At 58.0% G+C, this 115,343-nt stretch carries 108 protein-coding genes, 3 tRNA genes and 1 pseudogene (2 of these 112 cut by a window edge); 66 read left to right on the forward strand and 46 right to left on the reverse strand.

Annotated elements, in window-relative coordinates:
• Positions 1 to 551 carry the 5' portion of a uracil-DNA glycosylase gene (locus RBB82_RS00225; RefSeq protein WP_433973113.1) on the reverse strand. The gene continues 166 nt to the left of window position 1, outside the view, so only the first 551 of its 717 coding nucleotides appear in the window; its start codon is at positions 549 to 551; its stop codon lies off the left edge, out of view.
• A 115-nt stretch (positions 552 to 666) separates the two neighbouring features.
• Between RBB82_RS00225 and RBB82_RS00230 the strand changes: the two genes are divergently transcribed.
• The 5 genes from RBB82_RS00230 (at position 667) to RBB82_RS00250 (ending at position 7,169) form a co-directional block, all read left to right on the forward strand.
• Positions 667 to 1,998: an aldose 1-epimerase gene (locus tag RBB82_RS00230; protein ID WP_433973114.1), complete on the forward strand. Its 1,332-nt coding sequence runs from the start codon at positions 667 to 669 to the stop codon at positions 1,996 to 1,998.
• Between the two features lie 180 nt (positions 1,999 to 2,178).
• Positions 2,179 to 3,624: a trigger factor gene (gene tig, locus RBB82_RS00235; RefSeq protein WP_433973115.1), complete on the forward strand. Its 1,446-nt coding sequence runs from the start codon at positions 2,179 to 2,181 to the stop codon at positions 3,622 to 3,624.
• A 14-nt stretch (positions 3,625 to 3,638) separates the two neighbouring features.
• Complete coding sequence (gene clpP, locus RBB82_RS00240) at positions 3,639 to 4,259, forward strand: ATP-dependent Clp endopeptidase proteolytic subunit ClpP (protein WP_433975452.1); 621 nt, start codon at positions 3,639 to 3,641, stop codon at positions 4,257 to 4,259.
• 251 nt (positions 4,260 to 4,510) lie between these two features.
• Positions 4,511 to 5,797 (forward strand): ATP-dependent Clp protease ATP-binding subunit ClpX, encoded by a 1,287-nt coding sequence (gene clpX, locus RBB82_RS00245; RefSeq protein WP_433973116.1) that lies wholly within the window; start codon positions 4,511 to 4,513, stop codon positions 5,795 to 5,797.
• Positions 5,798 to 5,951: 154 nt separating this feature from the next.
• Entirely contained in the window at positions 5,952 to 7,169 is a 1,218-nt protein-coding gene (locus tag RBB82_RS00250; RefSeq protein WP_433973117.1) for an FAD-dependent oxidoreductase, read from the forward strand.
• Between the two features lie 3 nt (positions 7,170 to 7,172).
• Here RBB82_RS00250 and RBB82_RS00255 read toward each other — a convergent pair whose 3' ends face one another.
• Positions 7,173 to 7,760, reverse strand: coding sequence for a histidine phosphatase family protein (locus tag RBB82_RS00255; protein ID WP_433973118.1), 588 nt, complete (start codon positions 7,758 to 7,760; stop codon positions 7,173 to 7,175).
• Positions 7,761 to 7,934: 174 nt separating this feature from the next.
• Between RBB82_RS00255 and uvrB the strand changes: the two genes are divergently transcribed.
• The 5 genes from uvrB (at position 7,935) to RBB82_RS00280 (ending at position 14,745) form a co-directional block, all read left to right on the forward strand.
• Complete coding sequence (uvrB, locus tag RBB82_RS00260; RefSeq protein WP_433973119.1) at positions 7,935 to 9,923, forward strand: excinuclease ABC subunit UvrB; 1,989 nt, start codon at positions 7,935 to 7,937, stop codon at positions 9,921 to 9,923.
• A 36-nt stretch (positions 9,924 to 9,959) separates the two neighbouring features.
• Entirely contained in the window at positions 9,960 to 11,360 is a 1,401-nt protein-coding gene (locus tag RBB82_RS00265) for a hypothetical protein (RefSeq protein ID WP_433973120.1), read from the forward strand.
• Between the two features lie 436 nt (positions 11,361 to 11,796).
• Positions 11,797 to 12,432, forward strand: a complete 636-nt coding sequence (locus RBB82_RS00270; RefSeq protein WP_433973121.1) for a DNA-3-methyladenine glycosylase — start codon at positions 11,797 to 11,799, stop codon at positions 12,430 to 12,432.
• Positions 12,433 to 12,706: 274 nt separating this feature from the next.
• Positions 12,707 to 13,729, forward strand: a complete 1,023-nt coding sequence (locus RBB82_RS00275) for a DUF3300 domain-containing protein (RefSeq protein ID WP_433973122.1) — start codon at positions 12,707 to 12,709, stop codon at positions 13,727 to 13,729.
• Between the two features lie 230 nt (positions 13,730 to 13,959).
• Positions 13,960 to 14,745 (forward strand): dienelactone hydrolase family protein, encoded by a 786-nt coding sequence (locus RBB82_RS00280; protein WP_433973123.1) that lies wholly within the window; start codon positions 13,960 to 13,962, stop codon positions 14,743 to 14,745.
• A 15-nt stretch (positions 14,746 to 14,760) separates the two neighbouring features.
• On the opposite strand, the gene RBB82_RS00285 is transcribed toward RBB82_RS00280, so the two are convergent.
• Complete coding sequence (locus tag RBB82_RS00285) at positions 14,761 to 15,744, reverse strand: GlxA family transcriptional regulator (RefSeq protein WP_433973124.1); 984 nt, start codon at positions 15,742 to 15,744, stop codon at positions 14,761 to 14,763.
• 132 nt (positions 15,745 to 15,876) lie between these two features.
• On the opposite strand from RBB82_RS00285, the gene RBB82_RS00290 reads away from it, so the two are divergent.
• From RBB82_RS00290 to RBB82_RS00300, 3 genes are all read left to right on the forward strand, one after another.
• On the forward strand, positions 15,877 to 16,167 hold the full coding sequence (locus RBB82_RS00290; protein WP_433973125.1) for a DUF4242 domain-containing protein: 291 nt from the start codon (positions 15,877 to 15,879) through the stop codon (positions 16,165 to 16,167).
• A gap of 151 nt (positions 16,168 to 16,318) precedes the next feature.
• Positions 16,319 to 17,068, forward strand: coding sequence for a PhoU domain-containing protein (locus RBB82_RS00295; protein ID WP_433973126.1), 750 nt, complete (start codon positions 16,319 to 16,321; stop codon positions 17,066 to 17,068).
• A gap of 10 nt (positions 17,069 to 17,078) precedes the next feature.
• Positions 17,079 to 17,396, forward strand: a complete 318-nt coding sequence (locus RBB82_RS00300) for a hypothetical protein (RefSeq protein ID WP_433973127.1) — start codon at positions 17,079 to 17,081, stop codon at positions 17,394 to 17,396.
• 189 nt (positions 17,397 to 17,585) lie between these two features.
• Here the strand turns inward: RBB82_RS00300 and RBB82_RS00305 are convergent, their stop codons facing one another.
• From RBB82_RS00305 to RBB82_RS00375, 15 genes are all read right to left on the reverse strand, one after another.
• Entirely contained in the window at positions 17,586 to 17,984 is a 399-nt protein-coding gene (locus RBB82_RS00305; RefSeq protein ID WP_433973128.1) for a hypothetical protein, read from the reverse strand.
• A 51-nt stretch (positions 17,985 to 18,035) separates the two neighbouring features.
• On the reverse strand, positions 18,036 to 18,905 hold the full coding sequence (locus RBB82_RS00310) for an EamA family transporter (RefSeq protein ID WP_433973129.1): 870 nt from the start codon (positions 18,903 to 18,905) through the stop codon (positions 18,036 to 18,038).
• 72 nt (positions 18,906 to 18,977) lie between these two features.
• Entirely contained in the window at positions 18,978 to 21,401 is a 2,424-nt protein-coding gene (gene pnp, locus RBB82_RS00315) for a polyribonucleotide nucleotidyltransferase (protein WP_433973130.1), read from the reverse strand.
• Positions 21,402 to 21,701: 300 nt separating this feature from the next.
• On the reverse strand, positions 21,702 to 21,968 hold the full coding sequence (gene rpsO, locus RBB82_RS00320) for a 30S ribosomal protein S15 (RefSeq protein ID WP_158791899.1): 267 nt from the start codon (positions 21,966 to 21,968) through the stop codon (positions 21,702 to 21,704).
• Between the two features lie 115 nt (positions 21,969 to 22,083).
• Positions 22,084 to 22,773: a dienelactone hydrolase family protein gene (locus tag RBB82_RS00325; protein WP_433973131.1), complete on the reverse strand. Its 690-nt coding sequence runs from the start codon at positions 22,771 to 22,773 to the stop codon at positions 22,084 to 22,086.
• 578 nt (positions 22,774 to 23,351) lie between these two features.
• On the reverse strand, positions 23,352 to 24,254 hold the full coding sequence (locus tag RBB82_RS00330) for a flagellar hook-associated protein 3 (RefSeq protein WP_433973132.1): 903 nt from the start codon (positions 24,252 to 24,254) through the stop codon (positions 23,352 to 23,354).
• A 49-nt stretch (positions 24,255 to 24,303) separates the two neighbouring features.
• Positions 24,304 to 25,722: a flagellar hook-associated protein FlgK gene (flgK, locus tag RBB82_RS00335; RefSeq protein ID WP_433973133.1), complete on the reverse strand. Its 1,419-nt coding sequence runs from the start codon at positions 25,720 to 25,722 to the stop codon at positions 24,304 to 24,306.
• Positions 25,710 to 25,976, reverse strand: a complete 267-nt coding sequence (locus RBB82_RS00340) for a hypothetical protein (RefSeq protein WP_433973134.1) — start codon at positions 25,974 to 25,976, stop codon at positions 25,710 to 25,712. The genes flgK and RBB82_RS00340 overlap by 13 nt, the downstream gene beginning before the upstream one ends.
• On the reverse strand, positions 25,973 to 26,284 hold the full coding sequence (gene flgM / locus RBB82_RS00345) for a flagellar biosynthesis anti-sigma factor FlgM (RefSeq protein WP_433973135.1): 312 nt from the start codon (positions 26,282 to 26,284) through the stop codon (positions 25,973 to 25,975). The genes RBB82_RS00340 and flgM overlap by 4 nt, the downstream gene beginning before the upstream one ends.
• Before the next feature lie 47 nt (positions 26,285 to 26,331).
• Positions 26,332 to 26,652, reverse strand: a complete 321-nt coding sequence (locus RBB82_RS00350) for a hypothetical protein (RefSeq protein ID WP_433973136.1) — start codon at positions 26,650 to 26,652, stop codon at positions 26,332 to 26,334.
• Complete coding sequence (locus tag RBB82_RS00355; protein WP_433975453.1) at positions 26,649 to 27,743, reverse strand: flagellar basal body P-ring protein FlgI; 1,095 nt, start codon at positions 27,741 to 27,743, stop codon at positions 26,649 to 26,651. The genes RBB82_RS00350 and RBB82_RS00355 overlap by 4 nt, the downstream gene beginning before the upstream one ends.
• Before the next feature lie 102 nt (positions 27,744 to 27,845).
• Positions 27,846 to 28,706: a flagellar basal body L-ring protein FlgH gene (locus tag RBB82_RS00360; protein WP_433973137.1), complete on the reverse strand. Its 861-nt coding sequence runs from the start codon at positions 28,704 to 28,706 to the stop codon at positions 27,846 to 27,848.
• Positions 28,706 to 29,251 (reverse strand): flagella basal body P-ring formation protein FlgA, encoded by a 546-nt coding sequence (locus tag RBB82_RS00365; RefSeq protein WP_433973138.1) that lies wholly within the window; start codon positions 29,249 to 29,251, stop codon positions 28,706 to 28,708. The genes RBB82_RS00360 and RBB82_RS00365 overlap by 1 nt, the downstream gene beginning before the upstream one ends.
• A gap of 7 nt (positions 29,252 to 29,258) precedes the next feature.
• Positions 29,259 to 30,047: a flagellar basal-body rod protein FlgG gene (gene flgG, locus RBB82_RS00370; protein ID WP_433973139.1), complete on the reverse strand. Its 789-nt coding sequence runs from the start codon at positions 30,045 to 30,047 to the stop codon at positions 29,259 to 29,261.
• Between the two features lie 51 nt (positions 30,048 to 30,098).
• On the reverse strand, positions 30,099 to 30,854 hold the full coding sequence (locus tag RBB82_RS00375) for a flagellar hook-basal body protein (RefSeq protein WP_433973140.1): 756 nt from the start codon (positions 30,852 to 30,854) through the stop codon (positions 30,099 to 30,101).
• Positions 30,855 to 30,986: 132 nt separating this feature from the next.
• Here RBB82_RS00375 and RBB82_RS00380 point away from each other — a divergent pair, with 132 nt between their 5' ends.
• From RBB82_RS00380 to bla, 10 genes are all read left to right on the forward strand, one after another.
• Positions 30,987 to 31,376: a response regulator gene (locus RBB82_RS00380; RefSeq protein ID WP_433973141.1), complete on the forward strand. Its 390-nt coding sequence runs from the start codon at positions 30,987 to 30,989 to the stop codon at positions 31,374 to 31,376.
• Positions 31,377 to 31,465: 89 nt separating this feature from the next.
• Positions 31,466 to 31,918, forward strand: coding sequence for a chemotaxis protein CheX (locus tag RBB82_RS00385; protein WP_433973142.1), 453 nt, complete (start codon positions 31,466 to 31,468; stop codon positions 31,916 to 31,918).
• Between the two features lie 390 nt (positions 31,919 to 32,308).
• Positions 32,309 to 32,821 (forward strand): GyrI-like domain-containing protein, encoded by a 513-nt coding sequence (locus RBB82_RS00390; protein ID WP_433973143.1) that lies wholly within the window; start codon positions 32,309 to 32,311, stop codon positions 32,819 to 32,821.
• A gap of 385 nt (positions 32,822 to 33,206) precedes the next feature.
• A complete protein-coding gene (gene pdxT / locus RBB82_RS00395; RefSeq protein ID WP_433973144.1) occupies positions 33,207 to 33,899 on the forward strand; it encodes a pyridoxal 5'-phosphate synthase glutaminase subunit PdxT in 693 nt (230 codons plus the stop codon).
• Positions 33,900 to 33,912: 13 nt separating this feature from the next.
• Positions 33,913 to 34,119: a hypothetical protein gene (locus RBB82_RS00400; RefSeq protein ID WP_433973145.1), complete on the forward strand. Its 207-nt coding sequence runs from the start codon at positions 33,913 to 33,915 to the stop codon at positions 34,117 to 34,119.
• Positions 34,120 to 34,219: 100 nt separating this feature from the next.
• Entirely contained in the window at positions 34,220 to 34,942 is a 723-nt protein-coding gene (locus RBB82_RS00405) for a cytochrome C oxidase subunit II (protein WP_433973146.1), read from the forward strand.
• On the forward strand, positions 34,939 to 36,774 hold the full coding sequence (locus RBB82_RS00410; RefSeq protein WP_433973147.1) for a cytochrome c oxidase subunit I: 1,836 nt from the start codon (positions 34,939 to 34,941) through the stop codon (positions 36,772 to 36,774). Before RBB82_RS00405 ends, RBB82_RS00410 begins: the two co-directional genes overlap by 4 nt.
• A 35-nt stretch (positions 36,775 to 36,809) precedes the next feature.
• Positions 36,810 to 37,583, forward strand: coding sequence for a cytochrome c oxidase subunit 3 (locus RBB82_RS00415; protein ID WP_433973148.1), 774 nt, complete (start codon positions 36,810 to 36,812; stop codon positions 37,581 to 37,583).
• A complete protein-coding gene (locus RBB82_RS00420; RefSeq protein ID WP_433973149.1) occupies positions 37,580 to 37,795 on the forward strand; it encodes a copper resistance protein CopC in 216 nt (71 codons plus the stop codon). The genes RBB82_RS00415 and RBB82_RS00420 overlap by 4 nt, the downstream gene beginning before the upstream one ends.
• Before the next feature lie 42 nt (positions 37,796 to 37,837).
• Positions 37,838 to 38,770, forward strand: coding sequence for a class A beta-lactamase (gene bla / locus RBB82_RS00425; protein WP_433973150.1), 933 nt, complete (start codon positions 37,838 to 37,840; stop codon positions 38,768 to 38,770).
• A gap of 40 nt (positions 38,771 to 38,810) precedes the next feature.
• Here bla and RBB82_RS00430 read toward each other — a convergent pair whose 3' ends face one another.
• Both RBB82_RS00430 and RBB82_RS00435 read right to left on the reverse strand, forming a co-directional pair.
• Positions 38,811 to 39,401: an NADPH-dependent FMN reductase gene (locus RBB82_RS00430; protein WP_433973151.1), complete on the reverse strand. Its 591-nt coding sequence runs from the start codon at positions 39,399 to 39,401 to the stop codon at positions 38,811 to 38,813.
• Positions 39,402 to 39,692: 291 nt separating this feature from the next.
• Positions 39,693 to 41,528 (reverse strand): CCA tRNA nucleotidyltransferase, encoded by a 1,836-nt coding sequence (locus tag RBB82_RS00435; protein ID WP_433973152.1) that lies wholly within the window; start codon positions 41,526 to 41,528, stop codon positions 39,693 to 39,695.
• Between the two features lie 205 nt (positions 41,529 to 41,733).
• On the opposite strand from RBB82_RS00435, the gene RBB82_RS00440 reads away from it, so the two are divergent.
• The 6 genes from RBB82_RS00440 to RBB82_RS00465 all read left to right on the forward strand — a co-directional run bounded on the left by RBB82_RS00440 (position 41,734) and on the right by RBB82_RS00465 (position 47,563).
• Positions 41,734 to 42,273 carry a DUF6982 domain-containing protein gene (locus RBB82_RS00440; protein ID WP_433973153.1) on the forward strand — a complete coding sequence of 180 codons (540 nt, stop codon included), beginning with the start codon at positions 41,734 to 41,736 and terminating at the stop codon, positions 42,271 to 42,273.
• A 30-nt stretch (positions 42,274 to 42,303) separates the two neighbouring features.
• A complete protein-coding gene (lpxD, locus tag RBB82_RS00445; protein WP_433973154.1) occupies positions 42,304 to 43,320 on the forward strand; it encodes a UDP-3-O-(3-hydroxymyristoyl)glucosamine N-acyltransferase in 1,017 nt (338 codons plus the stop codon).
• A gap of 75 nt (positions 43,321 to 43,395) precedes the next feature.
• Entirely contained in the window at positions 43,396 to 44,232 is an 837-nt protein-coding gene (locus RBB82_RS00450) for a response regulator (RefSeq protein ID WP_433973155.1), read from the forward strand.
• 329 nt (positions 44,233 to 44,561) lie between these two features.
• Entirely contained in the window at positions 44,562 to 44,921 is a 360-nt protein-coding gene (locus tag RBB82_RS00455; RefSeq protein ID WP_433973156.1) for a hypothetical protein, read from the forward strand.
• Positions 44,922 to 45,286: 365 nt separating this feature from the next.
• Positions 45,287 to 45,964, forward strand: a complete 678-nt coding sequence (gene tmk, locus RBB82_RS00460) for a dTMP kinase (protein ID WP_433973157.1) — start codon at positions 45,287 to 45,289, stop codon at positions 45,962 to 45,964.
• A gap of 135 nt (positions 45,965 to 46,099) precedes the next feature.
• Positions 46,100 to 47,563, forward strand: a complete 1,464-nt coding sequence (locus RBB82_RS00465) for a cytochrome P450 (RefSeq protein WP_433973158.1) — start codon at positions 46,100 to 46,102, stop codon at positions 47,561 to 47,563.
• An 81-nt stretch (positions 47,564 to 47,644) separates the two neighbouring features.
• Here the strand turns inward: RBB82_RS00465 and RBB82_RS00470 are convergent, their stop codons facing one another.
• Positions 47,645 to 48,250 (reverse strand): hypothetical protein, encoded by a 606-nt coding sequence (locus RBB82_RS00470; protein WP_433973159.1) that lies wholly within the window; start codon positions 48,248 to 48,250, stop codon positions 47,645 to 47,647.
• Positions 48,251 to 48,417: 167 nt separating this feature from the next.
• Here RBB82_RS00470 and RBB82_RS00475 point away from each other — a divergent pair, with 167 nt between their 5' ends.
• Complete coding sequence (locus tag RBB82_RS00475) at positions 48,418 to 49,179, forward strand: CAP domain-containing protein (protein WP_433973160.1); 762 nt, start codon at positions 48,418 to 48,420, stop codon at positions 49,177 to 49,179.
• 9 nt (positions 49,180 to 49,188) lie between these two features.
• Here the strand turns inward: RBB82_RS00475 and RBB82_RS00480 are convergent, their stop codons facing one another.
• On the reverse strand, positions 49,189 to 50,502 hold the full coding sequence (locus RBB82_RS00480; RefSeq protein WP_433973161.1) for a carbohydrate porin: 1,314 nt from the start codon (positions 50,500 to 50,502) through the stop codon (positions 49,189 to 49,191).
• 479 nt (positions 50,503 to 50,981) lie between these two features.
• On the opposite strand from RBB82_RS00480, the gene RBB82_RS00485 reads away from it, so the two are divergent.
• From RBB82_RS00485 to RBB82_RS00505, 5 genes are all read left to right on the forward strand, one after another.
• The gene (locus RBB82_RS00485) at positions 50,982 to 52,154 is read left to right on the forward strand and encodes an ATP-binding protein (protein ID WP_433973162.1); all 1,173 of its coding nucleotides are present in this window, start codon (positions 50,982 to 50,984) and stop codon (positions 52,152 to 52,154) included.
• Positions 52,151 to 53,185 carry an L-threonylcarbamoyladenylate synthase gene (locus tag RBB82_RS00490; protein ID WP_433973163.1) on the forward strand — a complete coding sequence of 345 codons (1,035 nt, stop codon included), beginning with the start codon at positions 52,151 to 52,153 and terminating at the stop codon, positions 53,183 to 53,185. Before RBB82_RS00485 ends, RBB82_RS00490 begins: the two co-directional genes overlap by 4 nt.
• A gap of 41 nt (positions 53,186 to 53,226) precedes the next feature.
• On the forward strand, positions 53,227 to 53,844 hold the full coding sequence (locus RBB82_RS00495) for a class IV adenylate cyclase (RefSeq protein ID WP_433973164.1): 618 nt from the start codon (positions 53,227 to 53,229) through the stop codon (positions 53,842 to 53,844).
• Positions 53,845 to 53,891: 47 nt separating this feature from the next.
• On the forward strand, positions 53,892 to 54,227 hold the full coding sequence (locus tag RBB82_RS00500) for an energy transducer TonB (RefSeq protein ID WP_433973165.1): 336 nt from the start codon (positions 53,892 to 53,894) through the stop codon (positions 54,225 to 54,227).
• A gap of 115 nt (positions 54,228 to 54,342) precedes the next feature.
• On the forward strand, positions 54,343 to 56,049 hold the full coding sequence (locus RBB82_RS00505; protein ID WP_433973166.1) for a methyl-accepting chemotaxis protein: 1,707 nt from the start codon (positions 54,343 to 54,345) through the stop codon (positions 56,047 to 56,049).
• A 67-nt stretch (positions 56,050 to 56,116) separates the two neighbouring features.
• On the opposite strand, the gene RBB82_RS00510 is transcribed toward RBB82_RS00505, so the two are convergent.
• Positions 56,117 to 57,196, reverse strand: a complete 1,080-nt coding sequence (locus RBB82_RS00510; protein WP_433973167.1) for an energy transducer TonB — start codon at positions 57,194 to 57,196, stop codon at positions 56,117 to 56,119.
• A 301-nt stretch (positions 57,197 to 57,497) separates the two neighbouring features.
• Between RBB82_RS00510 and ileS the strand changes: the two genes are divergently transcribed.
• The 11 genes and pseudogenes from ileS to RBB82_RS00565 all read left to right on the forward strand — a co-directional run bounded on the left by ileS (position 57,498) and on the right by RBB82_RS00565 (position 70,314).
• Positions 57,498 to 60,464, forward strand: a complete 2,967-nt coding sequence (gene ileS, locus RBB82_RS00515) for an isoleucine--tRNA ligase (protein ID WP_433973168.1) — start codon at positions 57,498 to 57,500, stop codon at positions 60,462 to 60,464.
• The gene (gene lspA / locus RBB82_RS00520; RefSeq protein ID WP_433973169.1) at positions 60,464 to 61,006 is read left to right on the forward strand and encodes a signal peptidase II; all 543 of its coding nucleotides are present in this window, start codon (positions 60,464 to 60,466) and stop codon (positions 61,004 to 61,006) included. The genes ileS and lspA overlap by 1 nt, the downstream gene beginning before the upstream one ends.
• 24 nt (positions 61,007 to 61,030) lie before the next feature.
• Complete coding sequence (uvrA, locus tag RBB82_RS00525) at positions 61,031 to 64,024, forward strand: excinuclease ABC subunit UvrA (protein ID WP_433973170.1); 2,994 nt, start codon at positions 61,031 to 61,033, stop codon at positions 64,022 to 64,024.
• Positions 64,025 to 64,372: 348 nt separating this feature from the next.
• Complete coding sequence (locus tag RBB82_RS00530; protein WP_433973171.1) at positions 64,373 to 64,852, forward strand: hypothetical protein; 480 nt, start codon at positions 64,373 to 64,375, stop codon at positions 64,850 to 64,852.
• A 457-nt stretch (positions 64,853 to 65,309) separates the two neighbouring features.
• Positions 65,310 to 66,086, forward strand: a pseudogene (locus RBB82_RS00535) (tetratricopeptide repeat protein); the annotation flags it as partial.
• A 180-nt stretch (positions 66,087 to 66,266) separates the two neighbouring features.
• Positions 66,267 to 66,443 carry a hypothetical protein gene (locus tag RBB82_RS00540; protein WP_433973172.1) on the forward strand — a complete coding sequence of 59 codons (177 nt, stop codon included), beginning with the start codon at positions 66,267 to 66,269 and terminating at the stop codon, positions 66,441 to 66,443.
• Positions 66,444 to 66,467: 24 nt separating this feature from the next.
• Positions 66,468 to 66,935 (forward strand): hypothetical protein, encoded by a 468-nt coding sequence (locus RBB82_RS00545; protein ID WP_433973173.1) that lies wholly within the window; start codon positions 66,468 to 66,470, stop codon positions 66,933 to 66,935.
• A gap of 6 nt (positions 66,936 to 66,941) precedes the next feature.
• The gene (locus tag RBB82_RS00550; protein WP_433973174.1) at positions 66,942 to 67,496 is read left to right on the forward strand and encodes a hypothetical protein; all 555 of its coding nucleotides are present in this window, start codon (positions 66,942 to 66,944) and stop codon (positions 67,494 to 67,496) included.
• A gap of 192 nt (positions 67,497 to 67,688) precedes the next feature.
• Positions 67,689 to 68,285 carry a hypothetical protein gene (locus tag RBB82_RS00555; protein WP_433973175.1) on the forward strand — a complete coding sequence of 199 codons (597 nt, stop codon included), beginning with the start codon at positions 67,689 to 67,691 and terminating at the stop codon, positions 68,283 to 68,285.
• 15 nt (positions 68,286 to 68,300) lie between these two features.
• Positions 68,301 to 68,933: a hypothetical protein gene (locus RBB82_RS00560; RefSeq protein ID WP_433973176.1), complete on the forward strand. Its 633-nt coding sequence runs from the start codon at positions 68,301 to 68,303 to the stop codon at positions 68,931 to 68,933.
• Positions 68,926 to 70,314: a Dyp-type peroxidase gene (locus RBB82_RS00565; RefSeq protein WP_433973177.1), complete on the forward strand. Its 1,389-nt coding sequence runs from the start codon at positions 68,926 to 68,928 to the stop codon at positions 70,312 to 70,314. Before RBB82_RS00560 ends, RBB82_RS00565 begins: the two co-directional genes overlap by 8 nt.
• A gap of 634 nt (positions 70,315 to 70,948) precedes the next feature.
• On the opposite strand, the gene RBB82_RS00570 is transcribed toward RBB82_RS00565, so the two are convergent.
• Positions 70,949 to 71,317 carry a hypothetical protein gene (locus tag RBB82_RS00570; RefSeq protein WP_433973178.1) on the reverse strand — a complete coding sequence of 123 codons (369 nt, stop codon included), beginning with the start codon at positions 71,315 to 71,317 and terminating at the stop codon, positions 70,949 to 70,951.
• Between the two features lie 206 nt (positions 71,318 to 71,523).
• Between RBB82_RS00570 and aqpZ the strand changes: the two genes are divergently transcribed.
• Positions 71,524 to 72,276 (forward strand): aquaporin Z, encoded by a 753-nt coding sequence (gene aqpZ / locus RBB82_RS00575; protein ID WP_433973179.1) that lies wholly within the window; start codon positions 71,524 to 71,526, stop codon positions 72,274 to 72,276.
• A gap of 170 nt (positions 72,277 to 72,446) precedes the next feature.
• On the opposite strand, the gene RBB82_RS00580 is transcribed toward aqpZ, so the two are convergent.
• Positions 72,447 to 73,316 (reverse strand): prolipoprotein diacylglyceryl transferase, encoded by an 870-nt coding sequence (locus tag RBB82_RS00580; RefSeq protein ID WP_433973180.1) that lies wholly within the window; start codon positions 73,314 to 73,316, stop codon positions 72,447 to 72,449.
• Between the two features lie 65 nt (positions 73,317 to 73,381).
• Here RBB82_RS00580 and hpt point away from each other — a divergent pair, with 65 nt between their 5' ends.
• From hpt to RBB82_RS00595, 3 genes are all read left to right on the forward strand, one after another.
• Positions 73,382 to 73,960: a hypoxanthine phosphoribosyltransferase gene (gene hpt, locus RBB82_RS00585; RefSeq protein WP_433973181.1), complete on the forward strand. Its 579-nt coding sequence runs from the start codon at positions 73,382 to 73,384 to the stop codon at positions 73,958 to 73,960.
• Positions 73,961 to 74,077: 117 nt separating this feature from the next.
• Positions 74,078 to 75,271, forward strand: coding sequence for a chloride channel protein (locus RBB82_RS00590; RefSeq protein ID WP_433973182.1), 1,194 nt, complete (start codon positions 74,078 to 74,080; stop codon positions 75,269 to 75,271).
• Between the two features lie 97 nt (positions 75,272 to 75,368).
• On the forward strand, positions 75,369 to 75,818 hold the full coding sequence (locus RBB82_RS00595) for a nuclear transport factor 2 family protein (protein WP_433973183.1): 450 nt from the start codon (positions 75,369 to 75,371) through the stop codon (positions 75,816 to 75,818).
• Between the two features lie 36 nt (positions 75,819 to 75,854).
• Here RBB82_RS00595 and RBB82_RS00600 read toward each other — a convergent pair whose 3' ends face one another.
• Positions 75,855 to 76,562, reverse strand: coding sequence for a hypothetical protein (locus tag RBB82_RS00600; RefSeq protein WP_433973184.1), 708 nt, complete (start codon positions 76,560 to 76,562; stop codon positions 75,855 to 75,857).
• Positions 76,563 to 76,616: 54 nt separating this feature from the next.
• On the reverse strand, positions 76,617 to 77,603 hold the full coding sequence (locus RBB82_RS00605) for an LLM class flavin-dependent oxidoreductase (RefSeq protein ID WP_433973185.1): 987 nt from the start codon (positions 77,601 to 77,603) through the stop codon (positions 76,617 to 76,619).
• 152 nt (positions 77,604 to 77,755) lie between these two features.
• On the opposite strand from RBB82_RS00605, the gene RBB82_RS00610 reads away from it, so the two are divergent.
• The 4 genes from RBB82_RS00610 (at position 77,756) to RBB82_RS00625 (ending at position 83,712) form a co-directional block, all read left to right on the forward strand.
• Positions 77,756 to 78,988, forward strand: coding sequence for a putative DNA modification/repair radical SAM protein (locus RBB82_RS00610; RefSeq protein WP_433973186.1), 1,233 nt, complete (start codon positions 77,756 to 77,758; stop codon positions 78,986 to 78,988).
• Entirely contained in the window at positions 78,988 to 80,577 is a 1,590-nt protein-coding gene (locus tag RBB82_RS00615; protein ID WP_433973187.1) for a UdgX family uracil-DNA binding protein, read from the forward strand. Before RBB82_RS00610 ends, RBB82_RS00615 begins: the two co-directional genes overlap by 1 nt.
• Before the next feature lie 49 nt (positions 80,578 to 80,626).
• Positions 80,627 to 81,418, forward strand: a complete 792-nt coding sequence (gene deoC / locus RBB82_RS00620) for a deoxyribose-phosphate aldolase (protein WP_433973188.1) — start codon at positions 80,627 to 80,629, stop codon at positions 81,416 to 81,418.
• Between the two features lie 419 nt (positions 81,419 to 81,837).
• A complete protein-coding gene (locus RBB82_RS00625) occupies positions 81,838 to 83,712 on the forward strand; it encodes a SpoIIE family protein phosphatase (RefSeq protein WP_433973189.1) in 1,875 nt (624 codons plus the stop codon).
• A 13-nt stretch (positions 83,713 to 83,725) separates the two neighbouring features.
• Here RBB82_RS00625 and RBB82_RS00630 read toward each other — a convergent pair whose 3' ends face one another.
• Both RBB82_RS00630 and RBB82_RS00635 read right to left on the reverse strand, forming a co-directional pair.
• Positions 83,726 to 84,823 carry a hypothetical protein gene (locus RBB82_RS00630; RefSeq protein WP_433973191.1) on the reverse strand — a complete coding sequence of 366 codons (1,098 nt, stop codon included), beginning with the start codon at positions 84,821 to 84,823 and terminating at the stop codon, positions 83,726 to 83,728.
• Between the two features lie 123 nt (positions 84,824 to 84,946).
• Positions 84,947 to 85,834 (reverse strand): DUF2076 domain-containing protein, encoded by an 888-nt coding sequence (locus RBB82_RS00635; RefSeq protein ID WP_433973192.1) that lies wholly within the window; start codon positions 85,832 to 85,834, stop codon positions 84,947 to 84,949.
• Positions 85,835 to 86,172: 338 nt separating this feature from the next.
• On the opposite strand from RBB82_RS00635, the gene RBB82_RS00640 reads away from it, so the two are divergent.
• Both RBB82_RS00640 and aroA read left to right on the forward strand, forming a co-directional pair.
• Positions 86,173 to 87,843: a hypothetical protein gene (locus tag RBB82_RS00640; protein ID WP_433973193.1), complete on the forward strand. Its 1,671-nt coding sequence runs from the start codon at positions 86,173 to 86,175 to the stop codon at positions 87,841 to 87,843.
• A gap of 152 nt (positions 87,844 to 87,995) precedes the next feature.
• Positions 87,996 to 89,315: a 3-phosphoshikimate 1-carboxyvinyltransferase gene (aroA, locus tag RBB82_RS00645; protein WP_433973194.1), complete on the forward strand. Its 1,320-nt coding sequence runs from the start codon at positions 87,996 to 87,998 to the stop codon at positions 89,313 to 89,315.
• A 13-nt stretch (positions 89,316 to 89,328) separates the two neighbouring features.
• Here the strand turns inward: aroA and RBB82_RS00650 are convergent, their stop codons facing one another.
• Positions 89,329 to 90,474 carry a glycosyltransferase family 9 protein gene (locus RBB82_RS00650; RefSeq protein ID WP_433973195.1) on the reverse strand — a complete coding sequence of 382 codons (1,146 nt, stop codon included), beginning with the start codon at positions 90,472 to 90,474 and terminating at the stop codon, positions 89,329 to 89,331.
• A gap of 135 nt (positions 90,475 to 90,609) precedes the next feature.
• Between RBB82_RS00650 and RBB82_RS00655 the strand changes: the two genes are divergently transcribed.
• On the forward strand, positions 90,610 to 91,773 hold the full coding sequence (locus RBB82_RS00655) for a glycosyltransferase family 4 protein (RefSeq protein WP_433973196.1): 1,164 nt from the start codon (positions 90,610 to 90,612) through the stop codon (positions 91,771 to 91,773).
• A 21-nt stretch (positions 91,774 to 91,794) separates the two neighbouring features.
• Here the strand turns inward: RBB82_RS00655 and RBB82_RS00660 are convergent, their stop codons facing one another.
• Both RBB82_RS00660 and miaB read right to left on the reverse strand, forming a co-directional pair.
• Positions 91,795 to 92,319, reverse strand: coding sequence for a bifunctional nuclease family protein (locus tag RBB82_RS00660; RefSeq protein ID WP_433973197.1), 525 nt, complete (start codon positions 92,317 to 92,319; stop codon positions 91,795 to 91,797).
• A complete protein-coding gene (gene miaB / locus RBB82_RS00665) occupies positions 92,319 to 93,701 on the reverse strand; it encodes a tRNA (N6-isopentenyl adenosine(37)-C2)-methylthiotransferase MiaB (RefSeq protein ID WP_433973198.1) in 1,383 nt (460 codons plus the stop codon). The genes RBB82_RS00660 and miaB overlap by 1 nt, the downstream gene beginning before the upstream one ends.
• Before the next feature lie 57 nt (positions 93,702 to 93,758).
• Here miaB and RBB82_RS00670 point away from each other — a divergent pair, with 57 nt between their 5' ends.
• Positions 93,759 to 94,466 carry a TylF/MycF/NovP-related O-methyltransferase gene (locus RBB82_RS00670; RefSeq protein WP_433973199.1) on the forward strand — a complete coding sequence of 236 codons (708 nt, stop codon included), beginning with the start codon at positions 93,759 to 93,761 and terminating at the stop codon, positions 94,464 to 94,466.
• Between the two features lie 189 nt (positions 94,467 to 94,655).
• Positions 94,656 to 95,222, forward strand: coding sequence for a GDSL-type esterase/lipase family protein (locus tag RBB82_RS00675; protein ID WP_433973200.1), 567 nt, complete (start codon positions 94,656 to 94,658; stop codon positions 95,220 to 95,222).
• A gap of 2 nt (positions 95,223 to 95,224) precedes the next feature.
• Here RBB82_RS00675 and RBB82_RS00680 read toward each other — a convergent pair.
• The 8 genes from RBB82_RS00680 to RBB82_RS00715 all read right to left on the reverse strand — a co-directional run bounded on the left by RBB82_RS00680 (position 95,225) and on the right by RBB82_RS00715 (position 99,403).
• Positions 95,225 to 95,301, reverse strand: a tRNA-Glu gene (locus tag RBB82_RS00680).
• A gap of 7 nt (positions 95,302 to 95,308) precedes the next feature.
• Positions 95,309 to 96,313 (reverse strand): hypothetical protein, encoded by a 1,005-nt coding sequence (locus RBB82_RS00685; protein ID WP_433973201.1) that lies wholly within the window; start codon positions 96,311 to 96,313, stop codon positions 95,309 to 95,311.
• Positions 96,310 to 97,890 carry a hypothetical protein gene (locus RBB82_RS00690; RefSeq protein WP_433973202.1) on the reverse strand — a complete coding sequence of 527 codons (1,581 nt, stop codon included), beginning with the start codon at positions 97,888 to 97,890 and terminating at the stop codon, positions 96,310 to 96,312. Before RBB82_RS00690 ends, RBB82_RS00685 begins: the two co-directional genes overlap by 4 nt.
• A 266-nt stretch (positions 97,891 to 98,156) precedes the next feature.
• A tRNA-Glu gene (locus RBB82_RS00695) sits at positions 98,157 to 98,233 on the reverse strand.
• 27 nt (positions 98,234 to 98,260) lie between these two features.
• Positions 98,261 to 98,337, reverse strand: a tRNA-Glu gene (locus RBB82_RS00700).
• A 97-nt stretch (positions 98,338 to 98,434) separates the two neighbouring features.
• Positions 98,435 to 98,710: a DUF507 family protein gene (locus tag RBB82_RS00705; protein ID WP_179582933.1), complete on the reverse strand. Its 276-nt coding sequence runs from the start codon at positions 98,708 to 98,710 to the stop codon at positions 98,435 to 98,437.
• Positions 98,707 to 98,985, reverse strand: coding sequence for a DUF507 family protein (locus RBB82_RS00710; RefSeq protein ID WP_260739869.1), 279 nt, complete (start codon positions 98,983 to 98,985; stop codon positions 98,707 to 98,709). Before RBB82_RS00710 ends, RBB82_RS00705 begins: the two co-directional genes overlap by 4 nt.
• Positions 98,986 to 99,037: 52 nt before the next feature.
• Positions 99,038 to 99,403: a (2Fe-2S) ferredoxin domain-containing protein gene (locus RBB82_RS00715; RefSeq protein WP_433973203.1), complete on the reverse strand. Its 366-nt coding sequence runs from the start codon at positions 99,401 to 99,403 to the stop codon at positions 99,038 to 99,040.
• 87 nt (positions 99,404 to 99,490) lie between these two features.
• On the opposite strand from RBB82_RS00715, the gene RBB82_RS00720 reads away from it, so the two are divergent.
• Together RBB82_RS00720 and RBB82_RS00725 are read left to right on the forward strand one after the other, a co-directional pair.
• Positions 99,491 to 99,955, forward strand: a complete 465-nt coding sequence (locus RBB82_RS00720) for a hypothetical protein (RefSeq protein WP_433973204.1) — start codon at positions 99,491 to 99,493, stop codon at positions 99,953 to 99,955.
• Between the two features lie 15 nt (positions 99,956 to 99,970).
• Positions 99,971 to 101,755, forward strand: a complete 1,785-nt coding sequence (locus RBB82_RS00725; RefSeq protein ID WP_433973205.1) for a single-stranded-DNA-specific exonuclease RecJ — start codon at positions 99,971 to 99,973, stop codon at positions 101,753 to 101,755.
• A gap of 12 nt (positions 101,756 to 101,767) precedes the next feature.
• Here RBB82_RS00725 and RBB82_RS00730 read toward each other — a convergent pair whose 3' ends face one another.
• Positions 101,768 to 104,278, reverse strand: a complete 2,511-nt coding sequence (locus RBB82_RS00730; protein ID WP_433973206.1) for a glycogen/starch/alpha-glucan phosphorylase — start codon at positions 104,276 to 104,278, stop codon at positions 101,768 to 101,770.
• A 204-nt stretch (positions 104,279 to 104,482) separates the two neighbouring features.
• A complete protein-coding gene (locus RBB82_RS00735) occupies positions 104,483 to 105,034 on the reverse strand; it encodes a hypothetical protein (RefSeq protein WP_433973207.1) in 552 nt (183 codons plus the stop codon).
• 142 nt (positions 105,035 to 105,176) lie between these two features.
• Here RBB82_RS00735 and RBB82_RS00740 point away from each other — a divergent pair, with 142 nt between their 5' ends.
• Positions 105,177 to 106,502 (forward strand): alkaline phosphatase family protein, encoded by a 1,326-nt coding sequence (locus tag RBB82_RS00740; protein ID WP_433973208.1) that lies wholly within the window; start codon positions 105,177 to 105,179, stop codon positions 106,500 to 106,502.
• A 278-nt stretch (positions 106,503 to 106,780) separates the two neighbouring features.
• On the opposite strand, the gene RBB82_RS00745 is transcribed toward RBB82_RS00740, so the two are convergent.
• The 4 genes from RBB82_RS00745 to RBB82_RS00760 all read right to left on the reverse strand — a co-directional run bounded on the left by RBB82_RS00745 (position 106,781) and on the right by RBB82_RS00760 (position 110,757).
• The gene (locus RBB82_RS00745) at positions 106,781 to 107,302 is read right to left on the reverse strand and encodes an SgcJ/EcaC family oxidoreductase (RefSeq protein WP_433973209.1); all 522 of its coding nucleotides are present in this window, start codon (positions 107,300 to 107,302) and stop codon (positions 106,781 to 106,783) included.
• 56 nt (positions 107,303 to 107,358) lie between these two features.
• Positions 107,359 to 108,330, reverse strand: coding sequence for a tyrosine-type recombinase/integrase (locus RBB82_RS00750; RefSeq protein ID WP_433973210.1), 972 nt, complete (start codon positions 108,328 to 108,330; stop codon positions 107,359 to 107,361).
• A gap of 145 nt (positions 108,331 to 108,475) precedes the next feature.
• Positions 108,476 to 109,438: a site-specific tyrosine recombinase gene (locus RBB82_RS00755; protein ID WP_433973211.1), complete on the reverse strand. Its 963-nt coding sequence runs from the start codon at positions 109,436 to 109,438 to the stop codon at positions 108,476 to 108,478.
• A 281-nt stretch (positions 109,439 to 109,719) separates the two neighbouring features.
• Positions 109,720 to 110,757 (reverse strand): aldo/keto reductase, encoded by a 1,038-nt coding sequence (locus RBB82_RS00760; protein WP_433973212.1) that lies wholly within the window; start codon positions 110,755 to 110,757, stop codon positions 109,720 to 109,722.
• A 121-nt stretch (positions 110,758 to 110,878) separates the two neighbouring features.
• On the opposite strand from RBB82_RS00760, the gene RBB82_RS00765 reads away from it, so the two are divergent.
• The 4 genes from RBB82_RS00765 to RBB82_RS00780 form a co-directional block, all read left to right on the forward strand.
• Positions 110,879 to 112,282, forward strand: a complete 1,404-nt coding sequence (locus tag RBB82_RS00765; protein WP_433973213.1) for a POTRA domain-containing protein — start codon at positions 110,879 to 110,881, stop codon at positions 112,280 to 112,282.
• 173 nt (positions 112,283 to 112,455) lie between these two features.
• Positions 112,456 to 113,841, forward strand: a complete 1,386-nt coding sequence (gene ffh, locus RBB82_RS00770; protein ID WP_433975454.1) for a signal recognition particle protein — start codon at positions 112,456 to 112,458, stop codon at positions 113,839 to 113,841.
• Between the two features lie 55 nt (positions 113,842 to 113,896).
• Positions 113,897 to 114,994 carry a DUF4062 domain-containing protein gene (locus tag RBB82_RS00775; protein ID WP_433973214.1) on the forward strand — a complete coding sequence of 366 codons (1,098 nt, stop codon included), beginning with the start codon at positions 113,897 to 113,899 and terminating at the stop codon, positions 114,992 to 114,994.
• Between the two features lie 46 nt (positions 114,995 to 115,040).
• On the forward strand, positions 115,041 to 115,343 hold the 5' portion of the coding sequence (locus RBB82_RS00780) for a GNAT family N-acetyltransferase (protein WP_433973215.1). Its footprint extends 186 nt past the window's final position; only the first 303 of its 489 coding nucleotides appear in the window; it begins with the start codon at positions 115,041 to 115,043; its stop codon lies beyond the right edge, outside the window.

A 115,343-nucleotide genomic window follows, 5' to 3' on the forward strand; every position in this document is an offset into this window, starting at 1 on the left:
GATTTGCGAGCAATGACGCCGGTGTAAAGCAGGTGGGCGAGGTATCCATCGAAGGCGATCTTTCCCAGACAGACGACGACGCGAACACGTGGCAGCGCCTCGATCTCTCCAGCAAGATGGGAGGAGCAGTTGCGAATCTCCTGGGGCTGAGGCTTGTCGCCGGGTGGAGCACAGCGGACGACGGAGGCGATCCAGGCATGGCGAAGCTTGAGGCCGTCATCGCGATGGACGGCTCGTGGCTTGCTGGCCAGGCCAAGCTCATGCAGAACGGGATACATGAAGTCACCCGAGCCATCGCCAGTGAAGGGGCGGCCAGTGCGGTTGGCACCGTGTGCGCCGGGGGCAAGGCCGAGGATCAGGATGCGGGCGCGTGGGTCTCCGAAGCCGGGAACGGGGCGGGACCAGTAGGTTTGATCCAGATAGGCGCGGCGTTTCGTTTCGCCGATGCCGCGGCAGTAATCGCGAAGGCGGGGACAGCGCTCACAGGTGATGATGGAGTCACGAATCTGATGAAACAGTGGGGACGTATTCTGTGCGTTGAGAGATGTCACTGCATCTGATGATAGTTGGTTCGACTAGTTACCGTGAAATACGGATCTGATCGAATGGCTTAGTAGAATGGTGTTCGTACAGTTCCTCTAAAAAAAGACAAGGATAGGCGGCGAGTTGGAAGATCCAAGGCTGAGCAGGATGTACTGGGCGCTTTTGAAGCAATGGGCCGCCAAACGACGCAGCAGCATCTGGCACGCTGCCGTCATGCGTTCCGGACTGCTGACCATCATCGTTCTGGCGATTTTGCTGGCGGGATTGGCGTTCGGATGGCACGAGCACCGACTGGGGCACTTTGGAAGACTCAAGAAGGAACTCGCCGAAAAACCTAAAGTCTATGTCGTGGTTCGCCCCGGTGGACAGGACGTCATCAAGCTGGAGCGTTCGTCGCTGGTAGGCGGTAGTGGGCCGGAGTTTCTTTCCGCAACGCTGCTGCCCGGACGCGGGATGAATATGCTGCAGATTACGGCGTATCTTCCACAGAAGGGCGAGGTTAACCTGCTCGCCTCGCCTACGCTGGAGGAAGCTGCCCAGCGCATGACGGGAACTGGTGATGATGCGAGCGGGGCCCAGAGCCTGGCGATGGGCGCAGCGATTGAGGCGCCCTGGGCAGGTCGGATATCGGGTGCCGCGACGGCGGATGGGCAGAACTTGACCACGGTGTGGCGCGGAATGCACTTTACGTTGCCGACCGGCGTCAAGGACAGCTACGGTCTTGATAACACGATGGCGTCCGGCGGCTTGCTGCTGAAACAACCCTCCTACTCTGTGAACACAAACGTGATGCCGGATGGCGGGGAGGCCCAGGCGACGTTTCGTCCCGGCAACTTCGAGGATCGTTGGCCGTCGCAGACGGAGTTTACAACGGCGATCGTACTCAGCGGCCGGGCGATCGAGATGAAGGTCACCGCACACAATACCGGTAACACCCCGGAACCGGTAGGAATAGGCTGGCATCCACGTTTTGCGATCCTGAGCAGCCATCGCGGGCAGATGGTCTTGCGACTGCCGCAGGGCATGCGGGCCGAAGTGAAGGACCGGCGCACCGGGGAGCTGAGCGGGAAGCTGCTGCCAGTTACAGGCACCGAATATGACTTTACCGACCAGAGCGGGGCCAAGCTAGGCGGCCTGCACCTTGATGACACCTTTGTTCACTTGAAGCAGGGACTGATGGAGGACGGTGCTGTTGCAGAGCTGCGAGACCCTGAGAGCGACTACGGTCTGCGAATCACTGCGCTTTCCCCCACAATCAAGGCGATGAGGGTCTATGCGCCGCCGGATGGGTCGTTCATCTCGATTGATCCTCAATTCAACTACGATGATCCGTTCGGGCGGGAGTGGGACCGGGTCGAGGATACCGGCATCGTGCTGCTGCAACCGGGCGAGTCGACGCAGTGGAAGATCCGGCTGGAGATATTTTCGCTGACCTCCCCGGCTGGGCGTCTCTAAGTCGTCCCTGTCTGCCACTCAAATGCCCGTGTCAGGGGCTGGGGGACGTTCGTTCCGGCAGGGGAGACGGCCGATGGTTTGACCCTCCCTATCCAAGCTCGTACAGTAGATAAGAGGCGTGGATCGCGCTCGTCAGCGTACCGGCGACGACGCGGCATACACAGGCGCTATTTGGAAGGCATGGACTTGACCCCGACTGAGATGACAGAGACAAATGAGACTGCGGAGCTGCAGACAGAAGTAGCGAATATCCAAGAGCATGAGCATCATGACCATGACCACACGCATGAGCACGATCATGAGCACACGCATCAGCACGCCCCGGCGCTGAACCCCGAACTGACCCGAGAGATTGAAGTCGAGGCTGGTGCCGATGAGGTGTCGAAGAGCTTCAAGACCGTAATAAAGCGTTACCAGAAGCTGGCACGAATCCCAGGCTTCCGCGCCGGTAAAGTGCCGGAGTCGCTGGTCCGGTCGAAGTTCGCAAAGGAAGTTCGGCAGGAGGTTCTGGAGAGCCTGGTGTCGGCGCGCTTTCGCCAGGCGATCGATGAACAGAAGCTGCGCCCGGTTTCGGAGCCACAGCTGCTCGATCTTCAACTCTTCGATGGCCAGCCGTTGAAGTTCAAAGCAGCCTTTGAGATTGCACCTGAGATCAACGTTGCGGGATACGACAGCGTCTCCGTGACGAAGCCCGATGCGGCACTGACCGGCGAGGAGTACGACGCAGAGCTTGCCCGCGTCCTCGACAGCCATGCCACAGTTGAGCCGGTCGAAGAAGACCGTGCGCTAGTCGACGGCGATTGGGCAGAGATTCAGTTCCGTGGTGAAGTAAAGGATCTTGCGCAGACAGTGACCGAGGATGGAGTGCAGAGCGCTTCGCCCAGCGAACCGATCACAGGCGAAGATGTGTTGATCGAGATCGGCGGAAAGAACACGCTGGCTGCCTTCAACGAGGCGCTGCGTGGCGCAAAGGCAGGGCAGGAGCTGAAGTTTGAGGTGGACTATCCTGCCGACTTCGGCGAGCGTCGCCTGGCAGGCCAGACCGTGAGCTACGACGTCACCGTGAAGGGCATCAAGCACAAGAGCTTCCCCGAGCGCGATGCGGAGTTCGCCAAGCAGCTCGGCAACTACGAGAGCTGGGAAGAGTTCGAGACCAAGCTGCGCGAGCATGCATCGGATCGCAAGAAGACCGCGCTTGAGAATGCCGCGAAGGACAAGATGCTCGGCGAGTTCATCGAGAAGTTCCAGTTCCCTGTTCCTGAGGCGTTCGTGCAACAGCAGATCGAAGCGCGTCTGGATCGCGGCCTTCGCGCGCTGGCGCAACAGGGTATGAAGGTTGAGGACATGCGTAAGCTGGACTTCCAGCAGTTGCGTGCCTCACAGCGCGACCTGGCAGTGAACGAGGTGAAGGTTTCGATGATCCTCGATCGCATCGCCGAGGTGGAGGGTGTCACGTTGAGCGAAGAGGATCTGGAGCGCGAGCTTCTGATGCTCTCGATCCAATCGCGTGAGCCCCTGGAAACTCTTCGTGACAGGCTGTCGAACGATGGCGGGCTGGACCGGATTCGCGAGCAGATGCGGCGCGAGAAGACTGGAAGCGTGCTCTACGAGAAGCTGGCTTCGTAGAGTGAAGTTGTCGGATTGCTAACGGACAAAAGAAAGAGAGTGTTATGGGACTAGTACCGATGGTGATCGAGCAGACGAGCCGGGGCGAACGCGCCTACGACATTTACAGCCGTCTGCTGCGGGACAACATCATTTTTCTGGGCACACCGATCGACGACAACATTGCCAATGTCATCATTGCGCAGATGCTGTTTTTGAGCGGTGAGGATCCGGAGAAGGACATTCAGCTCTACATCAACTCGCCGGGTGGCTCGATCACAGCCGGTCTCGCGATCTATGACACGATGCAGTACATCAAGAACGACGTGGTGACGTTCTGCATCGGACAGGCTGCCAGCATGGGAGCGTTTCTGTTGATGGCGGGTAAGAAAGGCAAGCGTTTTGCCCTGCCGAACTCGCGCATCCTGATCCACCAGCCGTCCATGGGCGGGTTGAGCGGACAGGCGACCGACATCGACATTCACGCACGCGAGATTCTCCGCATTCGCGAGATCACGAACAAGCTGATGAGCGCCAGCACGGGCCAGACACTGGAGCGGATCGAACGGGACGTGGAGCGCGACTTCATCATGACAGCCGCGCAATCGAAGGAGTACGGCATCATCGACGACATCATCGATCGGCCTCGCACATAATTGATCCGGGATTGACACCAAGGAGCCCGGACCTTCTGGTTCGGGCTTTTTACGTGCCGTTGCGTTCCTGAAGGCTGTCGGGGTTCGAGTCCTCACACTGCCCACCGCGAGTGGCCATGGTTCGTTCTATGCACGTGTATGACCAATTCGAGGTACCTCGTTGTGGCCTCCCGTCATGCTTTACGGTGTGAACGGGTGTAAACTGATAAGAAGACCTTGCAAGCGCGGAACGGTCAGGAGAAGTCGCATCTATGAAAACGTCACGGGGCTCAGACGAATCTCTTCGTTGTTCCTTCTGCCACAAATCGCAGGATGCTGTCGCCAAACTGATCTCATCGCCGTCGGACTACCCACGGGCCTATATTTGCGATGAGTGCGTGGCAGTGTGCAACTCGATCCTGGAAGACGACCGCACCGAGACCCAGCCCGGTGCAGCACCGGCCCACCTGCCTAAGCCGCAGGAAGTAAAAGCTTTTCTGGATGAATACGTCATCGGCCAGGATCAGACCAAAAAGAAGCTCGCTGTTGCGGTCTACAACCACTACAAGCGCATCCAGATGAACAAGACGCGCGGCAACGATGTGGAGCTTGCGAAGTCGAACATCCTGTTGGTAGGGCCGACTGGTTCGGGTAAAACGCTGCTTGCGCAGACGATGGCGAAGATGCTCGATGTGCCGTTTGCCATTGTCGATGCGACCACCCTGACCGAAGCCGGATACGTCGGCGAGGATGTCGAGAACATCATCCTGAAGCTCCTGCAGGCCGCAGACGGCGACGTACAGCGTGCTCAGAGCGGAATCATCTACATCGACGAGATCGACAAGATTGGCCGCAAGGACGAGAACCCCTCTATCACCCGCGATGTGTCGGGCGAGGGTGTGCAGCAGGCGCTGTTGAAGCTGCTGGAAGGAACCGTAGCCAACGTTCCACCACAGGGCGGCAGGAAGCACCCACACCAGGAGTTCACCGCCGTTGATACAACAAACATCCTTTTCATCTGCGGCGGCGCGTTCGTCGGCCTCGAAAAGGTGATTGGACGACGAATCGGCAAGAAGGCGCTTGGATTCAAAGCGATCGCCGATCCCGATGCGAAGGACGGCGATGTAACGCCGATCCGAGCACAACGCGACGCAGAGTTGCTGCGTCAGGCCGAACCTCAGGACCTGCTGAAGTACGGACTAATTCCGGAGTTCGTGGGCCGTCTGCCTGTGCTCGGCATCCTCGATGAGCTGGATGAGGCCGCCCTGATTGAGATCCTGACCAAGCCGCGCAACGCGATCCTCAAACAGTACACCAAGCTCTTCGACTATGAAGGCGTGAAGGTGACCTTCGCCGACGAGGCCGCTCGTGAGATCGCTCGCGAGGCGCTCCAACGCAAGGTCGGCGCGCGAGGCCTTCGCATGATTCTCGAAGAGCTGATGCTGGATCTGATGTACTACGTTCCCGGCAACAAGAAGGTCAAAGACCTTTGCATCACCGCAGAGATGGTCAAGAAACACAGCTTGACGCTGCCGATGTTGCTCGAAAAAGCAGGCTAAAGCTAAGCAATTCAGACAACGGAGCACCCAATCGGTGCTCCGTTGTTTTTTGCGCCTCACATGCGTCCCCCCCCGAAAAACCTTGCAACTCCACGCAAATTCCAAACTTTAGTTTTGACGCTGTCGCCGCACGTTGCTACCCTCATCACCACGGATGGCTACGACTCCTACCTCGCTTGCAACCACCTGCTGCATCATCGGTGGCGGTCCCGCTGGCATCATGCTCGGGTTCTTGTTGGCTCGCGCCGGCGTAAAGGTCACGGTCCTCGAAAAACACAATGACTTCTTCCGCGACTTCCGCGGCGACACGATCCACCCCTCCACACTCGAGCTTCTCCACGAACTCGGCCTCCTCGAAAAGTTCCTCAAAGTCCCGCACTCCCAGGTCGCAGCCCTCTCTGCAACCATCGGCGGCGAACGCTTCCCCATAGCCGACTTCTCCCACGTCCCCACTCACTGCAAGTTCATCGCCCTCATGCCGCAATGGGACTTCCTCAACTTCCTCGCCAGCGAAGCCACCAGGCTTCCTAACTTCACCCTGCGCATGGGCTGGGAGGCCACCGGCCTCATCCAGCAAAACGGCGCTACCACCGGCGTTCGCGCAAACACTCCCGACGGCCCCGTCGAAATCCCCGCCACACTGACCGTCGGCTGCGATGGCCGCCACGCCATCTCCCGCGACGCCGGCCATCTTCCGCTTGAGAACGAAGGCGTCCCAGTCGACGTCCTCTGGCTGAAGCTAGCCCGCCAGCCTTCCGACCCCGAAAACGCCCTCGGCTACATCAACTACGGCCGCCTCATCATCCTCATCAACCGCAACGACTACTTCCAGATCGGCTACATCATCGCCAAAGACACCTTCCCGCAGATCCAACAAGCCGGCATCCCTGCCTTCCAACAAAGCATCGAACGCATCGTTCCCTTCCTCGCCGGGCGTACCACCGAGATCGACTCCTGGGACAAGGTGAAGCTCCTCACCATTCAAGTAAATCGCCTTCAGGAGTGGTCGTCGCCTGGCCTGCTGTGCATCGGCGACGCAGCCCACGCCATGTCTCCCGTCGGCGGGATCGGCATCAACATAGCAATCCAGGACGCAGTCGCCACCGCCAACATCCTCACCGAAGCGCTGCTCTCAAACACCCTAAGCCAGCACAGTCTGGCGCAGGTGCAGCACTATCGCGAGAATGCAGTCCGCAACACCCAGCGCGTGCAGGTATTCGCCCACCGCATCCTAAACCGTGTCCTACGCGAGACTGGCCCCATCAAGCCACCACTGGCTCTTCGTATCCTGACCAGCATCCCGGGCTTCCAGAACATCCCAGCGCGCTTCGTCGGAATCGGGCTACAGCCGCAGCACATCAAAAACTTCTAGCCTCTACTCAAACCCGCGATTCCAGCTGGAAATCACACGCGTCTCCCGCTCCCACCCCATCACACTGACGCTCCCTGTTCCCAGCGCCAGCATGCTTCCACCGGTGGCAGGCAATCCAATCCACCGCGCCGCCAGAATCCGCAGAATGTGCGCATGGGCAAACAGCGCAACTTTACCTCCAGCGGGCGCGGCAGCCAACGCACGAGCGATCACACCATCCGCGCGTTCGCCCACATGCTCCACAGTCTCACCGCCTACAATCTCGTTCTTCCACACCGACCACCCCGGAATCTCCGCCTGAATCTCCTTGGTCGTCTTCCCCTCATACACCCCGTAGTCCCACTCCTTCAGCCCGTTCTCCACCACGGCCCGATCGCCAAACCCGGCAATCGCACATGTCTCCCGCGCGCGCTGCATCGGGCTTTCAAACACAGCATCGAACTTCGTCCCCTTCAGATAGTCGCGCAACTCCTCCGCACGCTTGCGGCCATGATCGGTCAAGGGAATATCTGTCCTGCTGGTATGCGCTCCGCTTAAACTCCACTCCGTCTCTCCATGCCGCACGAGCCACAACTCAGTTCCTACACTCATCGCAACCTCCATTCGCTCTCAAAAAACTCTGCCATTCTCAATCAAACGTCATCTCGACCGAAGCTGGTCACAGTCTCACCGTGAACAGCGCAGTGGAGAGATCCCCGCATTTCGTCTTTGTTGTAGCTCTCTCACTCTTCGCATCCAACCCTCTCCATAAACTATCCTATAAAGATGGACTTTCAGCTCTCGACCACCTACAAGCCCCAGGGCGACCAGCCCCGCGCCATCTCCGAGCTCATCTCCGGCATTCAAGCCGGCGAAAAAGATCAGGTCCTGCTCGGCGTCACCGGCTCCGGCAAAACCTTCACCATGGCGAAGGTCATCGAAGAGCTGCAACGCCCCGCACTCATCCTCGCACACAACAAAACCCTCGCCGCCCAGCTCTACCACGAGTTCAAACAGTTCTTCCCCAACAACGCCGTCGAGTACTTCGTCTCCTACTACGACTACTACCAACCCGAAGCCTACATCCCCGCCGGCGATCTCTTCATTGAAAAAGAGTCAACCATCAATGAAGAGTTGGATAAACTTCGCCTCGCCGCCACCCGCAGCCTCTTCGAACGCCGCGACGCCATCATCGTCTCCTCCGTCTCCTGCATCTACGGCCTCGGCTCGCCCGAAGCCTACTACGGCATGTTGATGATGCTCGAAAAAGGCCAGCACATCAAACGCGAGGACATCACGCGCCGCCTCGTCGAGATCCTCTACGACCGCAACGACGTCGACTTCCGTCGCGGCACCTTCCGTGTCCGTGGCGACATCATCGAGGTCTACCCCACCTACGACGAAAACGCCTACCGTATAGAGCTCTTCGGCGACGAAATCGATTCACTCTCGCAGATCGATCCACTCTTCGGCACCGTCAAGCAAAAATACTCTCGCCTGCCCATCTATCCGAAGTCGCACTACGTCGTACAGCCCGAACGCAAGACGTCTGCCGTCAACTCCATCCTCGAAGAGATGGAGTGGTGGGAAAAAGAATTAGAAAATCAAGGCCGTCTCGTCGAATCGCAACGCATCCACCAGCGCACCCGCTTCGACCTCGAGATGATCAAATCCGTCGGCTTCTGCCACGGCATCGAAAACTACTCCCGCCACTTCTCCGCGCGGCTCCCGGGCGAACCACCACCCACACTCCTCGACTACTTCCCACAGGACTATCTCCTCTTCATCGACGAGTCCCACGTCACCGTCCCTCAACTCCACGGCATGTGGCACGGCGACCGCAGCCGCAAACAAAACCTCGTCGACTACGGCTTTCGCCTGCCCTCCGCCATGGACAACCGCCCCCTCCGCTTCGAGGAGTTCGAGTCCCGCACCGGCCAGATCATCTACGTCTCCGCCACTCCAGGCCCCTACGAACTAACAAAGTCTGCAGGAGTAGTCGTCGAACAGATCATCCGCCCCACCGGCCTCATCGACCCAGTCGTAGAGATTCGCCCCATCAAGGGCCAGATCGACGACCTCCTCGCAGAGATTCGCGACCGCACACAAAAAAACCAACGCGTCCTCGTCACCACTCTCACCAAGCGCATGTCCGAAGACCTCGCCAGCTACTACACCGAAGTCGGCGTCCGCTGCCGTTACATGCACTCCGAGATCGAAACCCTCGAACGCATCAAGCTCCTCCGCGACCTCCGCAAAGGCGAGTACGACGTCCTCATCGGCATCAACCTCCTCCGCGAAGGCCTCGACCTGCCCGAAGTCTCTCTCGTCGCAATCCTCGACGCCGACAAGGAAGGCTTCCTCCGCTCGCAGGGCTCTCTCATCCAAACCATCGGCCGCGCCGCCCGCCACGTCGAAGGCCGCGCCATCCTCTACGCCGACAAGATGACCGACTCCATGCAGCGCGCCATCAACGAGACCGACCGCCGCCGCGAAAAACAGGTCGCCTACAACGAAGAAAACGGAATCACTCCCGCCAGCATCATTCGCCCAATAGAAATGGGCCTGGCCGGCATCCTCAAAGCCGACTACGCCGACCTCACCGACGAAGCCGAAGGCATGCCCGACTTCGCCACCCAGCAAGAACTAGACACCTACATCGGCAAACTCGAATCCGACATGCGCGAAGCCGCCAAAAAATTCGAATTCGAAAAAGCCGCCAAACTCCGCGACACCGTAAAAGAACTCCGCACCAAAGAGTTTCTGTTTAGCTAGATCGTTCAAACCTTCGTTACATATGGAGCTAATCGCTTGATCTCAGATCTCGATGAAATTGTCCTAGCTTGCCGCAGCGAGGTGGCAAAGACTCAGATGCACGAGGCGGTGAATTGCTATCGCGCTGGTGCATACCGTTCCACCATTATCGCTACTTGGATAGCAGTGCTATTCGACTACATTAGCAAGTTGAAGGAACTCGAAATGAGTGGCGATAATAGAGCAGCTTCTAGACTTGCGGAGTTCGACAGGGCACGGGCAACGGGAGACATCGCGGCATCGCTCGATTTCGAGCGAACGCTTGTTTCAGAGGCGAGGGATGATTTCGAACTTCTATCCGCAATCGAAGGGAAAGACCTGGAGAGGCTATTTGAAGATCGCAACAGATGCGCACACTCCTCGATGATTTCGATGGATGAACCCTACTCACCTTCCCCCGAACTCGCACGAGCCCATATGAAGATCGCTGTGACGGTGTTCCTGCAGCATCCTCCCATTCAAGGAAAGGCTGCCTTAGATCGTGTGTTTCAAGACATCAAATCAGACTATTTTCCCATAGAAGAAGAACAGGCCTTCGACTTTCTCAGAAACGGTCCGCTCGCGAGGGCCCGGAAACCACTAATACGGTCAATAGTAATCGGGATTACGAAGGATCTTTTATCTGAGTTCAGGAATCAGCAAGAGCGAGGCAGGCAATTTGCGGCATTGAAGGCTGTCGGTCGATTGTACCCGACGGATTTTGACGCGGCGCTCGTGGAGGTGCTCCCTAAGCTTGTTCCGGCCACTCCCGACGATAAATTTCATCTCGCGATCAGATATCTTCGGCAGGTCGGCCCGGCTTGGAAAGCGATGGGTTTAAGTGCTCAGATCCGCGCGTCAACGTCAGTTCGGTCCGCTCCGCCAGATACCCTCATGAAATTCATAGGACCCGCATTAGCTGTTCCTACCTTGAGGCAGGATGCCAGCCTGCGCCTGAAAGACCTGTCAACCGAGCAGATCGGCAGGCTCGTCAAAGCATTTCCGGAAAACATTTTCATCCCACGAGGTTTGGAAATCTTTTCTGAAGTGAAGGGTTTCAGAAACGCCGAAGCAATACTGGAAGAGATCTTGGTCCCGTTGGCTCCCAAGCTGGGCCCTGATGATCTTTCACGACTCATTGAGGCATGTGAGAAGAATGACCAAATTCATCATGCCTTCGGAGTTCCAGCACTTTTACAGGAATTGCTGAAGGAATGTGCTCTAGACGATCCTCGATCATTGGCCAATTGGGAGAAGTTGCACAAGCTTGCGACCTCGAATCACTTTTTGGGGGAGCCAGCGCCAGAATTAGCAAACGCGCTGCGCACTCGTTTCGGTTTCACTCAACCCGAGAGCACCAACGGCTTAGTTGCAGCGATGACCGAGGAGCAATCGGAAGATGATGACATACCCTTTTGACAGCACCCGCGATGGGTGGGGTATGCTCTCACCAACCCCAAAGGAGAAACGATGACGTTCATGTGACATACCGGAGCGGAGGCCGGACATCCATGCGTCATCCATCGAATCGTGCAGAGCGCCGCAACGCACGCGAACTCGCGCGCAACCATCGTCGCACTCATATCTACATCTGGCATCTACGAACCGGAGATCATGAGGAAAATCTCGGTTGGAAGCGCGGTGGCAAGCAGTATTTCGCCTGCGGGAATCGCTGCCTCCACAGCATGGTGGATCGTCATGAAGCACATCGCACAGTGAAACGCTTACGGCGCGCTGACTGGCTTCGAGCGAGTGATTTACCCATTTTCTGAGTCCGGCGAATAATTCACCGGTGCGTGGCCTCCCCGGCTGGAGAGATAGGATATAAGCGTCAAAAATCAGCACCCTAAAGAATATGAGCCCATCCCCACAAACCCGCCACACCCCCAACCTCCTCCCACGGCGCTTCTACTCCCGCTCCCCTGAGATCGTAGCGCGAGCACTCCTCGGTAAACTCCTCATCCGCGACCTCCAAGGCGAGCGCCTCACCGCCCGCATCACCGAAGTCGAAGCCTACCTAGGCCTCATCGACCCGGCATCCCACGCAGCCCGCGGACTCACTCCCAGCAACGCAATCCTCTTCGGCCCATCAGGACACGTATATGTCTACTTCATCTACGGCATGTACTACTGTCTCAACGTCGCCTCGCATCTTCCCGGCGAAGCCGGAGGAGTCCTCATCCGAGCCCTCGATCCAATCGACGGCCTCGAAACCATGGCCGATCTCCGCGGCCTTCCCCACAACACAAAACCCAAACTCCTCACCGGAGGCCCCGGCCGCCTCTGTCAGGCTCTCGACATCACCCGCGACAACTCCAACGGCCTCGACGTAACCTCACCCGCCTCCGCCATCCAAATCGCCGACGACGGCCACCATCCCACCGAAATCCAAACCACCCCACGCATCGGCATCAGCAAAGCCGCCAACCTCCCCCTCCGCTTCCTCATCGGCGAAACCACCAAAGCCAAACGCTCCGCATCGCGGTCCTGAGGCGTGGTTTCGCTGCCCAGCACCATCTCCAAAGCTCCGTGACACCGTCAAGAACTCCGCACAAAAAAATCTCTTGCGAACGAAATAATTGGTGGACTCGCGTGTCGTGCTTTTATGAGTCCAGGAATATGGCGTCAAACACCACATAACACCACAACTTTACCCCGAAACTGACGTCAATAATAATGAAGAGAGAATGACTCCTCTGGGAGGACAGACGTACCAACGTTCAGTAAGACGAGATCCCTTCTTCTCGTATCCATAGAAAGAGAACATGAATAAACTCGGCTCCGCTATCCTTCACACTGTACTTTTCAGCACCCTTTCGGCATCTGCCTTCGCACAGGCTCCCATCGTCCGTCAGCCGCCACCACCTCCACCGACCGATCAGCAGCAACAGGCGCCGCCAGCATATCCCCAGGCAGGCCAGCCAACAGATCCGCAAGCCATGCCGCCGGACAACTTCCAGGCAGGCCAGCCTCAATATCAACAGCAAGGACAGCCGCAGTACCAGCAGGCTCCCCCACCCGACCAGCAGCAAGGCCCCCCTCCACCGCCACCGATGGCGCCCCAGCAGCTCGATCAGCTCGTCCAGCGCATCGCGCTCTATCCCGACCCGCTGCTTGCACAAGTTCTCACCGCTTCAACTTTCTGGGACCAGATCCCCGACGCAGCCACGTGGGCCCAGCAGCACGCAACCATCACCGGCGACGCCCTCGCCCAGGCCATCCAGGTCGACAATCTCCCATGGGACCCTAGCGTCCTCGCGCTGCTTCCCTTCCCATCGGTCCTCGACATGATGGCCCGCGACCCGCAGTTCACGGGTACGCTCGGCAACGCCGTGCTCAGCCAGCGCAACGACGTCATGGACGCCGTCCAGCGCCAGCGTCGCATCGCTAACGGCTACGGCTACCTCGCCCCCAACTCCTACGACACCGTAGCCGACGACGGCGGCTATATCGCAATCCAGCCCGTCAATCCCGCCTACTACTATGTCCCCGTGTACAGCCCGGCAGTAGTCTTCTACGCTCCACGCCCCGGCTTTTACGTAGGCGGAGCACTCCGCTTTGGTCCCGTCGTCAGCATCGGCCCAGCCTTCGGCGCCTACGGTTGGTACGGCGCAGGCTTCGGCTGGGGAAACCACGCAATCCTCATCGACCATCGCCCCTGGGGACGCACCTACTACAACCGTGGAGTCTACGTTCACCCGTACGCCCACGCCTACGTGCGCCCAGCATCCCCTCGCGTAGAGAGCCACGCCCACTACGAAGAACACGGCGGCGAGCACCACCACTAAAGTCCATCAGATAAAAAATGTCCGGCAGACATCCTCTGCCGGACATCGCTTTATCTCTACACCCCACCCAAAAATATCATCTCGACCGAAGCTGTTCACAGCCTCACCGTGAACAGCGTAGTGGAGAGACCCCGCATTTTGTCTTTATCGTCGTCCTCCCATCCCGATCAACAATTCCTTGCTACCCTTATCCATACAAGCCCACGAGGGCGATCACAACGAGGAAGAAAATGATCATCGTCAACGACGAGTACGTCACGCTCGACACCCCCAACGGCCCCATGCGGACCCACATCGTCCGCCCCGCCGCGCCCGGCCGCTACCCCGGCATCGTCTTCTACTCCGAGATCTTCCAGATCACCGCGCCCATCCGCCGCACCGCCGCCATGCTCGCCGGCCACGGCTACATCGTCGCCATGCCCGAGATCTACCACGAGTTCGAACCCGCCGGCACCGTCTTCGCCTACGACCAGACAGGCTCCGACCGCGGCAACGTCCTCAAGACCACCAAGGAGCTCTCAAGCTACGACGCCGACGCCCGCGCCGCGCTCGACCACCTCAAATCCCGCCCCGACTGCACCGGACACCTCGGAGCCATGGGCATCTGCATCGGCGGCCACCTTGCCTTCCGCGCCGCGATGAATCCCGACGTCCTCGCCACCGCCTGCTTCTACGCCACCGATATCCACAAAGGCTCCCTCAGCAAAGGCGGAGACGACTCCCTCGAGCGCGCCAAAGACATCAAGGGCGAACTCCTCATGATCTGGGGCCGCCAGGACCCGCACATCCCCACCGAAGGCCGCATGGCCGTTCTCACTCGCCTCAACGAACTCGGCGCACGCCTCACCTGGCACGAGGTCAACGGAGCCCACGCCTTCATGCGCGACGAAGGCATCCGCTACGACCCCGAGCTCGCCCTCAGCCTCTACGGCCTCGTGTTCGACTTCTTCCACCGCAAGCTAGGCGAAGGCGATCAGACGACTCAAGCGGCTGCCTCAACCGAAACCCGCCACTGACAAGCCCGAGGAAACCTACAGCCCAAACCTCTGCCGATACGTACTGGGAGACACTCCCGTGTGTCGCTGAAAGACCTCGCGGAAAAAAGCGAGATCCTGATATCCCACAGCATCACCGATCTCTCGCATCGAACGATGCCCACCCTCAAGCAGCCGCTTTGCTGCAGCGATGCGCAACTTCTGCAGGTAGATCAAAGGCGTATCCCCCGTAGCCTGCTTAAACCGCCGAACAAAGTTGCGCAAGCTCATCCCAACGATCTTCGCTGGATCCTCAAGCGGAAAGTCCTTATGAAAATTCCGGTGCAGCCACTCCTGCGCATCGGAGATCGTTCCATCCGTGTGCTCTGTCTTCAGATGAACGATCGCATAGCCCGACTGCCACGCACGCGGAGTCTCGATCAACATGGCTTTTGCACTCTGCATGGCGATCTCGTGCCCGCAGAAACGCTCCACCAGATAAAGGCTAAGATCCAGCGCAGCATTCAGGCCGCCACCGCAATAAAAGTTGCCGTCCTCCGTCACCATCAACTCGGGCATCCATCGCACCTTGGGATACTTCTCACGAAACCGTTCCGCAAGGCTCCAGTGTGTCGTGGCGCGCTTATCGTCGAGCAGTCCCGACGCGGCAACCAGGCCCACACCCGAGCAAACACTCGCAATCGCAGCTCCACGCTTGTGCCAGCGCTCCAGCCACGGCACCACCTCTGCATTGCGCTCAACGACATCCTCTACGCTGAGTCCCGTCGACGGAATGAAGATCAGATCGGTCTTGCGAATCTGTTTGAGCGACGCAGCGGGTTTGATATGAATCGGTCCATCGCAACGCACCGCGAGCCCATCCACCGACGCCGTCGTCACTCGAAAACGAGAGACGGGTTTCTGTCCCGCAAAGGCATTCCACAACGTGCCTGCGTGGCGGAAGACCTCCATCGGACCTGTAGCTGTTGAGGAGAAAGTTTCGTCGAGAAACAAAACTGTGACATCTTTGAGACCTGTCATTTGCAATCACCTCGTAGATGGCCGAATTGCCTACGTAGAATGGCATATATGCCGTCTTGAAGCAAGGCGTCTTCCCCCGTACCTTGAGAACATCCAAAGCGACTCCATGCTGAGGACCGTACGGAGGAGAGTATGAAACGCTACATCATCGAACGCGAGATCCCGAAGATTGGAACACTCGAACGGCAACAGTTGAAGGAAGTTGCCGCCAGGTCAAACGACGCACTCAGTAAGCTGGCACCGGATATCCAGTGGGTCGAATCTTTTATCGCCGCAGACAAGACGTTCTGTATCTACCTCGCCAAAGATGAGGCAGTCGTTCATCGGCACGCACAGCTAAGTGGCTTCCCCGCTTCGAAGATTACCGAGATCGGCAAAATGATCGATCCCACAGCCGCTTCGCAAAGCTCACACGATTTTTGAACGATAGAAGTCGAGCATCATCAGCATCGAGTCCACTCGCCATGTATTGGGGCTTCGCATCACTGCCACATTGACACCGATCACTTCACAATCTGCACGACTGCCCAGGGCCAAGGAGTCAAATAATTAAACTAAAGGATTAAAAAAACCAATGAAACTGTACCAACCCATCAACGCCTTACGGGTCCAGCTTGTTGAGATGTCACGCTTGTCACAACGCGCTCTCGATTACTCCATCAAGGGCTACCAGCTTGGTTCTCCAGAGTTCAGCCGCTCCGTATGCAGCACCGAGCGCGAACTCGAACAGCATCACCAGCAAATCAAAGATATCTGCCGCAAACTCGCTGCCCGCAAAGTAACCGACTCAGCAGACTGCCGTTTCGTGCTGATCGCGCTGCGCCTCAGCGACGCTCTGCGCACAACCTCCCGCGCAGCAGTTCAGATCGCACAAGACACGCCTTCGTTCTTTGAAAGCAGTCGCATGCCCAGGCACGCGGCACTCTGCAACCTCGGAGACCTGGTGAACTCCCTCATACGGTTGTGCATCGTCGCCCTGTTCAAGCAGGAAGTCAGACACGCCGAGACAGTTCTTCAAAGTCAGGCGGTATGGCGGCGGTGCGAACTGATCTTCGAGAGTATGCGCGAGACAAACCATCAAACGAACGACGATGAAACGACCGACGAACAAGATATCTTCGAGTCAGCCATCGCACGCAGCCTTGGCACAGTCGCAAGACAAGCCCACGACATGGCCGATGCAATCCTCTTCTGGCTCAAAGAAAGCGACCGCGAACTCTGCTTCGAAGCCAATGGACAGGACACCCTGAACTTCCTGTTTGTCGGTAGCTGTATCATCACGAAAAATCTACCCGGACTTCTACCACCCTCGTTGGTCCACTGAAGGCTAGCAGTTGCGGTTGCAGTTGCGGTTGCAGTTGTTGTTGCAGCTGTTGTTGCAGTTGTTGTTGCTTTGTCCTTTTGTTGTCATCCCGCAGGGATCTGCTTCTGCCTTTGCCTTTGTTTCTGTCTTTGCCGTTGCTTGTTCTTTTGTTGCCATCCCGAAGGGATCCGCTTCTGTCTTTGTCTTTGCCTTTGTCGTTGCTTGTTCTTTTGTTGTCATCCCGAAGGGATCTGCTTCTGTCTTTGTTCTTTTGGACACTGTCGAAATCCTGTCAAGCCCTCCCCACGCGTATCTCCTTTCTCATCAACCAGATACGCGTGGCGTATGAGTTCCCCCAATCCGCTAAACTAGATCTAGAAATAAAGAGGAGCTGGTCCATTACCAAAGTATCGTAACCCCTTTGGTTGCACGAATTTGGCCGTAACCCCTTTGTTAAGACGAATTTGCAGCGGTCTGCAAGACCTAAGTTATTCATTCAGAGGAATTTACGCGCGGGATATAGGGGGGAGGGGGGTGCCTACCGCCAGCTCACAGCCAGATGCCACCGCAACTTCCGGTCCATCGTCTTCTCGAGCACATGGGCGTACTCCAGCAGCTCTGAGAGCACCTGCTCGCCCTCGGTTCCCAGCTGCTGCGGATCGTTCTCCAGAGCCCTCAGCAGCGCCCGCACGGTCGTCAGGCCCTCGCTGGGCGAGTACCACTGCGGCGGCGGCAAGCGGCGCAACAGATCCTGGTTCCCGGCACCCTCTTCAATCAAGAGCGACATCGAATTCTCATCCGCCGAAAAGAACTCGATCAGCGGGCGAACCCCTAATCGAAGCGCCAACCGCTCCAGCGCATCCTCATGCCGCGCCAGCGAGCGCCCGTTCACAAAAATATCGAATCCAGGGTCCTCGCCCTCGACCACAATGTACATGGAAGCAGCCATTAACCGCAGTGTACCTCGACGGTCAAGCGCAGGAAAGTATCACCGAAGCGACAGCATGGTCTCCTCGTCGCCGGAGTTCAAAAATAGAAGCATCCCAGCACCTGCGGCCAGCAGAATCGTGCCACAGGCAAGCCGCACCGTCACCTCAGGCCGGACGAGAACATAGCTCTCCAAAATAGTCAGCAGCGGAATCAACAGACACCGCGCAGCAAATCGCACCGGAGGCATCTCTCGGAGCAACCAAACGATGAGGACAACCTCGACCACATCCACCAACGACCCGATTGAGATAACCGAAGCCAATTCGCTGACTCTCCAGACGGCGTCCCGACTAACAACACTACACACCAGTAAAAACGCGGCATTCACAAGACACACCGCAGCCACCGCCTGCATCAGATCAACTCCGCGCAGCAGCCGATACAGCCACACGCTCGACAGCCCAACCAGCACCACCGCTGCACAAACCGCGCCAAGCATCAATCGACCGAGAAGCGTCCCGGAGAAGCCCATCGGCAACAGTAACAAGAGCCCACCTAGCCCTGCCAGCGCCGGAATAAGAAACCGCCTGACGCCGCGCTCTTCATCTCCAGCCGCGATCACCATCACCACAACCACAGGAACCATAGCAAACAACGCAGATCGGCTGATCTCCGACACGCTCCCTTGTGTCCACTCCACAACCGCTACGGGAACCCCAAAGAATCCCACACTCATCAAGCCCAGATGCAGCCCTTCGCGCCACGACCACCCTTTGCTCCCTCCAAGCAACAGAGCAAACACTCCAATCACCGCATAACGAACGCCCTGTTGTTCAATGACCGGCAACTCCTCCCCATGAGGAATCACCCAGGACGTCGCAGACAGGATACAAAGCACCGCAAACGCAATCCACACAGAACGGTTCATGAACTCCACTCGCGACAGAGACAGAAAGACCGCGCCAATGCGCGGTCTTTCTGGTTATGCGTAAGGTAAAACCTACCGATTGCCGCCACCACCCGAAGGTGCCCCGGAACCCGAACCGCCCGGTCTGCGACCACCGCGGCGACGTCTTCCGCCGCCCGGCCGCCTCTGGCCGCCAGGAGCATTCCCTGCCTGACCTCCGCCCGCAGGAACAGGAACCGCACCATCAGCGCGATTGAAGTTTGGCTCGTCCGTAGGATCGTCACCGTCATCATCAAAGTCGTCGCCCTCTTCATCCGTGGCAACATTGTCTCCACCCTGCGCTTGCTCCGTCCGAGGATGCGATGCACCTGCTTCGACGTTCGCCCCATCGGTCCCTATCTGACCCGGCTCCGGAAGACCGAGCTTCGCGCGCTGTTCACGCAAAACAGCCTTCCTTGAAAGCTTGATGCGATTCCCTTCGATAGCCAGCACCTTAACCAGGATCTGGTCGCCTTCACGAAGCTCATCCTTGACCTCCTTCACGCGGTGCTCCGCGATCTCGGAGACATGCAACAAGCCATCGGTTCCGGGGAAGATCTCAACAAACGCACCGAACTCGGCGAGACGAACCACCTTGCCCAGATACGTCTTTCCGATCTCAGGCACCGCAGTCAGATCGCTGATCATCTGGATCGCTCGGGCAAGACCGTCAGCATCGCTCGAAGCGACATTGACCCGTCCCGTATCGTCCACATCGATCTTTACGCCGGTCGCATCAATGATGCCGCGAATAACCTTTCCACCCGGCCCAATCAGATCGCGGATCTTGTCCGTAGGAATCTGAATGGTGTGAATACGTGGCGCAAACTGCGACTTCTCCTGATTCGCACCAGCGATCACCCCGTCCATCGTATCCAACAGGAAGAGCCGGCCTTGCCGCGCCTGCTCCAGCGCCTCACGCATAATCTGCGGCGTGATGCCCATGATCTTGATGTCCATCTGCAGCGCGGTAATTCCCTTGCGGGTACCCGCAACCTTGAAGTCCATATCACCGTAGTGATCTTCCGCACCGGCAATATCGGTAAGAACGGCATAGTTTTCGCCTTCCTTCACGAGGCCCATGGCAACGCCCGCGACTGATCCCTTGATCGCGATACCAGCCTGCATCAGCGCAAGTGAAGCGCCGCACACAGTGGCCATCGAAGACGAACCATTCGACTCCAGAATGTCCGAGACCACACGCAGCGTGTAGGGCGACTCATCCTCAGCCGGAAGCACAGCCTCGATCGCACGCGATGCGAGCGCACCATGGCCAATCTCTCGCCGTCCTACGCCTGACATACGTCCAACTTCACCAACGGAGAACGGAGGAAAGTTATAGTGCAGCATGAAGCGACGCTTCTGCTCGCCCTCGTAGCTCTCGAGACGCTGTGCATCGTCCGTGGTTCCGAGCGTTGCACTAACGAGCGCCTGCGTCTCGCCGCGGGTAAAGAGCGCTGAACCGTGAACACGGGGCAGAACGCCAACTTCAATCGTCAGGTCGCGAATCTTATCGAATGCGCGATGATCCGGCCGAATCCGGTCCACCAGAACCTGATCGCGGAAGATCTTCTCGCGCAGAAGCTCGTAGTACTTGCTCAACTTCTTAGCAGCCGCAGCATCTCCCTCTGGTAAGTCCTTCTTGAGCTCGTCCTTGATGTCCTTCACCAACGCATAGCTCTCGAACTTGGGATGCTTCTGCGTGTCGAGCGCGTCCTTCAACCTCGCGCCAATCTTATTGGTCAGCTCATTCAGATAGTCATGATCGATCTCGACCGCGCTAACCTCTCGCTTCGTCTTACCCGCACGGCTCGCCAGATCCTCAATAGCCGTGCAGATCTTCTTGATCTGCTCATGCGCAAATTCGATCGCATCGACCACACGGCCTTCAGCAACTTCCTTCGCGCCGGACTCGATCATCACGATGCCGTCCTTCGTGCCGACGACCATGATGTTCAACTGACTCTTCGCACGCTCGGCGTAGGTCGGATTCACGACGAACTGATCGTCAATCAAACCAATGCGCACCGCCCCAACCGGCCCATGGAAAGGAATGTCACTCAGTGCCAAAGCGCAGCTGGCGCCATTGATACCGAGCACGTCGGGATCATTCTCTTTGTCCGCGGAGTAGACAAACGCAACCACCTGGGTCTCATTGCGAAACGCCTCAGGAAAGAGAGGGCGGATCGGACGGTCGATCTGACGGCTGGTCAGAATCTCCTTCTCGCTCGGACGCCCCTCGCGCTTGATGAACCCTCCGGGGATACGGCCACCGGCATAAGTAAACTCGCGGTACTCCACGGTCAGCGGGAAGAAGTCGATGCCTTCCTTCGGATCGGGCGATGCAACGGCCGTTGCCAAAACTACGTTGTCGCCACTTGAAGTCAGCGCTGCGCCGGAGGCTTGTTTCGCCATGCGTCCGGTCTCGAACTTGATTTGCTTGCCGCCGGCAAGCTCAACTGTCACATCTTGTTTCATGTTGCCTCTCTTCTCTCGTCTTCGTTTGATTAAGCCTGAGATCGCGTCATCCGTTAATCGGGCGCGAAAAAGCGCAGCTTTGCGAAGCGGTTATCGAACCGCCGGCAAGCTGCGCTGTAATAAGTCGTTTGAAAGCTCGCATCCGCACGCGGTCTGAGCCACAGGAACGAAGCCGCGCTCTCCCATCGTCAGCAACCCCATCGCCAAGGTCTCGCTCGACCTTGCACGAGGTTAGCAGCCGAATGAGAACGGGCCGTATATGCTCCCATAGTTTGTACGGTGTCTCCGGAGATGATGCGGTTACTTGCGGATTCCGAGTTTGCCGATGACCTCGCGATAACGGTCTGCGTCACACTTCTTCAGATAGTCCAGCAAACGGCGACGCTTGCTGACAAGCATCAGAAGACCACGGCGTGATCCATGATCCTTCTTGTGTGCTTTGAAGTGTTCCGTCAATTCGCCGATGCGCTCGCTCAAAATGGCGATCTGTACCTCTGGACTCCCGGTGTCTGAGTCGTGCGTGCGGAACTTTGCAATAATGTCTGTCTTTTTAGCGGATGCCAACACAGCTGTTTCTACTCCTAATTCTTCTAGTTCACTCTTAGTGTCTGCATAAGGATAGCACCGCTGGCGCAACCCGGCAATCGTGGGAGGCCAGCGGTGCTAAATGATTTTGGACAATTTAAGCGATATGGGTCTTCAAAAACTCGAGCGAACGCTCCCGCGCCAGCTTGGCCGAGGCTGCATGGTAGCTGTTCGGATCCACATCCCGGTTAAACGCATGCCCTGCACCCTCATAGACAAAGATCTCTACCTCAGGATGAGCCGCACGAACTGCCTCTATCTGATCCTGCCCGATATGGGTATCGTTTGCGCCGAAGTGCAGCATCACCGGGCAGCTCGGCTGTTCGGTTGCAACTGAACCAACACCGCCGGCATAGTAGCCAACGCAGCACGCAGGCTGCATCTTATAGTCTTCGCCGCGCGTCGCAACCAGCCAGCTCGTCAAACCACCGTAGCAGTAGCCAATCACGCCGATTCCTTTGCCTGCCGCCTTCGCCCACTCATAGGCCGCGGCAACATCCATCAGCGTCGTCTCTGGCTTCAGCATGCCGTAGAACTTATAGGCCTTCTGCATATCGTCAGGCTGATAGGTCAACTGCACGCCAGGCTCGAAACGGTCGAATATCGCCGGTGCAATTACCAGAAATCCATCTTTCGCATATCCATCGACAACGCTGCGGATGTGCGCATTGACGCCGAATATCTCTTGAACAAGAATCAGTGTTCCTATTGCTTGTCCTGCTGGCCGCGCGACGTAAGCGCCCAGCTCATGCCCATCCTGTGCCTTCAACTTGATCCATTCACTCATGAATTCAATCATATCCAACGGTGCATCAAGATTGGATCTAGGCTTGTCAAATAAAAGTAAAAACGCACAATCAAACCTGGGCGTCTCCCGCACAACGGTGATCGACCAGGCTTCTGATGTTCTTCACTCTTATCGCGGCCTGGAGTCCGAATAGCTTTTGATCTCACGTGTCCACCGAAGAAACCGAAGAAATTGCCTCTTCTCCTTCCAGAACACGGTCCAAAAGTCTCGCGCACGAATCGTCTCCGCCCGCTGACCGGAGTATGTTTCGAGTCTCCATCGCAGATAGGCGCTTCGCCACGGTCTCAGTCTGTTGCCGCGCGTCGCGTTCCACAAAAATCTGAATTCTTCGCCAATACCAGTCGCCACTCCTCTAGTATATTCAGTCACGCCAATCGAAGAGTCTCCTTCGTTCAACACACTCTTAGCGCGAATCTCTGTCCGACGTTTGCGGTGCCACCCGTCCCCGGCACGCCAGCCGGCGCACGGCCGGACTTTCTGTCTCAGTAAACGGCTAAAACGCGAAGACTTAGAAAGACCGACTCAGTACGCCGAATGGTTACATGCGGATCTACGATCTATCTCATCGCCTGAAAGAGATCCTCTTGATTATCCAAAGTGCTGATGACGCTCAGCAGGGCCTGATGCTGAGTTTCAGCAGAAGATAGTTGCGTAGCCACTGTCTCCGGGTTCGCAGAAACCAGACCGCTCTGTGCTATCTCAAGCTGGGCTCCAGTCGTCTGGGCGAACGTATTTGCGGAGTTCATCTGAGCCAGTGAACTATCAAGGGCGCTCCGCTGAGTCGACAGCTGATCGAGAGCGGTCTTGAGCGTCGACGTATCTGCCGTGATGGTCGCAGTCGAGGCGCTACCCGAGATATCGGCGGCCAACTGGCTAAGAGCACCGATTACGCCAGTGGTTCCGGTACCAAACACAGTAGATCCAGGTAGATTCACCTGGAGCTTCTGCCCGCTCGGGGTCTCAAGAAACTGCACATTCGTGTCTCCTGCATACGTAACCGTTGCCGGAGTCGTGGCTGTATTCAGCGTGAAGGGCTGAACCGATCCCTGGCTACCGCTAAACAGGAACTGCCCTTGAAAACTAGTGTTCGCAAGTGACACCACCTGATTCAGGATGCCGTTCAGAGACTGCGCGACACTGGCATTGTCCGACGGGTTCTCTGTGCCGTTGCTGCCCTGGACCGCGAGACCAAGCGCCTGCGTAATCTGCGTCACGACATCTCCAAGAGTCGAGTCAGCAACCTGCATCATCGATGCCTCGCCCGAAGATGTCTGAACAAACGTATCGTATTGCTCAATCTGGCCATCGAGAAGGGTACTCTGTGCCGCCGCGACCGGGTTGTCTTGAAGCTGAGAGATGCTCATTCCGCTCGCCAGCTCGGATGAAAGCGTGTTGATCAAATTGCTGGACTGGTTCAGCGAGCCCGATAGGTTCGTGATGAAATTTGGATCGACTCTCAATGCCCTCTCCTTATTCGGTGTCTGTGAAGCTTGCCTGTTCCGGTGTCTACTAGCTCACCGTCGTCTCTTCACCAAGATTGATTGCACTCGCCATCAGCGTGTTCACGATGTTGAAGACCTCCGACGACGCCTGATAGGAGCGTTGAAACTCCGTGAGATTGGCTGCTTCTTGATCGGTAGATACGACGGACAGCGAATCACGCTGCGTTGTAAGTTGTGTGAGTGTCGCCTGCTGTCCGGTGTTCTCTGTTGTTACTGTGGAAGCATCACTGCCAACCTGCCCCAGGAACGAAGCCAGAAAACCGGTCGCCGTCTGACTGCCCACGGTATTTGCGGTCGCAAGATTGGCGAGCGCCGTCGCATTGTCGTTGCCGGAAGATCCTTCGCCGGTTGTAGCGGCCGCAACTGCCGCCGGACCGGTTGCGGAGACCGTGATCAGCGCAGCGGCGCCAGTCTGGGTCGGAGGAAGGCTAAAGATAGCCTGGCCTGGATTCCCGTTGCTGTCGATGCCTGCCTCGTTCTGCTGATTCACGGCAGTACCGAGCGAGAACGCCAGGTTATCCAACTGGCTCGAATAAGTGGCCAGATTCTGGTCTCTCGCCTGCAGGGTTCCACCCAGGTCGCCGCCCGTCAGATTCGCGGTCACGTCCTGAGGTGGGTCCCCGGCCATAACGTGGGTGTTTCCTCCAACCTGAGTTGTGCTCATTGCGAACGACTGGTTGCCGCTTACCAAGAGTGCGCCGCCACTGGTCGTCAACGAGATGCCATTCTGCGATGTTGATATCTGATCCAGACCGACCAACTGAGACAGCTGGGCAATATCCTGTTGCCTCTGGTCTTCGAGTGTGCCGGCATCTCCAGTGGGACTTATACTGGCGATCTGTCCGTTGAGTGACGCGATCGAAGACGTGAGTGCGTTTACCTGCGTGGCGTCGCTCGAGACCTGCTGATTGAGACTCGACGACAGCTGCGTCAGCTGATTTGACGCAGTATTGAATGCGCCAGCGAGTCCGGCCGCAGCAGCGAGCACGCTTTGCCGCGTTGCCGTACCGGAAGGATCGCCTTCCAACGCAGACAAGGAAGTAAAAAGACCGTTGATGGCACTGCCAAGCGCCGAGGAAGTCACCGCGGACGAGTTTGCCGTCGACGAAGTGGAACTCAAACCGAAGATATTTTCCACTTGCTGGAGAGCCGACCCGAGTGCCCCACTCTGGGCAACGGCCTGGGTCTGTTGCTGGACGCGCTGTTCGAGAACGCGGTCTCTCTGCGACGATTCGGTCGCTGTGACACCTGTGCTCTGGACGCCTCCGCTCAGTGAAACAGAGTCCTCCGTCGCGAAGTTCACAACTTCACGCGTGTATCCCGGAGTATTCTGATTCGCCACATTGTTCGCAGTAACATTCAGCGCGAATTGGTCGGTCATCAAGGCCTGTTGCGCTATGTCTAATACCGATGTCAGTGTGCCCATTGGTCTCTCGTATCTCTCCCGTTCAGGTGTTTGAGTGAATCCAGGTTCGCCTCGCAGTTCCGAACTATGAGGTCGAGCAGATGCTTCTTTGCCAGCATTGCGTTGATGCCGCCCTTGCCCCAGGTGATGCTGTACTGCGCCAGGGCGGAGATCTTTTCTTCCGGAGTTTTTAGCCTGTTCAGGTCGAGCACTGTGATCGCCTGGACGGTCTCGTCGAGTGCTTCGGCCACTGCTTGATCACTCGTCGCCATCATTTCGATAGTCCTTCGATGATCTTGTCCGCCACGTCCGATGACGATACGTTGTAGTCTCCGGCAGCAATTGCCTGCTGCAACGAGGCAACTTTTTCATATCGAATATCCGAACCTTCGAGTGCCTGGGTGATGACGCCGCCAGCCGAACTCAGCTCTGCCTGATCAAGATGGTCTGCCCTTTCGATAGATGCCGTGCTGGCAACTGCCACGCTCTCGGGTCTGTTCGCCTGTTCCACCGGCTTCGCACTGGATGGCGCGCTGGAGTTGACCGACTGCTGCAGGCTATCGATTCCATTTGCAAAACTCATTTTGAACCTCCGTCTACTTCACTATATCGGCGGCGAATTAAAAAACTTTAGTACCCAGTTGCCTTCTTTTCGGACTTCGCTTGGCGCTCCGACGTGATCTGTGAGACGACCTTTCGAGCGATCCCAAATCCGCCCCCCTTCGAGATGGCTTTTGCCATCGTCTCGGATCCAAAGCTGCTTAGCGTGTCAAAGGTTGCGTCCTCATCCTTTACGTCGCCCCCCCAGCTGTCCTGACCATGCTGCATCGGCTTCAACAGCTCCTGCATCATCGTCGCCTCAAACTGCTGCGCAGCGTCTACCAACTTCGCCTGTTTCCGAGCATCGACTGCAGATGCAGGTTGACTTGAAAGATCTGTATTGATGTTCATAGCACCTCAATCTCTGCTTCCAGTGCGCCCGCCGACTTCATCGCCTGCAGGATTGAGATGACATCTCTTGCCGATGCCCCTATTGTCTGGAGGCTTCGAACCAGGTCGTCGACAGTTGCTCCCTGTTTCAGTTCGATTCGATTCACCGGCTTATCTTGTGCATCGATTCTCGTCTGTTGCACCACCTGGGTCGTACCAGTGGAAGAGAAGGCGTTTGGCTGCGACACCTGGAACTCGCTTACGACGTTGACCGCCAGTCCGCCGTGAAGAATGGATACCGGCTGTAAGACAACCGTCCCTCCAATCACGACCGTGCCCGTCCGCTCATTTACGACCACCTTTGCCCGGGGATAGACGGGAACCTCGACGGACTCCACCTGGGCGAGAAGCGCGGGAATGTCTTCTCCATTTGCCACCGATAGATCGATCTGCCTGCTATCAACGACACGTGCTGCATCTCTTCCCAGTTCAAGATTGATTGCTTTTTGCATCGCCTCGGCGCTGCGAAAGTCTGCATCGTTCAGCAGAAGTGAAAACTCTTTCCGTCCCGCAAGTTCGAGAGGAACACCACGCTCCACCATTGCACCTAAAGGAACCCTTGCAGTATTTGGATGGTTGAACTGCTTGATGTTTCCATTCACGCTGATCGAATATCCACCGACGACGAGCGGCCCCTGTGCCTGCGCGTAGATCTTTCCATCCGCACCGTAGAGCGGCGTCATCAGAAGCAACCCACCTTCGAGGCTTCTCGCGTCGCCTGCGGAAGATACCGTAATATCCAGCTTGGTTCCAGGTTTTGCGAACGGTGGCAATGTCGCTGCCACAAATACTGCGGCAAGATTTTGTATACGGATCGATGCGGCCGGAACGCTGACCCCCATTCGAAGCAGCGTCGAGGTCAACGTTTGAACAGGGAACGTTGTCTGCTGGCTATCTCCGGTGCCCTGCAAGCCGACAACAATGCCATAGCCTACCAATTGGTTATCGCGAATGCCTTCGATCGACGAGATGTCTTTAATCCGCGCTTCTCTCGACACCACTGGAGGTGGATCGGATGCAATCGCCGTCGCAGTCAACGTGAAAGGAACCATCAACAGAGTGACGATGCCGGCCGCGGCTGCGCTTTTTGTCACCTTTGTCATCCAGCATGTTTGTACTTTGTTGCTAACCATCTGAGCCCGCATGATTCACCATTAGAAGACCAAAAGATTTTGCAGGAACCTGATCACAGGGTTCTGGCGGTGGGTGTAGTCGTTGATAATGCCCTTGCCTCGAACCTCAAGTTCAAGACTGGAGATGGCGGTTGAAAGTACCTGGTTTTGCTGAGAGATATCTTCAGGACGCACCAGGCCACGAAGCAGGATCGTCTGCGTCTGCTGACTGAACTCGACCTGGCGCGCCGCCTCGACCACAAGCATTCCGTTCGGCAGCACCTCCACCACCTGTCCGCCAAACGTCGTATTCAAGCTCGAGTCGGTCGCACTGGTACCCTGAGCGTTCAAGGCAGACGATGAGTTTTGGGTGATGATATTTTGCAGTGCATTTCCAGCCTTCAGCTTGCCGAACAAGCTAGAAATTGCAGAGTTTGCAGAGGAGGCCCGCGAATTTTTTACGGTCCCGTCTGTCGAAGACGTCAGATTTTCGGCGACCACGACCTGGATAAGATCATGGGGCCGCATGGCACGAACGTCAGTCGTCATACGAGTAAGTCGGCCGCTGTCTGCCCATATAGATCCTGGAGCAGCCTGCAGTGTCGAATTTTCCGCACGAACCCGGTCCAGATAAGCGGTCAAGGACGTGGCTGCAGCGTTGGGCTTTGGCTCGATTGCCTTCTTGATGGATGCTATTTGTGCTCGCAACGAAGCCGCAGCCAAAAGCAGAAGAAGTACAACGACCGTTCCGGCCATAAACCTACCCGGACCACCCTGCCCACCTCGACCACCTCGACCACCGCGCTGAAGCGATTCCGGACAGAGCGGTGCCCCCATGAGACCCAGACTGGCGTCCGCCTGGCCACCGCTGCCGAGATAAAAGTTATCTGATAGTTGATTCATTATGGTTGCATCTCCACATCCGCCCTTCCACGAACGACACCCGCAAACTCGGCTCTGGTCGACTGATCTTCTGTGCTGCGACGAAGCAACCGTACCCGTATCAACTTCCCCAAACCGCCGTTCTCTTCTGCCACGCCAGCCATCTCGATTCGTAAAACCGCCTCTTGTCTCCACAATCGAACCGTGTCACCAACGTGAACCAACGGAGTTGTGTGGGCGTTATCGGGAATCATCTGCGGTTCGCTGAGTTGTAGCTGTTGCGCAGCTCCTGCCTGTTCTGTTTGAAGAGAAAAAACAGGACGCTCGGGGTGATCGCAGCTCGCAATCATCGCCCATCGTTGACCTGACATTGGATCCGTCTGAATACTCGTCACCCAATATCCACCTGCTGTCAGCGGCGCCTGTGACGAACCTGGCTTCATGGACTCGACCGCGGCCGTTGGCGTGCTGTAGCAGGCGGCCCGCGCTGATGCGAGACCCGCCACGCAAAGCATCGAAGACCAGAAGAGACGATATCTGCTTGGGTAACAGTGACGATAGCTCATGACGCTCCTAGCGAATCAGGCCGTTGATCTGGGAGTACATATCGTCTGCTACGTGAATGACTTTGGAGTTACTCTCATAGGCACGCTGGGCCAGAATCATCTGAACAAACTCTGTGACCACGTCGACGTTCGAGTTCTCGAGGCTACCCTGCTGCAGCGTGCCCATCCCGCTGTTTCCGCCCGGCGCGTCCGTAATCGGATTGCCCGATGCGGTTGTCTGCTGCAGAAGATTGCCGCCAATCGAACTCAGTCCACCGGGGTTTGGAAAGTTCGCCAGCTGCATCGTTCCAAGTTGCGCGGCGTTTGTCTGCCCCGGCAGCGTCGCTGTGACCACTCCATATTGAGAGATCACGACATTGCTCGCATTGGCCGGAACTGTGATCGCGGGCAGCACCGTGTCTCCATCCGAGGTCACGATCGTGCCTTGATTGTTGACCTGAAAGTTGCCGGCCCGGGTGTAGCCGATGGTTCCGTTTGGCAGCGATACCTGAAAAAATCCTGCGCCCTGAATCTCAAGGTCATAGGTATTGCCAGTCGTGTTGGGATCGCCCTGCGTCATAATGACTTCGCTGGCCGATGTTTTGGTTCCGAGGCCAACCTGCAGGCCAGCCGAGATCGTTTGCTGACTGTCGGCCGCCCCCGGAGTGACCAGATTCTGATAGATCATGTCTTGAAACTGGACCTGTCGCTGGCGAAATCCTGCGGTCCCTGAGTTAGCAAGATTGTTCGCAATAGTGTCCAGATTTGTCTGCTGGGCACTCATGCCGCTTGCCGCTGTATATAAAGCACGAATCATTTCAAGCTCCTTTTCCTAAAGTTGTGGCAACACCTTCCGAACAGATCCCCGTCAGACGCGCGGCAGATCCTCCGACGCGGTCTTGTCAAAGTCGTTGTTGAAGACGCTGAGTGCTTTTTGCATCATCTCTGCCTGTCGCTGCACCAGGACCAGTTGCATCGTTCCGTGAACAGCATCTTCGTTGGCTCCTTCCACCGCGCCCTGTTCCACCGAGGCGTTCGATGGAATGGGCTTCGCACCATTCGCAGAAAAACGATTCGCTCCCTCTGCAGTCAGCACAGACTGATCGGCAAAGTCAAAGACACCGACCTTCCCCACGACCGCGTTGCCATCGACCGTCGCAACAGAGACACTCCCGTCGGGCGAGACGTTGATGGTGCCGGTAGGGATGTTGATTGGCTTCATGTTCCCGTCAAGCACCGGCTCGCCCTGGCCAGTTTGGAGGACTCCCTTCGCCGATCGCGCGAAGGAGCCATCTCGTGTGTAACGAACGCCGTTTGCCGTTTGAATGGCAAAGAATCCCTGGCCCTCGAGCGCCAGGTCGAGTGGATTACCAGTCGTCTTCAACTCGCCTTGGCCAAGATCGAGCCTGTTGCCGCCCAAGACGCCGAAGCCATTGACGGACGAGCCCACCTGTGACGCGGTCTCCGGGTCCTGATCTACCCCTCCAGCGAGGACGCCGCTGAAGTAGTCACGCTGTGCTCGAAACCCGGCTGTTCCTGCATTGGCAAGATTGTTGGCGGCTGTATCGAGCGCTTGGGTGCGCGAGAGGAGTCCGGTGTATGCTGCGTAGGTTCCGCTATCCATGCCACGTGCTAAAGCAGTTCAGTGGCCGAAGTCGGAGAGCCGACGGTTAGAAGACACTAAGAGTGGGCGTTCAAGATTGGCTCGAAGTCGCCGATACAGCAATCAGACCAAATGTAGTTCTGGGAGGGTCGGTTGCGAGCTCTAATTATTGATGATTCGGCTGTGATGAGGAAGGTAATCGAACGGGCGCTGGGACAGGCTGGCCTTGACCTGACCGAGGTGTTGCAAGCCTCCAATGGTGAGGAGGCACTCCAGACTCTTCGGGACAATCCAGGTGGTGACAACGCTTTGGGATTGATTCTGAGTGATATCAATATGCCGGTGATGGATGGGCTGCAGTTTCTCGAGGCGAGGAAGCAGCAGAATCTGGCGCCAGGCGTGCCCGTCGTCATGATTACGACGGAAGGGAATGAATCGTTTGTGATGCGGGCCATTGCGGCAGGCGCGCAGGGTTACATCTGCAAGCCGTTCACCGCGGACCAGGTGAAGGCGCGCGTGCTTCCGCTGCTGCGACCGGTATAGGCGACCTATCGTTAATCTGTCGCGGATCGGTTGTTGCCGCTTTTTGAGGCTATCGCGAAACATAAATCAGGAGCAGGAAGAGGACGATTGTGGCAAATGTGCACGATGAGGCAGTGACTCGGCTCGACTCGGCAGTCTCAGAGGTCTTCGAGACGATGCTGGCGCGAAGCTGCGACCCTTTGGATGGTGATGTGGACACGGTAGATGGGCGGATCGTGGCGAGGATTCAATTTACAGGCGCAGTCGATGGCGAGTGCCTTCTCTACGCAAGCCAGGCAACGGCATCGGTAACGGCCGAGGCTTTGCTCGGGACTCCATCGGAGCCGCACGATCCAATGGTGGCCGACGCAATCGGTGAGCTCTGCAATATGATCGCCGGCGGCTGGAAGAGCAAACTCGCGTCGCCCGACTCGAACTGCTCGATCTCCACTCCGGCAGTGACCCGCGATGGACTCGAGGGATATCAAGCCAAATTCACAACCAGGTTCAGCCGAAACTATTCCTTTCAGGGAAATGTCTTTGGCGTCGTACTCGCCTTTTAAGCGGTCCCCACTCCCCTTACCGGGGTACAACCATGGAGACGGTGTGCGCATGCCACCGCTGATCTCTTGTGCTGCACAGGAAAGCCCCGACGGATGCGGGGCCTTCTTGGTTTAAATGCTCTTTCGAAAAAATAACCGCACGACCCTCCTCGGCTCGAGATGCGGTCAGCATCCACGATCAGGATGTCAGTACAATTGGACGCTGCCGAAGCGATGTAAAGTACGATATCGTTGCGGGAGTGACCATCGTGAGCCTCGAGCGTTACACTCAGGCGGTCCTGCGGGTGCCTTCGTCTTGGAAAAGACCGAGGGTGACTCGGGAGGCACCGCTGTCAGCATTGATCGCCTGCTCCTATCTGAAGAACTAAACCGACTCGAGGAGAACTGTTTATGACGGAGAACCAAACGCGCGCGGATAACATGAATTCGGAGAAGCTTGAAGCACCGAGATTCGAAGATGGAGATACGAAACTCATCGCAGGGTTGCGCGGTCACTACACAAACGAGACGATGAGAGACATTCCGGCGCTATGGCAGCGCTTTGCGCCTTACATCGGCAAGATTCCCGGACAGGTTGGTCACGTAGCCTACGGTGTGTGTTTTCCTCTGTCTGACGGATTTGACTATCTCGCTGGGGTTGAGGTGCTCAGTGCAACGGAACTTCCCGAGGCCTTCAACACGGTGACGATGCCGGTCCAGCGATATGCGGTCTTCTCGCATCGGGGCCACATCTCGAAGCTTCAGGACACCTGCAATGCGATCGAGCGCGAGTGGTTGCCAAGATCCCAGTACGCCTTCGTTCACGGGCTACCGGGTACACCGGGTTTCTTTGAGCGTTACGGCGAGAGCTTCGACCCCCAGGTCGGCGCAGGTGATGTTGAGGTATGGGTACCGATCAAATAGGCGAGTCTTGAACGGAAAGCTGACACCTCTTGCGATGCTGGAAGTCCCAAGACTACCCCGTCCCAGATAATCTGCTCCTGTTTGGCGTGCCTCATGGGCAGCAGACAGGGGAGTCCCCAAAATCTGTCAAGACCCCATCCGCCCTAAACCGCTGTCGTAACGAGAGTTATGCGTGGCGTATTTACCCTAACCATTCCTCTATACTTGAAGAAGTGGCCAAAACGTCGCGCCACAGAACCTTGGGGAAAGGGCCTTTTTCGCCCTAACTCCTTTGCTGAGACGAATTTGGACGCAAGTCCTTTATTTGGACGAATTTAGAATAATAGGTCGCGCTTAAGTTATTGATTATAAGTAACTTACGCACGAGATATGGGGGGGGGAGGGTATGGCAACGACCGACGATACGACAAATGAGACGACCGGCACCGTAAACCGCCCTGCCTCGCCAACCATAGGCATACTAGCCCTTCAAGGTGCTTACGAAGCCCACGCAAGCACCTTGGCCAGCCTTGGCGTTCCGACCAGACTCATCCGCACTCCGGACGAACTCTTCACCAGCGAAGGCCAACCCAGCGTCGACGGCCTCATCATTCCCGGTGGCGAATCCACCACCATGCTCAAGTTCCTTGAGCGCAACCGCTTCCTCGACACCCTCACCACGTTCATCAGGACCACCCCAACGTTCGGCACCTGTGCCGGCGCCATCCTTCTGGCCAAAGACGTCCAGCACCCCGCCCAAACCTCCCTCGGCGCCCTCGACATCACGGTCGAGCGCAACGCCTACGGTCGCCAGATCGACTCCGCCATCCTCACCGCCCCCACCGAACTCCCCGGCGGCCCACTCGAGATGGTCTTCATCCGCGCTCCTCGCATCACCCGCACCGGTCCCGAAGTCGAAACCCTTGCCTCGCGCGACGGCTTCCCTGTTCTAGTCCGCCAGGAACACATCCTTGCCGCCACCTTCCATCCCGAACTCGGCCACGACCCTCGCGTCCATCAGCTCTTCCTCGAAATGATCGGCTCGAGCAAAACACCCAGCTCTGATCGCTCCATTACGCCATCTTTACGTCCGAGTTAATAGCATTTGGACTATGCCTTCCTATCCGGCCACGACCAAGATCATCAAGTCAGGCAGATCCAACCGCATCTTTCTCCTGTTCACCGGCAACAGAAAACAATCCGACGACGCCACCGCAGATAGCGTCACCGAGAAGTTCATCTTCATTCTGATGATGGCCTTCGCCACGGTCGCCTGCATCTGCATCATCTACGCCTTCGTCAGAGGCACACTAGGCTAAAGACCGCCAGAGCGCCGACTCGCAGACAAGATATCCTGCATATGTGATCTGTTCCTGCCTCACGAGCGCCTGCCTCACAAACGTTTGGAGCGATCAGGCCGTGATCCTTCGCCCGTGGCTGCTTCCTGCAGACGGAAGTACTCATGGCCTCGCCCTTGACCACCACCTCATCCTCAACCTCTGGATCGCCCTCGCTTTACTCGCTCTAGCCCACCTGATCCTGTTCATCGGTCTCCTGGCCAAACGCAGCGCCGAACCAACTCACCTCTGGCGCATCGAATACCTTCCCCTCTCCGCCCTCGCCCTCCTCTTCGGCACCCTTACCCTCAAAGCCGAGCGCCTCTGGGCAGCAACTCGCTACACGGGAGCCTCGCTCACCGCCCTCCAGGTCGAGGTCACCGGAGTCCAGTTCGCCTGGTACTTCCGCTACCCAGGCCCCGATGCCACCTTCGGAACCACCCGCCCAGGCCTCGTAGCCGCCGGCGAAGGCAATCCCCTCGGCCTCGATCCAACCGACCCTCACTCCGCCGACGACAACATCTCCTCCGAACTAATCCTCCCAGCCAACCGCGAGGTAGACCTCCGCCTCAACGCCCAGGACGTCATCCACGGCTTCTCCATCCCCGAGATGCGCCTCAAGCAGAACGCCGTTCCCGGCCAGACCATCCACCTCCACTTCACCCCCACCACCCCCGGCACCTACGCCATCCTCTGCACCCAGCTCTGCGGCCTCGGCCACTACCGCATGAACGCCACCCTCCGCATCCTCCCACCCGATCAATTTGCAACATGGCTCGCCGCAAAACAGAAGGCGGCCCAATGACTCCGCGCTCCAACACCCGCACAGATCAAGCCCGAATCCCCAAACCTGACTCCCTGATCTCTCGCGTCTTCACCACGGATCACCGCATCATCGGCATCCAGTACCTCATCCTCGCGCTCGTATCGGTGGTCATTGGCACGCTCCTATCGCTGCTCATGCGCATCCACCTCGTCTGGCCCGACTGGCCACTCCCACTCCACGGCCCCATCCTCCCCGAGGACTACCTCGCGCTCGTCACCATCCACGGGACGATCATGCTCTTCTTCGTCCTCACCACAGCCCCGCAAGCCGGTTTCGGCAACCTCATCCTTCCCGCTCAGATCGGCGCCCGCGGCATGGCCTTCCCCACGCTCAACGCGGCCAGCTTCTGGCTGACCGCATTGGCCCTCCTGACCCTCCTCAGCTCTACCTTCGTCCCCGGCGGCGCCGCCATCTCCGGCTGGACAGCCTACCCACCACTTAGCGCCATCCCCAGCGCAGGCCCCGGCCAAGCCCTCGGCATGGACCTCTGGCTGACCAGCATAGCCCTCTTCGCCATCGCCTCCACTGCCAGCTCCATCAACACCCTCACCACCATCATCCGCAACCGCTGCGCCGGCATGATTTGGGAGCGCCTCCCCCTCACCGTCTGGGGATGGTTCACCGCCGCACTCCTTAGCATCATCGCCTTCTCCGTGCTCCTCGCGGCTATCCTCTTGCTCCTCTGCGACCGCCACGCGGGCACCAGCTTCTTCCTCCCCACCGGAGACTTGGTCAACGGCGTCCTTCACCACGGAGGCAACGGCAGCCCCCTTCTCTGGCTTCACCTCTTTTGGTTCTTCGGACATCCGGAGGTCTACATCGCCATCCTCCCCGGCATGGGCCTCACCTCGATGCTCCTGGCAAACTTCAGCCACCGCCGCGTCTTCGCCTACCGCACCATGATCGCAACAACCCTCCTCATCGGCCTCCTCGGCATCCTGCTTTGGGGACACCACATGTTCGTCGCCGGCCTTAATCCTTTCGCCAGCTCCGCCTTTTCCATTTCCACCATGGCCATTGCCCTACCCGCCGCCGCCAAGGTCCTCAGCTGGCTTGCAACCACCTGGCGCTCCCGCCCCAGCTACAAGACGCCCATGCTCTTCGCCCTCGGCTTCGTCAGCCTCTTCATCACCGGAGGCCTAACCGGCCCCATCCTCGCCCAGCCAATCCTCGACGAGTACCTCCACAACACCTTCTTCGTCATCGCCCACTTCCACCTCATCATGGCGATGGCCGGCATCTTCGGCCTCTACGCGGCAACTTACTACTGGTTCCCCCTCATCACTGCGACTCGCACGCGCTCAGGCCGCCTCATGTCCGAACCCCTCGGCCGATTCCACTTTTGGAGCACCCTCATCGGAGCCTACGCGGTCTTCCTCCCAATGCACCTGACTGGCCTGGCAGGCGAACCACGCCACTACGCCCAGCTCACCGGCATCCCCGGCCCTGGCGGCTCGCTCAGTCCTGCCGGAGCGCTCCTGGCTCACACCATACCGCTCAATCACTTCATCACCTACGCTGCCATCTTCCTCGCCGCGGCCCAGCTCCCCTTCCTCTTCAACCTAGTCCGCAGCCTGCGCCGCGGAGCACCCGCCTCCAGCAACCCATGGCACGCCACCACCCTCGAATGGCACCCGGCCCTGAATCCTTTTTCCCCCTCATCCGCATCCGATACACCAGAGATTTCTGTCTACCGTGCCCCATGCCACTATCGGTCCATACAGGCCGAACTCACATTCCTGCCACAATGGATCCCCAACACCGTCGATCAGGTCGAAATCAAAGAAGCCACAAGCGCAAAACCGGAGTAAGCTGTCCACAACGCATGGTCTAAGAGGGCACCTTCATGCCGGCAACCATCACACCGAATAAAACTGAGCAGGAACGCAAGCGCCGGGTAGAAGACCACGACAACGGTTCAGGCCGACGGCCGCCAACCGACAAACGAACCGGCGGTGGCGGTGACAACGACAACTGGAACGACCGCCCCCACGGCCGCCGCGGCCCTTACGAGCGCCTCCATCGCTACCGCATGGGCATCTTCTTCGCCCTCGCCAGCGATCTGATGTTCTTCGTCGCCATCGTCAGCACATTCTTCGTTAACCAGTCGACCGGGCACTTCGACGCCTACAACCACTACGTCAACGAGTGGCTCCCCACCACCATCCCGCCCATCCTCTGGCTCAACACAGCAGTTCTCCTCCTCAGCTCCGCAACAATTGAGATCGCCCGCCGCAACATGTTCCGCGAGACCGACGTCATGGACGAGTGGCTCGGCCTCGGCAAACCCATCACCCGCCGCGCGCTCCCCTGGCTCTCCGCCACCATAGCCCTCGGCCTGCTCTTTCTCGCCGGACAGTGGACTGCATGGCGCCAGCTTGCCGTGCAACACATCTTCTTCAAGACCAACCAGAGCAGCCACTTCTTCTATCTCATCACTGGCGTCCACGCGATCCACCTCTTTCTCGGCATCGGCGCTCTCATCGCTGCATTCACAGGGCTCTACGTCTCCCGCCAACTGGAGACACGCCAAATCCTTGTCGATGGCGCTGCATGGTATTGGCACGCAATGGGCATCCTCTGGCTCTTTCTCTTCGCACTCCTGGCGTTCTTCCAATGAAGCAGTCGCACCTGTTGCGAATCCTATTGATCGCAGTTTTTCTTTCAATCGCACCTTCAGCACGCCCCCAGGGCTGCACGCAATGTCAGGACAACACGGCCGCCACACCGCCTAAAACACAAGCCGCCTACCGTCACGCCATCATCTTCATGACCGCCACCGCCAGCGGCTTATTCCTCGGCACTCTCGTTCTCCTCAAGCGCCACCGCTAAGCCCCCTGAATAAAATCCACACCGGAGGCTCAAGGTGATCACTTGAGCGAACGTTCAAGCGCATGTTTTGCTGAAGTCCTGATGCTCACCCGAAGAAAATTTCTGATCACTGGCACCCTTGCCACAGCCAACACACTAGCCCTCCCCTACGCACTTCGCGCTCAAGCTCTTAAGCGCCTCCGAAATCTCCCTACCCTGTTGGCGCAGTTGGAGCATTCCAACAACTGCAGACTCGGCGTCGCCGTCTTCGACACAGGCACAGGCGAAAAAACAGGCCATCGTCCAGACGAACGATTCGCGATGTGCAGCACGTTCAAGATGCTCCTCGCAGCAGCCGTGCTGCAACGCGTCGACGCCGGCCACGAACACCTCACCCGCACCATCGCTGTCCCTGCAAAGCCTCTTGTCTCTCACTCCCCTGTCACCGAACAACACGCAGGCGCGGAGATGACCGTCTCGACTCTCTGCGACGCCATACTTACCCAAAGTGACAACACCGCAGCGAATCTTCTACTTACCGCCATAGGCGGTCCCAGCGGCATCACCAGCTTCGCTCGTTCGATCGGCGACAAGGTAACTCGCCTCGACCGCACCGAAACATCGCTCAACGAAGCTTTGCCAGGAGACCCACGCGACACCACCTCACCGACCGCGATGATCGGAAACCTGCAAGCTCTTCTCCTTGGCAGTGTCCTCTCTGAAAGCTCGCGCAAACAACTCATCAACTGGATGGTCGCGAACGAATACGGCAACAGCCGCCTTCGCGCATCCCTGCCCACCGGTTGGCGCGCTGCTGACAAGACCGGCGCCAACGGCGATACCACCACCAACGACATCGCAATCTTCTGGCCCCCACACCAATCGCCCGTACTAGTCAGCGCCTACCTCACAGAGTGCCCTGGCACCGACGCAAAGCGCGACACCATTCTTGCCGAAGTCGGACACCTCGTTATCTCCGCTATGCAATCAGCCTGACCCTGAAGACCGTTCAGCCCGAATCTCGGCATCGGACCGCTTAATACGGAAGACCTTTCGCTCGCTCTGCCTTCATCGCACGCATGTACCAATCGAACTCGTCGAAGAACTTTCCACTCTTCTCCGCCAACTCCTGAGTTAGTGCCACGCCATCCTCACTAAGCGACTTATCTATTGCAGGAACCGCCTGCAGCGTAGGAATCGTCGGCATTCCCACCTCCGCCAGCAATACTCTCAGTTGCATCGCCGCGCGAACACCACCGAACGGCGTTGCTGAGTAACAAACAATCGCTGATGGGCGAAAAAAATACTCCTCCAGAAAATAATCGATCAGGTTGGTCAACCCGGGAGGAATGCTGTGGTTGTACTCTGCGCTCACCACGCAAAACCCATCGACTCGCGCATAGAGCTTTGCCAATGGAGCAAGCTTCTCATGCAGCTTTTCGTGCTTCGCTGAAGTGTCCTTTTTTATCTCCTTCCACATCTTGTCGAGCATCGGAAGCTTTAAAACCGCGGCATCCACAAGCACCGCCTCGTGCCCTCGCTTTTCAAGCTCTGCCGCAACCCACTTCGCAGCCCGGTCTCCCATCCGTTCGCTTCGCACCGACCCAAGCAACACCGCAACCACCATAGAAGTCACCTCGCCAAATGAGATGCATTTCTACAAAGCACAGCGGTCAACGCATGATTCAGAATCGCATTCGACAAAGTTTTAATTCGATCAAACAAAAGTCGCTATAAGAAGTGCTCTCTGTGAAAAGACGTAACTCGAAAACGAGGAGGACTCGCGCTATTTCATTAACTCGCCCAAGCGAGATCGCACTAACGCGAACCCCATCCACGGAGAACTCATCGCCTCCCAAAAACGAACGAGTTACGAACAGTCTGCTTCTTGCTCTCGATCACAGAGAGCAAGAAGTGACTAGCGCCGTTTTTTAGGAGCGACCTTCACAGCCTTCTTTGCAGGGGCATGGTTCACAGCAGCCTTCTTTGCCGGGGCAGACTTAGCGACTACCTTCTTCGCCGGAGTCACCTTTTTAGCAGGAGCATGCTTCGCCACAGCCTTCTTGGCGACATGCTTCACTGGAGTTTTCTTCGCAGGCGTCTTCGCGGCAACCTTCTTCGCAGGCGTTTTACTCGCTGCTTTCACGGGAGCTTTCTTAGCCGGGGCCTTCGCAGCAGCCTTCTTCGCAGGAGCTTTCGTCGGAGCCTTTGCAACAGGCTTCGCCTTCGCAGGAGCAGCCACTGTCTTAGCCGGAGCAGCAGCCTTTTTGGCAGCAGCCTTAGCAGGAGCAGCCGGAGCCTTACCCGGTGCGCTCTTCGCGGGCGGCGGAGCACTCGCCTCACTCTCGCCCGATCCCGAAGAAGCAACCGCATCCTGCTTCTCACCGTTCGCCTCAACCGCAGCCTTCTTTCGGCTCTTGGCAGGCTTCGCATCCTTCTTTGCCACACGCGCCCGGCGCAGATGAACGGGAGGAGGCGGCGCCGGCGGCGAATACGGCTCGAGATAAGCCTTCATCTCTTCAACCGTCCCCAGCTTGGAATCCATCAGTTCAAAGAACAACTTATCCAGCAGCGCGCCATACTCAGGCAGATCGGGTGTTATCCGCATCTCCTGCATCAGAGTGTATGGCAGCTTCTGTTTGGCCTGCGCCCATTCGGTAAAGAAGCCCTTGAACTTGTTCTGAATCCCAGCGTTCTTCGAGGTATGTGCCACCCACAAAATCGACTCAGGTTTGGCCGAGTGCAGCAGCTTCCACGCCTGCGAAGGCGTCGAAGCAACCTTACTGGAGAACTCCGTCGCGAACGCCTTCGCCTCATCCTCCAGCGCCTCAATCTCCGCCACAAATCCCTGCCTCGCGAAGCTCTTCTTCAGCGCTGCAATCTCCTTCGGGGCCATCTTCGCCGTCAGAAAAGGAAAGTTTGCTACAGCGGCCTCCGGGTGGATACCCTGCATCTGCAGCTGCGACTGAACATCCCGCAGCTTCTGCAACTCCGTCTCATTTGCCTTCGCCGACGACAGCGCAGGAAACAGGTGCTTGACCCATCCCTCAGCCTCCAGCCGCTTCAGCACCCTCAGCGGATCTTCCTCATGGAAGATCTCCTCGGTCTCATACCCGCGATGAAACTCCCCCATCCCCGAGATGTATCCCTCCTGCTTCCCCGTCTCATAGCGGGCCTGAGTCTTTTCATCCATCTGCCAACCCAGCCGTGCCATCAAACGAGCGGCCCGAATCATCCGGACCGGATCCTCGATAAATCCGTAGTTGCTCACCAGCCGCAGTTCGCGGTTTTCAATATCTGCGACCCCGTTCAGCGGGTCCATCAGCAGCCCATAGGAGCCGTCATTCAGCGACAGCGCCATTGCATTCGCAGTAAAGTCCCGCCGCCGAAGATCCTCCAGAATCGTCGCAGCCTTGGCCACCGGCTTACCCGGCTTCGGATAAATGACCGACAAAGTGCTGCCAATCTCCATCCTTACGCCACCTGGAAACCGCACAAACAGCGCTTGTCCAGCCTCTGACTCACCCGTGATCACGCCATGGACTTTCTCTATGTCTTTCTTCAACTTGAGGGCGTTACCCTGAACCACCACATCCAAATCCCGAACCGGCGATCCACTCGTCATATCCCGTACCGCCCCGCCTACGAGAAAAACGGTAAGTCCTTTAGTGCGAGCAACTTCACGCACGGCAAGCAGCGAGGCCCGCTGCGCTTCAGAGAGGCGATTTTCGAGCAGGTAGATGTAGTCGGCCATAACTGGTACTTTTACTCCAAGCCGGTTCTAACCGGGCGCTCCAACCCGTCGGAGCCATACCTAAGCTCCCACGAATCAAGCGTTTATAATGATCATGACAGGTAAACGCAAAAGGCCAATGTAACACAGCAGTAGCGAATTGACTACTTTGTTTGCACCTTGTTCGCTGCGTCAGCCACTTCCATGCGACAATCCGCGAGTCCGTATGTCTTCTGCTCACAAAAAGGTCATCGTCCGTCGCTTCACCGGAGAAACCCTCCCCGGCTACCTGCCGCTGGCCTCCTTCGTCCGCAACCAGACCATCGACCTCCTCGACCTCAGCGGCCGCGTCATCTCCCTTCCTCTCAACGACATCAAGCACATCTGCTACGTCCGCGAGTTCAACCTGAACGACACCGCCAATCCCGAACGCCTCGTCCGGCGAACCTTCCTCGCCAAGCCCCGCTCCGAGGGCCTTTGGCTCCGCATGACCTTCCGCTCCGGCGATCTTCTCGAAGGCCTAGCCCCCATCGACATTACTCTCGCAGAGGACCTCATCAACGATACCGGCCTTCACCTCACCCCACCCGACGCCCGTTCCAACACGCAGCGAATCTTTGTCCCCCGCACCTCCCTCACCGAACTCCAGCTCATCGCCGTCATCACCAGCCCCTCGCGCCGCAAGCCGCTCCCAGGTGCCTCAGTCCCATCCATGCAGGAAGACCTCTTCGCCAACCTCATCCCCCCGAACTCCCGCCCCAACTAGAGAGCCACCTCAGCCATTACAATCCACCCCATGCAATCCAGCACGAAATCCGTAACTTTAGCCGAACTGGCCGATCATCTCGACGCCACCCTGCACGGTAACCCCTCCGTCAGGATCACCCGAGTTGCCGGTATCGAAGATGCCGCTCCAGGCGACCTCGCCTTCGTGGCCAATCCCAAGTATGCCTCGCTCGCCCGAACCACTCAGGCGACGGCGGTTTTGGTTGAACCGGACTTTCCCGAGATCCCCGCCGCCACCCTCCGCCTCAAAAACCCCTACCTCGCCTTCGCTCGCGCCATCGAACTCTTCTACCAACCCCCTACCTACGCCCCTGGCATCCACCCCACCGCCGCCATCGCCCCCACCGCCAGCATCGGCGCCAACGCCCACATCGGTGCCTATGCCGTCATCGGAGACCACGTCATCCTCGGCGATAACGCCACCATCCTCCCCCACGTCGTCCTCTACCCCTACGCCGAGGCCGGCGACAACTTCTTCGCCCACGCCCACGCCGTCGTTCGCGAGCACTGCCGCTTAGGCGACAACGTTATCCTCCAAAACGGAGCCGTCATCGGGGCCGATGGCTTCGGCTTCGCCCGCCAATCCGACGGTAGCTGGTACAAGATTCTCCAGTCGGGCCCGGCCATCCTCGAAGACAACGTCGAAGTCCAGGCCAACGCCTGCATCGACCGTGCCTCCATCGGCGAAACCCGCGTCCACGCCGGCGCCAAGGTAGACAACCTCGTCCAGGTCGGCCACGGCTCGACCGTAGGCGAAAACACCCTGCTCTGCGCACAGGTTGGGCTGGCCGGATCGACGGTTATCGGCAAAAACGTCATCCTGGCCGGTCAGGTCGGAGTAGCGGGCCACTGCACCGTAGGCGATGGAGCCATTGCCACCGCCCAAAGCGGCATCCCAAACGACGTCGCCCCTGGCAAGATCGTCAGCGGCTACCCTGCCATCGATAACCGCCAGTGGTTGCGCTCCGTCGCGCTCTTCAACCGCCTCCCGGAGCTACTCCGCGACATAAAATCCAAACTAAAATAACCATCCAGTGAGTGCCTTTAGTCGTATATAAGGAATTACCTCTAGTCTTGTATAAAGCTAGCGTTGGAGGAAACTATGTTTGAACCTCCTGAAACCGCTTCGAACAACACGCTTCAGATGCAGCGCACGCCCGCTCAGCCCGTCCGCGTCCTCCTCCTCGACGACGAGCCCATCAACCTCCACCTCCGCACCGCCATCCTCCGGCAGCGCGGCTATGAGTGTGTCCCCGCAGCCAGCATTGAAGAGGCCACCGAGCTCTTCAACAACATCGACATCGCCGTCCTCGACTACCATCTCGGAGCGGGCCAGTTCGGCACCGAGGTCGCCGCACTCCTCCGCCGTCGTCGCCCGCACGTCCCCATCATCATCCTCTCCGCGACGCTCGACCAGTACTTCGGCGGCGTCGAAGACATGCATCTCCTCAAAGGCCACAGCTCCGTCGAAGACCTCCTCGACGCTCTCAGCTCGCTTGAAGCAAAACGCCGCGGCGCTCCCGTCGTCGTTGACGCCCGCGACTTCTTCTACTCGCGCATCTCCATGGCCATCGGCTCCGACGTCCTGGTTCAGATCTTCGACGAAAAGGGTGTCTGGCAGCACTGCAACGACGCTGCAGCCGAATACCTCGGCCAGACCCGCGACTGGTTCATCGGCCGCAGCATCCAACAGGAGCTCTCTGCCCTCATGCGCGACTGGCGCGACGTCATCCAGGCCGTATCCCTCACCCGCGAGACCTACATCGACCGCAGCCATCGCGGCCTGCTCAGCGAACCCAGACCGAACGAGCAACAACACACTTGGAGCGTCCTCGCCTTTCCAATCACTCTGCACGACAACCGCAGTGGCGCCGTGCTCACCGCACGCATCCTCGAAAAACACCCCGCCCGTGCCTCCGAGCTCCTTCCCTTCATCTAAACCAGTTTCATAACCGTCCCAGCAAAAACGACAACAGGAATTCGTGCCCTTTGTTTGTTGTCATCCCGCAGGGATCTGCTGTTGTAGTTGCCTTTGCTGTTGTTTCTCGCCCCCCCAAACACTCGTCATCTCGACCGAAGACACTCACAGTCTCATCGTGAGTGGCGCAGTGGAGAGACCCCCGCATTTTTGCAGTTGAAGTTGCCTGTTCTTTTGTTGTCATCCCGTAGGGATCTGTTGTTGCTCTTGCAGTTGTTTTTTTTCTTCGAATGCCAAACGAACCCGCTCGAGAGGAAGCCCCGCAGTCCTGCCCTGATACCCTTGACCCTATGCGTTTCATGCCTGCCCTCGCACTCCTTGCATCTCTCACCGCAACCACCGGCTGCCACTCCGCGTACGTCGAGGCCACCGTCAGCAATCGCACCGACAAGCCCATCGAACTCCTCGAAGTCGACTATCCCAGCGCCAGCTTCGGCACGCAGAACCTCGCACCCGGCGCCGACTTTCACTATCGCTTTAAGGTTCTGGGCTCAGGTCCTATGAAGCTTCTCTACACCGACAGCGCCCATCAGGACCACAAGTCAGACGGCCCCTTCCTCAAAGAAGGAGCCGAAGGTACTTTAGCCATTGCGATAACTCTCACCGGAATCAACTGGCAACCCGCGCCTACCGTCACATCCGGCAGGTAATTCCCTCTGCCTCAAGCCGATCCAGTGTCAGATACGACCGTGTGTTTCGGTACCGGCATTCAGCGTGTTGTGCCGAACGGCACGCTTATGCGCCCGAGCCATCAAAAGGATCACGGTACCCAACGCCAACACTGCGAATAACATTGCAAAAACGACAACTGTCATAATTCAGAGCCCTCTGCTGCACTAGCTTTCCGCAGCGCGCAACATAATAGTCCTTCTTACGATTGACTGGCCAACACTTTCTTCTAAACCCTTCGCCGCAGCAACTTGCGACAAGCCGCAATAACATCCGACAAGTCGAAATAACCTGCGATGAGCCGAAAATAACGTGCACCAAGCCGAAATAAAATAAGCTGATAGTTATGCCGCGCGGATATTTCATCACCTTCGAAGGCCTCGACGGCTCCGGAAAGACCACTCAGCTCCGCCGCCTCGCCACTACACTCGAAGCCGAGGGCTACACCGTCGTCACCCTCCGCCAACCCGGTGGAACCGCCCTCGGCGACCGCATCCGCAGCGTTTTACTTGACTCCAAATCCGAAGCCGCTCTCGGCCCTATTGCTCCCGCCGCTGAGATGGCCCTCATGTTCGCTGACCGCGCCCAATCCATCGCCGAGGTTATCCTGCCCGCTCTCGATGCAGGCTCCATCGTCCTCTGCGACCGCTACACCGACTCCTCCGAGGCCTACCAGGGCGGCGGCAGACAGCTCGGCAGCGAACGCGTTCTGGCCATGCACGCCGCAGCCTGCGATAACCTCCAGCCCGACCTGACCATCCTCCTCCTTCCCTCACTTGAATCCTCCCTCCGCCGCGCTCGCCGCCGCAACCAGCGCCACGTCGATCAAAAGGGTACCGACGAAAACCGCTTTGAGCGCGAGTCCGACGACTTCTACCGCCGTATCTACGAAAAGTACGAAGAGATCGCCGCCCGAGAATCTAATCGCGTCGCCGTCGTTCGCGACGACGCCTCCATCGACCACATCCAGACCCTCATCCACGAAGTCGTACTCGCCCGCATCCCAACCCCAACAACGAAATAGCCTGTCAGAATCAACCGCCTCGACGCCGCCGAAGGCAAGCCACCGTTCTTTCCACCCGATGAACGAGCAACCGTACGCGAAAAACCTTCCAGCCCTCAAGTGTGTTCTTCTTAAGCGAGAGCGTACCCGTTCCCAATGACCACGCCTCCCCCCACACTCGAAGCCCCGCCAGAGGCGCGCACTCCAGTCACCCCTCCCGGCGATTGGAGCATGCCCCCGGGCCTCAAACGCTCCCTTCAGTTCTACGCCTTCAAACCCTGGGTTAAACTCGGCAGTCCGATCCTCCTCTTCGAATATCTCCGCAAGACCTACGGCAACATCGCCTGGTATCGCTTCCTCGGCACGCCCATCGTCTTCGTCAACGACCCCGACTACATCCGCGAGATCCTCGTCACCCAGTCCGCCAGCTTCGTCAAAGAGCGCACCGTCCGCCGCATGAAGGTCCTCCTCGGCGAAGGTCTCATCACCTCCGACGATCCCATCCACATGCGCCAGCGCAAGATCGCCGCACCAGCCTTTCATCGCCAGCGCATCGCAGCCTACGGAGACCAGATCGTCGCCTGCGCCGCTCATCAGAGCGAGACATGGCACCCCGGCGAACACATCGACATCGCAGCCGCCAGCATGCAGTTGTCCTTAGAGATCGTCGCCCGCACTCTCTTCAACACCGACGTCACCGCCGACATTCGCAGCATCAACGATGAGGTCAACACCATCATGGGCCTCTACAACTTCATCGTCTCCTTCCCCAGAATCGAATCCGTCCTCCACCTGCCCATCCCCGGCATCATGAAGTTCCGCCGCTCCAAAGCCCGCCTCGACGCCGTCGTCGACCGCCTCATTCGCGAAAGCCGGACAAATCTGGAAGCCCACCGCGAAGCCGCTGCCCGTGGAGAACCCGGCCGAGGCGATCTCTTATCCATGCTTCTCTCCAGCTATTACGAATCCGAAGACGCCACCCAGCAAATCGGCATGTCCGACGAGCAGGTTCGCGACGAAGTCCTCACCATCTTCCTCGCCGGCTACGAGACCGTCGCCAACGGCCTCACCTGGACCTGGTATCTCCTTAGCCAGAACCCCGACATCGAAGCCAAACTCCACGCCGAACTCGATGCTGTCCTCGGCACCGGCACCCAGCAGCGCCTCCCTACCCTTGCCGACTACCCCGCGCTGCGCTACACCGAACAAATCTTCGCCGAATCCATGCGTCTCTACCCACCTGCCTGGGCGATGGGTCGCATGTCCAGCAAGCCCATCACGCTCGGCCCCTACCGCATCCCACCCGGCGCCCACTTTTTCTTCAGCCAATACATCATGGGTCGCGACCCGCAGTACTTCCCTGACCCGCTCCGCTTCGACCCCGACCGATTCACCCCTGAAAACAAGGCCTCCCGTCCAAAGTTCACCTACTTCCCTTTCGGCGGCGGCAGTCGTCAATGCATTGGCGAAAGCTTCGCCTGGATGGAAGGCGTCTTCAGCATCGCCACCCTCGCCCAGCGATGGCGCTTGAGCTACCTCGGCGCGACACCACCCACCGTCCAGGCCAAGATCACCCTCCGCCCTCGCGGCCCATTGATGATGCAACTCAACCCACGCTAAAACAAAAAATCGCTGAGATGACCCAAAAGATCATCCTCGAAGCGATGCGATAGCGAAGCCAGAAACAGAAAAGGCTGCAGCCTACTCCGCCACCCCGGGCACAGGAATTCGGAAGACCAGACCGGTGCTGAAGTTCAACAACTTTGAACTGCCCAGCGAGGTCGGCCCTCCAAAGTCGCCGCTATTCACCGTAGAAACCGTCCCATAGCCTACTTCAACCGCACGGAAGTCCACGTGGCTGCTGAATCGGTAATCCACGCCCCCATAGATATCAAACGTTCCTCGATTCAGCCGAATTGGACTTGTCGGCGCCTTCGACGAGCCGAACCCTCCCGAGAGCTGCGCATAAGGAACGAACGAAGTCGCAATCGGTTTGCCGGAGACGCGAGCCCCGATAAGAAAGCTATTCAGCGACGCACCGTTGCCATGCACGATCGAGTCTCGAAAATCGACGCTCACATCTGCCTTCGAACCATGAAAAAACTCATAGTAGCCGCCGATGTTTGCCCCCCAAAATGTGCGCGACGTGGTGTTGGCCCCAAGAAAACCAAACGGATCAGGATCAGGATCGATCTTGGAGTTGCTGATTCGTGTCGCAACCGGATTGATATAAAGTCCTACTTGAGCACCGGCGGCCATTGTCGAAAGGGCTAATGCAAGGCATGGAACAAGGAACTGCAATCTCATCGTCACGAATCCTTTGAGTGTGAAGGCTCACTAGGTGCGCCAGAGCATTAAGACGGATCGAAGGCGCCATGAGTTTCGAGTCTACCGAAACAACAAGCGATCTCCCGACAGTTCTCTCTACCGACGGCGAACTTAAGTGGTAGCCTCCCGAACTACACTGGAGCAAAATGCGAAGCCACCTTCTACTGCTCGCGCTGACGACCCTGGCGCCCCTCGCATCAAGCCAGAGCACACCATCCAGGCGCGCGCCATCGCCCGCTGAAAAGACCCTCGTCCAACTCGCCAATCAAGCCCGCGCCGCACACAATCTGCCACCGCTGCAATGGGACAGCGCCATCGCCAGCGCCGCCAGCGCTCATGACCAACGAATGGTCCACGAACCAGGCGACCTCGAGCACCAATACCCCGGCGAGCCCGACCTCCCCACACGCGGAGCCCAGGCCGGCGCTCACTTCACCACCATTGCGGAAAATCTCGCACGCGGCAATGACCCCGCACAGATTCACCAGGCATGGATGAGCACTCCAACGCACCGCGCCAACCTTCTCGATCCAAATCTCAACTCAATCGGAATCGCAGTCATTGCCCATCAAGGCCTTCTGTACGCCGTCGAAGACTTCTCCCACCGAGCTCCCGTGCAGTCCTTCGACTCGCTCGCCAAGCGCGTCTCGCAGATACTTCTCGAGCACGGCATCGGCGCCGCTCCATCCAACCAGGACGCGCAGGCAACCTGCACCATGCCGAGCGGTTCAGCAGGCTCTCCAAAACTAGTAGTGCAATGGGACGGCCCGGACCCAACCCTGTTACCTGACGCGCTCTTGCGTCAGATCGCCACCGGCAGATACTACTCAGCCGAGGTTGGAGTCTGCGCCAGCAAGCAGCCCAATCCGCAGTTCACCACCTACAACGTAGCCGTGCTCCTCTACTAACCGAGCCGCTCAAAAAATAATCCGCATCCTCGCATTCAGCAGAGTGCTCACATAAGCCTTCTGCGCGTACATCGGATGAATCGATACCTGCAAGTCAGGACCAACTTCAATACTCTTGGTCAACCGAAGCCGGTAAAACGTCTCAAAGAGGCTCTCATGACGCTTGCCCGGATGATTCGGCTCAACGTAATTAAAAGCCATACCAAACATATCGCCGCGCCGCTGGAAAGGCTTAACATTCGCTAAGCCAATCGTATCGGTCTGTTTGATCGACGTTCCCGTCTCGGTCGCGAAGCCATAACGTCCGAACGGCGTCCATCCGTTCGCAAACTCATGATCGAAGCCGAAACCCACTCCATGGCCGCTTCCCTGGTTCTTCGTGTCATCGCGCCAGACCACAAAACGATAGTCTCGATACTTATTCCCCACCTCTCCCGAAAACCACCCAATCTCCATAGCCTCCAGATACTTCATGTCTGCGAGCGTCTTGATGTTGTTCTGCTGCGCCCCTTCCGTGTCGATCGCCAGACTGTGTACATAGAGATGCCGCGTGATCTGAAAGTCCACCGCTCCTCCACCAGCGTAGGTACCGTCCGACGCAATTGCGAGATTGCCGTCGTTCTCGCCATTCAAAAACTGTGTTCTCTCATCGTTATTGAACAGGCTCAGGCTGATGTACTGGTTCGGATGCAGCTTGCCAACATAGAACGACAACCTCTTATGAAGGAAGTCTTGTCTCCAATAAAGAATGTTCAAAGAGATTGGCCGTTGTGCTCCACCGCCCTGCAGACAGTTCAAGAAAATACCCGAGCCCATCTGATCGCTTAGATTGAACTGCTGGCTCATCCCGATGTTCGTACCCGAACGAACGAGCAGGCCAATCGAACCGGCAGTGCTTCCGTGCGCATATGCCGCCCAGTTTCCACTGAAGTCCAACCGTCCGCTCACCTGGTCATGCCGGACGCCATTCGGTGTCACTGTCGCGTACTGATTCAGAAATGTGTACGTTGCCCCAAACTGAATCCGCGTGGCCTCTGCCAGCCAACTCGCTCCTCGGTCGGCAGGCCGCGTGACGAACCCCAGAGGGTCGCTCTGATAGAGCGGATCAGCCGGAACCTTTGCCAGCGCGCTCAAAGCCGAGTCCAACTGCTGCTGTAGTGGCGGTCGACTGAAGACAGCCTGAATAGCCTGAGGCTGCGACAGGCTCGTTCGTGATGTTGCTCCTACCGTTATGGTCGAGTCGGAACTCTGTCCCGTAAGAGCGCTCGAAGCCCCCATCAGGATCGACGTAACAACCCCTGCTACAAGCTTCTTCGCGTTCACAGAACTCCTGAGAGCCGAGCTAGCCGACAGCCTCGGCACTAGAATGATGCGACGATCCGTCAAAGAGCGTCACCATTCTCCTCCGGAAATTCGCTCATTGCAAAGTTATTTGTCTTCCTCGTATCTGTTCTAATCCTCAGGTAAAGCACGGCTCTTAGCGTGTGTTCCCGATGAACATAAAGCCCGCGGCACTCGCCCGCAAAGTACCTTGTCAAGCTCTCAGAGTTCTGCTGATCGCACAAAACCCGGCAACGGCACGCCTTTTCGCGCCTCCCGCACTTGGCGTATTACCCCCTCCCAAACGGGTATCATGGAAGCAGGAACAACCTCAGCAAGAGAAGTCTCAGAACGCTCAGAACGAAACGGACTTTACGAGCGGCTTATACTTCGAAGTCCAGACGTAACCTGCATCGATCAGACTTTGCAGCAAAAAGTACCCACCTGGGTGACCACATCCGAGGAGAAAGGAGACAGCGCCGATGTCACCACAGACCCCACAACCCGCACTCACCACCCTTCCCGCCACCTTCAACGACTTCATCGGAAACAGCACCGCCATCGAACACCTTCGCACCGCCATCGCCGCCGGCCGTCTTCCCCACTCGCTCATCCTCGCCGGGCCCAGTGGAGCCGGAAAGTACACCCTCGCCCTCATGCTCACCATGGCCGTCGAGTGCGAACGCCAGCCTCGCGATCTGTGGTCGAACGGCCAATCCCTCGCCAGCTTCTGCGGAGTCTGCCACAACTGCACCCGCATCGCCACCGCCGCAGACCTCGACGACGAAGTCGACAAGGCAGTCGCCGCACGCGAAGAACTTCGTGAGACCGACAAGAAAGAGACCCGCGTCCTCGTCCAGCCGCACCCCGACGTCCTCATCGTCCCGCCAGATCCGCCGCAACTCCTCATCAAACTCGGCCAGATCCGCACCGTCATCCAGCGCGCCCACTATCTCCCCAACGAAGCCCCACGCAAGATCTTCATCCTCACCGCAGCCAACTTCATGAAGGAGGCTGCGAACTCTCTGCTCAAAGTTCTTGAGGAGCCGCCCGACACAGTTCACATCATCATCCTTGCGGAGAACCCCGGCGAACTACTCCCCACCATCCGCTCCCGCTGCGCAACTGTTCGTTTGGGCGCGTTGCCAGTGGAAGAGATCGAGATGCTCCTAGCCGACCGCCGCCCCGACGTACCCGCCAAACAGCGCACTCTCATCGCGCGTCTCGCCCAGGGAGCCGCTGGCAAGGCCCTCGGCTTCAACCTCGAAGCCTACACCGCTGCCCGCGCCGACGCTCTCATCTTCCTGCGCAACGCCGCTGCCGCCAGCTCCGGCACAGCCGAACCCGACCACACCGCCCTCTTCAAGATGACCGAGACCTACCGCGCCGGAGCCGAGGGCCAACAAAAGACCGCAGCTCTCCTCCGCAGCCTCACACTACTCCTTGAAGATCTCCTCCTCCTCGGCGCAGGCACCCCCGAACTCCTCCGGAACACCGACCTCCGCCCCGAACTCGACCGCCTCAACAGCATCCTCAGCTTCGAGTGGATCGAATCCGCCTCCCGCGGCCTCGACCAGGTACAAAGCGGTATGCGTCGCAACCTCCTTCGCAACCTCTCCCTCGACGCATTCGCCGGACAACTGGCAGCAAAATGAGCCAGTCAACCTCCCATCCTGATCGGACAACGCAACGCCTCACCGCAAACCCCGAAGACATCGCTCGCGCAGCAAAGATCCTTCGCAATGGCGGCACGGTAGCCTTCCCAACCGAGACCGTCTACGGCCTCGGCGCGAATGCGCTCGACCCATCAGCTGTCGCCAGCATCTTCGCCGCAAAGGATCGCCCTAACTGGGATCCTCTCATCGTTCACATCAGCAGCCGCGCCATGCTCGACGAAATAGCAACAGTGCCGCCCCAGGCAGAGCGCCTCATCGAAGCCTTCTGGCCCGGTCCGCTCACCCTCCTCCTGCCCCGCACAAATAAAATCCCCGACGCAGTCACCGCCGGACGACCCCTCGTAGGCGTCCGCATGCCAACCCATCCCATCGCTCTCGCCTTGATCGAAGCGACAGGCGTCCCCATCGCCGCACCCAGTGCCAACCGCTTCGGGCGCACCAGCCCCACCACAGCCGCTCACGTCCTCGAAGACCTCGACCACCGCATCGACGCAATCGTCGACGGCGGGCCCACCACGGTCGGCGTAGAATCCACCGTCCTCGACCCCAATCCATCCCCAATGATCCTCTATCGCCCCGGCGCAATAACCGCCGCCATGCTCGAACCCATCGCCGGCGCCGTGACCCTCTACCAACCGCCCCAGCAAACCTCAGCAGAACCGCAAAGTCTTCCCTCGCCCGGCGTAGGCATTCGCCACTACGCCCCCCGTGCCCACCTCATCCTGGTGGCCAACGAATCAGAACTCAACGCCCAGCTGGATCAACTCACATCCAGCCAAAACTCCATCGGCATCATGCTCCCGCAAGGCTGGACAGTATCGAAGAACCACACAGAGACCTACCCCTGGGGCTCCATCGACGATCCAGACTACCTCGCCCGTAGTCTCTTCGCGGGTCTCCGTGAACTTGACCGCCGCGGCGTCGCAACCATCATCTGCCCCCTCCCAAATCCCGAAGGCCTTGGCCTGGCCATCCGCGACCGCCTTAAAAAAGCTGCAAAATTGAAGTAGCTGCCCAGTTTTTCACCGACCGACAGCCGTATACTCCACCCATGCAGAACTCTGAGATCGAGCTCAAAGTCCCCGTCACTGATCCAGAAGCTCTTCAAACCCTCCTCCCCGCACTCGGTTTTCATCTCGTCACACCCCGCACTTTCGAGCACAACACCCTCTACGACACCCCCAACCGCGACCTCCGCGCCCAACGTCAGATCCTCCGCATTCGCGAGTACGGTAGCCTCTGCACCATCACGCACAAGCGCCTGCCCGATCAGCAGGAACCCGTCGATACCACCCGCTACAAGATCCGCGTCGAGACCGAGACCACAGTCGCCGATCGCCACGCCATGGCCGAAATCTTTCATCAGATGGGTTACGATCCGGCCTTCATCTACGAGAAGTACCGCACCGAGTGGTCCTGCGCCACTGGCCCCGACGGCAGCATCCTGGCCCATCTCGTCATCGACGAGACCCCCATCGGCACCTATATCGAACTCGAAGGCCCCACCGCCTGGATCGACCAGACTCTCATCGACCTCAGTATCGATCCCGCCACCTGCCTCACCGACAGCTACGGCAAGCTCTTCCTCGACTGGAAGCAGCGCACCGCCAGCCCTGCTGAAAACCTCACCTTCAGCGAGATCGCTCCGCCCGTCCTCTCCCTCCGCTAAAGCCTTCCCCCACTGCGCCGATACAACCTCTGTACCCGGAGGTTCCCTTGGCAATTTCACTTCGCTCCTCGCGCCCATTTCTCCTTGCCGGAAGCGTCGCTCTCTGCATCGGCACTGCCTTCGCCGTCAACGTTCACCGTGTTATCGTCTCCCGCACCGCTCCAACCTATCCTGAACTGGCTCGTCGCATGCATGTCGGCGGCAAAGTCGTCCTCATCGTTACCATTCAGGCAGACGGAACCGTCTCAGCGAGCAAGGTAGAGTCAGGCCACCCACTTCTCGCCGCAGCCGCACAGGACGCGGTCACGCATTGGCGCTTCGCTCCCGGTCCGGAGGCTTCTGACTCAGAGATTGAAGTTAACTTCAACATCGACGGCCAGTAATCGGCGGGCAGTAATTCTCGCCGTACCTAACCGAGACTGAAATCGAATTCCCCCGACGACACTCTCACAACCGGAGATCTATCCACTCCTCTTCCAACATCGCTCCGAGGTCCTCATGCAACTGCAGTCCAAGATGTTCCTGATGACTGGCGCTATCGTCGCCACTACCGTTCTCAGCGCATGTATCGCTCACCGATACATCGACGAAGCCAACTCTCTCTCGAACATGGTCACGGAGAATCGTATCCCCGTCATCATGTCCAGCCGCGATATCCGCTCTCACTTCACCGACACCGTTCGTCTGCTCGAGTCCTACATGCTCTTCGGCACCGACGCCAGCTCCTCGGCAGCCTATCGCAGTGCTCGACGCGAAGAGTTTGAGCAAGCAGAAAACTCCTTGGCTACGCTTCGTCAGCAAAGTATGCACTTCGACCTCGGCGCCGACGCCCCGCGACTCAGCGCACTCGATGCCGACCTGGCCGCTCTTAAGACCCTTGAAGAGAAGGTAGAGTCTTCGAATGAGTCCAAGACTCCTCAGGGTACGGCCCTGGCATACGACACACTCCAAAACCAGATTCTTCCTCTCGAGAAGACACTCTTCAAAAATATTACGGATATCGCACAGTCCCAGAACCGCATCGCAAATGACGAGCAGGCACAGCTCCGCCAGGCAAATCACTTCACTCTCATCGTCCTCTGGCTCGGCACGATCATAGCGTCTCTTATTGGCATCACCGTATCTATCTACCTTGCTCGCAAGATCAGCAACGCGCTGAACCTCGTCATGCATCGCGCCGATGCAATCGCCGCTGGCGACCTGAGTGGCCAGCCGTTAGTCCTGGACACCACCGACCAGACAGGAGCCCTCGCAAACGCCGTCCAGCAGATGCAGTCCAATCTCGCCGGAATCATCGGCACCGTGGCACGCACCGTCAGTACGATCACCGGCAATGCCGCCACCATGGGCACTGCCAGTGATCAGATCCACCGCCGCATGGACCAGCAGAGCCAGCAGACGCAGCAAGCCGCAACCGCCATGCAGGAGATGTCAGCTTCGATCGCCGAGGTCTCCCGCCATACCCAGTCCGCTGCCGAAACCGCACGCGGCGCAGCCGAAACAGCCCGCGAGGGTGGAACGATCGTCAAGCAGGTGCTCGGCAACATGCACTCGATCGCAACCGCTGTCAGTGACACCTCCGCCACCGTTGGCCTGCTCGGCGACGACTCTCGCCGCATCAGCCAGATCGTCACCGTCATCGATGAGATCGCCCGCAAGACCAATCTGCTCGCCCTCAACGCAGCCATCGAGGCCGCACGAGCCGGAGATCAGGGTCGCGGCTTCGCTGTCGTCGCTGGAGAGGTCCGCCGCCTCGCAGAGTCCACCGCCCAGGCCACTGGAGAGATCGCCAGCATGATCCAGGGCATTCAGGATCGCACCCTCACCGCCATCGCCAGCATGGAGAGCGGCACTGGAACGGTGCAGCAAGGCGTCATTACAACCACACAGGCCGGCGAAGCTCTGGAGCGCATCATCGGCATGGCCGAACGTGTCGATCGCATGATCGCCCAGATCGCCATCGCAGCCTCCCAGCAGACCGCCGCTGCCGATCAGTCCAGCGCAAGCCTCCACGCAATCCACTCACTCAGCCACGAAAACCTCACCGAGATGGCCACTACAGCTGCTGGAATCGAATCGCTCCGCACCACCGCCGTCACACTCGAACAGCAGGTCGACCGCTTCAGCCTCAAGTCGGCCCCCGACTCTCGGCTGGTCCGCTCCTCCGTCGTTCCCGAGCGTCACTCCACCTTTCAACCTGCCTGACAATAAACGATCCGTTCAACAAAAAGAGCCCGCTCGCAGCGGGCTCTTTCCTTTTTACAAATAGCACCTAGAAGATCTGGAAGTTAACTTCTACGTTGAGCTCAACAAGCACCGGCCTTCCGTTCTCCATCGCCGGTTTGAACTTGTACTGTCTCACCGCTTCCATCGCCTTCTCGTCAAGCCCCATGCCGACGCCGCGAATCACACGCACGTGGCTTGGGTTTCCATTGGTATCGACCCAAAGATTAACCAGAACATTTCCCGCGACCTTAGCTTTTCTGGCTTCCTCGGAGAACTCGGGCTCAACCGAAAAAATCAGCACCGGGGCCGAAACACCGCCACCAATCCGTCTCGGTCCACCACCCGTGTTTCCGCCAGAACCCGGCCCGAGGCCAGAGCCGTTTCCAGAGCCCAACCCAGTCCCATTTCCATTTCCCATCGACATCCCGACCAGCGGCGAGTTCGCCACCCCGATCTGCGGTATGCTGCTCGCCATCTTCACGTCTTTTTGCACGTCGATCGTCGGCTCGATATGGATCTTGGGCTCAATCAACGGCGGAGCCTTCGGTGGAACCAGCTGGTTCTCAGAAAACTTCGGCGGCGTTCCCTTGGTCACTGGAGTCGGGCCTTTTTGTCCGCCACCACCGCCCATCGCCTGCGCTTTCGGCGGGGCTTGCGGTGGAACCGAAAGCTCCGTCACCGTCATCGTCTTCACCGGCGCCGCAAACTGGACCTTCTTCGCCAGCAGGAATGCGATCAGCAGAATGATCAACCCGTAAATCACGACGGCTGAGCCGGTCGCAATAGGATTCTGCTTGGTCTTCATCCGATCGACAACCGCGACCGGCTTCGACTCAAGCACCAGCGGCGGCAACTTTACCGGAAAGAAGACATCTCGAATGCTGCTCCAAAGAGAAGCGAATACGCCCTCTTCCTCGATGACCATGTCGCTATCGACCGGCTTGGACTCGAGCTGCAGCGGAGTTTCATCTGACTTACTGAAAGCGTCCTTCAGATTTGCGAAGAACGACGTCCACATGGACCCATCTGTCTCTTCATTCAGATTCGGAGCATCGGCAGGCCGTAACGTCGGCGCTTGTCTCTCTGGATCTACCTGCGGTGGTGGAGTCAATAAACTATTCGCCATGAGCTGCTTCGCCTCGGTGCAGTTAGCCGCAGCTACCGCACACCCACTTCCAAAATCCTGCCCGTTGCCTTTGCTTCTATTCTTACGTTTCCAATCTCACGTTGGTTCTTGTCTAACGCTAGCAAAAGGAGCACGGCTTCACAACAATTCTACAAACATTCACCACGCGGCGCTCGTTACCTTGGACGCAGTCACCATAGGAATGTCTCCTTTGCACCCGGTTTGCCACTCCCCCCTGGCCGTCTACAATAGAAGTTTGGCGTAAACAGCACCGTTGGTTATCAGGAACAAAGAGGAACGAATGCCGGAAGCAACTCCAACAAAGCCCGAACTCAAAGCGTTGAAGTCCACGCTCAATCTGCCTGAAACAACCTTCCCCATGAAGGCCAATCTGCCGCAGAACGAGCCAGCCCGCCTCCAAACGTGGCAGCAGCAAGACTTATACGCCCAGATTCGCACCGCCCGCGCCGGACAGCCCAAGTACATCCTCCACGATGGCCCTCCCTACGCCAACGGCGCCATCCATCTCGGCCACGCCCTGAATAAGTGCATCAAGGACTTCGTCGTCAAAACCAAAACCATGGCTGGCTTCGACGCCCCGTACGTCCCCGGCTGGGACTGCCACGGCCTCCCCATCGAGATCAAAGTGGACGAGCAACTTGGCCGAAAAAAGCTCGAAATGGATCCTATCGCCGTCCGCCGCGCCTGTCGCGAGTACGCGCAAAAATATGTAGATCTCCAGCGCAGCCAGTTCGAGCGCATCGGAGTCTTCGGTCGCTGGAGCGATCCCTACCTCACCATGTCCTTCGGCTACGAGGCCAGCATCGTCGAGACCTTCTACGACTTCTTTGAGGAAAACTTCGTCTACAAGGGCCTCAAGCCCGTCTACTGGTGCATCCACGACCGCACCGCGCTCGCCGAAGCCGAGGTTGAATACGATCAGCACACGTCGCCCAGCGTCTACGTTCGTTACGCCCTCACCAGCGACCCGGCGACGATCCACCCGGCCCTCGCCGACAAATCCGTCAACACCATCATCTGGACCACAACTCCGTGGACCCTTCCCGCATCACAGGCCGTAGCCTTCAATCCACAGCTCGAATACGTCGCCCTCCACTGCGCCGACGCCACCTACATCGTCGCCGAGGCGCTCCTCTCATCCGTCATCGTCAACTGTAATCTGATGAGCGGCAAAAACAACGGCGAGCCAGCCTCCCAGGCCGACATCGTCGCGCTCTTCCCTGGCAGCAAACTCGAGCGCTCCACCTTCCAACACCCGTTCCTAAATCGCAGCATCCTCGGCGTCACCGCCGACTACGTCACCGCCGAACAAGGCACCGGAGCCGTCCACACCTCTCCCGCCCACGGTGTCGACGACTTCTACACCGGCAAACGCTACGACCTGCCCGAGATCCAATACGTCGACAACGCAGGCCGCCAGCGCAACACCGGAGCAGCAGGTGGAGGTGGTGTCCCTCAACCCTACGAAGACCTCACCGTCTTCAAATCCAACGCTCCTATCATCGAACTCCTCAAAGAAAAAGGCGCGCTCCTGAGCGCCACCAGCTTCGAACACTCCTACCCGCACTGCTGGCGCTGCCACAACCCCGTCATCGTCCGAGCCACCGAGCAGTGGTTCATCGGCATGGAAACCCCGATGACCACCGACGGCACCGTCACCACCTTCCGCCAGCGCGCCCTCGACGAGATCAAACAAGTCGTCTGGGATCCAGCCTGGGGCGAAGAGCGCATCTCCAACATGATCGCCACCCGTCCCGACTGGTGCATCTCCCGCCAACGCATCTGGGGAGTTCCCATCGCCGTCTTCCTTTGCGACAAGTGCGGCGAGCCACTCAACGACAAAGCCATCAACAAGAGCATCGTCGATCTCTTCAAAAAAGAGGGCGCCGACGCCTGGTACAAGTACGAAGCCTCCACGCTCCTCCCAAGCGAAACCGCCTGCCGCGGCTGCCACCACAAAGAGTTCCGCAAAGAGATGGACATCCTCGACGTCTGGTTCGAGTCCGGTGCAAGCTGGCACGCCGTCCTCGACCTCGAACCCGAGCTTCACTCCCCTGCCGACCTCTACACCGAAGGCGGCGACCAGCATCGCGGTTGGTTCCACTCCTCGCTCCTCACCTCAGTCGCCGTCCGCAATCACGCTCCCTACAAGATGGTCGCAACCAGCGGCTGGACGCTCGACGAACAAGGCCGCGCCTTCTCCAAGTCTCTCGGCAACGGCGTCGATCCAGTCGACATCGCCAAGCGCCTCGGCGGTGAGATCATTCGTCTCTGGGTCGCCTCCGTCGACTTCCGCGAAGACGTTGCAGCCAGCGAAAACCTGATGCAGCGCGTCAGCGACAACTACCGCAAGCTGCGCAACACTCTGCGCTTTCTCCTAGGCAACATTCACGACTTCGACCCAACGAAAGATGCGCTCCCCTTCGCCGCGCTCCAACCGCTCGACCAGTACATCCTTGCCCGCACCGCCGAGCTCGACGCAAAGATCCGCGCCGCCTACGACGACTTCGAGTTCCACCGCGCCTATCACGCCCTCAACGAGTTCGTGAACACCGACCTCAGCGCGCTCTACCTCGACGTCCTCAAAGATCGCCTCTACACCTTCGCGCCAAACCATCCCGGCCGACGCAGCGCACAGACCGCCCTCTGGCGCATCGCCGAAACCCTCACCCGCCTTATCGCTCCCATACTCAGCTTCACCGCCGACGAGGTCTGGGCGCTCTTACCCAAAGTAGAAAACCGCGAGCACAGCGTCCACCTCGCCCTCTTTCCTTCTACGGCCGAGATCGTTCCTGGCAGCACTCGCCAACTCGATGAGGATTGGGACCAACTCCTAACCCTGCGCGACGAAGTCCTCAAAGTTCTAGAAGAGGCTCGCACCGCAAAGACCATCAGCAACAAGCCCTCCGAGACCCAAATCGTCCTAGGCTGGCTCAACACTATCGCCGAGCAGCCAAACCCCGTCTTCGAGCAGTACAAATCGATCCTGCCCGAGCTCTTCGGCGTGGCCCAGGTCGAAATCTCGAACGCAATCGTCACCGAAGGGGAAGTCTCAAAGGGAGCCTTCTACGTTCAGGCCAAGCCTGCCGCAGGCAGCAAGTGCGAACGCTGCTGGCGCTTCACCACAGACGTAGGCGGCGAAGCAAACTACCCCACCGTCTGTCTGCGCTGCGCCGACGCCCTCGAAGCCATTCACTTCCCCCCTTACGACGCACCACCCAGCACCCCAACGGAGCAGCAAGCCTGATGTCCTCAACGAACAAGACAGCCTACGAAACCACCGCACCATCAACCGACAAAGTCCGCGATCAACGCGGCCTCGCGTTCGCCATCTCTGCCGGCGTCATCCTGCTCGATCGCATCACCAAACACATCGTCGTCCAGCAACTCCCCAACGGCCAAACCCACACCGTCATCCCCGGCGTATTTCGCATCTCTGATGTCCACAACACCGGCGCGGCCTTCAGCATGTTCGCCGAAACCGCATCGCCCGACACAGTCCGTTACATCCTCATCGCCTTCTCAGTTATCGCGGTTCTGGTTCTCCTCGCAATGCTTTGGCGAGTAGGCCGCACTCTCTCCCTCAGCACCGTAGCTCTTGCCCTGATCCTCGGCGGAGCCTTCGGCAACCTCTACGACCGCGTCAAATACAGGTACGTGGTCGACTTCCTCGAAGTCCGCATCTACCACTATCACTGGCCCGACTTCAACGTAGCCGACAGCTGCATCGTTGTAGGCGCATGCCTCCTCCTCCTCGAAATCTTCCGCCCCCAACCAACCGACTCCTAAGCCTTCTCCCTAATCCTGTCCCCTATGAATGACCAGATCACAATCCGCGGCGCCCGAACCCACAACCTCAAAGGCATCGACGTCGACATCCCACACAACGCTCTCACTGTTGTCTCGGGCGTCAGCGGCTCCGGCAAATCCTCGCTCGCCTTCGACACCGTCTACGCCGAGGGCCAACGCCGCTACGTCGAATCCCTCTCCGCCTACGCCCGCCAGTTCCTCGAGCGCATCGAGAAGCCTGACGTCGACTTCATGGACGGCCTCGCCCCCGCCATCGCGATCAAACAAAAAAATCAAACGCGCAATCCCCGCTCCACCGTCGCCACCGCGACCGAAATCTACGACTACCTCCGTCTCCTCTACGCACGCTGTGGTACCGTCACCTGCCTGCACTGCGGCGGCATCGTCAAGCACGACACAGTCGACGAAATCATCACCACCCTCTTCGCCCTCCCCGAAGGCACCCGCACCTACGTCCTCTTCCCCATCGTCCGCGCCGAGGTCAAACTCGAGCCGATGCAGATCGCCACGCCCGACGCAGAGGTTGAAGCTCCGAAGCCAAAGAATCCCAAGAAGACCGCAGCAAAAAAATCCGCAAAGTCCGCCTCTATCGAAGCCCTCACACTAACCGACACACTCAAAGACCGCCTCACCGAACTCCGCCGACGCGGCTACAACCGCCTCTACCAGTCAGGAAAAATAGTTGAGTTCTCCACCCCCGAGTCCCTCCTCGAACTCGACTTCACCCAGCCCATCTTCGCTCTCATCGACCGCCTCTCCATCGGTCCCGAGAGCCGCGCCAGAATCGTAGACGCCATCGAGACCGGCTACCGCGAATCCGGCGAAGTGCAATTCCACACAGTCCCACGCGAAGGCGAAGCCGAAGCACAAAAGATCCGCTTCTCCGCAGCATTTGAATGCACCACCTGCCATCGCGCCTACCGCGAACCCGAACCGCGCCTCTTCTCCTTCAACAATCCCTACGGCGCCTGCCCCCGCTGCCAGGGCTTCGGCAACACCATCGACTTCGACCCCAACCTCATCATCCCCGACAAGTCCAGAACTCTCGACGAGGGCGCCATCGCCCCCTGGACCACCACAAAATACCGCCCCCACCACGGCGAGATGAAGCGCGCCGCCAAAGCCGCAGGCATCCCCACCGACGTCCCCTGGTACGACCTCACGTCCGCGCAGCAAGCCTTCATCGAAGACGGCAACGGCACCTTCCCCGGCATCCGCGGCTTCTTCGCCGCCCTCGAACGCAAAAAATACAAGCTCCACGTCCGCGTCTTCCTCTCAAAATATCGCGGCTACGCCCTCTGCCCTGACTGCCGCGGCCAGCGCCTCCGCGCCGAAGCACGCGCCGTTCTGATCAACAACCAGAACATCTGCGAAACCTCTGCCCTCACCATCACCGGAGCCCAACAGTTCTTCGATAATTTGCAACTATCACAGGCACAATTAGAAGTCGCCGGAAAGATTCTGGAAGAGGTCCGTCAGCGCATCCACTTTCTCCATCAGGTTGGCCTCGACTACCTCACCCTTGACCGCCTCAGTTCCACGCTTTCCGGCGGCGAAGCCCAACGCATACAGCTCGCAACCTCACTAGGCTCGCGTTTAGTCGGCGCACTCTACGTCCTCGACGAGCCCAGCATCGGCCTCCACACCCGCGACACGGCCAAGCTCATCGGCATCATGAAAGACCTCCGCGACCTCGGCAACACCATCCTCGTCGTCGAGCACGACCCCGACGTTATCCGCGCCGCCGACCATCTCCTCGACCTCGGCCCCGGCGCCGGCGAACTTGGCGGCCAACTCCTCGCCTCTGGCACCGTAGCCGAAGTCACTGCCAACCCAAACTCCATCACCGGCAGATACCTCTCCGGCCGCGCGACGATCCCTGTCCCGAAACACCGCCGCGAGCCAGGCCGCGAGCACCTCAAGCTCACCGGCGCTCGCATTCACAACCTCCGCGGCGTCGACCTCGACATCCCGCTCGGCCTCCTCTGCTGCGTCACCGGCGTCAGCGGCTCCGGCAAATCCACAATCGTCCACCAAGTTCTGTATCGCGGCCTGATGCAAGCCCTCGGCCAGACCGAAGGTGCCGACCCCGCACACCTCTACCGCGAACTCTCCGGCACCCAGCACCTCAACGACGTCATCCTCGTCGATCAGTCACCCATCGGACGCACCCCGCGCTCCAATCCCGTCACCTACATCAAGGCCTTCGACGACATCCGCTCCCTCTTCGCTGCACAGCCCGACGCCAAGCGCCGAGGCTTTGGCCCAGGCCACTTCTCCTTCAACGTCCCCGGCGGCCGCTGCGACGTCTGCGAAGGCGACGGCACCGTCACCGTCGAAATGCAATTCCTCGCCGACATCGAGCTCCCCTGCGAAGAATGCAACGGTACACGTTACAAATCATCCATCCTCGAAATTCGCTACAAGGGCAAGAACGTCCACGACGTCCTAAACATGACCGTAAAGGAAGCCCTCGTCTACTTCGCCGGCCATCCCAAGATCGTCGACAAGCTCTACGTCCTCGACGAGGTCGGCCTCGGCTACGTGCGTCTAGGCCAGTCCGCCACGACCCTCTCAGGCGGCGAAGCCCAGCGCGTCAAACTCGCCTCGCACCTGGCCACCGCCCGCTCGATAACCAACCGCAGCACCACCAACGAAGCCGCAGCCAAGGCCCGCAGCCGCACCCTCTACATCCTCGACGAGCCCACCACCGGCCTCCACTTCGACGACGTCGCCAAGCTCCTCGCAGCCTTCCGCAAGCTCATCGAAGGCGGCGGCTCCCTCCTCGTCATCGAACACAACCTCGACGTCATCAAATCCGCCGACTGGGTCATCGACATGGGTCCCGAAGGCGGCAGCGGAGGCGGCCAGATCGTAGCCACCGGCACCCCTGAGGAGATAGCAGCCAACCCCGCCAGCCACACTGGCCACTGGCTGGCCCCGGTCCTCAACCTGCCATCCGTAAAATCCGAGCCGGAACTTCAGGTCGCGATTTAGTCGGACCAATACGTTTCGACCAAACCGCTCAGCGTACTTCTCAATGCAAAGGCTTTAGCAGACTCACAAAGACGCACGCGACAAACTGGCTTGTTACTCGCAATTGGAGTAACGTGTCCGGGACTTGTCTAGGTCCTTTCGCCTGTCTTGGGGCCATCCACACCTTACAACTTTAGCGACGCCGTTCAGAACTAAGAGCATTGGTTCGAATCGGCGCACACCATCAGATTCGGGCTCTTGCACCGCGGACCTCTCGAGTCGATTGTTGCCCAGATAGTTGGACAGGTTCTGAACAACCTTTCCTTCGACAACCTTGCGAACGATCAGTGCAAAGAGAGGTACAAAAACATGCCAAGTCTACGTTTTTCGAAACGAACGACGATAGCGATGCCCATCGCGCTCGCCTGCGCTTTAGCCGCAGTAACTTCCAAAGCCTCGGCCGCGCATAGCAACGATAGAGAAGATGAAAGAGGCTGCTCGAATCAAACTCTTCACGGCGATTACGGCCTCACGATCGAAGGCCTTCTCAATATTCCCGGCAACGGCATTGAGGTCCGCGGAGTCGTCCTTCAAAGCTATGACGGCAACGGTCATATAACCCAGCTCGATCACGTTGTTATTGGCGGTAACGTGCCTCCCGAAGCCTGGAGACCTGGCAGCGGCACCTACACCGTCAACGCAGACTGCACAGGAAAAGCAACGATCACCATCCCCTCAAGTCCCGCTCCTCCTCTGGTGGTCTATTTCGTAGTAGTCCAACACGGCAACGAGATTCACCAGGTCGTGGAGGGCAACGCAGCCATCGCGACAGGCAAAAGAGTCAGATAACGTCTCGGTCACCAGTGTTTCTTGAAGAGGGGACAAACCACCGCTTCGCATCCAGGTCTTGACTGGCCTGCTATCATTAACTTAGGGAAACAAAGTCGAAGCCCGGCCATTCCAGGCCGGGCTTCCGTACTTAACGAACCATAGGACGTCAAACCCTAAAGTATCAAGATGGAATACTTTGCACACCTTAGGGCACGAGGGGGAGTACCAGCAATGCACCACGCCGCAAGCAACAGACTGACGCACCGAAGTTTGCTCCATAGCATACTCCCCACCGCGCCGTCCTACATATTTTTAGCCCTCCTGCTCACCTCCGGCTTCTCCCACGCCCAACTCCCCGCAGGCACCATCGACACCACCGCCCCCCCCCAAAACAGCCCCCCAAGATCCCCTCCGCACCCAGGCCAACGAAGCCCTCGACAAGCAGGACTACCCCACCGCCCTCAAACTCCTCACCACCCTCGCCGCAAAAAATCCCACCGACGCCCACCTCCTCTACGATCTGGCCTTCACCCAGGACGCGCTCGACCAAACCGCCGAGGCCGAAGCCACCTACCGTCGCGCAATCACCGCCGACCCAACCTACTTCGACCCCCACCTAGCCCTCGGCCTCCTCCTGGCCCGCACCGGCAGGCTCACCGACGCCCACGCCGAGCTCCTCAAAGCCACCACCCTCACCACCGACAATCAGCCACTCAAAGCCCGCGCCTACCGCGCCCTCGCCCGCGTCGATCAGCCCACCAACCCCGCCGCAGCCAGCGATGACCTCCTCTCCGCCCTCAAGATCTCCCCTGAGACCGCCGAGGATATCCTCCTCTCCGGAGAGTTAGCCGAAGCGTCAGGAGACACCACCGCCGCAGAGCTGGCCTATCGCCGCCTCCTCGCCGTCGACCCGCAAAACCACGACGCCACCGCCGCCCTCACCCACCTCCTCCTGCACCAGCAACAGCCCGACAAGGCCGAAGCTCTCCTCACAGCAGCCCTCGCCAACGACCCCGACAACCCAACCCTCAACGCCCAGCTAGCCAGCCTCTACGAGCAACAAGGCAAAACTACCCAGGCTATCCCCATTGCGATCAAGCTCCACGCCGCCCATCCCAACGACGCCGCCCTCACCCGCCTGCTTGCCCGGCTCTACAGCCACAACCAGCAGTACGATGAGGCTGCCCCCCTCTACGCCGCCCTCATCGCCCAATCTCCGCAAGACCCCACCCTCCTCGACGATGCCGCCGACGTCCAGATTCACCTCAAAAACTTCGCCTCCGCCGAGTCCCTCCTCAAGCGCGCCATTGCCCGGCCGGAAGCCTTTCCAAACAAAAACGATCTCGCCCAGGCCGCCAGCCACCTTGCCTTCGCCGCCTCCGCAAACAACGACCCCACTACCACCTTGCAAGCGATAGATATTCGTGATAAAGTGCTGCCACAGTCACCGTCGTCTCTGTTCCTCTCGGCAACTGCGCATGACAAGCTGCACCACACCAAACAGGCGACCGACCTGTACAAACAGTTCCTCTCCGTGGCAAACGGCCAATTTCCGGATGAGGAGTGGGAGGCCCGCCACCGCCTTCTCACCCTCGAACACACGAAGTAGGCAAGCGCTCCCTTAGAGGTGCGTATGAGACTGATAAGTCATCCCGCCGCTCTTCTTCTCCTGCCGTTGCTCCTCTTCACCCCCACATCTGCCCGCGCCGCTGCAGCGAACGAAAATCTTCCAGACGCGCAAGGTCTTATCCAGCTCCAACTCAAAGCCCAGCAGGCAGGCCCACGCGACCAATGCTTCCTCTACGCCGAGCTCGTCCACGTCATGACCGAAATGGCCGGCAAGGAGATGCTAGATGGGGATGTCGATCAGGCCAGCGCCACCCTCAAGCAGGTCAACGCCTACGCCCAGCTCATCCATATGGATCTCGCCAGCAACACCAAGCGCCTCAAAAACGCTGAACAGCTCATGCACCACACCACCTACCGCCTCAGCGAATATCTCCATAAGGCCTCCAGCGAAGATCGAGACACTCTGAACGCCACCCTCAAACAACTCGACCAGGTACACGACGAGCTACTCGCTCAAGTCTTCAAACACTAGGAACCAATGCCCCGTAGGCTCTTGCTCGCACTCCTGGCACTTACTCTTGCTCTGCCTCTCTATGCGCAGCGCACCGACAGCGCACTCTCCGAAGGCGAAATCGAGCAGTTACGCGAAGCAGCCTACCTCCCCAACGACCGCCTTCTCATCTTCATCAAGCTCCTCGACACGCGCGACAGGAAGATACAGGACCTCTACGCCCATCCCCGCAAACCCGGACGCGAACAAGACACTCACGACCTCCTCGAAGAGTTCACCTCCATCTCCGACGAGCTCAATGACAACCTTGACGACTACGGCCCCCGCCACTACGACATCCGCAAAGCCCTTCCCAAGCTCCTCGACGCTACCGAACGCTGGTCTTCCGACCTGAAGTCCCCGCCAGACAACGACGCCTACAACGTCTCCCGCAGGCTCGCCCTCGAAGCCGTCCGCGACCTCCACGAGCAGGCAGCTCAGCTCATTGAAGAGCAAAAAACATGGTTCCTCGCCCACCCGCCTCCAAAAGAAGACAAGAATGCCCCTCTAGGCATGCCACGTCAAGAAAATCAGCATTCTTGACTGGCGCCGCAACCATCTCAGGTATTGCTGATCTGTCGACACCACTCAAGAAATACCGTGTGCGTCACACGATATTTCTGGCATAATTCACTCGCTTTCTTGTCCCCACATTCAGCGTTTCAAATAAGTTGAAGACCCTGGGAGCAAGGACCGGGCCCATGCTGGAAATATCCCCTTTCGCATCGGAGCCCTATGAGCAATATCAACGGCAAAGTTTACGCAATGAACGTCGTTACTCCGATGAAGCCGTGGAAGACGTGGCTGCTTCGAGCCCTGTTCTTCCTCCTCTGGAACATCAAACCTCTACAAAAGGACCTTATCAATCTCTCCTTCATCGAATTCGCTCGATGGGTCATCATCCCGCGTAACCGTTTTCCGTTCCTCAATCACGGACAAGCAAAAGAAGACCTGCAGTACGACTACCTCCTCTTCTTCAGCAACTTCAACGGAACCTGGAACCAGTACATCGACGCCTTCTCCTCCGTCCTCAGTCGTGGATTGAACCTCATCTGGCGCTGGAGCGAAAAATTCCCGGGCTCTGTACCTGTCACGCCGTTCAAGGAGTACATCGCGCAGGTGCAGTTCGACACGGACTACTACTACACCGCCTACCCCTACGCCACGGCAAACGATCTGAAGGCAGCGCACATCGTCCAATCCTCTCTTGATGAACTAGCCCAGCAGGCAAATACCTCCGATCCAAAACAGTTCGCAGATGCCTACCTGCACTTCGTACTTCAAGTGCAGTCGCATCTCGGCAACACCGGCGAAGCTCCCCTCGTCTCTTAAAACAAAAAGGAAGCCATGCCCAACCAGAACGGCAAAGTTTACGGACTCACGATCCTTTCGCCGATCATCGACGATGAACAAGCCGTGCCCTCTCACGACCTGCAGATCCGAAACTATCTCGCCAAGCTCCCCACAGACCAGAACAGCCCCTTCGCCCTCGCACCCGCCACGCATCTTACCCGCCTCGTCGTCATGGACGATGTTATCTACGTCGGCATGCCCTCGTGCGAAGAGCACCTCAAATCCAAGTACCTCGTCTGGGAGTCGAACTGCGACGGCGACCTAAACACCTACCTCACCGGCCTCGCCACCGCCATCCCCCAACACCTCGATGCCATCTGGAGTCACTGCATCGGCTATCCCGGCACAGCAAATCTACAAGCCTTCATCGACTACATGAAGGCATGCCAGCTTGAAACAACTTTTTTCTTCGCAGCAGTCAACGACAAGTCAGTTCCCGAAACTCTTCGCGCACTCCAAACCCAGCGAGCCGTCGCCGACTTTGTCGCAGATCACCAGGGCATGGACCCCGCGAGGATTCAGTCCGAATTCAAGCAATTCCTAATAGACCTCAATGCCAAGCCCACGCCACAGGCTGGTGCCATGACTCCATACCGCGACATCAAGACGGGCGGACGCAATGAGTAAGCTCAACGAAACCGACATCCAGGGATTTGTCCTGCGGGGCTACAACATGCCCTTCGCGCGATACCTCTTCCTGCACTTCGACGATGCAGCTCGCGCGGCAGCACTCGTTCACAGACTGATGCGCGAGGTCACTACAGGTCAACGCTGGGACACCGGCAAACCCCAAAACACAGTCAACATCGCATTCACCCATCGCGGACTGGCAGCCCTCAACCTTCCCGACGCCACACTTCTCAGCTTTCCGGTTGAGTTTCAGCAAGGCATGAAGAAACGTGCCGAGATCCTCGGCGACACCGGTCGCAACGCTCCCGATCAATGGGATGAGCTCTGGCGCGAAGGTCAGGTACACGCGTGGCTCGGCGTAAACGCGTCCACACCAGAGGCATTGAACGCCCGTTGTGCCGACATGGTGGCCATCATGCGCGAGACCAACGGAGCAATCCTCCTCGCTGCGCAGGACGCCGCCGCGCTCGTCGTCAACGGCGTTCCAACAACCAAAGAACACTTCGGCTACACCGACGGCTTCGGCAACCCCGACTACTTAGGTGTCGAGCGCAGCAGTCAACCCGGCCAGGGCAAACTGATGCCCGACGGCACCTGGGCGCCCCTCGCAACAGGAGAGCTCCTGTTAGGCTACGCCGATGAAGCCGGCGAACTTCCCGTCGCTCCTGTACCTCACATCCTCGCCAGCAACGGCACCTTCATGGTCTACCGCAAGCTGCACCAGAACCTCGCCACCTTCCGCACCTACTTAGACGAGCACGCGCTACTCTATACTGGCGGCAAGGAAAAACTCGCATCGAAATTCATAGGCCGCTGGCGAGACGGAACTCCCGTCGAGCTCTCGCCCGACGATCAAGATCCATCAATCACGCAAGACCCGAACCGCAGCACCAACTTCACCTACTCAGCCGATCCCGAAGGCACTCGCTGCCCCGTCGGCGCGCACGTCCGCCGAGTCAATCCACGCGATGCCTTTGGCTTCGACGGAAAACTCATCAATCGCCGCCGCATCACACGCCGCGGTCTCCCCTACGGACCATCAGTCTCCGAAGACGAGCCCGCCTCTGACGCGGACGATCGTGGCGTCATCTTCATCGCTCTCAACGCAAACATCTCGCGCCAGTTCGAGTTCGTACAGCAGCAGTGGATCAACTACGGCAACGACGCTCGCCTCGGCAACGAAAAGGACATGCTGCTAGGCAATCACGCCACCGGCCAGGGCAGGTTCGTCGTTCAAGGAGACACTACCCCCACCAACCCACCCTTCATCTGCGGCAACCTGCCAAACTTCGTCGAGCTACGCGGCGGAGACTACTTCTTTCTCCCCAGCATCACCGCATTGGGAATGATAGGCATGGGACTAGTCGATCCCCGTTAGAACTCATTACATCGAATCCACGAAGCCGTAGGCCAAGTATCAAGCGAAGTTCACCCTCGCAGTCATATTCGCAACATCACACGTCTCTTATAAAATCGTTCTTAGACAAAGTTTCTTGTACTAAGGACGAGCCCTGACCACACCGAAGCATCCCGGCCCCTCACCTCTGCGCAAATTCCTGCAGATCTTTTCGCCGTCCTCGTCGCCCACTCTCTTCGACCACATCGCGCCTCCCCCAGAAGTCGCCGTCCGCGCTCTCCCCCCACGCAAGCCGCGCACAGCAAAACCAAAATTAGCCGCTGCTTCCAAATCTCTCATCGCCATCTTCGAAGAGCAGTACCGCGAGCTCCGTCCTCGCGCGCCCATCCCTCCACTCGACATCCGCTTCCGCCGCTTCACCTCACTCAACACCACGATCCGCCTGCGCGAAGGCCGACTCCACGTCCGCCTCTCCGACCTGCTCGAGGCCGCTCCCGACTCCATCCATCACGCTATCGCCCACATCCTCCTAGCCAAGCTCTACAGGAAGCCGATCGCCCCAACCCACGCCGACCGCTACCGCCGCCACGTCTCCTCCGAAGCCATCTCTCGCCAGGCCGAACACATCCGGCAAACCCGCGGCCGCAAGCGCCTCTCAACTCCCAGCGGCCATCACTACGATCTCAACGAAGTCTTCGAGTCCCTCAACGCCCGCTTCTTCCACGGTCTCCTCGGTCGCCCCACCCTCACCTGGAGCGCCCACCACGCCCGCCGCATGCTCGGCCACTACGACGCAGCGCACAACACCATCGTCGTCTCCCGCGTCTTCGACCGCCCCGACACCCCTCGTTGCGCCATCGAGTATCTCCTCTACCACGAGATGCTCCACCTCAAGCACCCTGTCCGCGTCAAAGCTGGCCGCCGCTGCGTCCACTCCCGCGAGTTCCAGGCCGAAGAGCGCCTCTTCCCTGAACTCGAGGCCGCCAAAGCCTACCTCAAGCGCCTCTAAATCCTTCCGCTTCAATCCGCTCTAACAAATTTTTCACGGCGAATGGTCGTGCGCCGTGCTACGATTCCGCTACCAAAAGAGGCAGCGCCGCCGCAACGGCTGAAGTACACGCTCGTAGATCCAGCGCTGGCGTTTCCTGATAATCCGTAATGAGTTCGGGCCCTGTCTCCCAATCATCTCCGTCAGACGAAATTCAATCAGAGAAAGAACAGGTAGCCACAATGAATCTTTCGAAACGTGCAGCAGCGGAGTTCTTCGGCACCTTCTGGCTTGTCTTTGGCGGTTGCGGCAGCGCCGTCCTCGCAGCGGCCTTCCCATCCTCCATTCCCGGAGTCAACTTCAACATCGGCTTCGTCGGAGTCGCCCTCGCCTTCGGCCTCACTGTCCTCACGATGGCCTTCGCCATCGGCCACGTCTCGGGCTGCCACCTCAACCCCGCTGTCTCTATCGGCCTCGTCACCGCCAAACGCTTCCCCGTCTCCGAGCTTCCTGCCTACATCATCGCGCAGGTCCTCGGAGCCATCGCCGCCTCAGGCGTCCTCTACATCATCGCCAGCGGCAAACCAGGCTTCTCGCTCGCCGGCGGCTTTGCCTCAAACGGCTACGCAGACCACTCTCCCGGCGGCTACTCGCTCCTCGCATGCTTCGTGGCCGAAGTGCTCCTCACCGCATTCTTCCTTCTCGTCATCCTCGGCTCCACCGACGAGCGCGCCCCCAAAGGCTTCGCACCCATCGCCATCGGTCTCTGCCTCACGCTGATCCACCTCATCAGCATCCCGGTCACAAACACCTCAGTCAACCCCGCCCGCAGCACCGGTCCCGCCATCTTCGTCGGCGGATGGGCGCTCAGCCAACTCTGGCTCTTCTGGGTCGCGCCGATCCTCGGCGCAATCCTGGGCGGCCTCATCTCAACTGCATTCTTCTCCGCGCCACAACCACCTATCCGCGAAGAGATGGCACGCGATGGACGCTAGATAATCTTCGTCGGTACCCCGTTGGTCGGAATCACCATTCACGGCTAACGGGAGTACCCAGCGAAGCGATATACAAGTCACGAAGTGACCGCGCGAATCGGGGTAGCCACAAACAGGTCTTCGTTTGTGGAGTGGCAAGCGCAGTGGGCCCGTCCGGCAAGACACTTCTTTTACGAACTCACCTCAACCACCGGCGACGCAACCACCGTACCCCGTCGCGTCACCACCATCACGATCAACCCCACAACAACCGAGCCTAACGCCGCCACCTGGGCATTGCTCATCCCCCAGTAAAGCCGCGGATTCAGCCGCACGAACTCCACCAGAAACCGCCCCAGCCCACTCAAAACCAGATAAACCCCAGTCAACCATCCAATGGGCCTTGCCTTCCGTCCCAAACGCCACAAGAACCAGCCCAGCACCAGAGCAAACAAAAACTCATAGACAGGCGTCGGCTGCACCATCGCATCCAGCGGAGCGTCCGGAACCAGTGCCCGCACCGGCACCAACGCATCCGCACGCAGATGCACCCCCCAGGGCAGCGTCGTCACCTTGCCATAATCGCCGTCACCAGAAGTCAGGCACCCAATCCGCCCCACCCCATACCCAATCGCCGCCGCCGGAGCCGCAAGATCAAGCATCCGCACCGCAGCCTTCCAACCCGTCAGGCCATCAGGCTTCGCCTCCCTGCCCTGCCACATCAACATCGCGATCCCGGCCAGCATGCCGCCAAACCACGCAAATCCCGCCTGAAACCAGTGCAGAAAACCCATCACCACCGCAAACGGCCGATGCCACCCCGGAGCAATAATCTGCCGATACGCCGCATACAGATCAGCCGTATTCTGCAGTTCGTGCCACGCCTTCGCGCCCAGCACGCCTGCGATCACAACAAGCGCGACCACACTCAGCGCATCCGCATCCACACCGTTGCGAACAAAATTTTTGTACAGCACCACCGTTGCCACAACCGCAGCCAGCCACAATAACAACCCAAACGTACCCAGGTGTACCGGGCCAATATCAATATAGGGAAACATAATCCTCGCTCAATTAAGTATAGCGGCGTTTCCCTTTCATCCTCTATTCGCGCTAGGCTACCCTTATGCCATCTAGCACGCCCCTCGCAAGCACGCCCGTCTTCCCCCCTGCCGCAACCATGGAGATTCTCTTCACCAAACAGCAGATCGCCGATCGCACCCGCGAAATCGGCGCGCAGATCTCTGCCGACTACAAGGGTCAGTCCATCGTCCTCATCGGAGTCCTCAAGGGTGCAGCCATCTTCCTCGCCGACCTCGCCCGCGCCATTCAGGTCGACAACACCTTCGACTTCGTCGCCGTCTCCAGCTACGGCCGCGCCCGCGTCTCCTCCGGCGCCGTCAAGCTCATCAAAGACATCGACAACCCCATCGAAGGCAAACACGTCATCATCGTCGAAGACATCCTCGACACCGGCCTCACCCTCAGCTATCTCCGCGGCCTCATGCTGCAACACAAACCCGCCTCACTGAAAATCGCCACCTGCCTCGACAAACCCGAGCGCCGCCTCGTCCCCATCGAAGCCGACTACATAGCCTTCAAAATCCCCAACCAGTTCGTCATCGGCTACGGCATGGACTACGCCGAGCGCTACCGCGGCGTTGAAGACATCCGCATCTTCCCCGCCGAAGTCGCCGGCCACTAATCACGACCCGACGTTGGAGCTACCGAGGAGCTACCGATTCGCGAGCCGTCTCTGCAACCTAATCTGACGCAGCCGGATCCTCCCCCCGCCTTTTGGCTCCTCGTTGTCCTCATTGGAGTGGCCGCTGGCATCGCCTCCGGCCTCCTCATGCGTCTGCTTCGCTTCGTCGAACACGTAACCTACAACGCAAACGCTGGCAGCTTTCTCGCCGACGTCCTGCAGTCCTCCCCCAACCGCCGCATCTTCGCCATGGCGCTCGCGGGTCTGCTGACCAGCTGCGTTCTCGCCTTCCTGCACCGGCATCGCACTTCGCAACCTCCCAACAGCGACGCGAATAAGCACGCTCCAAATCTCATTCACGCACTCCTATCCATCATCACCGTCGGCATGGGTGCTCCCCTTGGTCGCGAAGCAGCATTAAAAGAAACCGCAGCTTTTATCGCCACACGCTTTGCTTCGACGATGCGCCTCACCCCCGCCCACCGACAGCTCCTCATAGCCTGCGGAGCCGGTGCCGGTATGGCCGCGGCCTACAACGTCCCCTTCGGCGGAGCCATCTTTGCCGTCGAAGTCCTCATCGGCACCATCTCGCTTCAAAGTGTCACTGCTGCCCTGGTGACCTCCTGCATCGCCACCGCCACCTCATGGCTCTTCCTTCCTAATCTCCCAACATACACAGTTCCCACATTTCACCTCACCGCTTCAATCCTGTGCTTCTCCGTTCTCGCCGCTCCCCTCTTCGGCATCGCCTCTGCTGGCTTTGTCTCCGGTGTCGCATGGGCCAGTCGCAAGCACCCCCAAGGATGGTGGATGTGGATCGCACCCATCCTTGTCCTCACCAGCGTAGGCATCGCGTCCACTGCCTTCCCGGAGCTCTTAGGCAACGGCAAAGATGCCATCCAAAGCACCTTTCTCAGCCAGGACTCAGTCCGCAGCCTCTGCTTTCTCCTTCTCCTCCGGCCCATCGCCACAATTGCCAGCTTTCGCAGCGGAGCCGCAGGTGGCCTCTTCACTCCCACCATGAGCCTCGGAGCCATCCTCGGCTCTCTGCTCGGCTCTCTCTGGCTCCGCCTGCCCATCCCAGCCCTGCGCGACCAGGTCTCCGCAATGCCCACCTCCATCTTCTCCATCATCGGCTCAGGAGCCGTTCTGGCAGCCGGAACACAGGCACCCATCTCCTCGCTCATCTTCCTCCTTGAGCTCACTCACCGACTCGACGCCCTCACCCTCCCCTTGCTCCTCGCCATGACAGGTGCCCTCCTCACCCACCGCTTTTTCCAGACGGGATCCATCTACTCCGTTCGAGACTAAGCCACCCCAAAAATATTTAAAAAGTACGGAATAAATCCGCTATCCGACAGTTATCGAGGGAAAGCCATATTCCAACGATCAGCTAAGGAGAGCCACCTTGCACACGACCATCACGCAGCTTGCTGTCGCCTTTACCTTTCTCGTCACCTCAGCGTCTGTATATGCAGAAGACCTGCAAAAACACATCCTTGAGTGCGAGACCAAAATGTGGAAGGCTTTTGTAGGGCCCAAAGTCGACATTGAAGAATTTCAGCGGCGGCTCGCCTGGGGCTACCTTTCTATTGATAGCGCTGGAGTGCTCTACTCCGGACAGGAAAATCTTCCGTATCTCCAAAGCCTGGCGGTCTCGTCCTTTACCATCGAAGATCCGAACGTCCGCGAGCTCTCCCCAACGTCAGCCGTCATCGTCTCCCACGTCAAGTGGGACGGAACACGCGACGGCCACCAGGTCTCCGCCGATATTCTCAGCTCCACCGTATGGATAAAACGCGACGGCAAATGGCGAGCCCAGCTTCACACCGAAACCGCATCGCACGCTGCAAAGTAAAACCCAAACGCCGCTCAGCAGCCGCCAAGCGGCGAGCTATTTCACTGGAGTCTCATCTCCAACTGAGATCACGAGAACGTGCGCCCCTTCGCTTCCTGTCGACGATAGCGACAGCTTCTCGTGCGCCTGCACCACCATCACATCTCCCAGCTTAAGTTCCGTCCGCTTTTCCCCATCGCTCACGAAAACATCTGAAAAGGCGACCACAACAGCCGATGTGGACGGCCGCTGCACCTCGCACGGAGTCGCATCCACACAAACGATTCTGCGAATCGTAAGGTGAGGAACCTCAAACTCTGTCATTGAGATATCGTGCGACACTTCAGCCGGAGCCGTCCCCCGAAACTCAAGCTCAGGATCATCCACACGAAACCCCGGCAGCTCCACACGAAGATAGTCCGACGGCAGATCACTCAGATTCTCCACCGAGTGCCGCTCCCTCTTTCCCGCACTCACCCGATACGCACCTTTGTGAGTAGGAGGACGCACAATCGCCGTCATCTTCTCGTCGTAGTGCGTCAGTCGTACCGGGCCAGAGTCGTTCAAATAGACATACACAGTCGGAACTTCAGGATGATTATGTACCGGCACCTTCTCATGCGGTCCATAGTGAACCCGAATGACCTTTACAAAACTATCCGTCAACACCGTCTTGTAGTTCTGGGGAAGGTCATCTGTCTTCTGCTGCCCCCAGCAAAGCAACGAACCAAAAAAGATCGCCACCACCAACGCTGTCTCTCTCAACAGGCCCCCCTCTGTCGATATTGAAACACGCCTCAAGCAAACATCCCACGCGATCTACTTCGCAAACTCGCCAGCCAACAACTCATAACTCCGCAGCCGCTTCGCCTGCTCCCAGACAATCGTATTCACGATCAACTCCCCAATCCCCAACTCACCAGCCATCTGTTCGAGTCGCTCGCGCACCAGCGCAGGTGTCCCCACAAAATATCGCGGCCACTCACCCTCCTCCATAGGCATGTCACCCAACAGCCGAAGCTCTCGCACCGCATCCTCCGGCGAAGCCACCGGCCTGCGATCTCCCTGCCGAATCCTTCGCTGCAACAGCTGCACACTCGAAGCCAGAAACTCTGCCTCTTCCTGCGTCTCCGCACAGATCACACCCACAGCAACCGTAGCCTCCGCCTCATTCCGGAAGATGCTCGGAGTAAAACTCCGCCGATAAGTCTCAATCGCAGCTCTTGTGTTCACCGGGCTGAAAAAGTGTGCAAACGAGTAAGGCAGACCAAACTCCACCGCCGCCGCAGAACTCCACATGCTCGACCCCAGCATCCACACATCCGGCCCACCCGGCATCTCCGGCGAAACCCGAATGCCCGCAAACGGATGCCCCTCCGGAAACCGATGTCCCAGAAACGCCAGCAGCTCACTCACCTGATCCGGAAAATCATCCAGCATCCTGGTCTTGCGTTCTCGCTTCAACGCCAGCGCCTCGATCGGCCCACCTCCCGGCGCGCGGCCAATCCCAAGGTCCACCCTGTCAGGATAGAGCGCATGCAGCATCCGAAAACACTCCGCCACCTTCAGCGACGTGTAGTGCGGCAGCATAATCCCACCCGACCCAATCCGAATCCGTTTCGTCTCCGCCCCAATCCGCGCCAGCATCACCTCAGGCGCAGTACACGCGAGAGTGTCCATCGCATGATGCTCCGACATCCAAAACCGGTTATACCCAAGCCCGTCCACCAGCTTCGCCAGCTCAATCGAGTTCGCTAAAGCCTGCCCAGGCGTACTTGACGCCGGTATAGGAGACTGATCCAACACAGAAAGCCTAAGTCCATTTTTTATCTTCGCTATGCTCACCCTCTTTTGATGTTGAAGAGCTGAAATCGAATCAAGCCTGATTCCTTTATTCGCTTTTTATTCGCTACAATCCAGGCATCTCACAATTCAACACGCTCCATCACGCTCAACGCATGAATGTCCAACAAAAACTAGAGATCCTCGCCGACGCCGCCAAATACGATGCCTCCTGCGCCTCCTCCGGAGCGAAGCGCAAGGGCAATGGCGAGGGTATCGGCCACTCCGACGGCATGGGCATATGCCACAGCTACACGCCCGATGGCCGCTGCGTCTCCCTGCTCAAAATTCTTCTTACGAACTTCTGCACGTACGACTGTGTCTTCTGCGTCAATCGCATCTCCTCCGACATCCAGCGTGCGCGCTTCACCCCCGCCGAAGTCATCAATCTCACACTCGACTTCTACAAGCGCAACTACATCGAAGGCCTCTTCCTCTCATCCGGCATCATCCAGTCGCCCGACTACACGATGGAAGAGCTCATCCAGGTCGCCAAAACTCTCCGCACAACCCACAAGTTCGGAGGCTACATCCACCTGAAGGCGATTCCCGGCGCGAGCGAACTTCTTATCAAAGAAGCTGGCCTCTATGCCGACCGCCTCAGTGCCAACATCGAGCTTCCAACCCAGCAGGATCTCGTCCAGCTCGCCCCGGAAAAGAAATCCACCATCATCGAATCGACAATGAATCAGATCCTCACTCGCAAAGAGGAGGCCGATGAAGACCGTCGCAAATCTCCTCAGGCTCCAAAGTTCGCCTCTGCCGGCCAATCCACCCAGATGGTCGTCGGTGCCACGCTAGCGAGCGACCGCGACATCCTCACAACGGCAACGCATCTCTATGGCCAGTACAAACTCCGCCGCATCTACTACACCGGCTTCAGCCCCTACCCTGCCGCCGACGCACGCCTTCCGCTAAAAGCTACGCCAATGATGCGCGAGCACCGCCTCTATCAATCCGATTGGCTCATGCGCTTCTACGGCTTCACCGCCTCTGAACTCACGACTCCCGATTCTCCAGATCTCTCCCTTACCGAAGATCCCAAAACCACATGGGCAAAGACTCATCCTGAGTTCTTCCCTATCGACGTCAACGCCGCGCCGCGCGAAGCCCTGCTGCGAGTCCCAGGCATCGGCTACCGCAACGTCGAGCGCATCCTCAGCATTCGCAAGTATCATCAGCTACTTCTGGATGACCTGCGCAAGCTTCACGTCCGCATCAAAAATGCGCTGCCGTACCTGATCACAGTCGATCATCTGCCAAACCAGCCGACTGTAGCGCACGAATCGCAGCAGAGCACGCAACTCGATCTCTTCGCACCCGTCAGTGCACTTACAGGCTCAGTCTGATGAAGCGCATCTCTCTTGAACCCGACTTCAACACCTGGCGTGATGCAGCACGCGAAGCCTTACGCCTCGGCTATCGTCCCGAAGAGATCGACCTGCAGGACGCAACCGTACCGAACACACTCGACCTTGCACTCGAAACATCGGACGCCCCAACAGGTGATCCAATCCTCGCTCCGCACACCTCAAAAGCATTCCTCGAATCTGCAAAGTTCGCCGCCGTCCATCGCGACCCTCAACGCTGGAACCTGCTCTACCGGATCCTGTACCGGCTTCAAGCGAATCGCAATCTCCTCAAAATATCGGTTGATCCTGACATCTCGGAGCTGGAGCGCCTTGAATCGCAGGTGCGCCGCGACCTGCACAAGATGCACGCCTTCGTCCGCTTCCGCATGGTGCTCGAACCCGGCGACCCCAACGCGCGTCCAATCGTAGTCGACGAATCGCTCCCCACCGAATCAGAACCGCACCATCTCGTTCTCGCCACTCCCACTCCATTTGGCCTCAGCCGCACGGAGCTGCCGCACTGCGACCCAGATCCAAACGCAACACCGACTCCCTCACAGCCTGACACATGCGAGCACTTCATCGCCTGGTACCAGCCGGATCACCGCATTCTGCCACTCGCCGCACCCTTCTTCGCCGAACGCTTCAGCATCATGCGCTGGACCATCCTGACGCCGGATGCCTCGGTCTCATGGAACCCAACCACCAAAGAGCTGACCTTCGCTCCTGGTCTGCCACGCGAGTCTGCGCCCGCCGAAGACGAGCTCGAAGATCTCTGGCGCTCCTACTACGCAAGCATCTACAACCCCGCCCGCCTGAACCCTGACGCCATGCGCAGCGAGATGCCCGTCCGCTACTGGAAGAACCTGCCCGAAGTCAGCCTGCTTCCGGAACTTATCACCAAATCTCAAAGTCGAGTCTCCGCCATGGTCACACGCCAGCAACAACAACCGTCAGCGCAACCCTTCGTTCCCGCAGAGCACAACCTCACCGCAATCCGCACTGCACTTCCTTCATGCGAAGGCTGCGACCTCTACAAACACGCGACGCAGGTCGTTCCCGGCAAAGGCGCCGGCCATGCGAAGCTTATCCTCATCGGCGAACAACCGGGCGACCAGGAAGATCTACAGGGTGAACCCTTCGTTGGTCCGGCAGGCAGAATCCTCGACCGCGTGATGAATGAGCTCGACATCGACCGCTCGAAGATCTACCTGACCAACGCGGTCAAACACTTCAAGTTCGTACAACGCGGCAAGCTCCGCCTTCACCAGAACCCGCGCATGTCGGAGATCAGCGCCTGCCGCCCGTGGTTGCTCGCAGAACTGGATGCCGTCCACCCTCAGGTCATCCTCTGCCTGGGAGCTTCTGCTTCGAAGTCGTTATTAGGCGGCACGTTCGCTTTAATGAAGGACCACGGAAAGATTTTGGAAACCCCGTACGCCAAACAGGTTGTAGCCACGATCCATCCCAGCGCGGTTCTCCGTGCTCGCGACAAGGAGTCCGGGGAACAGCTCTACAACTTCCTCCGCGACGACATGGCCATGGCGTGGCGTGCGGCACAAAAGCCAGTCTTAACCCCGGTATGATAGAAAGTAACCCGGCGCGGATACCTCCCCCCGTCGAAGGAGCACTCAGTTGAACACGTTGTCTATCACCGATCCCACCCCGAACGGCCCAGAGCACTTCGACGCCGCTGCCTTCGCCGCCCATACTCTCTCCTCACCACAAAATCTCGCCGCCGTCCTCGACCACACCCTCCTGAAGCCTGACGCGACCCGCAACCAGGTGCTTCAGCTCTGCCATGAGGCCGCCGAGCACCGCTTCGCCTGCGCCATGATCAACCCCACATGGGTTCCCCTCGCCGCTGCAGCACTTGCCGGCACCGGAATCCCTGTCGGCGTAGTTATCGGCTTCCCCCTCGGAGCCACACTCTCCGTCTCCAAACGCGAGGAGACCGCCCACATGCTCCAGCACGGCGCCCACGACATCGACATGGTCCTCAACGTCGGCCTGCTGAAATCCGGTCAATCCACCGACTATGAGGCCATCCGTCAGGACATCCACGGTGTCGTCGAGATCGCCCACGCCTCGGGCGCAATCGTCAAAGTCATCCTCGAAACCTGCCTCCTCACCTTCGAAGAAAAACTACGCGCCGCCGAACTGGCCCTCTCCGCTGGAGCCGATTTCCTCAAGACCAGCACCGGCTTCTCAACCGGAGGAGCCACCGCAGACGACATCACCCTTCTCCGAGGCATCGCCGGCCACCACGCAGGCGTAAAAGCCTCCGGAGGCATCCGATCCCTCGCCGACGCCACCACCATGCTCCACGCCGGTGCCTCCCGTATCGGAGCGAGCGCCAGCGTAAAGATCGTCAATGAACTGGCTGGCCATACTACGGAGCCAGCATCTGTAGCGCCAGGCTACTAGAGCCCCGCAACCCAAATCTGTCAAGCCCCCAATGCCTCTATCATGCTGATAAATAGAGACATCCACCTGACACATTAGATCTGCTGGCTCCGGTATAATGGTTCTAGTGAATGGCCCCGAGCAGTCGGGGCCGTTTCTTTTACGGGCAGTCTCTAAGTCGTTTCAAATCACATTTTACCTATAACTACCCTGGAATGACATATTTACACGCAGCACTTTCAGCAAATAGCTGAAACAAAGCAGCTTACACATACCAACCCCGGGGGCACCCCATCTCAGGATCTGAGGTGATGTCCCAACACACCTGGGCCTGGATCCCGGATTCCAGCACCTGATTCCAAGTCTCTATTCCCTGATCCCTGACTAACCAGATACTCCCCAAACCCAACCCCACCCGGGTAATATCAACGCAAAGCCGAATGCCTCCGCCGAACAAACCGAGCAGCACTCCACCAACCGGCCCCGAAACGCCAACGCCCGAACATCCCTTCGAAGGCGACTACCGCCCCACCGCACCCCAACTCTTCCACCCTCACGCCGCCGACCCCAAAATTCGCGTCGAACCCCTCCAGGTCGACTTCCTCCACAACCTCGCCGACGCCCTCAACACCACCCTCGACCTCAACACCCTCATGCACCGGGTCGCAGACCTCGTCCGAGCGGTAATCGACTACAAAATCTTCGCCATCCTCCTCGTCAATGAGCGCGCAGGCGACCTCCGCATGCGCTTCCAGATCGGCCACACCACCGAGGTCGAGCGCATGCGTATCAAGCTCGGCCGCGGCGTCTCTGGCTCGGCAGCGCTACAACGCAAATCGCTCCTCATCGACGACGTCACGCAACACGAAAACTACATCGATGCGAACCCGAACGTCCGCTCCGAACTCGCCGTCCCTCTCGTCGTCAAGAACAAGGTCATCGGCGTCCTCGACCTGCAGTCTGAGACTTGCGCGTACTTCACCCACGAGAACCAGCGTCTCCTCGAACTCGTCGCCTCACGCATGGCAGTCGCCATCGAAAACGCCCGTCTCTACACGCGCGTCTCACGCCAGGCCCAGACACTTGCCGTCCTCAACGACATCTCGCGTGAGATCACCAGCATCCTCGATCCCGATGACCTTCTCGAACGCATTGGCCAGCTTCTCAAGCGCGTCATCGACTTCCACATGTTCACCATCCTCCTGTGGAACAACAGCACCCAGCTCTTCGAGCATCGTTTCTCCTCCCGTTTCGGCGAACGCGTGACCCGAGAGCGCACCATAGCCCTCGGTGAAGGCCTCGTCGGTACCGCAGCGCAGATCCGCGAGCCCATCCTCGCCGCCGACGTGCGCAAAGATCCCCGTTACGTCGAAGCCAACCCCGAAGTGCGCTCGGAGCTGGCTATCCCGCTCGTCTACAAGGGCGAAGTCATCGGCGTCCTCGACCTCGAACACACCCGCGTCAACTACTACAACGAGGACCACCAGCGCACTCTCTCCACCCTCGCCTCACAGGTCGCCATCAGCATCGCCAACGCCAAACTCTACCAGCGCATTCACGAGGAAGAGCAGCGCATGGAGCGTGACCTCGACATGGCCCGCCAGGTCCAGCTTCGCCTCATGCCCTCCCGCCCGCCAACGCTCGAGCGAGCCGAGATCGCAGCCCAGTTCGTAGCTGCCCGCTCCATCGGGGGCGACGTATACGACTACCTCGACTACGGCAACGGCCGCATCGCCCTCGCTGTAGGAGACGTCAGCGGCAAGGCCGCGCCAGCCGCGCTCTACGCAGCCCTCGTCAGCGGAATCCTCCGCTCTCTCGCCCCGCAGCACCTCTCACCCGCCGCCATGCTCGTAGCGCTCAACGACCAACTCCAGGAGCGCAAGCTCGACTCACAGTACGTGACCATGCTCCTCGCCGTCTGGGACGATAGCAACCAGACCCTCCAGATCGCAAATGCAGGCTCCGTTCAGCCTCTTTTCGTAGCCGCCAGCACCGATCCCTCCAAGCCGCCGAGCGTCCGCACCATCAAAGCCGAAGGCTTCCCCCTCGGCCTCTTCCCCAATGCCGAGTACGAAGAGTTCACCCTATCCACGCGCCCCGGAGACCTCATCGTCTTCTTCTCCGACGGTATCGTCGACGCCGTCAACGCTACCGGCGACATGTTCGGAGATGAACGCCTCACCCATCTCCTCGAGTCTCAAAATCACCCCACTGCCAAATCGACGGTCGACACCATTCTGCAAGCCGTGACCGACTTCCAATCCGGCACCGACCACTTCGATGATGAAACCATCGTGGTTCTTCGCGCACTGTAAATCGAATCAGCCGCTAGTTAGCAGTCTTTACAGGCACCTGCTTGAAGCCAGCCGGAATCACAAAATTCGCCTCGTTCACTGTCCGCGAAAAACTAGTGATCTGCGTATTTGTCTCCATCAACACGCTCGATGTTGGCTGCGCCGACCCTGTTGCTGCATTAGCATTCGCATCCGCTGGAGGAGGATCAGCCTTCTTCTTATGCCCAAATCCTCCAAGTCCAAATGGAAGCGAGCTCGCAATCGCCGATGAAGCGGACTGCTGAGCCACTTCTCCCGCGCTAGGCATCGGTGGGCTTGCATCGGACGGCGGCAATGGAGCCTCCGAAGCAGCCGGAAGAGGCTTACCATCCGTCGTCATTCCCATCCGCATCACTTGCAGAACCGGCGTCCCTTTCAGCTTGGACATCTCCTCAGCCATGTCCGCCATGCCCTGTCCTGCTCCGCGATACTGCGCCAACATCGCAGGACTGATCGCACTGCTGAAGACAGTCCCCATCTTCAGCGCAAACTTCCGGTAGAACTCCTTAACTTCGTCATACCCGGGAATCTCCTTCGCCAGCCACATATCGTTCGTGATCGCCATCGATCCAGTCTGTCCAGAGCTCTTGTCGGTCGCATCCATATTCATCGTAAGGATCGACTCGTCCGTGCTCAGGCCAGAGACGTCCTTCGACTGCCCGGTATTTTTCACGTGCACCTGAAACTTGATGTCCGTCGTAGACGGCTGATCCGAGCTTGCGCCCCCACTCTTCTGCTGTTGAGCCTTCGCTCTTTCCGCCGCAGCCTCCATCTGCTGCTTCAACTGCGCAAAGGTGGTCACCGTGTACTGGTGTTTCAGCGTGTCGATATCCGTAATTGTCTCCGCGTCGAGGTCGATGATCTCAGTACGGTCCGGGCTGACTCGCGACATGCGATTACCTTGAATGGAGATCGTCGAAACAACCGGCTCTCCAATCTGGCGCGCCTGTTTGCTGAAAGCCCCAGCCATCTTCATCATGCCCAGCATGGAACCGCCAGTGACCTGAGTCGTCTCCGAATACGAGAAGTCAGCGTGTAATGACGCAGAAGGTGCCACCAATACGCCGAGCGCTACCGCCGCAAGAATCTTCATTCGTGTGTCTCCTGTGTCCTGAAATTTATCTTTCGGGGCCCATGGATCACAACAAAGAAATCAACGGCGAACGGCAGCCATCAAAGTTGAACTCACGAAGTCTAACAGACCAGAATTCAACCATTAAGCAAAGTTACTATCGTCTCCTCCGCCACCCGAACCGTCATCCCCAAAGTCACTGCCGCCATCGTCGAACGATGAGTCGTCCAGGTCATTGCTTCCACTATCGTCGGAGCCGGAAGCGCTATCGTCACCCGATCCGGAGAGCAAGTCATTGCGATCATCCGAACTTCTGTCATCCGAACTCCGATCGTCTCGGGACCCATAGTCCCGGTCTTCACGATCGCCCTCGCTCCTCTCCGCAGCGGACGCGTCATGTCCACCACGGTCACCCGCATCCCCGTAATAGTTGTTGACGACCTCCGGTCTCTGGCCACCATCGAAGCTCCCAAGACCCTCCCCGCCGCCATATCCAGCAGCATGACCAAACCCATGCATCAGCGACTCCACGCCCTCGAAGGCGAGCGCACCAGCGGCAACTCCAGCCGCCGTCTGCAAAGCACCCTGCAAAAATCCTCCACCACTGCCCATACCCATCGGCGCCCCATATTGCGGAGCACCATACCCTCCTCCAACCGGCCCATACTGCGGATAGCTCTGTATCGGCACCGGCGCATAACCTTGAGCAGGCGGAGGCGGTGGTGGTGGCGGCGCAGGAGCAGGCGCATCATTTCGTCCTAGCAAACTTCCCAGAAAACTCGAAGCATGCTTTGGCTCCGGACGCTGCTGCATCTGATCGATCTGCGCTTTAGCCTGCGTCAACTGCGCTTGCGCCTGCTCGAGCGCATACTTCTGCACAAGCACCGTCTGCGCCAGGATGTACAGCGCATCCGAATTACGCCCCAGCCCCTGCTGCAGCATCTGCTCCGCGTCCATATCCTTCTCTGCCAGCTGCGTCTTCTGCACGCGGTCGATAAGGCCGCCAATCATATCCTGTTCTTGAGGAGTCATCTCTAATCCTTTTCGTTGTCCTGATTCACTGCTCTCGGCGCCAGTCTCAATCGAGCGCCGACCAACTCATCCCCTAATGGACGCAAACCATAACCTAAAGTTGCTCCGACGCCAACACAATGCGCTACAAATCTCCTCCGCACAGTGCGTCACGCCCTGTCCAGATCAATCTACGCAAACGTACTTCGTTCTGTTTTCAAAGCTCTCGCCGAAACTCAACAGGAATCGGCAAAAACAGCGGATAAATCAACCACCAGATAGATTTACAAACTCCTAACACTCAAAGCATAAAGTCATCCGGTACTTCGAACGACTCATTTCACCTGACCGGAGATCCAATGCAATCTTTCTTCACAAAAACACGCAACTCGCAGCATCTCTTCCTGAAACTATTCGGCACCGTCTCCCTCGGCGCACTAGTGGCCAGTATTCCGGCCGCAGCCCAGGAGCCGGAGTTCGAAGCCGGCATCCACTTCTTCCCTGGCAATCTGGTCGTCAGCCGCAGCGTCTATGACGACAACGCCAACAACGTAAAGATCGGGGCTATGCTGCCGCCAAACTGCGCCAACACGGTCGGTTCGTGCGCCCCCGCAACCAACAACGGCAAGTATCCGTTCGTCTTCAACAACGTCATCCCTGATCCCGCCTTCGGCGTCACCGCAAAGATCTTCCTCGACCAGCTCACTCCCTCCGGATTCGTTCTCGACAGCCTAGAAGTCCCCAACAGCTCCCTGAAAAAGGTCCGCACCGAGAGCAACCAGCTCGTCACCAGCTTCAGTTCCAAATCCGAGATCGCTCTCAACCTCTCCACCGACGGCAAGCTCCTCACCTTCATGGGCTACGTCGCTCCAATCGACACCATCGACGCCTCAAACTCCAACACACCCGGCGCAATCGATCCCACCAACCCGGTTGGCATCAACTTCTACCGCGCCGTCGCCACCGTCAACCGCAATGGCAAGTTCACCTTCACCGAAACCAACGCCTACAGCGGTAACAACGGCCGCGCCGCAATCCTCAACAACACCAACGGCGAGAACTTCTTCTACACCTCTGGCAACGCAGGCAATGGCGCGAACCCGCAGCCCAACGGCGTCGTCCTTGGCGCAGGCGCGCAGTTCATCGAGCCCTCGAACGCACCCGAGAGCTTCCAGACACCCGTCGCACCCACGCCGCTCGCCAGTTTCTCCGTCACCGAACTCGGCGACAAGGCTGACAAGATCGGCAAGGACGATAACTTCCGCGGCCTGACCATCTTCAACAACGTCGTCTACTTCACCAAAGGCAGTGGCAGCAACGGCGTCGACACCGTCTACTTCATCGACACCACCGGCACCGCTTGCCCCAAGGGCGTCGGCGTCCCAGCCGTCGGAGCACCTCTTCCAATCTCTCCTCTCGCCGTTAATCTGAGCACGCTGCAGACCGCCGGCCTGTCAAACAACATGTGCATCCTCTCCGGCTTCCCGACGGCGCTGGCGAAGTCTGCCAACCCGGTCGCAGCTCCCTTCGGCCTCTTCTTCGCCAACGCCGACACCCTCTACGTCGCTGACGAAGGCGACGGTTTCACCGGCGACACCACCCTCTACACCCACGCCGCCGCACAAACTGCTGCCGGCATCCAGAAGTGGATCTTCAACTCCTCCACCCGGACCTGGAACCTCGCCTACACACTGCAAACCGGGCTGGATCTAGGCATTCCATACACGGTCAACCGTTACCCCACCGGCAACAACACAGCCACAAACCTGCCGTGGACTCCTGCAACCGACGGCATCCGCAACATTACTGGAACCGTAGACAGATTCGGCAAAGTCACCATCTACGGCATCACCTCAACCGTCAGCGGCGCTGGCGACGTCGGCGCCGATCCCAACCGCCTCGTAGCCGTCACCGATACCGTCAGCAACACCGACGCAACGAAGGCAGCGAAGGAAAAATTCACCATCATCCACAAGGCCGACTTCGCAGAGGTACTCCGCGGCGTCTCCTTTGCGCCCGGAACAAAGTAGCCAACTAACTCAACACACGAAAGATTGATAACGAACAGCATTCAATCGCGGCGGGAAAGATTCTTTCCCGCCGCGAGCTTCTTCAGCAATAACCTCGGTAGAAAACAGCAGAAGCCGCCACACACAGCGAAAACCATTTAAGCTAAATTCAAATGTCCTCCACAGAGACCACGCAAATAATTCGCCCCGCCCGCACGCTGCAAGGATCGGTCACCCTCCCCGGCGACAAATCCATATCGCACCGCTACGCCATGCTGGCCGGCATCGCCGCAGGAACGACGCGTCTCTCAAACTTCTCCACCGGCGCCGACCCACACTCTTCGCTCGCATGCATGGAAGCCCTTGGAGCGAAGGTCACTCACAAACCGGACAGAACAATCGAGATCACCGGCACCGGCGGCTCCTTCCAGCAGCCCGCCGCCCCGCTCGACTGCGGCAACTCCGGGTCGACGATGCGTATGCTCGCTGGCCTCATCGCCCCGCATCCCCACACCTTCACGATGATCGGCGACCACTCACTCACCCTCCGCCCGATGGAGCGCATTCGCAAACCTCTCGGCAAAATGGGCGCCAAAATCGACCTCGTCGACGGCCATGCCCCCATCACCATCCACGGCGGCCCGCTCCACGCAATCGACTTCGAAACCCCTATCCCCAGCGCGCAAGTCAAAACGGCCGTTCTCTTCGCCGGCCTGCAAGCCAACGGCACCACCAGCCTCACCGAGTCCATCCGCACACGTGACCACTCCGAGCATGCCCTCCGAGCCTTCGGGGCCACGCTTACCCGCAGCGCCTCCTCAGGTGCCGACACAACAAAACTAAGCATCGCCGGCGGCCAATCCCTCACCGCAATTGACGCCACGGTGCCGGGCGACCTCTCCTCTGCAGCCTTCTTCCTCTGCGCCGCGTTGCTCTTCCCCGACTCCAACCTCATCCTCGACGGCGTCGGCATGAATCCCACCCGTGCCTCCCTGCTCGACGTCATCACCGCCCTCGGCGGCAAGATCAAGATCCTCAACGTCGAAGAACATCACGGCGAGCTTACCGGCACGATCCAGGTAAATGTCTCTCCCAACGGCCTGCGAGGCATGCACATCGACGGAGCACTCGCCGCACAGATCATCGACGAACTACCGGTCCTCGCAGCGATCGCGCCTTACACCACCGACGGAATAACCATCCGCGACGCGCAGGAGCTTCGCGTAAAAGAGTCCGACCGCATCGCACTCGTCGCCAAGAACCTGCGTGCCATGGGTGCCAAATTCACCGAACACGAAGACGGCCTCGTCATCCCAGGCAATCAGCAACTTCACGGCGCGGTGATCGACTCCGGTAGCGACCATCGCATCGCCATGGCATTCTCCATCGCCGCTCTACGCGCTACCGGCGACACAGAAATTCACGGAGCAGAAGCCGCCGCCATCAGCTTCCCCGAGTTCTTCACCCACCTGAACGATCTCGCTCTTCGCTAAAAGCGATTCAGGCTCAGGCGACCATATGATCAATTAGCGACAAGCTCTGCTCAACACGCATCTTCCGCGCCTCAACACTTGGCGCGTAGACGCGGAGTAGATCGTCCAGCGCCCCTATGACGCTCTCTGCGGAGATCTCATCGAGCTTATAGTTCTCCGGAACGGTATCGCGATCGGCGCCCCGAAGAATCCTAACGTTGGCCACCTTCAGCGGCAGCCACTCCAATGGCTTTTGCCACGATGGCCCCAGCACCACCATCGGCGTCTTCATCGCACGACCGACATGCATCGTTCCGGTATCGAGCGTCACCATTACATCGCTCATTGCCAGCACTGCCGCAAGCTCTGTCACATTGGTCCGTCCCGCAATCGATGTCCCAAGCCCTCCAGAGGCCTCGCGGATCTCGTCAATCCCCGCCGCATCGCTCGCAGTCCCGGCATAGACAACCGCACACCCATGCCTCTCCGCCGCATGTCGAATCACCTGCGAAAAGCGGCTCGTATGCCACCCCGTCGCCTGTCCACCACTGCCTTGCATCACCATCACAACCAACGGTCGACCATCAGGATTCGCCTCCGCCAGCAGCGCCCGTGCACTATCTGCATTCTTTTGTGAAAAGAAAACACGCGGCTCAAAAGCATCTGCCTGACACCCGACCACTCCAGCAAGTCGAAGGTTATTGTCGATCAAGCTAAACCCAGCGTCATACTCCAAAGGCCGTTGATACAACGTTGCAGCCTTGAGGTTGAAACCACCCCTCCACCCACCTGCCCCAAGCACCGCAAGCAGTGCGATCCTCGTCCGTTGGTCCGAAGCACCGGTCAACACGCAGTCCGGCTCAACATTCAACGCCTTCAACTGCGCTCTCAACGAAAGCACAGCGGCCTTCAGATCAACAGTCGGCGTCGGAGTTTCAATCACATGATCGACGTAGGTCGAATGACGCAGTAACTGCACACCCAACCCATACGTCGCGACTGAAATCGTAATCTCCGGACGACAACATTTGAGCGCCTCATACACCGGCGTCAAGTGCACACAGCATCCCAGCGGCACTTGATACTCCAGAATGAGTACCTGCTTCACGCCAGCAGCATCGATCGCCGCAACACTCTTCCGAAAAACTCTTTCAACAGAAAGCAGCGAACGAAGCAACATCCTTCCCCTTATTCGAGCAACATCCTCTGCACGACTTTCAAAATGCGATCCACGTACACTCGATTGTACTGTCCAGCGCAACGGCCTTCCCAAGCGCATCATCTGCTAGCATTGCCAAAGAAAGCTATCCATCTCATGCGAGTTACTCAGGCCGTCTTTGGGGTCTTCCATCACTTCGAGCTAGCGCACCAGTTGCACCGCCGCAATCATCTCCAGAAGATCTACTCCACTTGGCCGTGGGCGCGCCTCAAACGCGAAGGCCTGCCCCGCTCTCTCGTCGGCTGCTACCCTCTCCTCCACACAACGGACTACCTCCTCAGCCAATACCGTTTTTATCCGGACTGGCTCTCAGCGAAGATGACCTCCTGGGCCGCCCTCAGCTTCGACCGTTGGACGAACAAAGTCATAGCCCCCTGCGACGCCTTCATTGCGATCTCCGGCGCAGGCCTTCTGACCGGTCGCACCGTTCAGGCGCGTGGTGGCAAGTTCATCTGTGACCGCGGCTCAACACACCAGCGCTATCAGGAGAACGTCGTCGCAGAGGAATACCGCCGCTGGAAGGTCCCACTCCCTCTCAGCAAACCGCACATCACTCTGCGTGAAGAGGAGATCTACGCCACCGCCGACGCCATCACCGTCCCCTCGACCGCGGCAAAGCGATCCTTCGTCCAGATGGGCATCGCGCCAGAGAAGGTCCACGTCATACCCTACGGTGTTCGCCTCGATCAGTTCACCCCGACGGAGACGCCATCGTCAGACTCCTTCGAGGTACTCTTCGCAGGCCAAGTCAGCCTTCGCAAAGGAGTGCCTTACCTTCTTCAAGCATTCGCCCGTTTGAAGCATCCCAAAAAGCGCCTCACCATCGTAGGCGCCATTCAGGAAGATATGCGCATACTCCTGACAACCCTGCCAATGGAAAACGTAACCGTCACCGGTTCAATGCCCCAGGCCCAACTCGCAAAAAAAATGAGCGCCAGCCACCTGCTCGTTCTACCCAGCATTGAAGAGGGGCTCGCACTCGTTCAGGGTCAGGCGATGGCATGTGGATGCCCGGTCCTCGCAACAACAGCCACTGGAGCAGAAGACCTCTTCACCGACGGCGAACAGGGCTTCATCGTTCCCGACCGCGACGTAGATACTCTCACCGAGCGCATGCAACAAATAGCCGACGATCCAGCGCTTCAACAAAGACTCAGCGAAGCATCTCTTGTGCGCGTAAAAAATCTTGGCGGCTGGGATCAATACGGTGACACCTGGGACCGCCTTCTCCACCAACTAACCGGTCAACCAGCTGACTGAATTTCCAATCATGCAAGCCACTTACATCTTGTAGCGGCCCATATCGTCGTCATTCAAGTTCTCAAGCCAACGCCGCATCTCCTCAGCGTTCACATTCTGAGAGCCGCTAACCGTCAGCTTAGAGTTCTCCAGCACCTCGCGATTGACGTAGATCGGACAATCCCACCGCAGCGCCAGCGCGATTGCATCCGACGGCCGCGCATCCATCGCGATAGTCTCGCCACCGTGATCCATCCAGATAACCGCGTAAAACGTATCATCGCGCAGCTCGGAAACCACCACCTTCCGAACCTCAGCGTTCAACCCGCGAGCCATATTCTGCAACAGATCATGCGTCATCGGACGCGGCGTCGCGGTCTTCTCCAGCTCCAGCGCAATCGCATTCGCTTCAAATATCCCAACCCAGATCGGAAGCACCATATCACTCGCGACATCTTTCAGCACGATGATCGGCATGTTGGTAATCGGGTCCATCATCAGCCCGCGAATCTGCATCTCCACCTCATCCGGAGTCTGCACGACGGGTTGAGTCGAAGAAGAAGTCATCAGTTGAGCACCACAAAATCCGAACCACGTTGAACCGGCACAAACGGCATCGCATCCGCATCGGCAATTGCTTCACCGACCAGGCAGTTCGGCAAAGTCTGCGTAATTTGAACCGGCAAATACCTCCCAATCGGTGGCTGAGCCTGCACAATCTGCGCGGTCGTAAAGTTCACCGTCTTGTTCTGCGAGCTGCGCCCAACAACCTGGTTGCGGGAATGGTTATAGCTCTCCACCATCACCTCCTGCACCTCACCAAGATGCCGCCCGTAGTGCTCGCGCTGAATCTCCCGCTGACGATCCATCAAAATCCGCAGCCGCTCCGTCTTCACTTCATCCGGGATACTATCGGTCATCGTCACCGCAGGCGTATTCGGTCGCGGCGAAAACTTGAACGCAAACACCGCGTCGTACTTCACCTCGCCAACCAGCGTAATCGTCTCTTCAAAGTCAGCATCCGTCTCACCCGGGAACCCGACGATCATATCGCTCGTGATGCTGATGTCGCGCTTCGCCGCCTTGATCCAGCTCATACGTTCCAAGTACCACTCGCGCGTGTACTCCCGCGACATCGCCTTCAACACCGCAGTCGAGCCTGACTGCACCGGCAGATGAATGTGGTCACACAGCGTCGGAGTATCGTCGATCGCCTGCACAATATCCCGCGTAAAATCCCTCGGATGCGACGTCGTAAACCGCACTCGCCGAATCCCCGGCAGCTCACCAACAGCCACCAGCAACTCCGCAAACGACATCCTCCCCGAAGGGTCGCGGTACGAGTTCACATTCTGCCCGAGAAACTGAATCTCCGTGAACCCAAGATCCACCATCTTGCGAGCCTCGACCATCACAGAAGCAGCAGTCCTGCTCCGCTCCTTGCCGCGCGTATAAGGAACCACGCAATAAGCGCAGAACTTATCGCAACCCTCAATGATCGTGATGTACCCACGATGCGGATTCGACCGCGCCGTAAACTCCGTCTCAAACGTCAGCTCCGTCTGCCGGTCATCGAGCCCCGTAATCCGCTCTTCCCCAGCCTCGAGCCTGCGCAACATCTCCGGCAGATTCCGATACGAAGCCGACCCCGCCACCATCGACACATACGGAGCCTTCTCGAAGATCTTTTCGCCCTCCTGCTGCGCAACGCACCCCAGCACGGCGAACTTCTTCCCCTCGCCCTGCAGCTTTTTGTACTCATTCAGCCGGTGAAAAACCTTCTGCTCCGCCTTATCCCTGATCGAGCAGGTGTTATACAGGATCAACCCGGCAGCATCCTCATCCTTCACGCGGGCGTACCCCTGCTGCTCCAGCGTTCCGATGACCTTTTCCGAGTCATGGGCGTTCATCTGGCAGCCAAACGTCTCAATATAAAAAGTCTTGCTCACACTTGTAGTATAGCTGTTCGCTACTTAGGGCTGATATTCAGATGATATTCTTCAGGCATGAGTAACTTACGGCCCATTGCGATAGCAAAAATGGTTAAGGCAATTCCTTCGTTCCACTATTTTGAAGATGGTATGGCTACGTCTCACGTAGCAGATTTCCTGGTAGATCCAAAATTTATACGATCCTATCATCAAGGCGTAAAGACGGGTTCATGGCACGGAAGCGACCTGCGGTGGCGTGTCTACAACGCATGCTGGGCGGCATCACAGGCCCTTTCCCTGCCCGGAGATTTTGTTGAGTGCGGTGTGAACCGTGGCGGGATATCAAGAGCGGTCATGGAGTACATAGACTTCGCTTCACAAGATCGTCTTTTTTTTTTACTCGATACGTATAAAGGATCGGTCGATGTCGCTGAGCCGAATCAACTTGATTATCAAGAATGCTATGAAGATGTGCTCCAGACCTTTGCGCCTTTTCCGAACGCGAGAGTAATTCGAGGTCTTGTACCTTCCACTCTTACTTCCATAGACTCAGAAACTATCTGCTATCTTTCAATCGATATGAATAATCCAGAGCCTGAGATTGCGGCATTGCGCTTCTTCTGGCCGCGCTTAGTCAGCGGAGCAGTTGTTTTACTCGACGATTACGCTTATTCAGAACACTATCGCTCCAGCAAAAATGCCATGGATGCACTTGGAACTGAGCTGGGATTTCGTGTGCTCACAATGCCCACTGGGCAGGGAATGATAATAAAACCGTGCTGAAATTTAGATCCTATCGATAATGAGAGACGAAGACTCATGCTATGGCAGATTTTGGACGCTACAGATTGAGTTGCAGCAAACTCTACCAAGAGATAGGTAGCGAGAACAAGCAATTGTCTATATCGATTGTCGACGTTGATTTATCCTTTATTCGTGTTCTCATCCACAGTTCCTAGATTTGTAATTCGAATGCTGGCAGTGTTTGTGCTTGCAACTACACTTACCTCATGCTCGTCTGAATTTGAACCAGCGTATCCATTTAGCAAGGCATTAGATGAGACAACAGTGTTCATGGGTGATTCCATTACATGGTTCTGGCCAATGCCCGAACACAACGAAGGAATATCTGGTCAGCAAACCTATCAGATGTTGGCTCGATTTCAAGCAGACGTTCTAGGCCATGGTTACGAACGCGTCGTGATTTTGGGCGGAACAAATGACATCATCCTCCCTCCCCATGACCTGTCGCGTGTTTCAATAAACCTCGATGCAATGGCAACAATGGCACGGACTGCCGGCATGGAAGTGATCATCTGTAAGTTACCGCCTATTACTTGGGCTGGAAACGATTTGAATTCACAGGTGGGCATCGTGAACGAGTCGATTGCAGCACTTGCAAGTGAAAAGGGATACTTGCTTGTTGATTACAACTCACCCATGGCTCACCATCCAGACTATTTCCGGGATGGTGTTCACCCGAAACCTATTGGCTACGCCGTCATGGAGTCGGCTCTTGCGGAGGTTGTAAAGTTCTGATTTGGTAGCGCCAACGGGGATCGAACTCGTACTCTCAGCCTTGAAAGGGCCGCGTGTTACCCAGTTACACCATGGCGCCACACACACTACTTGAGCGGGTCGTAAACCCCATCAAAATCTTCGCGTTTCGGCGGACTCCAACCCGACGTCATCCCATTTCCATTAAGGCTCCGGACGCGCCAGACAACCGACCCATAGTGGAAGCTGGCAAAAAAAACCTGGTACTCCGTGTCCTTGGAAGTAGCAGTAAGTTGAAAGACCCTTCGGTGAGGAGATTGGGCGGTTGTATCCACGTTCTCACTATCACGCAGCGTCACCTGAATCTGCTTGCTCTCATAAACACTTCCGGGAGGATTTATGAACTGTAACTCCACCTGGTAGAAGACCTGGCACTTCGCAGGCTGGTTAAGAACACGCGTAACCGCGATCGAGTATCGAGCAGTCGGTGCACTGCGAATGAAACCCTGATGAATCGGCTCCGAGGGCTGAGGCACAGGAGCATCGTTGCAGCCGGGCGAAGCCATATAACCGAGCGACGCAGCGATCCGATCAATCGTCTGCGGGTTAGGATCTTCTCGTCGCGAATTCGCGATCCAGGCCGGCTGATCCTTCGGCTTCGCAGGGCAGCCTTGCTTGTCAGTAAAGCTGTCCGGCGGCGAGTTAGCACAACGATCCATCGAGTCAGGCACGAAGTCGCCGTCTTTATCCCCGGATGTCACATAAGCAACGGCCCAAGTGTGACTATGCTCAGCCAGAGCGAGCTTCGACCGGCGATCCTGCACCTCGCTTACGTAAGCATTCATCGTGATCTTATGCGCCAGAAAGAGTTTCGCAAGACGAGCGAACTCAACCCGCATCGCCGCTGCGTAAGCCGCATACGCCGGATCAGTCACACCATTGCACCGGATCATGCTCGTCTGGTACACAAGGTCTGCCTTATCCTGAGTAGCCCCACCCTTCAGAGCCTTTCGCGACGCGGCCTCTGCTCCGATCTCACACGGATCGTCCGCACCACTCACCGTAGGAGTCTTCTGTGCGTGAGCCATCGAAGTGCCCACAATGATCATAAGTAAAAGCAGCCGCCTCATCATGGCATCACCTCGGAGGCCGAAGTAAGAAAGGCAATCTCCGCACCCATCCCATCGAAGAGAGTCTGACGGTAGTAATCATTCGCGCCCGCAGTCTCCTTATAAAACTTGATCGCCAGATCCTTATCCACGAGATAAGTAGTAGACATAACCGGATTGAAGGGAAACGTGCCGAAGTTACCGGACGCGAGCCCAGTCGAAGAATCGAATGTATCCTGCCCCAGCGACGTCACCAGATCACGCACCGGAATATCTTTTTCATGCCCGGGATGCGACCTACGATAATCGAGAATCTTTTTGCGCCATTTAAAAGCATTGACGAGGATTGGCTGAAGACTGAACGCCTGCTCTCGCGTACTCGCATTCTTGTAACGCAGATCGTCCCACACGTCTTGCACGGCATCCTCGTACGGTCGATGACCCCAACCACTGGTAGCTGCGACGTGCATCGGAACCGAAGCATCGCCAAGCGCATGCAGAACGTTGCCAAGATACCGCGTAGGCCGAACATCCGTCTGATCGCGGAAGTTACGCCAGCCAAAGTAGGCCAAATTGTCCACCGGCTCGAACGCTACATGCGCAAAGGTATATGCATTCCACGTTCCCTTCGCCCGAGAGGCCGTATCACTGAAGCCGTCATCCGCAGAGTGAATCTGATAGTTCTTGACCCCGTCGGACTTGTCCGGTTTCACCGACAGGCCGACGAGATCGGTCACAGCCATCAGCACAACCTCGACCGTATCGGGAGCGCCATTAAAAGCAATATCGGTCTCAAGCCCCTGATGGTCGTCATACTGATTCGTTGCGGTCGGCCACAAGTTGATAAAGTGCCACACTCCAACAAAGTCGTCGCCCTTGATGTCACCGATCCCCGGAATAAAGGAGTCGACGTAGTTCACCGGATCGGAATCCTTCGCGGCGTCCTTCGCGTCGTCCGCGCATTTGCTGCACCCCCCAAAGATGCATTCGAAGAGACAGTAGACCGCGATAAGAATCACTCCTACGCCTTTATCCCAAAGCTCGCTGATCTTCTTCTTAACAGCGCCAAGGCCAAGCGCGTTGGTTGGCCGAATCTCGAGATGCGTATCGTCCAGCTGATCGTCGATGCTGGCTGCATAAAGCCCCAGTACAGTCCCGGTGTAGTCAGAGGATGTATTTGTGACGTCGAACATCCCGCCGGGCTTATACGTAGTCGCCCCGCAGCCGGCGGTGTCGGTCAGGTAGTCGGGAGACACCGGATGCGAAACGGCACCCATAACTCCCGTTGCCCAATCGTTCCCCACGCCAATGTAGTCGTAGTCGGCGCCGCACTGAGATTGCCTCTTCGGCAGTCCCGTCGGAAGCTGTTGCAGCCTGCGAGTCGCAGCCTTCAGATCAGCGATGAACTGAGTCCATTCGCCCGGATCAACGCCCTGCGGCGGTGTACTGCCAAAGCCTGGGCTACCCGCGGCGACCATGATCTCGTAACTGATCTCGGTCATGTCGTAGTGAACTTGATGGTTGTGAGCAAAGACTCTGGTCGGAAGAAACAGCAGACCAATCGATAGGGCGGCAACAAACCGTCGGAAGTCAGGTCGCATGACCGACTCTCCTTTCAATTTGAAAAATTAGAAGGAAGGGGCCGCGAACCGTTCTTTGCGTAAGTAAACCACGGTTTTCCCAAATAGCTGAAAATTATTCGAGGAGAATCAACGATATAAAGCACTTCAATTGCGCGGGTAAGCCTCACAAGCACTCAATACATGAATAACTTACGTTTGACTAGCTCGCGCACCTCTTCAACTACCATGCGATAGCGTAGCGGGCGTATGACCACTGTTTCATCAATAAATTTTGCGGAGAAGTTTGGTAGCGCCAACGGGGATCGAACCCGTACTCTCAGCCTTGAAAGGGCCGCGTGTTAACCAGTTACACCATGGCGCCAAAACACGAAATGCAGAAGGAAAGGATTGGTAGCGTCAACGGGGATCGAACCCGTACTCTCCGCCTTGAGAGGGCGGCGTGTTAACCAGTTACACCATGACGCCAGAAACCTTACAGGAGAGGAACTTCTCTACTGCTACTACCAAATTATATCAGCTAACGACGCTGCAGAGCGACCCTCGCCCGCCTGAAAAGAAGCCCTTACAGCCCCAACTTCTTCACCTCGTCGTTGTAGTACTTGCGGTACAGGATGTCCCACTCCTGCGACCCTTCGACGATGATCTTTCGTTGCGAAGCGATCTTCTGCCGCGCCGCTGCATCGATCTTCGTCTCTTCCATCAACAGCTTCTCCAGCGCCTTACGCGCCTCCTGCCGGATCGTATTCCGATCCTCCAGAAAGTCCACCTCAGGAATCTCCGCAAGGGTGTCGGCAACCGTATGAGCCAGCTTATTCAGCTTGTCGCGAGAGATTCTCACAGCACCGCCTTATACTTGCGGGCCAGTTCGTTCTTCACCTTCTTGAACATCTCCGGATAGCTCGCCCCGCTCTTTCGCATATCATCCTGAAACGCCTCCAGGATCACCCGAACCTCGTCATTAATCCGGTCTTCCAGAGCTAGTTCGTCGACCATCCCAGCGGTGACTCGCTCGTTGACCAAAGCCGGTTTGTCCGTGTGGATCATCTTCTCGGCGACCAAATGCTTCACTGTCTGGCGCGCCAGGTATCCAACATAATCTTTTGAAAAAATCATTTGACTTTCCTTCGAATATAACACGCTACTCACACAAGCCGTCCGAGGTGGACTACTTGTGCTTAGGCATCGGCTTATGCGGGCAACTCTCAGTATTCAGGCACGTATCCGCCAGCCGCAACCGCTCTACCGGACGCCCATACACCAGGTGTTCACTCACAATCTCCTCCACATCCTTCACATGAACAAACCCATACCAGACAGCATCGGGATACACCACAACGACCGGTCCATGCTCACACTGATCCAGACACCCCAGCTCATTGGCGCGAACCTGCCCCTTCAAACCCGCGTCCCTCACGGCGTCTTTGAACGCTGACTTCAGCTTCTTACCACCCGAGTGACCGCAACTCGGTCGAGGAGCGCTCTCGTCCCGTTCGTTCACACAAATAAAGAGGTGATGCTTAAACTTCGCCAATCTCGGTGTCCCTTCTGCTAGCCTGCTGATCCTGAATAAGTTGATTCCTGTGCGATGCACCGGTGTTTCTGAGACAATAACTATCGAATGCAACCTGACAATCTTATCTCGCTCAAAGACGACATGGTGGCGTTTATCGCTGGCCACGGCATGCGTCGGCTCAATGCCTACGTCACAGAAGAAGTCCCAACCGTCATCTTCGAAGAAGAAAACCCCGATGGCTGGAAGGACTTCGTCGAACACGCCAAGGCAGCAGGCGCGCCCTTCGTCACCATGAGCGAAGTCATCCTTGAAAAGTCCGACGTCGCTATCCTGCTCGACCAGCTCCGCGACCAGAGCTTCCCCGACGACGCCTCCGAAGACCTCGACGACGCCGAATACCTCGTCAACCACGTCGGCAAAGTCGGCTATCTCCAGCTCGGCTTCGCCCACCAGGGCGTCATGTTCATCTTCGAAGTCGCGACCGAGTGGTATGACAGCTTCCAGAGCCTCATGGAGACCGTCACCGACCTCGGCGGCATCATCGTGGACAATCACGGGAGCGACGAGTAGATCCAAGCGGTCACCGTGCAATTTAAACTTCCCCCCAAAGTCTTCGTCGAGCGCCCCTGCAACTCGTCCGTGCGCGACGCCTACGTCGATGCTGGCGCGCCGCACCACATCGCCGACTTCCTCGGCCGACGCCTCGATACCTTCATCGACTGGCAGCTGATAGTCTCTCCAAAACTCTCGGCCATAGCCGACCCCGGCGCCATTCCGACAATGGACCGCGCCGTAGAGCGAATCGTCCGCGCCATCCTCCAACACGAACGCATCGCCCTCGCCTGCGACCACGATATGGACGGCACGGCCTCAGCCGCAGTCCTCTGGTCCGCGCTCGTAGACTTCTTCGGCGGCGAGCCCCACCGCATCACCGTCGTCACAAGCCACCGCCTCACCGAAGGCTACGGAATCAGCGAACCCGTCGTCTCACGAATCGAGAGCTTCGGTGCCACCCTCGTCATCTCAGCCGACAAAGGAAGCAGCGACGAACCACGCATCGCCACACTCGCCGCCAGCGGAATCGACGTCGTAGTCACCGACCACCACGTCATACCCCAGGCAGGCCCGCCTCAATCTGCGTACGCTGTCGTCAATCCATCACGACTCGACGCCGAATACGACCGGCACGTCTGTGGCGCAGGCGTCGCATTCTTGGTAATGGCAAAAGTGAGAAGCGCTCTACTCGAAAGAGGCGCCTTCGCACAAATCCCCCCTTTAACCAGCCTCCTCGACTACGTAGCCGTAGCCACAATCGCCGACTGCGTCTCCCTCTCCCCCGGCGCGAGCCTGATCAATCGAGCATTCATTCGCCGCGGGCTCGATCAGGTCCGATCTCAATCCCGCCCCTGCTGGGAGGTCTTCGCACAAGAACAGCAAGGCGAGATAGACGCCGAAACCATCGCCTTTCGCATGGCCCCCGCCATCGCAGCCGCAGGCCGACTCGACTGGGCCGAATCAGGATTTCGCTTCCTCATCTCAAAATCAGAGACAGAGGCTGCCCTGTACTGGAGCGAACTCAAACGCGAAAACTCCGAGCGCCAAACCATCGAGCGAAGACTCCGTCACGAAGCATTCCCCCGAGCCGCACAAGTCACAGGCCCAGCCATCGTCCTCTTCTTTGAGGACGGCCACTCCGGCGTCCACGGCATCACTGCAAGCCGCGTCGTCGAAGCATTCGGCAAGCCCTGCGCCATCTTCGCGCCAAAGGGCCACGGTGCCCGATCAACTGCATCCGCGGTCGTCGAAGGCCTCGCCAGCGGCTCGTTCCGCTCGATCCCCACCGTCGACGTGCAACGCGCCCTGCAACACGTAGCCAACGCCCACCCCGGCCTGCTCCTCTCCCACGGAGGCCATCAAGCCGCCGCCGGAGCAACGATCCAGATCAACGATCTCGACCAATTCCAACAAGCCTTCTCCGAAGCAGTCGCGCATCAAACCGCCGGAGCCGCCGAATCCAAGCCAACCATCTGGACCGATGGTGAACTCGACGCCATCTCCCATACCTGGGACGCCATGCAAGCCTTCGACAACATCGGTCCCTTCGGCCGAGGTTTCGACCCACCCATCTACTCCGGCACCTTCTGCGTCGACACATACCACGCCATGACCGAAGGCCAGCACGCCAGACTGCGCCTACGCCGCGGCGACCTCGTCATCTCCGCCGTCTGGTTCAACATCGAATCCGCACTAGATCGTCTCCCCTTCACCGGAGACCACCTGAACATCGCATACCGATTAGCTCGTCGCAGCTATCAAGGCGTGGCGAGCCTGCAAGCAACAATCATCGCAGGCTCACTCCAATCCCAATAACGACATCAACACCTATTTAGCCGTCAACACCGGCGTCTCATCAAACTTGAATCGCGTCACATTCCAGATGTTCTTGCAGTACTCCTGAATAGACCGATCCGAAGAAAACTTGCCGATACGCGCCGTGTTATAGATCGCCATCTTCGACCATCTCTCCTGATCAAGAAACGTAGCGCAGACGCGATCCTGGCAATCCACATAGTCCTGATAATCGGCAAACAAGAGATAAGGATCGCTATACATCAACCCCTCAACCAGCGGACGAAACAGATTCTTGTCCCCACGCGAGAACCTGCCCGAGACGATGCTGTCCACAACCTCCCGCAGAAACGGATTCGACTCATAAATAGCATGCGGATGATAGCCAGCCGCCTTAGTCGCAGCCACCTGCGCCGCTGTAAGCCCAAACAGAAAAAAGTTCTCGTGCCCCACAGCATCGCGAATCTCAATGTTGGCGCCATCAAGCGTACCAATCGTCAAAGCGCCGTTCATCGCGAACTTCATATTGCCAGTACCCGAAGCCTCTTTGCCCGCAGTCGATATCTGCTCACTAAGATCGGCCGCCGGATAGACCAACTGCCCAAAGGTGACGTTGTAGTCAGGCAAAAACACCACTTTCAAGCGACCCTTCACCTGAGGATCGTTATTGATCACCTCCGCGACAGAATTAATGAGCTTAATAATCAACTTCGCCATAAAGTATCCAGGCGCAGCCTTTCCTCCAAACAGAAACGTACGCGGCGTAGTATCTTGTTCGGGATCTCTCTTCAACCGCAGATACCGCGTCAGGATATAAAGAACATTTAGATGCTGCCGCTTGTACTCGTGAATCCGCTTCACCTGCGCATCGAACATGGAGTGCGGATCAACCGTGATGCCGGTCGTCTGCGCAATGTACTGTGCAAGCCGCACCTTGACAGCATGCTGCACACCACGCCAGTCGGCACGAAACGCTGAATCGTCGACATAAGCTTCCAGCTGCTTCAACTGCTCAAGATTACAGATCCACCCCGTCCCAATCTTGCTGATCATCAGCTCGCTCTGCTCAGGATTGGCCACAGCAAGCCACCGCCGCGGCGTAACGCCATTCGTCACGTTGACGAACTTCTCCGGCCACAGTTCATAGAAATCATGCAGCACGTCACTCTTCAATAACTCAGTATGAAGTTGTGCAACACCATTGATGTGTTGGCTGCCGACACACGCCAGAAAAGCCATCCGAACAAACTTCTCGCCCTGCTCATCGATGAGCGACATCCGAGCAACCCTCGCCTCATCGTTCGGAAACCGCTCACGCAGCATCTTCACGAAGCGCGCATTGATCTCGTAAATAATCTCGAGGTGACGCGGCAGCAGCGAAGCAAACATTGGCAGCGACCACCGCTCCAGCGCCTCCGGAAGCAGCGTGTGATTCGTGTAGTTGAACGTATGCGACGTGATCTTCCACGCATCATCCCAGCCAAGACCATGCACATCCACCAGAAGCCGCATCAACTCAGCAACGCCGATCGAAGGATGAGTATCGTTCAGCTGAACCGTACACTTCTCGTCGAAGTTCTCCATCGAGTTGCCATAGCTCTGATGCCGACGAATCATGTCCTGCAGCGAACATGAAGTAAAAAAATACTGCTGCTGTAGACGAAGCTCTTTCCCCTGAAGCTCTTCATCATTCGGATACAGCACCTTGGTGATGTTCTCCGCAAAGACCTTCGCCCCCACTGCCCCTGAGTAATCTCCGCTATTGAAGCGCTCAAAATAAAAAGACTCCGTAGCCTCTGACCTCCACAAACGCAGCGTATTCGCAACGCCAGAGCGATATCCCAGAATCGGCGTGTCGTACGGAATCCCCTTGACGATGGTCTCCGGCGTCCACTGCACCTTGTACTCACCAAACGAATCAGTCCACGCCTGCGTGTGCCCACCGAACCCCACCTCAACGTCTGACTGCGATCGTCGAATCTCCCACGGATTACCAAATCGCAACCAGTAATCCGTCAGCTCGACCTGCCACCCATCATGAATCTGCTGATGAAACATCCCGAACTCATAACGAATGCCGTAGCCCATCGAAGGAACAGCCGTCGTCGCCAGCGAATCGAGATAGCACGCCGCAAGCCGACCCAACCCACCATTGCCAAGCCCAGGCTCACTCTCCTGTGCAATCAGGTGATCGAGGTCGAGATCCAACTCCGCCGTCGCCTGACGAATGGAATCCTGAAGTCCAAGATTGAGCAGATTATTTGCCAGATGAGGCCCCATCAAAAACTCAGCCGACAAATAATAGACAGTGCGTACATCCTGTTTCTCGTAGTCTTCCTTGGTCAAAAGCCATCGCGCCAGAATCCGGTCTCGCACCGTATACGCGAGCGCCATGAAGTAATCCAGATCGGTCGCAACCTCGCGTCGCTTCCCAACTACGTAAAACAGGTTGTCCAAGATCGCCTGCTTGAGAGCCGGTACAGAGTTACTCGTCCGGTCGTCTTCAATAATCGGTTCACAGTCTTTGGATGGATTCGCTTTCATAGCATGCCTCGTTCCTATTGGTGGGATGCTGCACTTGGCTCGTACAACCCGAACGGATAACGACGCTGGCCCAATCGTGCCGCTGTGAAGAAGATGCTAGAGGCTGTTTCGAATGGATAGCAACAAAATCTTGAGAACTTTACAAGCGCTGTGCATAAGACTCTACGCGCAACTCAAGCGATACGCGTCACCAGCCAAAAATTGCTAACCCTGCGGCGGTCCCTGTGGCTGAGTCGGAGCAGGCGCAGTCTGAGCAGGTCCTGGAGCATCCTGAATTCGTTGCTCCTCCTGCCCCGGCTGTGCAGGCGGAGAAAGCGGCTGCTCGGGAGCACTCTGTATCCGAGGCTCAGCCTGCTGCTCCTGCTGCAACTTCAAACTCTGTTGCACCACCCCATTCAACTCCTGCTGCTGCCTCTGCGAAGCCGACTCCTGCTGCTTCAGCAACGCCGCATCACGCCTCTGTTGCGCCTCATCCGCAGCCCCTGTATCAACTACTGGTGGCGGCGTAACTGGTGGAGCAACAACCTTTCGCCTCCGCGGCCGCGAAGCTGTAACATTCGTGTCCGGCACATCTGCATCATCCGGAGGAAAATCAGATGGCGACGGCGCAGCCCGCGGAGCAGTGCGAACCACCGGCTGCGCAACCACCGGCGCTGCCTTCTGCTTGCATCCCTGCGCCAAAACCGCAACCAGCCCTAACGCCATAACCCCACCAATCTTCGCCAAACCATCGTTCATCGCAACCTCGCTTCTCATTGGACGCATCTTCCCACGTCGCGGACCCACGAGGCCAGCAGCGAGACGCAAAGATGACAACAAAACGACCTCTCCATGTCCCCCGCTCGCGGTTCCGTCAGTTCACACAATCGAAAAGCATCTATGGCCTAATCAAATACATATGTTCAGACACGCTCGTCGCATCTCGGCCTTTGTCATGCTCCTGCTCGCCGCGTCATCGCTTCAGGCAGCCAACAAAAAAGTAGTAGTCATCTCCATCGACGGCCTTCGCGGCATCACGCTCGCCTCCCTCTCCACCCGCAACCTCCACACCGCAAACCTCAACGAGTTCGCCCAGGGCGGCGCCCTTGCCGACGGCCTCATCGGTGTCTACCCCACCGTCACCTATCCCAGCCACACCACCCTCGTCACCGGCGTCTCTCCCAGCCTCCACGGCATCTACGCCAACGGCATGTTCGACCCCGAACACCGCCTCAACGGCGCCTGGTACTGGTACGCCCAGCAGATCCAGCGCCCGACCCTCTACACCGTCGCCAGACAAAAAGGCCTCACCACCGCCGCCGTCTCCTGGCCCGTCACCGTCGGCGCACAAATCGACCACAACTTCCCCGAGTACCGCAATCCCGAAACCGAAGAAGGCGTCCTCCTCTACGCCGGCCTCTGCACCCCAGGCCTCATGTCCGCATTCGAGAAGACCCACGGCCCCCTCGACCGCGAGCACATCGACGACGATCTCCGCGCCAGCATGGCCAACTTCCTCATCTCCACCTACAAACCCGATCTCCTCTTCGTCCACCTCATCGACATGGACCATCAGCAACACCTCCACGGCCCAGACTCGCCCGAGGCCTTCACCGCCCTCGAAAACATCGACCGCCTCATCGGCACCATTCGCCAGACCGTCAAAGCAGCCGAGCCAAACGATCAGGTCGACTTCATCGTCGTCAGCGATCACGGCTTCCAGCCAGTCGCCAAAGAGTTCCACCCCAACGCCGTCCTCAGCAGCCTCGGCCTCGCAGGCACCGAAGAAAACCCCGAAAAGTGGCGCGTCTTCGCCTTCGAAAGCGGCGGCTCCTTCGGCCTCGTCGCCCACGACCCCAACGACACCGAAGCCATCACCCTCGCCAATGACGCATCCAAGCAACTAGCCAACGAAGGAGCCTGGGGCATCGATCAGGTCTACGACACCGCCCAGACCAAAGCCCTCGAAGGCTACCCCAACGCCTTCACCTCCGTCAGCCTCAAACCCGGCTACGCCATCGGTGGCGGAGCCTCAGGCCCATGGATCACCAGTTCGAAAGACCTCAAGGGCATGCACGGCTACGCCCCCGGCCCCAAAGAGCTCGACGCCTCATTCCTCGCCTTCGGTCCCGGCATTCCCCACCGCCACATAGCCCGATCCAAACTGGTCGATGTAGCCCCCACAGTAGCCCACATCCTCGACCTTCAAATGACCAACGTAGAAGGACACGACCTGCTCCAGTGATAATCAAAACTGAGCGAAGCGCGGACCAAAATCCGCCTTCGCTCGACACCAAAACCTGCAACACCCATCCGAAAACAAGCAGCCCTGAAAATAAATCTCAAAAGCCTGTCACTTTTTTCGTCACGAAAAAACGTGGTGCTAACGAACCACATTCACCACACATTCCACCACAAAAACACCATCAAAACACCACGTTCAGACACGCAATTTCCGCAAAACCCCAGCAAAAACGCACCTCCACCACACCAAAAAAATCCGCTCCACGGTAAATAATCCACCTAATCTTTAATCGGATTATTCTTCAACGAAGCCTCCACGATCACCGTATTGTGCCCTTCCACCAGCACCCACTTCCCCTCCCTGCGCACAAAGACCTCAGTCAAAACATTTCGATTCGCTGGCTGCGGACGCCCATCCGTCGTCGTATAAGCATCCGCCGGAATCACCTCTGTCACAACCACCGCATCCGGCGCAACCAGCCTCATCGCCATCGTCTCCGAATCATGCAACTGCCGATTTTTAAATATCGTCTGGTGAAAGGCCTCATGCGCCCGATACACCTGATCCTTCCCCTTCCACCACATCCCCACCACATTCACCCACTCCACATCGTCGCTCATGCAACTAACAAAAGCCTTCATATCATGCCGATTCCACGCATCCTGCATCCCCTGCAGCTCTGCCCGAATCTCCGCCGCATCTTTCTCAGGAACCGTCGCCGCCTGCGCACCCGCAACGCCGTCTACGCCAAGCATCGAGCTCAGCGCCAAAACTGCAAACCACCGTTGTGTAGTTGTCATGCGCTAATTTAGCGTGCAAGCGCCGCATCTTCGAAGACTTTTTCCGAAAAAACATCTCACTTCGCGCGAGGATGCGTCTCGTCATAAACCTTTTGCACCTGACCCACAGTCAGCTGCGTATACCTCTGCGTCGTCGACAACCGTTCATGCCCCAACATCTCCTGAATCGCCCGCAGATCCGCACCTTCCTCCAACATATGCGTCCCAAATGCGTGTCTCAGCGTATGCGGATGCACATCCGCAGCCAGCCCGCGACTCAACGCAATCGCCTTCACAATCCTCCCCACACTCCGCGTCGTCAACCGGCAATCCCCACGCATCCGCAGATTCATCATCAGCGGCCCTTCATGCACCAACGCACCTTTGCCCGCCGCCATCAGCTTCGCTTCACGCAGCGGCAGATACGCACGCAACGCCGCCGCCGCTTCATCACCGAGCGGCACCAACCGCTCCTTCTTCCCCTTACCGCGCACCAGCACCGCATCATCGCGCCACTTCACGCTGCCCATATTCAGCCCCACCAACTCCGAGTTTCGAATTCCACATCCATACAACAGCTCAAAGATCACCCGGTCCCGCTCCGGCCACGCCGCAGCCTCAACCTCGTCCTTCTTCGCCGCACCATCCCCATCAAGCGAATTTAGAACCCGATTCACCTCTTCCACACTCGGCACTCGCGGCAGATGCTTCGGCAGCTTCGGCGTACTCACCAGCAGCGCAGGATTCTGCGCGACCTTACCCTCCTTCGCCAGCCACTTGAACCAGCTCCGCACCGCTGCCAGCGCTCTCGCCGCGCTCGCCTTGGTCAAACCCCGCTCATACAGGATCCCCAGATAAGCCCGAATATGCAGATGCTCCACCACACTCACGCTCGCACGCTTCCCCAACGTCTCGCCGAGATAAGCCGCAAAACTCCTCACCTCTCGCGCATACGCCCGCACCGTATGCTCCGACGCCCCGCGTTCATTCGCGAGCATCGCCAGAAACCCCTCCGCCAGCCTTTCGAACTCACTCACTTCTTCCCGCATAAATCCTCAACTTTCGGGGGACTCTGCTTACTTATCAGCCACACAAGACACGTTCACGGAACAAAAGCCGGGTGCCCCATATCTCGATTTTGAGATGTGGGCATCGTGCAAAGCACGACCGCTCCCGCCCATCTCCGTCCTCAACCTAACTCGCCACAACCCGCCGCCGTCCTCGCGGATGATGCTCCCGATGCACCTTCTTCAAATGCCCCAGCGCCACATGCGTATAAACCTGCGTAGTCGCTATATCGGCATGCCCCAGCAAAGTCTGCACACTTCTCAAATCCGCCCCATGCTCCACCATGTGCGTCGCACAACTATGCCGCAGCATATGCGGACTAGCCTTACTCCCCGTCCCCGAAACCGACCGCACCATCTCCCACACCCACTGCCGCGTCAGCGCCTTCCCCCGCACACTCAAAAACAGCGCCCGCTGCAACGAATGATGTGCCTGCTGCAACCCACTCTTCACCAACCCCGGCCGCCCCAGCGTCAAATACCGCTCCATAGCCTCCACCGCCGACCGTCCGAGCGGCACAATCCTCTCCTTATCGCCCTTACCTCTCACCTGCGCCCTGCCCTGATCGAGATGCACATCCTCCACTCGCAGCGAACAGATCTCCCCCACCCGCAGCCCCCCCGCATAGAGCAACTCCAAAATCGCGTGATCCCGCAGCGCCAGCCCATCCGCATCCGCGCTCCTGGCCACCACACCCGTCCGCTCCAACATCTCCGCCACCTCTCCCTCGGCAAGCGACTTCGGCAGCACCTTCCAACTCGCAGGCGTCTCCACATTCACCGTAGGATCATGCGTAATCCGCTTATCCATCAGAAGCCAGCGATAAAAACCACGCAGACAGCTCAGCTTTCGCGCAATCGACCGCGACTCCACCCCGTGCCCTCGCAGCCCTTCCATAAATCCACTCACATCCGACTGTGTCGCTCCAATCAGCAGCCCATTGTGTCCTTCAACATGCTCGGCAAACTGCTCCAAATCTCGCTGGTACGCTTCACAGCTCGCCGGCCTCAGCCCCTTCTCTACCCGCAGATACGCTACAAACTCCCGCACCGTCCGCGCGTTCCCGCCAACCTGCCCAGTCTCGTGCATAGAAGTCGATTATCCCGCCCCACAAACCTCCGTGCGCCCCAACTCGCACCCCGAACCCACCTAGCCACGCACCAAGCCCGCCACTTGCCAGAAAAGAGAGCCCTCCCAAAAGCCGAAAAAATAATCCCGACCAAAAGGAGGACCCAAACAAAATCATCTGCCCAGACAAGTTAAAAAGGCGTGCAAACGCCCGCACGAATCGGGGTCCCCACGAACAGGTCTTCGTTCGTGGGGTGGCAAGCGCAGTGGGCCCGTCCGGCAGGACAAGCCTTTCCGCAAACCTAAAACCGCGGAACATCCGCCAAACGATTCGCATTCTGGAACGGCACCATCCACCCCGGATACTCCGGCGGCAGCGTGCTCACCTCATCCAGCTTCTTCATCTCCTCCGCGCTCAGCACCAACTCCGCCGCAGCCAGATTCTCCTTCAACTGCTCCTGCTTCTTCGCCCCAATAATCATCGAAGTCACAAACGGCTTAGACAGAATCCACGCCAGACTCACCGTAGCAACCGAGACTCCACGCGCCTCTGCAATCGGACGAATTACATCCAGCACATTCCAGGTCCGCTCCTTATCGACGATCGGGAAATCAAAGTTCGACCGCCGCGATCCCTCCGGCTTCTGATTCTCCCTGCTGAACTTGCCCGACAGCAGCCCTCCCGCCAGCGGACTCCACACCAGCAACCCCATCTTCTGATCCTCAAGCAGCGGCACAATCTCCCTCTCCAACTCCCTCCCAACAATCGAGTAGTACGCTTGCAACGTATCGAACTTCACCAGGTTCTTCATCTCCGAGATCCCCAGAGCCTTCATAATCCGCCACGCATGCCAGTTCGACACCCCGACATACCGCACCTTGCCCTGCTGCACCAGCGTATCCAGCGCGCGAATCGTCTCCTCAATCGGCGTCACCAGATCCGTCGCATGAATCTGGTACAGGTCGACATAGTCCGTCTGCAGCCGCTTCAAACTTGCATCGATCGCATCCATAATGTGTCCACGCGAAGCCCCAACATCGTTTCGCCCCTTACCTGTCCGGCCAAACGCCTTCGTGGCAATCACAACATCTTTTCGCGCAATCCCGAGGTTCTTCAGCGACTGCCCAACCATCGTCTCCGAGTGTCCGTCTGAATAAACATCTGCAGTATCGACAAAGTTCACCCCGGCCTCCACCGAAGCCTTGATCAACTCATCGGCCTCCGCTTGCTTCAGGCCGGCAATCTTCTCCCAAATGCCGTCGACACTTCCAAACGTCATCGCTCCCAGACAGATCTGCGACACCAGCAAACCCGTATTCCCCAATGTCTTGTATTGCATCGAACCACCTCATCATCCAGATTGAGCCTCTCAACGAAGCTCCACCGATAAGATTGAAAATCCGCTCCTCTGATTCATGACTTCCGTGAATAAATCCCATGCATTCACCTCACAAGCGCAAATGTCTGAACTTGCCTTCCAATGCCTGCGCCATACCAGCCAGATTCCTCATCCGCTGCAGCACATCTCCAAAAAACTCTTCCCTAGTGCCGCGTCATGGGATATACCTTCCATTCACATGCTCTCCCCGATCGTTAGGCCCGCTCTCTTTGCCCTCTGCCTCCTCTTGCCGACCCTCCAGACTTCGGCCCAGTCCTTCCAGCTCCCGCCGGTCTCTTTCACCGGCGTCCCAGCCCTCTCGCAAGCCGACCTTCTGAAGGTAAGCGGCCTGCACCCGGGCGCAACCGCTACCCAGGCCGACATTCAGGCAGCCGCCCAGCACCTCAGCGACACCGGCCTCTTTTCCGACATCCGCTTCGAATCCAACTCAACCGGACTTGTCTACGCCCTCAACCCAATCCCGCCTGAGAACTCGCTGCCTGCCTCCTTCACCAACTTCGTCTGGTGGTCTCCCGCCGAGCTTAAATCCGCTCTCGCCGCCCGAGTGCCTCTCTACACCGGCATCGTTCCTCTCAATGGCAACCTTCAGGGAGCCATCTCCGCCGCACTCAAAGCCATGGTCGCGGAGAAAGGAGTAACCGCCAACATCGTGGCCATCGCCCAGAGCGACCATCCCGGCGCTACTCCCACATCCATCGCCTTCGCCATCGAGTCACCCCCGATCCGCGTCCAGACTCTAACCCTCGTTCGCACCTCTCCGATCATGCAAACGAAGCTCGATAAGGTAATAAAAGACCAAACCAGTCAGCCCTTCGAGACGAACACGACCCGTCAGGCGATCGCCTCAGCACTCACCTCGGCCTACCACGACAACGGCTACCTCGACATGACCCTCGTCTCCATCACTCAAGGCCCGCCCCAGGTCACCTCTACTGGCGTCGGCCTCGCCATGACCGCAACCATCAACGAAGGCCCCGCATACAGCCTCTTTCAGCTCACATGGCCCGGCTCCGACGTCATCAGTACCGCCGACTTCAACAAACAAGTCAAAATGAAGGCGGGTGATGTCGCCTCCGAAGCAGCTCTCCGCCAAAGTCTGTCGATCATCGCCAACGCCTACTTCGCCAAAGGCTTTCAGGACGCAAAGGTTCAGGCTCCCCCCACCTTCGACCACCTCGGCCACCACGTCTCCTACACCATCGCCGTCGTCCCTGGCCCTCAGTACCGCATCCACGCCATCAAAACAGTCGGCCTCTCTGACGAGCAGCAGAAGCAGTTCAGCTCCGCCTGGGGCATGAACTCCGGCGACATATACGACGCCAACTACGTCAACACCTTTCTGACGAAAAACACATCGCTCAGTACGCTTAGCGGCTACTCCGCCTCCTCCCAGGCTCTCGTCAACCCCGACAGCCATGCCGTCGATCTCACCATCACCTTCGTGAAAGGTGGCACCCCCAACTAAAGCCCACTTCGTAGGGTATGCGGCTTCGCCCAGGCCTCGCGATGGCCGGAAAAGGCATCCATCGCGACCAACGGGAGCGCCAACCGAAGGGGTATACAAGTCACGAAGTGACCGCCCCACGCGCAGTGGGCATTTCCGCGCATCCCGCCATTCCCTGTAAACTTGTACCAGTCATGTTTGAAAACCTAAGCGACAAACTCCAGCGCTCCTTCAAGACCCTCCGCGGCCAGGGCACCATCTCCGACGAGAACGTCTCCGACGCCCTCCGCGAGATCCGCCTCGCCCTCCTCGAGTCCGACGTCAACCTCACCGTCGTCACCGAGCTCATGGAGCACATCCGCACCCGCACCATCGGCGAGCGCGTCGCCACCGCCCTCTCCCCCTCCGAGCAGATCGTCAAAATCGTCCACGACGAACTCATCAACGTCCTCGGCAAAGACACCGCCCGCTTCCAAAAGAGCTCTCAGCCGCCATCAGTCATCCTCATGGCAGGCCTCCAGGGCTCCGGCAAAACGACGACGAGCGGCAAGCTGGCCCAGTGGCTCAAAAAAGCCGGTCACCGCCCCATGCTCGTCTCGGTAGACGTCTACCGTCCCGCCGCTCGCGAGCAGCTCAAAGTCGTAGCAACCAGCATCAGCGCGCAGCTCTACGAAGGCAAGCTGACGGAAGAAAAACCCGGCACCGACGCCGTCCTCCGCCTCGCCAAAGAAGCCAAGCGTGAAGCCGCCAACTACGGCTGCGACATGCTCATCGTCGACACCGCCGGCCGCAACCAGATCGACGCCTCCCTCATGGACGAGATGGCGCAGCTCAAAAAGCTCCTCAACCCCTCCGAGATCCTCTTCGTCGCCGACGCCATGACCGGCCAGGACGCCGTCAACTCCGCCAAGGCCTTCAACGATCTCCTCACCATCACCGGCGCCATCCTCACCAAGATGGACGGCGACGCCCGCGGCGGCGCTGCCCTCTCCATCCGCCACGTGACGGGAGCCCCAATAAAGTTTTTGGGCACGGGCGAAAAGCCCGACGCCTTCGAGCCCTTCCATCCCGACCGCATCGTCTCCCGCATCATGGGTCACGGCGACATCGCCACCCTCCTCGAGCGCGCCGAATCCACCCTCGATCGCGGCAAAGCCGAGCAGTTCGCCAAGAAGGCCCTCTCCGGCGACGGCTTCTCCCTCGAAGACTTCCGCGACCAGCTCCGTCAGATCAAAAAGATGGGCAGCATGAAATCAATCTTAAAAATGCTCCCCTCCGTCGGCCCCTTCGCAGGCATGCAGCAAGCCGTCGAAAACGTAGACGAAGGCCAGTTCACCCGCGTCGAATCCATCATCAACTCCATGACGCAAAAAGAGCGCCTCGACCACGAGATCATCAACGGCAACCGCCGCAAGCGCATCGCAAGAGGCTCAGGCACCACGGTCCAGGACGTCAACAACCTCCTCCGCCAATACGCCCAGATGCGCAAGATGTTCAAGAACATGGGCGGTGGTGGCGGCATTAAAGCCCAGCAACGCATGATGAGCCAAATGCAAGGCCGCCAAAAATTCGGCCGGTAATTCAATCAACTGTCGCACATAATCAAAAAAATCCCGTTATTCTCCTCAAATGAGCATGGATGAAGTACGGTATCAGATCTTTGTAAGTTCGACCTTTAAGGACCTAAAAGAAGAACGAGAAAAAGTGCTCCAAGCGATTTTGGAGCTTAAGGCATTTCCGGCGGGGATGGAACTCTTTCCGTCAGCTGATGAAGAACAGTTTGAGTTCATCAAGCGGGAGATCGATTCGTCTGATTACTACATAGTGATCGTTGCTGGGCGATATGGAAGTGTGGACAAGGATGGCACGAGCTATACCGAGAAGGAGTACGACTATGCGGTTAAAAACAATAAGCCCGTCCTTCGGTTCCTGCATTACGACACTCAAAAACTTACAGGAGAAAAACTCGAGCCTTTGGACATAGGGAAGGAAAAGCTCAAGGCATTCCGAGCAAAGGTTCAATCAAATCGTCTGTGTAAAGAATATGAAAATCCAGACGATCTAAAATCTAAAGTCCTCACTTCCCTCGTGAGTCAGTTTAACTTGAAGCCCATGCGTGGATGGGTGCGGTCCGGACAGACGGCACGCGACGTCTTAGAAAGCGTCAATCGACTACAGCAACATGTCATTGAATTGGAGGCCGAGAATTTGAAACTGCGCGAGCTTCAGACCGACACCGTTAGTCGATTGGCGGGAGGCGAAGAAACGGTCTCGTGGTCACTGGATATGAACGGATTCAACTTCAATAACAGGTGGCCAAAGAACAGAGACCCTTTGGTTTTCGAAAGTACTTGGGATGAAATGCTTGAAGTGGCTTTTCCCGGCGGGAGTTCGCATGTTCTTGCAAATAATGTTGAGCAAAACATTGGAAGACTCATTCTTTCGCGACTAAATGCGCAATCGGAAGATCGCGGTCTTTGGGAAGCAGCGGAACCCTATCTAAAAAAAGATCACCATTACTTTCCGGAATTGAAACCGGTGAAGTTGGTCCTGAATGATATCCATAGGCAATTTGCGGGTCTTGGATTCCTAGAGGAGAACATGGAGACAATCTACATTGACCAGTCTTACGGCGCTGCGCCGTCGCCTAAGACAATGAGCGTCTGGAAGCTTACTCCGCGAGGACAAACACATATGGCGATGATGCGAGGACATCTCCGCGACGAAGTATAGGCGGCAGCACGCTGGGCGGGTATCAGGATAGGTGTGTATGGAGTCGATGGAGAGAACTAGCAAAGACCTCGGCAGCCTTGACGTAAGCATCACCCTGCAACTTAACAATTCCCACGCCAAAGAAACATCCGAGCTGGACCTCGCGCACCTAACCACGCTCCTGGGCATGGCTTTTTATGCGAAAGGTATCGATCAGGGAAGGACAGCTTTCTTGATCGCGCTTTACCACACCGCTCCATACCAAAATCCCAACTTCGCATGGTTCAAAAGTGCGTACCAATCATTCGTCTACATAGATCGCATCGTAGTCGCAGAGTTTGCGCGCGGCCAAGGAATTGCCAGGCTACTC

Source organism: Tunturiibacter lichenicola (assembly GCF_051013355.1).
In the GTDB taxonomy this organism is placed as follows: domain Bacteria; phylum Acidobacteriota; class Terriglobia; order Terriglobales; family Acidobacteriaceae; genus Edaphobacter; species Edaphobacter lichenicola_F.

What these genes read in the sequence shown, in the direction of transcription:
- RBB82_RS00755 (WP_433973211.1), bottom strand. Translation starts at nt 109,438, where the DNA reads ATGCACGAGACTGGGCAGGTTGGCGGGAACGCGCGGACGGTGCGGGAG.
- RBB82_RS00485 (WP_433973162.1), top strand. Translation starts at nt 50,982, where the DNA reads ATGTCACCACAGACCCCACAACCCGCACTCACCACCCTTCCCGCCACC.
- uvrB (WP_433973119.1), top strand. Translation starts at nt 7,935, where the DNA reads ATGGACTTTCAGCTCTCGACCACCTACAAGCCCCAGGGCGACCAGCCC.
- flgM (WP_433973135.1), bottom strand. Translation starts at nt 26,284, where the DNA reads ATGAGTTTTGCAAATGGAATCGATAGCCTGCAGCAGTCGGTCAACTCC.
- RBB82_RS00635 (WP_433973192.1), bottom strand. Translation starts at nt 85,834, where the DNA reads ATGACTCCTCAAGAACAGGATATGATTGGCGGCCTTATCGACCGCGTG.
- flgK (WP_433973133.1), bottom strand. Translation starts at nt 25,722, where the DNA reads ATGGGCACACTGACATCGGTATTAGACATAGCGCAACAGGCCTTGATG.
- RBB82_RS00290 (WP_433973125.1), top strand. Translation starts at nt 15,877, where the DNA reads ATGAAACGCTACATCATCGAACGCGAGATCCCGAAGATTGGAACACTC.
- pnp (WP_433973130.1), bottom strand. Translation starts at nt 21,401, where the DNA reads ATGAAACAAGATGTGACAGTTGAGCTTGCCGGCGGCAAGCAAATCAAG.
- RBB82_RS00250 (WP_433973117.1), top strand. Translation starts at nt 5,952, where the DNA reads ATGGCTACGACTCCTACCTCGCTTGCAACCACCTGCTGCATCATCGGT.
- RBB82_RS00625 (WP_433973189.1), top strand. Translation starts at nt 81,838, where the DNA reads ATGCCTCCGCCGAACAAACCGAGCAGCACTCCACCAACCGGCCCCGAA.
- RBB82_RS00775 (WP_433973214.1), top strand. Translation starts at nt 113,897, where the DNA reads ATGGATGAAGTACGGTATCAGATCTTTGTAAGTTCGACCTTTAAGGAC.
- RBB82_RS00415 (WP_433973148.1), top strand. Translation starts at nt 36,810, where the DNA reads ATGCCGGCAACCATCACACCGAATAAAACTGAGCAGGAACGCAAGCGC.
- RBB82_RS00735 (WP_433973207.1), bottom strand. Translation starts at nt 105,034, where the DNA reads ATGAGAAGCGAGGTTGCGATGAACGATGGTTTGGCGAAGATTGGTGGG.
- RBB82_RS00560 (WP_433973176.1), top strand. Translation starts at nt 68,301, where the DNA reads ATGCCCAACCAGAACGGCAAAGTTTACGGACTCACGATCCTTTCGCCG.
- RBB82_RS00470 (WP_433973159.1), bottom strand. Translation starts at nt 48,250, where the DNA reads ATGAGATTGCAGTTCCTTGTTCCATGCCTTGCATTAGCCCTTTCGACA.
- RBB82_RS00615 (WP_433973187.1), top strand. Translation starts at nt 78,988, where the DNA reads ATGAAGCGCATCTCTCTTGAACCCGACTTCAACACCTGGCGTGATGCA.
- aroA (WP_433973194.1), top strand. Translation starts at nt 87,996, where the DNA reads ATGTCCTCCACAGAGACCACGCAAATAATTCGCCCCGCCCGCACGCTG.
- RBB82_RS00430 (WP_433973151.1), bottom strand. Translation starts at nt 39,401, where the DNA reads ATGGTGGTTGCGGTGTTGCTTGGGTCGGTGCGAAGCGAACGGATGGGA.
- RBB82_RS00710 (WP_260739869.1), bottom strand. Translation starts at nt 98,985, where the DNA reads ATGATTTTTTCAAAAGATTATGTTGGATACCTGGCGCGCCAGACAGTG.
- uvrA (WP_433973170.1), top strand. Translation starts at nt 61,031, where the DNA reads ATGAATGACCAGATCACAATCCGCGGCGCCCGAACCCACAACCTCAAA.
- RBB82_RS00760 (WP_433973212.1), bottom strand. Translation starts at nt 110,757, where the DNA reads ATGCAATACAAGACATTGGGGAATACGGGTTTGCTGGTGTCGCAGATC.
- RBB82_RS00275 (WP_433973122.1), top strand. Translation starts at nt 12,707, where the DNA reads ATGAATAAACTCGGCTCCGCTATCCTTCACACTGTACTTTTCAGCACC.
- RBB82_RS00270 (WP_433973121.1), top strand. Translation starts at nt 11,797, where the DNA reads ATGAGCCCATCCCCACAAACCCGCCACACCCCCAACCTCCTCCCACGG.
- RBB82_RS00660 (WP_433973197.1), bottom strand. Translation starts at nt 92,319, where the DNA reads ATGACTTCTTCTTCGACTCAACCCGTCGTGCAGACTCCGGATGAGGTG.
- RBB82_RS00350 (WP_433973136.1), bottom strand. Translation starts at nt 26,652, where the DNA reads ATGAACATCAATACAGATCTTTCAAGTCAACCTGCATCTGCAGTCGAT.
- RBB82_RS00630 (WP_433973191.1), bottom strand. Translation starts at nt 84,823, where the DNA reads ATGAAGATTCTTGCGGCGGTAGCGCTCGGCGTATTGGTGGCACCTTCT.
- RBB82_RS00550 (WP_433973174.1), top strand. Translation starts at nt 66,942, where the DNA reads ATGCCCCGTAGGCTCTTGCTCGCACTCCTGGCACTTACTCTTGCTCTG.
- RBB82_RS00670 (WP_433973199.1), top strand. Translation starts at nt 93,759, where the DNA reads ATGAGTAACTTACGGCCCATTGCGATAGCAAAAATGGTTAAGGCAATT.
- RBB82_RS00400 (WP_433973145.1), top strand. Translation starts at nt 33,913, where the DNA reads ATGCCTTCCTATCCGGCCACGACCAAGATCATCAAGTCAGGCAGATCC.
- RBB82_RS00740 (WP_433973208.1), top strand. Translation starts at nt 105,177, where the DNA reads ATGTTCAGACACGCTCGTCGCATCTCGGCCTTTGTCATGCTCCTGCTC.
- RBB82_RS00420 (WP_433973149.1), top strand. Translation starts at nt 37,580, where the DNA reads ATGAAGCAGTCGCACCTGTTGCGAATCCTATTGATCGCAGTTTTTCTT.
- RBB82_RS00355 (WP_433975453.1), bottom strand. Translation starts at nt 27,743, where the DNA reads ATGGTTCCTTTCACGTTGACTGCGACGGCGATTGCATCCGATCCACCT.
- lspA (WP_433973169.1), top strand. Translation starts at nt 60,464, where the DNA reads ATGTCCTCAACGAACAAGACAGCCTACGAAACCACCGCACCATCAACC.
- RBB82_RS00690 (WP_433973202.1), bottom strand. Translation starts at nt 97,890, where the DNA reads ATGCGACCTGACTTCCGACGGTTTGTTGCCGCCCTATCGATTGGTCTG.
- RBB82_RS00510 (WP_433973167.1), bottom strand. Translation starts at nt 57,196, where the DNA reads ATGGCGAATAGTTTATTGACTCCACCACCGCAGGTAGATCCAGAGAGA.
- RBB82_RS00255 (WP_433973118.1), bottom strand. Translation starts at nt 7,760, where the DNA reads ATGAGTGTAGGAACTGAGTTGTGGCTCGTGCGGCATGGAGAGACGGAG.
- RBB82_RS00530 (WP_433973171.1), top strand. Translation starts at nt 64,373, where the DNA reads ATGCCAAGTCTACGTTTTTCGAAACGAACGACGATAGCGATGCCCATC.
- aqpZ (WP_433973179.1), top strand. Translation starts at nt 71,524, where the DNA reads ATGAATCTTTCGAAACGTGCAGCAGCGGAGTTCTTCGGCACCTTCTGG.
- clpX (WP_433973116.1), top strand. Translation starts at nt 4,511, where the DNA reads ATGAAAACGTCACGGGGCTCAGACGAATCTCTTCGTTGTTCCTTCTGC.
- RBB82_RS00495 (WP_433973164.1), top strand. Translation starts at nt 53,227, where the DNA reads ATGCAGAACTCTGAGATCGAGCTCAAAGTCCCCGTCACTGATCCAGAA.
- RBB82_RS00610 (WP_433973186.1), top strand. Translation starts at nt 77,756, where the DNA reads ATGAATGTCCAACAAAAACTAGAGATCCTCGCCGACGCCGCCAAATAC.
- RBB82_RS00295 (WP_433973126.1), top strand. Translation starts at nt 16,319, where the DNA reads ATGAAACTGTACCAACCCATCAACGCCTTACGGGTCCAGCTTGTTGAG.
- RBB82_RS00745 (WP_433973209.1), bottom strand. Translation starts at nt 107,302, where the DNA reads ATGACAACTACACAACGGTGGTTTGCAGTTTTGGCGCTGAGCTCGATG.
- RBB82_RS00435 (WP_433973152.1), bottom strand. Translation starts at nt 41,528, where the DNA reads ATGGCCGACTACATCTACCTGCTCGAAAATCGCCTCTCTGAAGCGCAG.
- ileS (WP_433973168.1), top strand. Translation starts at nt 57,498, where the DNA reads ATGCCGGAAGCAACTCCAACAAAGCCCGAACTCAAAGCGTTGAAGTCC.
- RBB82_RS00490 (WP_433973163.1), top strand. Translation starts at nt 52,151, where the DNA reads ATGAGCCAGTCAACCTCCCATCCTGATCGGACAACGCAACGCCTCACC.
- RBB82_RS00305 (WP_433973128.1), bottom strand. Translation starts at nt 17,984, where the DNA reads ATGTACATTGTGGTCGAGGGCGAGGACCCTGGATTCGATATTTTTGTG.
- RBB82_RS00765 (WP_433973213.1), top strand. Translation starts at nt 110,879, where the DNA reads ATGTCTGAACTTGCCTTCCAATGCCTGCGCCATACCAGCCAGATTCCT.
- RBB82_RS00325 (WP_433973131.1), bottom strand. Translation starts at nt 22,773, where the DNA reads ATGAGTGAATGGATCAAGTTGAAGGCACAGGATGGGCATGAGCTGGGC.
- RBB82_RS00475 (WP_433973160.1), top strand. Translation starts at nt 48,418, where the DNA reads ATGCGAAGCCACCTTCTACTGCTCGCGCTGACGACCCTGGCGCCCCTC.
- hpt (WP_433973181.1), top strand. Translation starts at nt 73,382, where the DNA reads ATGCCATCTAGCACGCCCCTCGCAAGCACGCCCGTCTTCCCCCCTGCC.
- RBB82_RS00640 (WP_433973193.1), top strand. Translation starts at nt 86,173, where the DNA reads ATGCAATCTTTCTTCACAAAAACACGCAACTCGCAGCATCTCTTCCTG.
- RBB82_RS00505 (WP_433973166.1), top strand. Translation starts at nt 54,343, where the DNA reads ATGCAACTGCAGTCCAAGATGTTCCTGATGACTGGCGCTATCGTCGCC.
- tig (WP_433973115.1), top strand. Translation starts at nt 2,179, where the DNA reads ATGGACTTGACCCCGACTGAGATGACAGAGACAAATGAGACTGCGGAG.
- RBB82_RS00440 (WP_433973153.1), top strand. Translation starts at nt 41,734, where the DNA reads ATGTCTTCTGCTCACAAAAAGGTCATCGTCCGTCGCTTCACCGGAGAA.
- RBB82_RS00750 (WP_433973210.1), bottom strand. Translation starts at nt 108,330, where the DNA reads ATGCGGGAAGAAGTGAGTGAGTTCGAAAGGCTGGCGGAGGGGTTTCTG.
- pdxT (WP_433973144.1), top strand. Translation starts at nt 33,207, where the DNA reads ATGGCAACGACCGACGATACGACAAATGAGACGACCGGCACCGTAAAC.
- RBB82_RS00580 (WP_433973180.1), bottom strand. Translation starts at nt 73,316, where the DNA reads ATGTTTCCCTATATTGATATTGGCCCGGTACACCTGGGTACGTTTGGG.
- RBB82_RS00720 (WP_433973204.1), top strand. Translation starts at nt 99,491, where the DNA reads ATGCAACCTGACAATCTTATCTCGCTCAAAGACGACATGGTGGCGTTT.
- RBB82_RS00555 (WP_433973175.1), top strand. Translation starts at nt 67,689, where the DNA reads ATGAGCAATATCAACGGCAAAGTTTACGCAATGAACGTCGTTACTCCG.
- RBB82_RS00285 (WP_433973124.1), bottom strand. Translation starts at nt 15,744, where the DNA reads ATGACAGGTCTCAAAGATGTCACAGTTTTGTTTCTCGACGAAACTTTC.
- RBB82_RS00375 (WP_433973140.1), bottom strand. Translation starts at nt 30,854, where the DNA reads ATGGATAGCGGAACCTACGCAGCATACACCGGACTCCTCTCGCGCACC.
- lpxD (WP_433973154.1), top strand. Translation starts at nt 42,304, where the DNA reads ATGCAATCCAGCACGAAATCCGTAACTTTAGCCGAACTGGCCGATCAT.
- RBB82_RS00675 (WP_433973200.1), top strand. Translation starts at nt 94,656, where the DNA reads ATGCTGGCAGTGTTTGTGCTTGCAACTACACTTACCTCATGCTCGTCT.
- tmk (WP_433973157.1), top strand. Translation starts at nt 45,287, where the DNA reads ATGCCGCGCGGATATTTCATCACCTTCGAAGGCCTCGACGGCTCCGGA.
- RBB82_RS00455 (WP_433973156.1), top strand. Translation starts at nt 44,562, where the DNA reads ATGCGTTTCATGCCTGCCCTCGCACTCCTTGCATCTCTCACCGCAACC.
- RBB82_RS00340 (WP_433973134.1), bottom strand. Translation starts at nt 25,976, where the DNA reads ATGATGGCGACGAGTGATCAAGCAGTGGCCGAAGCACTCGACGAGACC.
- RBB82_RS00545 (WP_433973173.1), top strand. Translation starts at nt 66,468, where the DNA reads ATGAGACTGATAAGTCATCCCGCCGCTCTTCTTCTCCTGCCGTTGCTC.
- RBB82_RS00465 (WP_433973158.1), top strand. Translation starts at nt 46,100, where the DNA reads ATGACCACGCCTCCCCCCACACTCGAAGCCCCGCCAGAGGCGCGCACT.
- RBB82_RS00390 (WP_433973143.1), top strand. Translation starts at nt 32,309, where the DNA reads ATGACGGAGAACCAAACGCGCGCGGATAACATGAATTCGGAGAAGCTT.
- RBB82_RS00655 (WP_433973196.1), top strand. Translation starts at nt 90,610, where the DNA reads ATGCGAGTTACTCAGGCCGTCTTTGGGGTCTTCCATCACTTCGAGCTA.
- RBB82_RS00410 (WP_433973147.1), top strand. Translation starts at nt 34,939, where the DNA reads ATGACTCCGCGCTCCAACACCCGCACAGATCAAGCCCGAATCCCCAAA.
- RBB82_RS00650 (WP_433973195.1), bottom strand. Translation starts at nt 90,474, where the DNA reads ATGTTGCTTCGTTCGCTGCTTTCTGTTGAAAGAGTTTTTCGGAAGAGT.
- RBB82_RS00730 (WP_433973206.1), bottom strand. Translation starts at nt 104,278, where the DNA reads ATGAAAGCGAATCCATCCAAAGACTGTGAACCGATTATTGAAGACGAC.
- RBB82_RS00310 (WP_433973129.1), bottom strand. Translation starts at nt 18,905, where the DNA reads ATGAACCGTTCTGTGTGGATTGCGTTTGCGGTGCTTTGTATCCTGTCT.
- RBB82_RS00565 (WP_433973177.1), top strand. Translation starts at nt 68,926, where the DNA reads ATGAGTAAGCTCAACGAAACCGACATCCAGGGATTTGTCCTGCGGGGC.
- RBB82_RS00365 (WP_433973138.1), bottom strand. Translation starts at nt 29,251, where the DNA reads ATGAGCTATCGTCACTGTTACCCAAGCAGATATCGTCTCTTCTGGTCT.
- RBB82_RS00360 (WP_433973137.1), bottom strand. Translation starts at nt 28,706, where the DNA reads ATGAATCAACTATCAGATAACTTTTATCTCGGCAGCGGTGGCCAGGCG.
- ffh (WP_433975454.1), top strand. Translation starts at nt 112,456, where the DNA reads ATGTTTGAAAACCTAAGCGACAAACTCCAGCGCTCCTTCAAGACCCTC.
- flgG (WP_433973139.1), bottom strand. Translation starts at nt 30,047, where the DNA reads ATGATTCGTGCTTTATATACAGCGGCAAGCGGCATGAGTGCCCAGCAG.
- RBB82_RS00280 (WP_433973123.1), top strand. Translation starts at nt 13,960, where the DNA reads ATGATCATCGTCAACGACGAGTACGTCACGCTCGACACCCCCAACGGC.
- RBB82_RS00685 (WP_433973201.1), bottom strand. Translation starts at nt 96,313, where the DNA reads ATGATGAGGCGGCTGCTTTTACTTATGATCATTGTGGGCACTTCGATG.
- RBB82_RS00450 (WP_433973155.1), top strand. Translation starts at nt 43,396, where the DNA reads ATGTTTGAACCTCCTGAAACCGCTTCGAACAACACGCTTCAGATGCAG.